Genomic DNA, 112,261 nt, shown 5'->3' on the forward strand with positions numbered 1-112,261 from the left:
AAGGGGCGCGGCTGATATGGAGAGCCTGCTTCACGTCTGGTGGGTCTGGCTTTGCGCCGCCCTCGCACTGGCCCTGATCGAGCTGATCGCCCCCGCCTCCATCTTCCTTGGCTTCGCCTTGGGCGCATTGGCGATGACGGCGGTGGTCGGCCTTGGGCTGATCACAAACACCTCGGCCTTGATGGCGCTGTTTGCAGGCCTGTCGCTGGTGGCGTGGATCGTGCTGAAACTGGTGTTCAAAAGCCAGTCGAGCGGCGCCCGCATCGTTACCCGCGACATCAACGAGGGCTGACAAAGGCCAAATGCACCGTGAAATGTCTGCCGCCCCCCACTGGACGCGGCAGACCGCAATCCCTATATAAATGCTCAAGAATAGGAATGAGGCGCATATGACCAACACGACCCCCCCGCTCGAAGGCACACCGTTGATTGCCCCGTCCAGCACGGATCATCCGCTGTATGAGCAAGTGGTCGAGGCCTGCCGCTCGGTCTATGACCCTGAAATCCCCGTGAATATCTATGAGCTGGGCCTGATCTATACCATCGACATCGATGAGCAGAACGCGGTCGCGATCAAGATGTCGCTCACAGCGCCGGGCTGTCCTGTCGCGGGTGAAATGCCCGGCTGGGTCGCCGATGCGGTCGAACCCATCGCAGGCGTCAAACAGGTCGACGTCGATCTGGTGTGGGAGCCGCCATGGGGCATGGATATGATGTCAGACGAGGCGCGGCTTGAACTAGGCTTTATGTAATTCTTGAGAATTCGGCCCCGCGTCCCTACCTTGGACGCAGTAAAGGAGACCAGACATGTTCGGCATTCCAGGCAAACAGGCCGTCACCATTACCGATAAAGCGGCGGCACAGATCATCAAACTGATGCAGGCCAAGGGCCACGCGGGACTGCGCATCGGCGTCAAAAAAGGCGGCTGTGCGGGCATGGAATACACCATGGAATACGTCGACGACCCCGATCCCAACGACGAGGTCGTGACCCAGGACGGCGCTTGCGTGATGATCGCCCCCATGGCGCAAATGTTTCTCTTCGGCACCGAGGTCGATTACGAGACTTCGCTGCTCGAAAGCGGGTTCAAGTTCAACAACCCCAACGTCTCCGAGGCCTGCGGCTGCGGCGAATCCATCAAGTTCGACGAAACGCTCTTCGCGAAATGAGCCTTGGCGCGGCCGATATGGCCTTCGCGCTTGAGCTGTTTGACGACATCCCCGACCTGACCACCCGCCGCATGTTCGGCGGCATGGGCTTCTATAGCGGGGGCACCATCTTTGCCCTGCAACTGTCTGACGGGCGCGTCCTGCTCAAAGCGCCCAAAGGGCCATTTGCCGAACGGATGCACGATCTGGGCGGCACCCAATGGCGTTATGCGCGCAAGAACGGCGAAACCGCCGCCATGCCCTACTGGACCCTCCCCGATGCCTCCCTCGACGATCCCGAAAACGCCTGCGCCTTGGCCCGTCAGGCGATGGAGGCGCTGCGCTAGCCCGCCCTGCGCGTTGAAGTGCCGCGCCACGGATGCTAAACACGCCCAACCCATAACATAGGAGCGCCCATGCGACGCAAACTGGCTGCAGGCAACTGGAAAATGAACGGCACAAGCGCCACCTTGACCGAAATCTCGGCCCTGCAAAAGCTGCTGCCTGCAAACGCCCCCGAGGTGTTGATTTGCCCGCCTGCCCCCCTGCTGTTTCGCGCAGCACAGATCGCCGCAAATACAGGCATCCGCATCGGCGCACAGGACTGCCACGCGGAAACCAGCGGCGCCTATACAGGCGATACATCCGCCGCGATGATCGTCGACACGGGTGCGGCCCACGTCATCATCGGCCATTCCGAGCGGCGCACAGCCCACGCTGAACAAGACGCAGACATCGCTGCAAAAGCCCGCACCGCCTGGGCCGCGGGCCTCAACACGATCATCTGCATCGGCGAAGACCTCGAGACCCGCGAAAACGGTACCACCCTCGACCTCATCGCGACGCAGCTCGCAGGTAGCATTCCCGACGCCGCCTCCGCAGAAAACACCATCATCGCATACGAACCGATCTGGGCCATAGGCACCGGCAAAATCCCGACCCTACCCCAAATCATCGAAGTCCACGACTTCATCCGCGCCACCCTCACCACACGCTTCGACGCAGATACAGCCAACGCCATCCCGCTCCTCTACGGCGGCTCCGTCAAACCCGACAACGCAGCGCAAATCTTCACGGCCGAAAACGTGGACGGCGCCCTCGTCGGCGGCGCCTCCCTCAAAGCCAGCGACTTCGCCCCCATCGTCACGGCACTGGCCCAAAGCTGACGCACCACGGCTTCTTCATTTTGCCAATAAACTCAAACCCGTAACCAGCAAAGGGCGCAAGACCATCAAAAGTCCTGCGCCCCTTGCCAAGCAGTGCCATAATGTCGTGCAGGCGCAGCCTGCTCCGTTAGATCACGCTATTTCACAATGATCTCCGGCCCCATCATCAGCGTCGGCAGCCAAGTCGAGATCGCTGGAATATACGTCACCATAATCAGGAAGATGAACAATACCGCCAGAAACGGCAGGGCCGCACGCACGACGTTCATCATCGGCATATTCGCCACGCCAGACGTCACAAAGAGGTTAAGTCCGACAGGCGGCGTGATCATCCCGATCTCCATGTTCACCACCATGATGATGCCCAGGTGAATGGGATCAATGCCCAACTCGATCGCGATGGGGAACACCAAGGGCGCTACAATCACCAACAGGCCCGATGGCTCCATGAACTGGCCACCGATCAGCAAGATCACGTTCACGATAATCAAGAACACCACCGGCCCAAACCCCGCATCCAGCATCGCAGCCGAGATTTGCTGCGGGATCTGCTCATCCGTGAGCACGTGTTTCAGGATCAACGCGTTTGCAATGATGAACATCAACGTCACCGTCAGCTTGCCCGCTTCAAACAGCGTGTCGCGGGTGTCACGGTGGAAGAACACGGTCAGCAGCGCCTGCGGCTTGGCCCAAAGCGCAAGGTTCGCACCCTCGCCCTTCACATGCAGCGGCCCCATATCGCGGTAGACAAAGCTGGAGATCAAGAAGGCATAGATCGCCGCCACAGCCGCAGCTTCGGTCGGGGTAAAGATACCGCCATAGATGCCGCCAAGGATGATCACGATCAGGAAAAGCCCCCAGCCGGCCTCGATGCCGGAGCGGCGCACCTCTCCCCAGCCGCGCCATTCGCCCTTTGGCAAATCACGCACGCGGGCGATAATATAGATCGTCACCATCAGCATTGTGCCCGCCAGCAGACCGGGGATGACACCCGCAAGGAACATCCGCCCTACGGATACATCCGTGGCAGAGGCATAGACCACCATCACTATACTGGGCGGGATCAGGATACCCAACGTGCCTGCCACGGCGATCACACCTGCGGCGAAGTCCTTGGTATAACCGACCTCGCGCATGCCCACGATCACGATGCTACCGATGGCCACAACAGTCGCTGGCGACGAGCCTGACAGGGCGGCAAACAGCATACAGGCAAAGACACCCGCAATCGCCAGACCACCAGGCAAATGCCCGACAAGCGCAATGGAGAAGCGGATGATCCGCCTTGCAACGCCCCCCGTCGACATAAACGACGACGCAAGAATGAAAAACGGAATCGCCAGCAGCGTGTAATGCCCTGCCATCGCTTGGAAAAACGTCTGCGCGATAGAGGCCATCGACGTATCCGACAGCGCCAGCAAAAAGATAATGGACGACAGGCCCAGCGAAATGGCGATCGGCACACCGATCAGCATCAGCCCGACGACCATGGTGAATAGAACAATAACTTCCATGGCTTAGCGCTCCGCGTTCATGTGTTTGACGTCTTCGATGGCGTCTTCGACTTCGTGGCTGACGATCAGCCCAGTCTGACGCCCCTGCACGACCTTGACCAAAGCCTGCACAAACCGCAGCAACAACAGCGCCGCACCAAAAGGCATCATAAAATAGGGGATGAAACGCGGCAGCTTTTCGTATGCCTCGCCCTCGTTCATCAATGGCTCGATAAAGCGCAGCCAGTCGGGGATCGGCGTGTCGATCACCTCGTACCATGCCTGATCGCGCGAGTTCTCGAACCCTGTGGGGAACCAGCGGCCCGTGGTGGCATCCAGCCCCGCAAACGGCGCCCAATAGTCCCACGCGCCCTTCAGCAGCAAGGCGGCGTAGATCACGCAAACAATGCCCGCGATGGTCGCCAGAATCTTGCGCGGCCCCTCGGAAAACAGGTTCACAACCGCATCCACACCCAGATGCGCCGTCACTTTGACAGCATAGGACATGCCGAACAGCACAAGCCATGCAAACAGGAAGGTCACAACCTCGAGCCCCCAGATAAGACCCGTGTTAAAGCCATAGCGCAGCACCACATTGATGAATGTGATCACCGTCATCAGACCGAGTATAACTGCAATCGCAGTCTCTTCGATCTCGCTCACGATCCGCGCAAGCCCGGTTTGTGTCGAAGAATGGCCCGCCATGATGCGACCCTCCTGTCCAGATTCCATGGAAATAAAAACGGCCAGCCCCATCGGGGGCCGGCCGCACACCACAAGGGGTGATTAGTGCTTGGCGTTGATCGCCTGAGCTGCGTCTACGTTTTCTTGGCCAACGTCGCCAATGAACTGTTCCCAAACGGGTTTCATGGTTGCAACCCACTCTTCACGCTGTGCGGCGTCGAGCTGACGAACAACGCCGCCCGCATCGATGATCGCCTGCTTGGCGTCTGCGTTCACTTTTGTGGACTCAGAGTTACGCGCAGCAGTCACTTCGCCGACGATGGTCATCAGCTGGTCACGCACATCTGCCGGCAGGCTGTCGACCCAATCGGTCGAGGTCACCAGCAGATAGTCGATGATGCCGTGGTTTGTCTCTGTGGTGCCGTCTTGCACTTCAAAGAACTTCTTGCCGTAGATGTTGGACCATGTGTTCTCTTGGCCGTCCACAACGCCGGTTTGCAGCGCGCCGTACACTTCGGAGAAGGCCATCGGCTGGGGTGAGCCACCCATCGCCGCCATTTGTGCCTTCAGCACGTCCGAGTTTTGCACGCGGAACTTGAGGCCATTGGCATCGGTGGGTGAGTTCAACGGCACGTTAGCCGACATCTGCTTCATGCCGTTATGCCAGAAAGCCAGACCCAGCAGGCCACGGCGTGTCATGGATTCTTTCATCGCCTGACCGGTTTCAGAGTTCTGGAACTCGTCCACGGCGTCGATGTTTTTGAACATAAAGGGCAGATCGAAGATGCGGAATTGCTTGGTGAACTGCTCGAACTTGGACAGGGATGGCGCCGCCATCTGAACGTCGCCTTGCAGCAACGCCTCAAGCACTTGGTCATCGTTATAAAGTGTGGAGTTCGGGAAGACCTCCATGCAGGCTTTGCCGTTCATCTCGTCGTTGACGCGCTGTTCCAGCAGGGATGCGGCGATGCCTTTGGGGTGCTTGTCCGTGTTGGTCACGTGGGACAGTTTGATGACGATCTCGCCGTCGTCACATGCGGCGGCAACTGCGCCTGCGGACATGGTGATGGCCAGAACGGCCGCTGTTACGAATTTCATGATGTCTCCTCCCAGAGATTTATTTACAGGCGGCGATAAGGCCGCGCTGGCGATACTATTGGGTGTCGCTTGGCTGGCCGCAAGACGCTTGGCGCGCCAAGGGGGACGCGCTTAAAATCAATATGTTACGCGGAGGGAATTTCTGTTATCGCTATCAATGTGCGATAAACCGCACCCGCATCACGCCACTTGTGCGAAATTCCGCACACTTGACGCGGTGCGACTCAGGGGCGGAAATCTTCGGGGCGCAGGCCGTAGCGGGCGCATTTGTCGTAAAAGGTTTTGCGCGGCAGCTTCAGCGCCTGGGCCGCTTGGGTTGCCTGACCTGCCGCACGGCGCAAAGCGCCCTCAATCAGCGATTGCTCAACCTGCGCCAGATGTTCGGACAGGCCAAGGTGTGCGTCCGCGTCCTGCGGCGCAGCGCCGTCGGACAGCGGCATCCCGATGACAAAGCGCATGGCCTCGCTCATCAAAGCGCGGGCGTTGCCGGGCCAGTCCCGTGCCATCAGGGCGGCCTCGATTTGCGGGGTGATTTCGGGGGCCTGCTGCCCCGATTGCTCGGCGGCTTGGGCGACATAGCGGCGGAACAACACGGGGATGTCCTCGGGGCGCTCGGCCAGGGCAGGCACGCGCACGGGCATCACGACCAGACGGTAATACAGATCCGCATTCAGCCGCCCCGCCTCCAGTGCGGCGGCAAGGTCACGGGTCGAGCCTGCAATCAGCCGTGTGGCGGGCCCCGCATCCAGCGCCTCTGACAGGGCAAGCTGGCTTTGCGCGGGCAGCATCGTGATCTCGTCCACAAACAGGCTGCCGCCTTCGGCCTGCGTGATCGCCTCTTGCAGCGCGTTGGCGTCCATGTCCGCCGCCGCCCGTTTTAAAAACGGCCGCTTGGAGCGCGGCGAGCTGAGGTGGATCACCTCTGCCACCTTCGAGATGCCCGAGCCTTGCGCCCCCGAAACCAGCACATCGCCCGTGGCCAGCGCCACGCGGCGGACCTGCGCACGCAACTCTTCGGCCAGCGCCGAGGTGCCGAAGATCATGCGGGCCGCAGGATCGCCGCTTTCTACCAGTTGGCGCAGCTCGCGGTTTTCCAGAACCAGCGCACGGGTTTTCAACGCCCGCTCAACCACGGCCAGAAGGTTCGAGGCGGCACAGGGCTTCTCCAGAAAATCAAACGCCCCCTCGCCCATCGCTTTGACAGCCATGGGGATGTCGCCTTCGCCCGTCAGCAAGATCACAGGCAGGTCGGGGTCAATGCCGCGCACATGCGCCAAAAGGTGAAAGCCGTCCCGCCCCGGCATACGGATGTCCGAGATAACGACCCCGTCAAATGCAGCCGTGATATGATCCGCCGCCACAATGAACGAGCCTGCGGCGATGCAGTCCAGATCGGCCAGCTCGATCGTTTGGGCCAGCGCCTCGCGCACGGCGGCGTCATCATCAACTAACAGTACTTTGCGCATTATGCGGCCTCGGACCTTGTGGCGGGTTGCAGGGTGACGGTAAAACACGCGCCGTTTTTGGTGTTATGTGCGCGGATTTCGCCGCCCAGACTGTGCACAATGGCATAGCTGATCGACAGGCCCAAGCCTACGCCTTTGGCGGCGCCTACGTCTTTGGTGGAATAGAAGGGATCGAACACTTGCTCGGGCGCTTTGATGCCCACCCCTGTGTCGCGCACGCTGGCGCTGATGCCTGCGGTTTGGTCCAGCGTCAGGGTCAGGCGGCGGGTGTCGCGCTGCTCCATCGCGTCCAGCGCGTTGCTGATCAGGTTTACAAACACCTGCCCCAGCCGCACCTCGCCCCCCTTTACCCAGACAGGCGCGGCAGGCGCATCATAGTCCAGCGTCACCCCCATCGCCGCCCGCCGCGTCTGCGTCAACTCAAGCGCCAGCGCCAGCACAGCGGCCAGATCAACCTCGACCTGCTGCACAGGCTCCTGTTTCGAGAACGCCCGCAAATTCTTGATGATCCGCCCCATGCGGCCCGCCATATCCGCAATCCGTGACAGGTTTTCGGACGCACGCTCGGGGCGGCCCCGCTCGATGAACGCGACGCCGTTTTCGGCAAAGGATTGCACCGCCATCAGCGGTTGGTTCAGCTCGTGACTGATGCCTGCGCTCAACTGGCCCAAAGCGCTGAGCTTGCTGGCCTGCACCAGATCGTCTTGCGCACGGGCCAGCGCCATTTGGGCTTCCTCGCGGATTTGCGCCTCGCGGCGCAGCTCGTCATTGGTGTCACGCAGGGCTTGGGTGCGGGCGCGGACGCGGGCCTCCAACTGGGCATTGGCGCGGGCCAGCGTGCGCCGCCGCTCGGTCGCGAGGAACAACAGCGCCCCAAACGCCAGACAAAGCGCGGCTACAGCAAAGGCCTGCGCCGCCGCCAGACTGCGCACAGGGGCCACATCCACCAGCACCTCGCCCGTCATGCCGATCACGGGCAGATCCTGCGCCAGATGCAGCGCCTCGCGCGGCAGGTAGCGGCCCCAACCCAGCCGCCAAATCTCGTGCCCGCCGCTGTAGGAGACGTCGAAGTCGGGCAAATCACCCTGCGGCGGGCGCAACCCTGCCGCCCCTTGCGGGCGTTGCCAAAAGATCAGCTCGGACCGGTTGGAAACCTGCACCTGCCCGCTGCCGTCGGTGAAAAACACCGCTGGCGTGTCACCGCGCCACGCATAATCCACCGATGCCAGATCCGTCGACACCACCAACGCGCCCAAGACACGCCCCCCCGCGCCAAACACAGGTGCGGCATAGAAATAGGCACGCCCCGCAGCCGCATCAGGCCCGTACCCGCGCCCCAAAGCGCCGTTGAGCGCACGGCCCACAAAGGCCGCCGCACTTGCACTGCCCGCCCCGCTGTCGGCGGCCACCAACAGCGCACCTGCGCGGTCGACCACCATCACATCTGACGCCGCCGCACGGTCCGCCACATTGCGCAACAAGGCGCGGTCATCAGGCGTTGCCCCCTCGGCCAGCGCCCTGACAACCTGCGGATGATCCGCCATCACCACGGCCAGATCGCGGTAGCGTTGCAACTGCCCCTCCAACCGGTCACTGGCCAGCGCCAGATCGGCAGCACCGCGCGCCGATAGCTGGTCCAGCCCCTGATGCGTGGCATAGCGCCAGACCCCCGTCGACAAAAGCGCCACGCAGGTCAGAAACACAAAACTGTTAAGCCCCCGCCTGAGGTAGCGATACGTCATAGCAGCTGTTTTACGGCCCCGCCCCTGCATTGGCCAGCACTGTCGCGCCTTTCGCCCGACCATACCCCGCCCGCGATCGTGGCTCAGGCCCGCGTCACGCGCCAAATATGTCGTGCGCGGCAGCGCGCTGTGCGGTCACGTGGCTAAAGCGGCAGCATCGTCGTGGATTTGATTTGCTCCATCGACAACAGCGCCGTCACGTTATGCACCCGCACTTCGGATATGAGCGCCTGATAAAAGCTGTCATAGGCCCGCGCATTTTCCACCCGCACCTTCAGGATATAGTCGATGTCGCCCGCCAGACGGTGTGCTTCTTGCACCTCTGGCCTGTCTTGCAGCGCTTTCAGGAACCGCCCCTGCCAGTCGGCCTCGTGCTCGGATGTGCGGATCAACACAAAGAAACACGCCTCGAATCCCAGCGCCTCGGCGTCCAGCACAACAGTCTGCTGCCCGATCACCCCCGCCTCGCGCATTTTACGAATCCGGTTCCACACCGGCGTCTTGGAAGAGCCTACTTCGCGGGCGATATCATCCAGCGACTGGCTGGCATCCCGCTGCAAGGCCGCAAGAATTTTCCTGTCTGTGTCGTCTATCCGAACGCTCATTCTGTATTTCCTTCTTTTTGAAACCCGCTGTTCCGCAGCACCACCAATACAGAACAATCTTCCTTATGTAAGCCGCCATATGGCGCAATATTGGAATAAAGTTCTATATTGAACCTCAAGCAACAAGGACACTGGCATGGATCACTTCCCCATCTTCCTCAGCACAGACACGGCGCGGATCATCGTATCGGGCGGCGGCGACGCAGCATTGGCCAAACTACGCTTGCTGATGAAATCGCGGGCCAAGATCACCGTCTTTGCCGCAGAGGCCGCGCCCGAGATTGCCCAGTGGCACGAAGCGGGCCGCCTTACGCTGGTCTCGCGGGCGATGGATTATGGCGATGCTGTCTGCGCCAAGCTGTTTTACGGCGCAAACGAAGATGCCGCCGAAGACGCCCGCACCGCCCATCTGGCGCGCAGCTGCGGCGCATTGATCAACATTGTCGACAACCTTGAGGACAGCCAGTTTATCACGCCCGCCATCGTCGACCGTGATCCCGTCACCATCGCCATCGGCACCGAAGGGGCGGCCCCCGTGCTGGCCCGTGCGATCAAGGCCGATCTGGAGGAGCGCCTACCCCAATCGCTTGGCACGCTGGCGCGTATCGGCAAGACGTTCCGCAAGGCATCTTATGCGCTGCCCTTCGGCCGTCCCCGTCGCGACTTCTGGCGCGCCTTTTACTTTAACGCAGGCCCCAAAGCCGTGGCCGAGGGCGAAGAGCGCGTGCTGCCCGCATTGAAGGATCTGCTCGATACACATCTGAACACCCAAGCCCGCGAGGGCCATGTGGCCTTTGTCGGCGGTGGCCCCGGTGATCCTGAACTCCTGACGCTGAAAGCCCGCCGCGCCTTGGACGAGGCTGACGTGGTGATCTATGACCGCCTCATCACGCCCGAGATCCTCGAGCTCGCCCGCCGCGAGGCCACAATGATCGACGTGGGCAAGGAAGGCTTTGGCCCCCACACCCCCCAAGAGCACATTAACGCTTTGCTGGTCGAACATGCCCAAACAGGCGCACAGGTTGTGCGGCTGAAATCGGGTGATGCCACCGTCTTTGGCCGTCTCGACGAAGAGATCGACGCCGTGGATGCGCATAACATCGGCTGGCACATTGTGCCGGGGATTACCTCGGCCTCGGCGGCGGTGGCCTCGATCGGGCAAAGCCTGACGCGGCGCGGGCGCAATGCCTCGGTGCGGTTCCTGACAGGACATGACACCCGCGGCTTTGCCGACCATGACTGGAAAACGCTGGCGCAGGAAAACGAAGTCGCCGCGATCTACATGGGCAAAAAGTCGGCGCGGTTTATCCAGGGCCGCCTGCTGATGCACGGCGCGGACCGCCACACGCCTGTCACCCTGATCGAGAACGCCTCGCGCCCCGATCAGCGCATTATCTGCACCACGCTGGATGCCTTGCCCGCCGCGCTGGAAGCGGCCGACATGTCCGGCCCTGCCCTCACTTTCCTTGGCCTCGCGCCCCGTGCGGCCGCCGCCGCCGCCGCCCCCCTGCATCAGGAGCTTGCAAATGCCCAAAGCGTTTAAACCATCCGTTATCACCGCCAACGCGCTGCTGCTGGGCGATGTTGTCTATCTGCGCGGCACCACATGGGTGCGCGATCTGGCCGAGGCAGAAGTTCTGCACGACGAGGCACAGGCAAACGCCCGCCTTGAAGGTGCTGCCACACTGGCGGGTGAGCAGGTCGTCGGCGTCTATCTGATGCCCGTGTCCGAAGACAGCGGCACCCCCACGCCCGCACATTTCCGCGAAGCTTTTCGCGCGCGCGGCCCGTCCAACTATGCCCACGGCAAACAGGAGACCCAGTAATGTACCATTATTCCGATTTTGACCGCGACTTTCTGGCGGAACGCAACGCGCAGTTCCGCGCTCAGGTCGAGCGCCGCATCGACGGCTCGCTGACCGAGGATGAATTCAAGCCGCTGCGCCTGATGAACGGGCTTTATCTGCAATTGCACGCCTATATGCTGCGCGTGGCGATCCCGTATGGCACGCTCAACAGCGCACAGATGCGCGTACTGGCGGACATCTCCACCAAGTGGGACAAGGGCTATGGCCATTTCACCACGCGTCAGAACATCCAGTACAACTGGCCCGAGCTGCGCGATGTGCCTGACATGCTGGATGCGCTGGGGACCGTCAACATGCACGCCATCCAGACATCGGGCAACACCATCCGCAACGTGACCGCCGACCACTTCGCAGGTGCCGCCGCGGACGAGATCGCGGACCCGCGCCCCATCGCCGAACTGATCCGCCAGTGGTCGACGGACCACCCCGAGTTCCAGTTCCTGCCGCGTAAATTCAAGGTCGCCGTATCAGGTGCCGCCCATGACCGCGCCGTGGTGCGTGCCCATGACATCGGCCTGCGCATTGTTGAACGCGACGGCAAGCGCGGGTTTGAGGTAATCATCGGCGGTGGCCTTGGCCGCACTCCTATGATCGGCAAGGTCCTGTACGACTTTGTCGAGGCCGCCGATCTGCTGCCCACGCTGGAGGCCGTCGTGTCGGTCTATAACCTGCTGGGACGGCGCGATAATAAATACAAGGCCCGCATCAAGATCACCGTGCACGAGAACGGGATCGAGGACATCCGCGCCCGCGTGGACGCCGCCTATGCCCGTATCCGCCCGCAATTCACTGGCGTCGACCAGCAACTGCTGGCGCGGATCGAGGCGGATTTCGCAGCGCCGAAATTCAAAACCGCCGACACGCGCAGCTTTGACGAGGCGTATGCAAACGACCCGCTGTTCCGCTCTTGGGCCGATACGAACCTGAGCGCGCATAAGGCGGATGGCTATGCCATTGTGTCGATCAGCCTTAAGGCGCATGGCAAAACGCCGGGCGATGCCTCTGCCGCGCAGATGAAGCTGATCGCGGGTCTGGCCGAGCGCTATGGACACGACGATATCCGCATCAGCCACGAGCAGAACGTGATCCTGCCGCATGTGCATAAATCCGATCTGCCCTCGGTCTATGCCGCGTTGCGGGCACAGGGGTTGGGGACAGCGAACATCGGCCTGATCTCGGACATCATCGCCTGCCCCGGTATGGACTATTGCGCGCTGGCCACGGCGCGGTCCATTCCTGTCGCGCAAGAGATTGCGATGCATTTCGACGCGCTCAAGCTTGAGCATGATGTGGGGCCTTTGCAGCTCAAGATCTCGGGGTGCATCAATGCCTGCGGGCACCACCACGTGGGCCATATCGGCATCCTTGGGCTGGACCGTGCGGGCGTCGAGAATTACCAGATCACGCTGGGCGGTGACGCCACCGACACTGCGCGGATCGGTGAACGCGCAGGGCCCGGCTTTGGCGCTGATGAAATTGTAGGCGCTGTCGAGCGTTTGGTGCTGGCATATCTTGACTTGCGTACCGAGCCTGCCGAGACTTTCCTACAGACCTACAACCGTCTCGGAGCCGCACCGTTCAAGGCTGCCCTTTATCCGGAGAAACAATCAGATGCCGCTTGATACCTCCCCCCTGCAACCCTTCTGGCTGACTGACGAGCAACGCAATGCCGCCAACGCGGCGTTGCATGCGCGGGCACAGGCGCTGAATGCGCAGACCGACCACAGCCTTGCCCGCGACATCATCGCGGCGGGATTCGAGACAGTGCCGAACATCACCCTGGTGTCCAGCTTTGGCGCGGATTCGGTGGTGCTGTTGCACCTTGCCGCCTCGGTCAGCGTGGATATTCCGGTCCTGTTTATCGATACCGAGTTGTTGTTTCCGGAAACGCTGACCTATCAACGCGATCTGGCGCGGCATCTGGGTCTGACCAATGTGACCGTCATGCGCAGCGGCAACATCGCCCGCGAAGACCCTGACAACACGCTGCACAAACGTGACCCCGATGCCTGCTGCGCGCTGCGCAAAACGCAGCCCCTGACCACCGCGCTCAGCGGTGTGGACGGGTGGATTTCGGGCCGCAAACGCTTTCAATCGGGGCGCCGCGCCGAGCTGTCGCCCTTTGAGGTCGAGGAACGCGAAGGCCGCACACCGCACCTCAAGATCAACCCGATGGCGCGGTGGGACGCCCGCGATGTGGCCAATTACATGGCCGATCACCTCCTGCCCCGCCACCCGATGGTGGCCCGCGGATATCCCTCGATCGGCTGTGCGCCCTGCACCACCCCCGTCGCCGAAGGCGAAGACCCAAGGTCGGGCCGCTGGCGTGATCAGGACAAAGACGAATGCGGCATTCATTTTGTGGACGGCAAGATGGTCCGCACAGGAGCAACGACATGAGCGTGATTGTAACCGACACAGGCTTTTCCGAAGACGACTGGACCGCAGGCTATTGCGGGATCGGAGCGGCGAATGATTGCGTGGCGCTGGATGTGCCCTCGGACACGCAGCCGCAGGACATCCCCCTGCCGGAGGGTCTGCAAATGATCCGCATCGACTTCCCCTCCAGCGCGGACGGGCGCGGCTTTGGCATTGCGCGGGCCTTGCGCTTGCGCGGCTATACGGGTCGCCTGCGGGCGCGGGGCCATGTTCTGGCCGATCAATACGCCATGGCGCGCAGATCCGGCTTTGACGAGGTCGAGATCGACGCCCAGCTTGCCGCCCGCCAGCCGCAGGACCAATGGCTGTTCCGCGCCGACTGGCGGGCGCATGACTATCAGGCCCGCCTACGCGGATAACCCCGCCCACAGCTTTGCCAACGGGGGGTGCATTGCGCGCCCCCTTCCCCTTGTCTAATAAAAGGACTGCGGAGCCTGCGCTCTGCGGAGAAACCATGACCGAGCATTCACCCGTGACCACCCAGACCGCAAAACCCGTGCCCACCCTGCCCGATGCCCAGACGGTGACCGCCGTGACCCATTGGACGGACCGTCTGTTTTCATTCCGCGTGACGCGGCCTGCGTCCTTGCGCTTTCGCTCGGGCGAATTTGTGATGATCGGCCTGATGGGCGACCCGCATCCCGAGACAGGCAAGGTCAAACCCCTGCTGCGCGCCTATTCCATCGCGTCGCCTGCGTGGGACGACGAGTTGGAGTTCTATTCGATCAAGGTGCAGGACGGCCCGCTGACCTCAAAGCTGCAACACATCAAAGTCGGCGACGAGATCATCTTGCGGCCCAAGCCCGTGGGCACGCTGGTCCATGACGCACTGCTGCCCGGCAAACGGGTGTGGTTTTTCGCCACCGGCACCGGCTTTGCGCCTTTCGCCAGCCTGCTGCGCGAGCCGGAGACATACGAGAAATTCGACGAGGTCGTGATCACCCATACCTGCCGCGATGTGGCCGAGCTGGAGTATTCACGCAAGCTGATCGAAGACCTGCAAGCAGACGAGATGATGCAGGAGCTGATCGGTGTCGAGAACCTCGCCAAAATCCGCTACTACCCCACCACCACGCGAGAGCAATCGCCCAAGATGGGCCGCATCACCACGCTGCTGGAGAATGGCACGGTGTTCAAAGATCTTGGCATTGACGGCATCAACGTCGAGACGGACCGTGCGATGGTCTGCGGGTCAATGGGCCTGAACACCGATATCAAAGCGGTGCTGGAAGGTTTCGGCCTTGAGGAAGGGGCCAACTCCGACCCCAAGCACTACGTCGTCGAAAAAGCCTTTGTCGGCTAAAACGCGCCACGTGAATTGACATCGCCCGCCCGCTCAGGCGTGATCGGGCGATGACATATCTTAGATCCCATTGGCAACTGCTGGCGCTTATGCTGGCTGTGATTGCCCTTTGGCAGACGCCTGTGGTGCTGCCGCTCAAAATCCTTGTGGTGTTCCTGCACGAGCTATCCCATGCGCTGGCTGCGTGGCTCACGGGCGGCTCGGTTGAGCAAATCTCGATCTCGGCGCAGCAAGGCGGGTTTGCGGTGACACGGGGCGGCAACCTGTTTGCGATCCTGTCGGCGGGCTATCTGGGGTCGTTGCTGTTGGGGGTGGCGCTGCTGATGATCGCCCTGCGCAGCGAGGCCGACCGCATGGTCGTAGCCCTGCTGGGCGCGGTGATGCTGGCGGTTGTGGTCTTTTACGTGCGCGATGTCTTTGCCGCGATCTTTTGCAGCGTGACGGGCGCCGTATTGCTGGGCTGTGCGCGGTTTCTGGGGCACAGCGTCAACGACATGGTGCTGCGCGTCATCGGGCTCAGCAGTTTGATCTATGTTCCCTATGACATCTACGACGACACGATTGCGCGGCGCGGCGTACAGTCCGATGCGCATATGCTGGCCGACGCTTTCGGCGGCACGGCACAGGTCTGGGGCTTTGTCTGGCTGGTTCTCAGCATCGGCGTTATCCTTTGGTGCGCCATGCGGGTCGTTGGCACGTCCAGCAACATCGACTGGACGCATTTGCGCCAATGATAAAGGCCGCCCCCGATCTCTCGGAAGCGGCCCTGTCGGCGTCACAAAGCGACAGGCTTACATGCCCATAGCTTCGCGGATTTTATCAAGCGCGGTTTTCAGCAGCTCGGGGTTGTCCTGAGCGGCCTCAAGACCTTTGGAAAGAACAGTTTTCTGCAAGGCACCCAGATCTGATTCTTCCAGCATTGTGGACACTTTTTCGAGGTTAAAGCCGTCAACGGTGAGCAGCTCGGACATCATGGAGCCTTCCGCTGCGGCTTCGGAAACCGCTTCGGTGCCTTCGACAACTGCTTCGGTTGTCTCGGTTGTTGCTGCGTCCGCTGCTTCGGTGGCGGCGTCTGCGGCATCCGTTGCTGTCTCTGTCGCTGCGTTGGCTGCGTCAGTCGCGGCCTCGGTTGTCGCGTCTGCGGCTTCCGTTGCTGTCTCTGTCGCTGCGTTTGCTGCGTCAGTCGCGGCTTCGGTTGTCGCGTCTGCGGCTTCCGTTGCTGTCTCTGTCGCTGCGTTGGCTGCGTCAGTCGCGGCTTCGGTTGTCGCGTCTGCGGCTTCCGTTGCTGTCTCTGTCGCTGCGTTTGCTGCGTCAGTCGCGGCTTCGGTTGTCGCGTCTGCGGCTTCCGTTGCTGTTTCTGTCGCTACGTTGGCTGCATCAGTTGCGGCTTCGGTTGTCGCGTCTGCGGCTTCCGTTGCTGTCTCTGTCGCTGCGTTTGCTGCGTCAGTCGCGGCCTCGGTTGTCGCGTCTGCTGCTTCGGTTGCTGTCTCTGTCGCTGCGTTGGCTGCGTCAGTCGCGGCCTTGGTTGTCGCGTCTGCGGCTTCCGTTGCATTCTCTGTCGCTGCATCTACTGCATCGGTTGTCGCGTCTGCGGCATCCGCTGCTGCGTCTGTAACTGCATCAACCGCGTCAGACGCTGCTTCAGCCGTCGCATCAACCGCGTCCGAGGCTGCATCTGCTGCCGCACCGGCTGTATCTGCCACCGCGTCCGCTGCGTCAGTCGCCGCATCGGTCACTGCCGCTGCCGCATCCGTAGCCGCCTCTGCTGCCGCATCCGCCGCATCGGTCGCTGTTTCAGCAACATCCGCAGCCGCATCCGAGGCCGCATCAACGGCCCCTGCGGCCGCGTCCGTCGTCGCCTCAACCGCAGCAGTCGCCGTATCGCTGACGCTGGTTGTGATGTCTTGCACGCTGCGACCAGAATACAGCATATAACCGCCGCCCGCGATGATTGCGGCCAATGCGATCCATACCAAATTTTTCATTTATTCTTCCCCTTCATTTATGACACGGAGCATAAATGCACGCCCGTGTTGAACATTGGCGCTGAAATGCGCCCCGTCGGCCAAAGGTTCAAGGGGAAAACGTACCAGAATGCCCAAAGGTTCTTTGATTTATACCTTGAAGGGCACGGCTTGCGCGTCTACTTTGCAAACTCCTAGCTTAATCATCAAAGGACGACCATCATCGCTCGCAGACCACATAACGCGCCCCCGCAACGAGACACCGGCCCGCGCGTCAATGAAAACATCCGTTCCCCCGAGATCCGCCTCATCGGCGCAGAGGGCGAGAACGTAGGCCTCGTCACCCCCGCCCGCGCCATGGACATGGCCGAGGAAGCAGGGCTCGACCTGGTAGAGATTTCCCCGAACGCCAACCCGCCCGTGTGCAAGATCATGGATTTCGGCAAGTTCAAATACGAGACGCAAAAGCGCGAAGCCGAAGCACGGCGCAAGCAGAAGATCATCGAGATCAAAGAGGTCAAGTTCCGCCCGAACACCGACAGCGGCGACTATGACATCAAGATGCGCAACGTGTACAAGTTTCTGGCAAACGGCGACAAAGTGAAAATCACACTGCGCTTTCGCGGCCGCGAAATGGCCCACCAGAACCTTGGCCGCGAACTTCTGGAACGCGTCGCAGCAGATGTGACCGATCACGGCAAGGTCGAAAACTTCCCGAAAATGGAAGGCCGCCAGATGGTCATGCTGATCGGCCCTCTGCCCAGCAAGTAAGATTGCTCAGAACAGATAGCACAAGCGCCCTGTCCCCCAACGGACGGGGCGTTTTTCGTTGCCCCACCGACAATAGACAGCAGCCGCGCGATTGCCCGCGCGGCTGTTTGAGTGTGTTAGCCCGTGATCGCGGCCACAGCCCGCTTTGTCATTACGCCGACCAGATGCGCACGGTAGGCACCAGTGCCATGCAAATCGCTGATCATCTCTGACCCGTCCGCCTTCAAACCTGCCACTGCATCGGCGCTAAAATTACCGCTCAGCGCCGCCTCGGCCTCGCTCCAACGGAACACACCGTTTTCCGAAGCGCCTGTCACAGCCACACGCACACCATCGGCGAACTTTGCGACGAAGACAGCAACCAGCGGGAAACGTGACGCGGGCTGAATGTGCTTCTCATAATGCGCGGCCTCGGGAATCGGGAACTTCACTTCCGTAACAATCTCGCCCTCTTCCAACGCTGTATCGAACATGCCTTGGAAATAGTCATCCGCCGCGATCTCGCGCTTGTTGGTCACAACAGTTGCGCCAGACGCCAGCACACCCGCAGGGTAGCAGGCCGACGGGTCGTTATTGGCAACCGATCCCCCAATCGTCCCGCGGTTGCGCACCGCAGGATCACCAATACGCGCCGCCAAAGACGCCAGCGCAGGGTAATCGCCCGCAGCCTCGGCTGCCACAGTCGCGTGGGTGGTCGCGCCACCAACACACAGCTGGCCCGCCTCGTCTTTGCGCACGCCCTTCATCTCGGCGATGCCATGCAGGGACACCAGAACCGACGGTGCCGCCAACCGCGCCTTCAGCGTGGGGATCAATGTCTGCCCCCCACTCATCGGCTGCGCCTCGTCACGCGACAAGGCACTCACCGCGTCCGCCACAGTCGTCGGCATCTCAACATCAAAGTTATACATCTTCTCTTCCTCTCCACTGGGCGGCCCTTGCATCTAATCTGCGCAACCCCCGGCTTCATTTTGCCTCTAAACTCACGGGCGCACCGCGCCCATCAACATCTCTGCGCAAAGCAACGTCGCGGGGGCGCATCACGCCCCCGCAATCCACTTAGCTATTCATCGCTTCCCAAACACGGTTGGGCGAGACAGGCATATCAATATGACCCACATCTTTCCCACCCGACCGCATTGCATCCAGAACCGCGTTCACCACGGCAGGCGGCGATCCGATCGCCCCCGCTTCGCCGCAACCCTTCACCCCAAGCGGGTTATGGGTGCACGGCGTCTGGCATGAATGATCCACGTCATAGAACGGCAGATCCGACGCACGCGGCATGGCGTAATCCATGTAGGACGCGCTCAAAAGCTGGCCGTCGCTGTCATAGGCACAATTCTCGAGCAGTGCCTGCCCGATCCCTTGTGCCAGACCGCCATGGACCTGACCCGTCACAATCATCGGGTTCACGATGTTGCCAAAGTCATCCGCCGCCGAGAACCGCTCGATCGTGACCTGACCCGTTTCGGGGTCCAGCTCGACCTCGCAGGCATAGGCGCCTGAGGGGTAGGTAAAGTTCGACGGGTCGTAAAACGCCGTCTCTTCCAGACCGGGCTCGATCTCTTCCAGTGGGTAGTTGTGCGGCACATAAGCTGCCAGCGTCACATCACCCCAAGCAACGGATTTATCCGTACCTGCGACGGTGAACGCCCCGTCCTTCAACTCTACATCCGCTTCTGATGCTTCCAGCAAATGGCTGGCGATCTTCGTAGCTTTGGCGATGATCTTTTCTGTCGCCCGTACCATGGCAGAGCCGCCAACGGCGAGGGATCGAGAGCCATAAGTCCCCATGCCCATCGGCGTGTTGGCGGTGTCGCCATGCACGATCTCGACCATGCCTTCGTCGATGCCGATCATCTCGGCCACGACCTGAGCGAAGGACGTCTCATGCCCCTGCCCGTGGCTGTGGGAGCCTGTCATCACAACCAGACCGCCGGTGGCGTTCACACGAACGGTGCACGACTCAAACAGGCCCGCACGCGCCCCCAGCTGCCCGACGAGGTTCGACGGCGCGATGCCGCAGGCCTCGATATAGCAGTTCACGCCAAAGCCGCGCAGTTTGCCCGCAGCCTCGGACGCTTCGCGCCGCTTTTTAAAGCCCGCGATGTCGGCCATCTCCTCGAGCTTGTCCATCGTCGCGATGTAATCGCCCGTGTCGTATTCCACGGCTACCGGCGTGGCATAGGGGAACTCGGTGATAAAGTTCTGGCGGCGCAGTTTGATGGGGTCTACGCCCAGCTCGTGGGCTGCTTTATCCACCAGACGCTCAAGCTGATAGGTCGCCTCGGGGCGCCCAGCGCCGCGGTACGCATCAACCGGAACGGTGTTGGTAAAGACGGCCTTCACGTTCACATAGATCAGCGGTGTTTTATAGTTCCCCGCCATCAGCGTGCCGTGCAGCCATGTCGGAACCGAGGGCGCAAAGGTGCTCAGATAGGCACCCATGTTGGCGTAGGTATCCGTGCGCAACGCGGTAAAGTTGTTCTGCGCGTCCAGTGCCAGTTCAATCTTGGTGACGTGGTCACGGCCGTGCGCGTCCGACATGAACGCCTCCGAGCGTGACGAGGTCCATTTAACCGCGCGGTTACAGGCTTTGGCCGCAAAGGTGACAAATGCCTCTTCCTGATAGTGGAAGATTTTGGTGCCGAACCCGCCGCCCACATCGGGGGCCACAACGCGCAGCTTGTGTTCGGGAATGCCCAGCACGAATGCGCCCATCAGCAGGCGGATGACGTGAGGGTTCTGGCTGGTGGTATAGAGCGTATGATCGCCCGTGCCGCGGGCATAATCACCCACCGCCACGCGTGGCTCCATCGGGTTGGCGACCAGACGGTTATTGGTCAGCTCCAGCGTGGTGACATGCGCCGCCTCTTCAAAGGCCGCATCCACAGCGCCCTTGTTCTCTTCTACAAAGCCCCAGTCATAACACAGGTTCGAGGTCAGATCGTCGTGGACCTTGGTGGCCCCCGCTTTGACGGCCTCTTTCATGTCCACAACGGCGGGCAGCTCTTCAATGTCGACGACAATCGCCTCGGCGGCGTCGCGGGCTTGCTCCAGCGTTTCGGCAACCACGGCGGCGATCGGCTCACCTACGTGGCGGACCTTGCCGTGGGCCAGCACGGGGTGGCGCGGCTCTTGCATCGGCTCGCCGTGTTTGTCGGTGACTTGCCAGCCACACGGGACCGAGCCTACGGCCTCGAAATCCGCGCCGGTAAAGATCTTGACCACGCCCTCCATGCCGTCAGCGGCAGAGGTGTCCACGCTGGTCAGCGTGCCATGTGCGATGTCAGAGCGCAGGAAGTACACATGCGCCTGCCCGTTTACGTTGATGTCGTCGGTGTAATTGCCTTCGCCGGTCAAAAACCGGACGTCCTCGCGCCGTTTGCTGCTGGCGCCGATACCACTATCCTTTGGCATTGTTATTCCTCCCTAAAGCGTGGGTTTCACCCACCCTACGTTCCTCCCTGTAGGGTGGGCGTGACCCACAATATGTGTGAATTATTCGGCGGCGATAGCGCCTACGTCCTGACCGGATGCGGCCATGATTGCCTTGACGATGTTGTGATAGCCCGTGCAGCGGCAGATGTTGCCATCAAGGTAGTGGCGCACGTCAGCCTCGGTCGGCTTGGGGTTCTCTTTGAGCAATGCCGCCGCAGACATCACCATACCCGGTGTGCAGAACCCGCATTGCAGGCCGTGGTGGTCCTGAAACGCTTGCTGGATGGTGTTGAGCGTGCCGTCTGGTGCGGCTTGGCCCTCGATAGTGGCGACTTCGGCGCCTTGGGCCTCAACCGCCAGCATGGTGCAGGATTTGACCGCTTCGCCGTTCACATGCACCACACAAGCGCCGCACTGGCTGGTGTCACAGCCGACGTGCGTACCGGTCAGCCCCATGTTCTCGCGCAAAAACTGCACCAGCAGGGTACGGCCCTCCACCTCGCCTTTGGCGGCTTTGCCATTCACGGTCATGTTCACTTGGGTCATTGGTGTCCTCCCAGACGGTGTCTTATTTTCATGTGATTGGATTTAGTTAAGCATGGCATCGCGATGTTGAGAACCAAAAAGTTTACTTGACGCAGGTTTACGGTTTTGCACGCCGTGGTTGCGGGCGGGTCGGGATCTCTTTGAGCAAGCCGCCAACCCCCATCGCCGCGATATCACCCGCAGTCACATCCACACCGCAAACAACCCGCGCCAGCACCCAATCCGCCCCGTTCAGCGCGGGCGAGCGCGCGCACCCCGGCAGGCCGATAACCTGCTGGGGTCCCCCTGCCCCATGACGCTGTCCAAGAAACAACAGGTTACCGGGATCGACGGGCATCCCAAATCGGGTGACCTCTCCCCCCGCTTGCACCAGAGCGGCGGGGGCGACATCGTGAATGTCGGACGTGGCAGAGCCGGTGAGGATCAACACAAGCGGCGCGGATGCTTGCCCGATGGCCTGCGCGATGGCGTCCTGGGTATGGGGCACCACGATGACCTGCGCCAGCGTGACGCCCAGCGCGGTCAGGCGGTCCTCGATGGCGCTGCGCCCCTTGTCCCCCGCGCCCCCTGCAATCTCCGAGATGATGAGCGTGGCCGTTTGCAAGGTTGCGGGGGCGACGCTGACCGCGCCGCGGGCCGCGTTAACGGCGGTGGCTATGGCCCCCTCTGGCACAGCGTAAGAGATGATCTTGATCGTGGCGACCATATCGCCTTTGCGCAGCTGGTGGTGCGCGGGCACGGTGGCTACGGTAATCATCGGGTCGCAGGCGTTGACGGCATGCAGCGCAGGCACATCCAGCACAGCCACGCCCGCAGCCTGCGCAATCAGGTTCACCCGTCCTGTAAACGGGGCCGAGCGGCTTTGTGCTGTGCTGCCCTGCATCAGGGATACCGCCAACCGCTCGGCGGCGGTGTTCTCGTCTACGTCCCCCCGCTCCAGCCGCGCCACGGTGACATGGGTCACGCCAAAGGCGTCGAGGTGATCTATATCCGCTTGGCCCAACACCACCCCCTTGCGCAGCCGCCCCTTGGCGATGGCAACAGAATGGGCCAGCACACAGCCCAGCGCCTGTGAAACGGGAACTGCGCCGAACTTCATGGGGTGCGCAACGCCTCGATCATCTGAGCAAGGATCGACACGGCGATCTCTGCCGGACCCGATGCCCCGATATCAAGGCCCACTGGCCCGCGAATGCGCGCAATCTGGTGCGGGTCGAACCCCGCCTCGGTCAGCCGTGCCACCCGTGCCGCGTGGGTGCGGGTGGATCCAAGCGCACCGATATAGAACCCCTCGGCCCGCAGCCCCACATGCAGCGCAGGGTCATCGAGTTTGGGATCATGGGTCAGCAGCACCAGCGCTGTACGGCTGTCTACGCCCACTTGCGCCAGCGCCGCGTCGGGCCAGTCGTTAATCACCCGCGCATCCGGGAACCGCGCGGCAGAGCCGAACGCCTCGCGCGGGTCAATCACCACGGGGTCAAACCCCGCGATCCGCGCCATGGGCACCAGCGCTTGGGCGATGTGCACCGCCCCCACCACCACCAGCCGCAAGGGCGGGTTGTGGATGGCGACGAATGTCTTGCCGTCTTCCTCTATGCCGGAGCGGTCCTTGCGAAAGCGGTCTGCGTGGCCTGTTGTGTCCAACTTGCGGGCACCACCGTCCAGCGCCGTGACATAGGCCACGGGGGTTCGCGCCGCACGGGCCGCTACCAGCGCCTCCAACATCTCTTGGGGGATGCCGCCTGCCCCTATGGGTTCCACCAGCACACGGATCGTCCCACCACAGGCCAGCCCCACGGCAAAGGCATCGCCATCGCTCACCCCGTATTCCAGCAACTTGACCGCACCGTCCTCCAGCGCCTCCAGCGCTTCCACCACCACAGCGCCCTCGACACAGCCGCCCGAGACAGAGCCCTCCATCTCGGCCTCGGAAGAGACAACCATCTGTGCGCCCACACGGCGCGGGGCCGAGCCCCAAGTCTCGATCACAGTCGCAAGAGCCGCGCCTTTGCCGCTGCGTATCCATGCAAGTGCCTGTTCGGGGGCGCCGGTGAGGGTTTGCATCACGGAGGGTATCCTTTTGAGATGGGGGAAACATCGGGGGATCAGCGTCCGACAATCCGCGCCCATGTGCAAGACACGATTGCAAGACACGATTGCGCTGTCTCTTGCACGCAGGGCCGCCGCCTACTACATCTGTCCCAACACCCAAAGTCGGAGACACCCCATGCCCATGACAGCCCACGAAATCGAAGACCTTCTGCGAGAAACATTCCCCGACGCGCAGATCGTGGTCGAGGGCAATGACGGCGTGCATATGGCCGCCATGGTCACGGACGAAAGCTTTCGCGGGAAGAACCGTGTGCAACAACAACGCGCCGTCTATGCCGCGCTCAAAGGCAAGATGGACGGATCGGCGGGCGAATTGCACGCGCTGGCGCTGACCACCAAAGTGCCAGAGTAACGCGCAATGGTCGAAGCGATCATCGGCCTCGCTGTCTTTGCCTTTTGCATGGTCGTGATCTTGCAACACCGCAGGGCAAGCAGAACCTACCGCCCCCTGTCGCAGCGCCAACCGCAAATGGAACGCGACCCCAAGCCTGAATTGGGGATGGAAGCCATCGACATGACCGAGATCAACCGCACAACCGCCCGCAACGAGAGCCTTGAGCGGACCAGCAATGCCTTTAGCCGCGGGCGTGACAACCCCTCCGCCGCGAATATGGCCATCCAGCCGATGGCCGATAATGAAACCTATGCGCGGCGCTTTTACGCTGCGTTTATGAAAAACAAGGACAAGTCCCATGACTGACGCAAACACCAAGATCAAATCAACCGTGACCGACAATGACGTGGTCCTGTTCATGAAGGGCACCAAGGAAATGCCACAATGCGGGTTCTCCAGCCGCGTCGCGGGTGTGCTGAACTACATGCAGATCGACTATGCCGATGTGAACGTACTGGCAGACGAAGAATTGCGCCAAGGCATCAAGGACTACTCCGACTGGCCCACCATCCCGCAGCTTTATGTCAAAGGCGAATTCGTCGGCGGTTGCGACATCATCACCGAAATGACGCTGTCGGGTGAGTTGGACACACTGTTCGCCGAAAACGGCGTGGCCTTCGACAAAGAGGCCGCAGACAAGATCCGCGAAGCCAACGGCTAACGCGTTTCCGGATTGCCGAGAGAAAATGCGCGTCTCCGCAGGGAGGCGCGTTTTTTTGGCGTAGAGTTTCGAGGATGGGAACCGGCAGCGGCAAGACAAGGCTATGGACTGTTGGATGCGAACAGCTAGTAACCAAGACAGGAGTGTTGACTAGGGTTCCGCCGCCCACCCGGTTTGCGAGCAAAAACAGAGCCTGCCCCGATTGCATCCTATAACGGCTCCCAGCCCAAAGCGGGCATGCTCGTTTGGCACATCTGGCGGAATCCAGACCTTCGCTGCTCCCCGCACGAACGGCAGCTCCGCGCAGGAAACGGGCTTTGCAAAGTCAACTGGGTAATTGGAGAAGCGTTGTGGTCCAAAATCTTCGGCGCCGTGGCCTCAGCGTGCGACACATCAGTATTCGATCACCGTGTTGGACAACTCGCTATCAATATCAAGTATGATCGCTTGCAGCCTTTGTAGCCAATTCCTGAATTGGAATTCTCCGACGACCAGCACAAATATTGGGACTTCAGAGTTTTTGAACATTGGCTCGACCCACGCGCGAAAACCGTCATCTCTGTCTATTTTTATGGCTAGTTTTTCTTCGTCACCAATCCCGCCAAAGTGTATTAACTTGTTCCGCAGTTTCCTTAGTCGGTGCAAACTGGACCAGACGTTATCCCAATCGTTAGCTTTGCACACGCCAGCTACATTCTGAAGCTGGTACTGTGCGATGTGTAGCTGAGAAGGTTTTTCGCCTTCAGGAAGGCTTAGAGCCTGCTCAATGATAGGGTTCAACTCACGAGACTTTTTCGTAACCTTAGGGGCGAGACCGATGATTGCTGCCTCAGCTATTGAGTAGGCTGAACTAAGTAGCGCGGAGCGCAATTGTCGGCTCAGCAGCTCGTTTTCCTGCTCTAAGCGACGGCGGTCGTGATGGTCTTGAGGTTTGCGCTCCGAATCCTGCGCGGCTTCAAACGCAACTCGATTGACGTCTTCGATCCTCCTCAGGGAGACCATTAACGCCTGAAACTCGGCTCCACTACGAAAGTCAGTCATTGCCATCATGCCCAATCATTTTATCTCCCAACCCTTCATCCTTTTGAAGACGTCTTTGATACGGTCGGTGGCTTCGGACTTAGCGGCTTCCATAGCCTTCGCCTTAATCTCTCCATACCGCCCAAACTCGAAACCACACGATTTACACTTGGCTGTATCGTCATCGGTATGGTTGTCGGGCAATTCCAGCGTGGCTGGGCTAGAACCACAAACCTTGCATTCAAAAGTAACAGTGATCTGATCTGACATGCCAACATCTCCTAAGAGTAGAACCCGAGCGTCCCAGTAAGCTCTAAGTTAGTCAAATACATAATTGCCTAAAGCATGCGATCGACCACACGCAAAAAATCTGCACTGATCGTTCCCGCACCATGTCCGCTTTGGGCTGGGAACAGCCATTAGACGCGTTTCGCACCGAAGTCTGCTGTGAGCCGCTCACGCAACTTTGCAAAGTTCACATCCTGCGCATTGCCGCCGTTCGCACACGACATAGCATTCGGCACAAATGGCTCAAACCAGACATCGCCCTAGCCTGACCGCACTACACCGTATCTCACGACATCCAACAATCGCAGTCCACTCAGAGGCTGAAAAACAAAAAAGGGGGACAGGTCACCCTGTCCTCCCCCTATGCACATTAAAGAGCGGTGCCTACCCGCCTGCTTTTTCATCCACCGCTGCCGCCAATGCTTCGGCGCGTGCGGCGAGTTCTTGCAGCGTGTCCGTGACCGACTGCGGCACCACGGGCACCTCGATGCGCTCGGGCTCTACCTTGAGGTTGCGCAGGCCTTCGAGTTCGGCCTCGCGCTCGGCCAGCTCTGCGCGGACTTCGGCGATTTTGTCTTCGACGCTCGCGGTCTTGTCGGCCAGCATCAGGCCCGCCATCAGCAGCATCCGCGCCTCGGGCATGCGGCCCACGGCATCGGCCAGCACCTGCGCCTCGTCATCCAGCATCTTGGCGGCGGCATGGAGATAGCTTTCCTCCCCCTCCTGACAGGCCACATCGAATTCGCGTCCGCCGATGGAAATCTTGATCTCTGGCATCATGCGTCTCCTTCGGGTGTGTCGGATTTTGTTTGCGCAGCCTCTACCAGCGGCTGCAGACTGGCGAGGATCACCGAAGCCTCGGCCACGTCAGCGGCGCGGGCGGCGCGCAGGGCCTCCAACTCGGCCAGCATGGCCTTGTTGATCAAATGCGGCTCGCCCACCCCTTCGGAGTTGGCATCGCGCAGGGCCGCGCAGGCATCGCTGAGTTGCGCATTGGCGCGGCGCACGCGCTGCAGCTCGATATCCAGTTGCGCCATGCGGGCATCGCCTTCGTCCACCTGGGCACGCAAAGCGGCCAGTTCGGCGTCCGACTTGCTGCGCAGGCTGCGCACGCGTTCTTGCAGCTGTGCGTTCGCGGTCCGCTCGTCCTCGAGCTGTTGCAGGGTTTCGGGGTCAGGGCCTGCCGTGGCGGGGCCCATTTTATCCAGACCGAATGCGACCTGATCCATCGCGGCAGTGATCCGCCGCTGCAGTTCTTCGATATCGCTCATATGCCTCTCTCACTCACTCGTATGCGTCGCCGACCCTGCCACGGGGGCGAATCGGTTAACAGCCAATATTTCCGTAATCCTACCCAAAGCCGCCGCGAATTACTGCCCCCCTTTCAGAACAGCACCTTGGAGAGCAAACTTCACCCGCCGCTTGAAGATGCCCCCCCTTGGCGGTGCATGGAAACCCCGTGCCAAGCGCCGCCATGCTTGAACTTTTGCGCTGCGGTGGTATGGAGCCTGCAACAGCACTTCCCTCTTATAAGGAACCGCATCCCGTGGATCTCAAAGCCCTCCAATCCGCCAATCCCGACCACTGGTCAAAAGCAACCGCCATCCGCGCTTTGGCGCTGGATGCTGTGGCACATGCCAACTCCGGCCACTCCGGTGCCCCGATCGGGATGGCCGATATGGCCACTGTCCTGTTCGGCAACCACCTGAAGTTCGACGCCGCCGATCCCAACTGGCCTGACCGTGACCGGTTTATCCTGTCTGCGGGCCACGGCTCTATGCTGGTTTATGCGCTGCTGCACCTTGTGGGCGATGCGCAATTCCCGATCGAACAGATCAAAGGCTTCCGCCAGATGGGCATGCGCACCGCTGGCCACCCCGAGAACTTCCTTGCCGATGCGATTGAGACGACGACCGGCCCCTTGGGTCAGGGCATCGCCAACTCCGTAGGTTTTGCCATGGCCGAGGAAATCCAGCGCGCCACTTACGGCGCCAAGGTTGTGGACCACTATACGTATGTCATGGCGGGCGACGGCTGCCTGATGGAAGGCGTGAGCCAAGAGGCCATCACCATCGCGGGCCGCCACAAGCTGAGCAAGCTGATCGTGATGTGGGACAACAACAACATCACCATCGACGGGCCCGTCAGCCTGTCCGACACCACGGATCAGGTCGCGCGCTTCCGCGCCGCAGGCTGGGACGTGCAGGAAATCGACGGCCACAACCCGTCCGAGATTGACGCAGCCCTGACAGCCGCCAAAAAGACCGACACGCCCAGCATGATCGCTTGCAAAACGCACATCGCACTGGGCCACGCAGCGCAAGACACCTCCAAGGGGCACGGCGCATTGACCGATCCGGCGCAGGCGGAAGCGGCGAAAGAGGCATGGGGCTGGACCGCAGCCCCCTTTGACATCCCCAAAGACATCAAATCCGCATGGGAAGCGATTGGCAGCCGTGGCGCCACCGAGCGCGCCGCATGGGAGGAGCGTTTCGACAAGATGCCCCGCGCCAAGCGCGAGACATTCAACCGCGCATTGGCGGGCGAGGCGCCCAAGAAACTGAGCGCGACGATCAAAGCGTTCAAAAAGCAAGCCTCCGAAGCGGCGACCAAAGCGGCAACGCGGTCTTCGTCTGAAAAGGTGCTGGAAGTGATCAACCCGATCATGCCAGAAACCGTGGGCGGCTCTGCTGACCTTACCGGTTCCAACAACACCAAGACCTCCGATCTGGGTGTGTTCGATCTGGACAGCCGCGATGGGCGCTATGTCTATTGGGGTATTCGTGAACACGGCATGGCCTCTGCCATGAACGGCATGGCGCTGCACGGCGGTGTGCGCCCCTACTCCGGCACGTTTATGTGTTTCACCGATTACGCCCGCCCCGCCATGCGCCTGAGCGCGCTGATGCAGGTGCCTGTGGTCTATGTGATGACCCACGACAGCATCGGCCTTGGCGAAGACGGCCCGACGCACCAACCGGTCGAGCATCTGGCGATCTCGCGCAGCACGCCCAACACGCTGGTCTTCCGCCCCGCCGACACGGTCGAGACGGCAGAAGTGTGGGAGCTGGCGCTGACCCAAGAGAGCACACCAAGCGTTCTGTCCCTGACGCGTCAGGGCCTGCCCACCGTGCGGACCGAGCATAAGACCAAAAACCTGTCGGCACAGGGCGCCTATACGCTGGTCGATGCCGAGGGCAAGCGTCAGGTCATCCTGATCGCCAGCGGCTCCGAGGTCAGTGTCGCAATCGAAGCGCGTGACATCTTGCAAGCCGAAGGCATCGGCACCCGCGTTGTCTCCATGCCGTGCATGGAGCTGTTTGCGCAGCAGGATGAAGCCTACCGCAAGCGCGTGCTGCCCGGTGGTGCCGTGCGTGTCGGTATCGAAGCAGGTGTGCGTCAGGGCTGGGACCAGTGGTTGCTGGGCGAGCGTGGCAAATGGGGCAAAGCCGATTTTGTCGGCATGGACCGATTTGGGGCATCCGCCCCCGCGGACGAGCTGTTTGTGAAGTTCGGCATTACCGCGCAAAACGTGGCTGAAAAGGCCAAAGCACTGCTTTAACACTCTCGAACAAAACAATTTAAAGGCGAGTCCCGAAAACGGGGCTCGCCTTTTGCGTTTCTAACATGGAAACCGATTGATGCCTGTCATGGCCTAATTTGTGCCAGTTCTGCCACATTTCGGGCGATGTTCGGCCACATCCGGCCCCTAAACAGTACGTGTCTTGATTAAACATCATTCCCGTTTAACGATTAGGACGTAATGTGGACCCTACGGTTTTTGGAGAATTGAAATGGCCTATTTGCTGACAGCGATCATGACAGGCGGCGTTGCTGCAATCTTGTCCCTTTTCGCGGGTGGCACATGGGGCGAAATTTTCATGAACTACGTCATCTACGGGCACCTTGGCATGGCGACGCTTGCCTTGGCCACATTGGCAAGTGCGGCAGTTGACCGCCGCCAGAGCTCGGACACCTAAGCCCGAGACGGGCACAGGACCAGACGATCCAGAACACAGGGCGCCGATACCTGCCCTGCCCCGACCAATCGTTACTTTGAAAAGATGCGCCGCCAGATCGGTGTGACGATCTTTTCCCCCAGCGGGATCAACAGCAATCCCAGCGCCAAACCCAGCACACCGTCAATTGCCGCTTTCACCACCCACTCGGTAAACCCTGTCCAAGCCGCTGGCACCGCATGGCCCACGGCATAGGCCGCATCGTGGATCACATGGGCCGGCGCGGCAAAGCCTATCTCCTCCAACCCGTGCACAATGATCGATCCGCCGACCCAGAGCATCGCCGCCGTCCCCACCACCGTGAGGGCGCGCAAAAAGCTGGGCATACCGCGCACCAATCCGCGCCCGATGGCCCGCGTGGGCGACAGACGGCCCTTGTTGGCCATGGCCAGCCCCACATCATCCATCTTCACAATCAACGCCACCGATCCGTACACCGCCACCGTGATCATCACCGCTACAGCGGCCAGCGTTGCCGCCTCCATCCAAAAACTGCTTGCGGGGATCGCGGCCAGCGAGATGGTCATAATCTCGGCCGAGAGGATGAAATCGGTCTTGATCGCCCCTTGGGCCTTTTCCTCTTCCAGCGCGGCGGGGTCGGAAATGGTTGTCTCTTTATGCGGGTGATCCTCGTGCCCCTCGCTCCACCCCATTACATGAGCGACCTTTTCAGCCCCCTCAAAGCACAGATAGGCACCGCCCAGCATCAACAAGGGCGCAATCGCCCAAGGCGCGAAAGCCGACAGCGCAAGGCCTGCAGGCAGCAGATACAGCAGTTTGTTTTTCAGACTGCCCTTGGTAATGCGCCAGATGATCGGCAGCTCGCGCTCGGCCTTGAAGCCCGAAACATATTTCGGCGTCACCGCAGCATCGTCAATCACAGCCCCCGCCGCCTTGGCCGAGGCTTTGGTCGCCTGCCCGATCACGTCATCCACCGAGGATGCAGCAACTTTTGCTATCGCTGCGACATCGTCAAAAAGGGCAATCAATCCACTCATTCCAAAGCTCCGTTCGGGTGTTTCATCACAGGGTAGTGCAGCAAGGCGCGATTGCAACCATCTGTGGCCGTCTGCTGTTACCGCTAACCCAAAACTTTAACGCTAACATCCGATTCTCAGGCGGTTTTCGCTCTGGCCCCTGAAGGCGGGCGGGGTCTATAGCACTGGTAACCCGATCACCTACAGGAGCGTCCCCCATGACCATCAAAGTCGGCATCAACGGTTTCGGCCGCATCGGCCGTTGCACCCTTTCGCACATCGCCCAAACCGCGCGCGAGGACATCGAGGTCATCAAGCTAAACGCCACAGGCCCGATCGAGACGGCAGCGCATATGCTGAAATACGACTCCGTGCATGGCCGCTTCCCGAACGAGATCAGCATCGACGACGGATATCTGAACCTCGGGCAGAACGACATCGAGGTTATGTCGACCTACAACATGGAAGAGCTTGACTGGTCGGGGTGTGACGTGGTGCTGGAATGCACGGGTCAGTTCAACGATGGCAACAAGGCACGCACGCACATCGAACAAGGTGCGAAAAAGGTGCTGCTGTCGGCGCCGGGTAAGAACGTGGACCGCACGATTGTGTTTGGTGTCAACGATGGCGATTTGCTGGCCAGCGACACGATGATCTCGAACGGGTCATGCACCACCAACTGTCTGGCCCCGCTGGCCAAAGTGATGCACGAATCTGTCGGCATCGAAAGCGGCCTGATGACCACGATCCACAGCTACACAGGCGACCAGCCCACGCTGGATCGCCGCCACAAAGACCTCTACCGCGCCCGTGCGGCGGCCATGGCGATCATCCCCACCTCGACCGGTGCGGCCAAAGCGTTGGGCGAAGTGATGCCACAGCTGAAGGGCCGTCTGGACGGTACCGCCATGCGCGTGCCCACCCCGAACGTCAGCGCGGTCGACCTCACCTTTACCGCATCGCGTGATGTCACCGTCGAGGAAATCAATCTGGCCGCCAAAACCGCAGCCGAAGGCGCCATGGGCCGTGTGTTTGCCTATGACCCCGATCAAAAAGTCTCGATCGACTTTAACCATACCGAGCACAGCAGCATCTTTGCCCCCGACCAGACCATCGTCGTGGCGGGCCGCACTGTGCGCGTATTGTCGTGGTACGATAACGAATGGGCTTTCTCCGTGCGTATGGCGGATGTCGCTGTGGCAATGGGCAACCTGGGCTAAGGCTTGATGCGGCCTTTGCCCTGCCCTAGAAGGGGCGCACAAGGGATAAGGGCCGCGTCATGACCAACAAGATTGCATTTGTACTGGCGCTGATCATCATCGGGGCCATCGCTGTCGACTATGTCTATTACGGCACTGAACACGTTGTGTTCCTCGCGAAAAAGATGACCGAGCTGATCGAATGGCTGGCCTTTTGGCGCTAGGCGATCCCGCATTCCCAAGCTGACGAAACAGGACCCCAGCTTTAGGTTGCGAAATCTGGCCTGCGGCACTATATCTGGCGCGAACACGCATGTTAGCGCAAACAAACTGGAAATAGGTGCGATATGACAATCAAGGTTGGAATTAACGGATTTGGCCGGATCGGGCGCAACGTGCTGCGCGCTCTTGTGGAAACGGGCCGCGACGATATCGAAGTGGTTGCGATCAACGATCTGACCGCCCCCGCCACCAGCGCGCATTTGTTCGAATTCGACAGCGTGCATGGCCGTTTTGGCCGCGATGTTGCTTTCTCGGACGGTGTGATGAACGTGGGCCGCGGCCCCATTCGCCTGACCGCCGAACGCGACCCCACGAAGCTCGATTGGGGCGATGTGGACATCGCGATGGAATGCACGGGCTTTTTCCGCAGCGCCGAAGACGTCAGCCTGCATTTGCAAAACGGCTCTGACAAGGTACTGCTGTCCGCCCCCGCCAAGGGCGAGATGAAGACAGTGGTCTACGGTGTGAACGACGATATCATCACGGCGGATGACACGATCATCTCCAACGCCTCTTGCACCACCAACTGCCTTGCCCCGCTGGCGCTGTCCTTGCACGAGGCCTTCGGCATCAAACGCGGCTACATGACCACTGTACACAGCTACACAGGCGACCAGCCGGTGCATGACACGGCCCACAGCGATCTCTACCGTGCGCGTGCGGCGGCGATGTCGATGATCCCGACCACCACCGGCGCGGCCAAGGCCGTGGGTCTGGTGCTGCCGCAACTTGACGGCAAAATCGCCGGCACCGCCATTCGCGTGCCGACGCCCAATGTCTCTTGTGTGGATCTGGTGGTCGAGCTTGACCGCGACACAACCGAGGCCGAGGTCAACGCCGCCCTGACCCAAGCCGCCACAGGCATGAACGGCGTCATGGCCGTGACAGAGCGGGAGCTTGTCTCGATCGACTTCAACCACGACCCGCACAGCACGATCGTAGCCCTAGATCAGACCGCGATCCAGCAAGGCAATATGCTGCGCGTGCTGGCGTGGTACGACAACGAGTGGGGCTTTTCCAACCGTATGCTGGACACGGCCACCGTGATGGCCCGCGCCTAAACGCTATTTGGCGAAACGGGCCAACAGGGCTTCATTGATGCGGGGTGTCACGAATTTGCTGACATCCCCGTCAAGCCGCGCAATCTCTTTCACCAGCTTGCTGGCAATCGCCTGATGCTGCGCCTCGGCCATCAGAAAGACAGTCTCGATGCTGTTGTCTAGCTGGCGGTTCATGCCAACCATCTGATATTCATATTCAAAATCTGCCACAGCCCGCAGGCCGCGCACGATCAGGCTGGCGCCGACGTCTTTGGCGCAATGGATCAGCAGGTTCTCGAACGCATGTACGACAATCTCGATCCCTGTGGTCTCTGCCAAGACGGCACATTCGGCCTCAACCATCGCGACCCGCTCTTCGAGCGTGAACATCGGCCCCTTGTCGCGGTTGATCGCGACCCCGATGACGAGCTTGTCCACCATCGATGCAGCGCGGGTGATGATGTCTATATGTCCCAATGTGATGGGATCGAATGTGCCGGGGTAGAGGCCAACGCGCATGTGCCGCGCTCCTTTAGGTAGGTGTAATTTTCACCCCAAGCAAACATGCACAGCCCTAAGATGCAAGAGCCGCTAATGCCCGCGGATCATCCCCTCCAACGCGTCCTTTTCCATCGCAAGCTCGGTCAGCCGCGCCTTGACCACATCCCCAAGAGAGATCAGCCCGACCAACGCGCCCTCCTCGACCACAGGCATGTGGCGAAAGCGACCCTCGGTCATTTTTTCAAGAACCACGTCAGCACGCATTTCACGCGTGCAGGTGACCAGTTTGGTGGTCATGATCTTGCTCACAGGTTCTGCCAGACAGGCGGCACCGGCCAGACCGATTTGCCGCACGATGTCACGCTCGGACACAATACCATCTGCGGCTACGCCATCGCGTGAAACCAGCAATGTACCGATGCGCCGCTCCGAGAGCATCTGTGCCGCCGCTCCGATGGTGACAGATGGCAGGGCCGTGACGACTTGATCATCGGCTTTGGATTTCAGGATTTGGGACACTAACATTGATCATCCTCCCATGGCGCAAGCTGCAGTGTCCATCAACCTTCGCGTGCAAAGGTATCCCCTGTCAAGCCACAGGTGCTGCTTTCGCCAATTGCTCCAGCCGCGCCACCTCGGCCCGCAGGCCCGCAACGATGCGGTCCGCAAATCGCGCAAGCCTTTGATTGCGGGCGTCATCCGCGTGGCGGATCAGGTAGAACGCCCGCGTCAAACTAACTGCATCGGTCAATATCCGCCGCACGTCTGGTGCAAACGGCAGGCTGAAATCATGCACCACGCCCACACCCGCCCCTTCACGCACCATGTTCACCTGAACCGAGACAGAGTTCGACGCTAGCGCCACCCGCCCTGCCCCCAGATCCGCCAGATAATCCAGCTCGCGGTCAAAAATCATGTCGGGGATATATCCGACCATCTTATGCGCGCCCAACTGCTCCAGTCGCTCGATCGGGCCATGTTCCGCCAGATAGCCCTCCGAGGCAGCAAGATGCAGCTTGTATTGCGTTATCTGCCGCACAACCAACCGCCCCGCGGTGGGCGCACTCACCCCGATGGCCATATCCGCCTCACGCCGCGTCAGGTTGAACACCCGCGGCAAAGCGACAATCTGGATGTCCAACCCGGGATTCTCCCGCCCGATTTCCGCACAGACCCGCGGCAAAAGAAAGTTCGCACAGCCATCAGGCGCACCAAGACGGATTTGCCCGCTCAACGTCTCGCTCTGCGCCACATCCCCGAGCGAGGCCCCCCGCACCGCCTGCTCCACAGCCCCTGCACGCTCCAACAGCGCCGCACCTGCCTGCGTCAACGCATAGCCCTGCGGCGACTTCACAAATAACGCCACCTGCAACTGCTTTTCCAACCGCGCCATCCGCCGCCCCAATGTCGCAGGGTCCAACCGCACCATACGCCCGCCCGCAGACAGGCTCTGCTCCCGCGCCACCGCCAGAAACAAACGCAGGTCATCCCAATTCTGCACGAGCGTCCCCTTTCTTTATTTTGCCCTTAAACTCAATCCCGCAGCCTCGTCCCGCGCATACAGACAAAAATGCAAAGCGATTTTGAATTCTTGCCCCTATCCTCCGCCTTTTTGCAAGACTAGACTGCGCTCAAACACAAACACAGGAGAGACCCCATGCAAGAGCTCACCCACTATATCAACGGCGCCCATGTCAAAGGCACGTCCGGCCGCTTTGCCGATGTGATGAACCCCGCAACGGGCGAAGTGCAGGCAAAATGCCCGCTGGCCAACAAGGAGGAGATGGCCCAAGCCGTGGCCTATGCCGCCGCCGCCCAGCCTGCATGGGCCGCCACCAACCCGCAGCGCCGCGCGCGGGTGATGATGAAATTCGTAGGTCTGCTCAACGACAACATGGACAAACTGGCCGAGGCTCTCTCCCGCGAGCACGGCAAAACCCTGCCCGATGCCGCAGGTGACGTTCAGCGCGGGCTGGAAGTTGTGGAATACTGCATCGGCGCGCCCGAATTGCTCAAAGGCGACTACACCGATTCAGCGGGCCCCGGCATTGATATGTACTCCATGCGCCAGCCGTTGGGTGTAACCGCCGGCATCACGCCCTTCAACTTTCCCGCCATGATCCCAATGTGGATGTTCGCCCCTGCGATCGCCTGTGGCAACGCGTTCATCCTCAAACCGTCCGAGCGTGACCCTTCTGTGCCCCTGATGCTGGCCGAGCTGTTGGAAGAGGCAGGCCTGCCCAAAGGCATCATTCAGGTGGTGAACGGCGATAAGGAAGCCGTCGACGCGATCCTCTATGACGACGTGATCCAGTCAGTCGGCTTTGTCGGCTCGACCCCGATTGCGGAATACATTTACGGCACAGGCTGTGCGCAGGGCAAACGCGTCCAGTGCTTTGGCGGCGCGAAAAACCACATGATCATCATGCCCGACGCCGATATGGCGCAGGCGGCTGACGCGCTGATTGGTGCGGGCTATGGTGCCGCGGGGGAACGCTGCATGGCGATTTCCGTGGCCGTGCCCGTGGGCGAGGAAACCGCCGACCGTTTGATCGCCGAATTGGTCCCGCGCATCGAAAGCCTTAAAGTCGGCCCCTACACCTCTGGCAACGACGTAGACTATGGCCCCGTTGTGACAGCAGCGGCCAAGGCCAATATCGAACGTCTGGTGCAGACAGGCATCGACCAAGGTGCCGAGCTGGTTGTCGACGGGCGTGACTTCAAATTGCAGGGCTATGAGGACGGGTTCTTTGTCGGTCCCCACCTCTTTGACCGCGCAACCAAAGATATGGACATCTACAAGCACGAGATTTTCGGCCCCGTGCTGACCTGCGTGCGGGCGCAATCCTACGAGGAGGCGATTGGCCTTGCGATGGACCATGAATACGGCAACGGCACCGCGATTTTCACCCGTGACGGTGATGCAGCGCGTGACTTTGCCAACCGGATCAATGTGGGCATGGTGGGCATCAACGTGCCGATCCCTGTGCCGCTGGCCTACCACACCTTTGGCGGCTGGAAGAAGTCTGTCTTTGGCGATCTGAACCAGCACGGGCCCGATGCGTTCAAGTTTTACACACGCACCAAGACCGTGACAGCGCGCTGGCCTTCGGGGATCAAAGAGGGCGGTGAGTTCTCTATTCCTGTGATGGAGTGATCCGTGTTCTCCCTCGCGACTTATAGCGCGGGTTGAGAGTACGGGATTGAGTTTAAAGGCAAAATAAAGAGGGGGCGGCGTGGATGATCTGCTGCCCCTCTTTGGTATCGGGGTTGAAAAACTGGTGTAAGGATTGCGCCGTAGGGTTGGCCCGCAACATTTGGGAGGATGATATGGATTTTGCGCTGAGCGAAGAACAGACGGCGATTTTTGATATGGCCTATGCCTTTGGGCAGGAGCATATCGCGCCCCATGCGCAGGCATGGGAGAAGGCGGAGACGATCCCGAAAGAGCTGTGGCCGAAAATTGCCGAACTGGGGTTTGGTGGCCTTTATGTATCCGAGGACGCAGGCGGATCGGGCCTGTCGCGGCTGGACGCGACTTTGGTTTTCGAAGCCTTGTCGATGGCCTGCCCTTCTGTGGCGGCGTTTTTGTCGATCCATAATATGTGCGCAAAGATGCTGGACAGCTTTGCCGCGGATGAGTTGAAGGCGCGGATCATGGATGATGTTTTGTCCATGAAGACCGTGCTGAGTTATTGTTTGACCGAGCCGGGGTCAGGCTCCGATGCGGCGGCGCTGAAGACCCGTGCAGAGCGGACGAACGAGGGCTATAGCCTGAACGGCACCAAGGCGTTTATCTCGGGCGGGGGGTATTCGGATGCCTATGTCTGCATGGTGCGCACGGGCGATGCGGGGGCTGGCGGTGTCTCGACTGTCTATGTGGAGAACGGGACAGAGGGCCTCAGCTTTGGCGGATTAGAGGATAAAATGGGTTGGCGCAGCCAGCCAACGGCGCAGGTGCAATTTGACAATTGCAACATTCCAGCAGGAAATCTGGTGGGCGACGAGGGTCACGGTTTCAAATATGCGATGAAAGGGCTGGATGGCGGGCGATTGAACATTGCCGCCTGTTCGCTGGGTGCAGCGCAGACTGCTTTGACCAAAACGCTGGACTATATGGGCGAGCGCAAAGCTTTCGGCCAGTCGATTGACCAGTTTCAGGGCCTGCAATTCCGACTGGCGGATATGGAGATCGAGCTGTCGGCGGCGCGTGTCATGCTGCGGCAGGCGGCGTGGAAGCTGGACACGGGTGCGGCGGATGCGACCAAGCATTGCGCCATGGCCAAGAAATTCGTGACCGAAGCGGGCAGCCGCGTGGTGGACCAGTGTTTGCAGCTGCATGGCGGCTATGGCTACCTTGCCGATTACGGCATCGAAAAGCTGGTGCGGGATTTGCGCGTGCATCAAATCCTTGAGGGTACGAACGAGATTATGCGGGTCATTGTCGCCCGCGACATGCTGAAAAACCGTTAAGGAACAAAGTGATGAGTGACATCGATATCCGTGTGACAGGCCACGCCGGGCGCATCACGCTGAAACGGCCAAACGCGCTCAACGCGATGACGTACGAGATGTGTATGGCCATCGATGCCGCGATGCTGCGCTGGCACGATGATGACGCGGTAGCACTGGTGGTGATCGATGCCGAGGGGGATCGCGCCTTTTGCTCGGGGGGAGATATTGCCGATTTGTACGCCACTGGCACGCAAGGCGATTTTGCCTACGGGCAGAAGTTCTGGGCGGATGAGTATCGGTTGAACAACTTGATCTTCAACTACCCCAAACCCGTCGTCTCCTTCCTGCAAGGCTTTACCATGGGGGGCGGTGTCGGCATCGGCTGTCACGGGTCACACCGGATTGTGGGCGAGAGCAGCCAGATTGCCATGCCCGAATGCGGCATTGGTCTGGTCCCTGATGTAGGCGGGTCCTTGATGCTGGCGCTGGCCCCTGGAAGGTTGGGAGAGTACCTGGGGATAACTGCGGCACGCATGGGGGCCGATGACGCGATTTATGCGGGCTTTGCAGACACCTACATACCACAACTCATGTGGACAGATTTGATTTCTCAACTGGAAACCTCAGGGGATGTGGCTTGTTTGCAGGGTGCTGCGCAGACGGCGCCCGCAGGCAAGTTGCGCGGCCAGCAGGAGCAGATTGATGCGCTCTTTGCGGGTGAGGCGCTCAATGACATCACCCAGCTGTTGCGGCTTGATCCCTCGCCCTTTGCGGCGGAGTGTTTGAAGCTGATGGGCCGTAATGCGCCTTTGTCGATGGCCTGCACCGTCGAGATCATCCACCGTTTGCGCGGCCCGTCCCTCACGATGGAGCGGACGCTGGATCTGGAATACCGCTTTACCGCCCGCGCGATGGAGCATGGTGATTTTCTGGAGGGCATCCGCGCCGCGATCATCGACAAGGACCGCAAGCCGCAATGGCAATACGCGGATACGGATGTGCCCCCCGTCGCGGTGTCAAAGATGCTTGCGCCTTTGGGGCAAAATGCACTGAAACTTGAGCGGGAGACAGCTATGACCACCTATACAATCGGCTTTATAGGCCTTGGCAACATGGGCGCGCCGATGGCGCAGAATCTGGCCGAGGCAGGCCACACCGTGAAGGGATTTGACACGGCAGGGACCACGGCGCAGGGCGTATCCGTTGCCGCCACGGCGCAAGCGGCCTGCGAAGGGGCGGATTTCGTGATTACCATGCTGCCCAACGGTGCGATCTTGCGCGCGGTTGCGGCGCAAATTTTGCCTGCGATGGCGTCGGGGGCGACGTTGATCGACTGCTCGACCGTGGATGTGGAAAGCGCCCGCGATGTGGGTGCGCAGGCGGCTGCGGCGGGGATTGGATTTGTGGATGCGCCTGTGTCGGGCGGCGTAGGCGGAGCGGCGGGCGGCACGCTGACCTTTATGGCGGGCGGCACCGATACGTCCTTTGCCGCGGCCAGCCCCCTGTTTGACGTTATGGGCCAAAAGGCCGTGCATTGTGGAGAGGCAGGCGCGGGCCAAGCGGCGAAAATCTGCAACAACATGATCCTTGGCGCGACGATGATCGCCACCTGCGAAGCCTTTGCTTTGGCTGACAAACTGGGGCTGGAGCGGCAAAAGATGTTTGACGTGGTCAGTACGTCTTCGGGCTATAGCTGGTCGATGAACGCTTACTGCCCTGCACCGGGTGTGGGACCGCAATCGCCCTCGGACAATGACTATGCCCCCGGTTTCGCGGCCGAGCTGATGCTCAAGGATTTGGGGTTGAGCCAGCAAGCGGCTGAAGCGGTGGACGCCGACACGCCGATGGGTGCGCTGGCCCGTGCGCTGTATGCGCAATTTGTCGAGGATGAGGGCGGTCTGGGCAAGGATTTCTCGGCCATGTTACCGCGTTTCGCCGCCCGCGGGCGCGATGCGTAAAACGCGACGAGGTCGTAATCGGGCGATCACAGGGACGATCCACGGCTAGGCTGATCATGCCACAGCCAAGGATCGCCCGATGCCCCAGCCCTTTGACCAATTCGCCGCCACGCTGACCTATGACGACCTGCCCGATGACGTGCTGTGGACGCTGCGACGCTCGTTCACCGATACGGTGGGCACGGCGGCGGTGGGGACAACCACGCAGATGGCCGATATCGCGCGGCGCGGGGCGCGGGCACTGTTTGGCGTCGGCGGTGCGGGGGCTGCGCGGATCATGCTGGACGGCACTGCCGTGAGCCCTGCGGGGGCGGCAATGGCGGGTGCCTTTACCGTGGATGCGATTGACGCCCATGACACAACCTCACCCGCGCAGGGCCATGCGGGGTCTGCGGTCTTCCCTGCCCTTTTGGCCTTCGCCGATGCCTCTGCGGTGCCTGTCACAGGCCGCGACTTCATGCTCTGGCTCGCCATCGCTTACGAGGTAAGCTATCGTGCAGGTCTGGCGCAACATGCCACCTGCGCGGACTATCACACATCGGGGGCGTGGACCTCGACGGGGATCGCAGTGGCCGTGGCGCGGGCCATGGGGCTGAACCGCGCGCAAATCCGACACGCCGCAGGCATTGGCGAATTCCACGGGCCGCGCAGCCAGATGATGCGCTGTATCGACCACCCTACCATGCTGCGGGACGGTGTCGGCTGGGGGGCCCCTTCGGGGCTAAGCGCAGCCTATCTGGCGCGTGAAGAGTTCACGGGCGCCCCAGCGCTCACCTGTGAAGACGCACCCGAGTTCTGGCGCGATCTTGGCACGGTTTGGCGCACGGTCACCGATACCGCGTACAAGCCCTATCCCTGCTGCCGCTGGGCGCATCCCGCGATTGATGCGGCGGCTGGGCTGATGACACAGCACGGCGTAACCCACCAAGACATTACACGGGTCAAGGTGCGGACTTTTCACAAGGCCACGCGGCTTGCGGGCCACACCCCTAAATCATTGGATGAGTTCACCTATTCCATCGCCTTTCCATTGGCCTGCATGATTGTGCGCGGCCAGATCGGGCTGGAAGAGTTGCAGCCCGAGACGCTGCAAGACGCCGACATCCTGCGCATCAGCACCGCGACCGAGCTGATCGACGATCCGCATTACACCAGGATTTCGGTGGGGACCCGCTGGGCCGAGGTGGCGTTGCATCTGAACGATGGCCGCACCCTCACCAGCGCACCCCATTCACCGCGTGGCGACCGCGACAGACCGCTGAGTGACGCGCAGATCGCGCAGAAATTCCATCTGTTCAGCGATCCCGTGTTGGGACGGGCGCGGGCGGAGGAAATCTACGACCTTACGGGCCGCTTCGACAGCCTCGATGCGACAGGCTTTGCCCGCTTGCTGGACCTGTGCCTGACCGCGCCCTAGCTATTCCGCAGCCTTCACGCTGCGAGCCGCCAGCATGGGCTTGAGGTATTTACCGGTATAGCTTTCTGCCACCTCGGCCACCTTTTCAGGGGTGCCGGTAGCGACCACCTGACCGCCGCCGTCACCGCCCTCAGGCCCGATGTCGATGATGTGATCGGCGGTTTTCACAACGTCGAGGTTATGCTCGATCACCACGACAGAATTCCCCTGATCGACCAATTCATGCAGCACTTCCAACAGCTTGCGCACGTCTTCAAAATGCAGGCCCGTCGTGGGTTCATCCAGAATATAAAGCGTGCGACCCGTTGAGCGTTTGCTCAACTCCTTGCTCAGCTTCACGCGCTGCGCCTCGCCGCCCGATAGGGTCGTCGCCTGCTGTCCGACCTTGATATAGCCAAGCCCCACGCGCATCAGCGCATCCATTTTCTCACGGATGGACGGTACGGCGGCAAAGAAGGTCTGCGCGTCTTCAACAGTCATATCAAGGACATCCGCGATGCTCTTGCCCTTGAACTTAATCTCAAGCGTTTCGCGGTTGTAACGCGCACCCTTGCAGGTCTCACACTCGACATAAACATCGGGGAGGAAGTGCATTTCGATCTTGATGACACCGTCGCCCTGACAGGCCTCGCACCGTCCGCCCTTGACGTTAAAGCTGAACCTACCGGGTTTATACCCCCGCGCCTTGGCTTCCGGCAGCCCCGAGAACCAATCGCGGATCGGCGTGAACGCGCCCGTGTAGGTCGCAGGGTTCGAGCGTGGCGTGCGCCCGATGGGGCGCTGGTCGATGTCGATGACTTTATCCAGATGCTCCAAGCCTTTGATCGTCTGACAGGGCGCAGGCGTCTGCCGCGCGCCGTTCAGATTCATCGAGGCGGTTTTGAACAAAGTCTCGATCGTCAGCGTGGATTTGCCCCCGCCCGACACGCCCGTCACACAGACAAACTTGCCCAGCGGGAAATCGACGGTGATGTTTTGCAGATTGTTGCCGGTGGCCTTGACCACTTGCAGCTTCTTCTTGTTGCCCTTGCGGCGTTTGGTCGGCACGGCAATCTCGCGTGCGCCCGTCAGGTATTGCCCCGTGACCGAGTTGGGATCGGCGGCGACTTGCTCGGGCGTGCCGTGGCTCACGACTTGTCCGCCGTGCACACCAGCCCCCGGTCCGATGTCAAAAACATAGTCTGCTTCGCGGATCGCTTCCTCGTCATGCTCGACCACGATCACCGTGTTGCCTTGATCGCGCAGGTTTTTCAGCGTCAGCAGCAGGCGGTCGTTGTCGCGCTGGTGCAGGCCGATGGACGGCTCGTCGAGGACGTAGAGAACCCCCGTCAGACCCGAGCCGATCTGCGAGGCAAGGCGGATGCGCTGGCTCTCACCGCCACTTAATGTACCACTTGAACGTGCAAGCGTAAGATATTCTAATCCAACGTTATTGAGGAAACCCAGACGCTCTCGAATCTCCTTCAAAATCGCCCTGGCGATCTCGTTTTTCTGCGGTGTTAGCGCGTCGGGGACTACGTTGCACCACTCCCATGCCTCACGGATCGACATCTGCACTACTTGGCCCGCGTGCAGCAGGTGATCGTCCTTGCCGATCTTCACGGCCAAGGCTTCGGGCCGCAGGCGGTAGCCTTCGCAAGTGCCGCAGGGACGGTTATTCTGGTAGCGCTCGAACTCTTCGCGGATCCAGTTGCTGTCCGTCTCGCGGTAGCGACGTTCCATATTGGGGATCACCCCTTCGAACACACGCGAAACCTCGTAGACGCGGCCGCCTTCGTCATAGCGGAATTTGATCTCTTCCTTGCCAGATCCATAGAGGAAGACCTTTTGGATTTTGGGATCAATGTCTTTCCATTTGGCGGATTGGCTAAAGCCGTAATGCTTCGCTATCGCCTCGATCGTCTGTTTGAAATAGGGGCTTTTACCCTTGCGCCACGGAGCCAGCGCGCCGTCATAGATTTTCAGGTTCTGGTCGGGCACCACGAGGCGTTCGTCAAAAAACAGCTCTTTGCCCAAGCCGTCACAGGACGGGCAAGCGCCAAAGGGGGCGTTGAACGAAAACAGACGCGGCTCGATCTCGGGGATGGTGAAACCGCTGACGGGGCAGGCAAATTTCTCGGAGAAGGTAAAGCGTTCAGGCTCGCCTTCGCTGGGGGCTGTCTCAAGGATTGCGATGCCATCGGCCAGATCAAGCGCTGTGCGCAAGCTGTCGGCCAGCCGCGTCTCGAGCCCCTCGCGCACCACAATGCGATCGACGACAACATCAATGTCATGGCGGAACTTTTTGTCCAGCGTCGGTGGCTCGTCCAGCTCGTAGAACTCGCCATTTACTTTGACCCGCTGAAAGCCGGTTTTGCGCAGCTCGATGAACTCTTTTTTATACTCGCCTTTGCGGTCGCGGATGATCGGGGCCAGCAGATAGGCGCGGGTCCCCTCCTCCATTGCCATGATGCGGTCGACCATATCCTGCACCTGCTGGGCATCAATGGGCTTGCCCGTGGCGGGGCTGTAGGGGGTGCCCACACGCGCAAACAGCAGGCGCATATAGTCGTAAATTTCGGTTACGGTCCCGACTGTCGAGCGGGGGTTTTTGCTGGTTGTCTTTTGCTCGATCGAGATGGCAGGCGACAGGCCCGAGATGTGATCCACATCGGGTTTCTGCATCATATCAAGGAATTGACGGGCATAGGCGCTGAGGCTCTCGACATAGCGGCGCTGCCCTTCGGCATAGATGGTGTCGAACGCCAATGACGATTTGCCCGAGCCCGACAGCCCCGTGATCACCACCAGCTGGTCGCGTGGAATATCCACGTCGATCCCTTTGAGGTTATGCTCGCGCGCGCCGCGCACTTCGATGTTCTTCAGCTCAGCCATGGTCGGACCCCCGTTATTCTTACCTCACATAGGGGCGCGAGCGGGATTCTCCAATGGCAAAATGCGAACAAAGGGTAAACATCATGCGTTTCTGCGCAGGCGTGCCAGAAACAGATGCAATATCAACCCGGCAACAAAGGCGCCCCCCGCCAGTGCGGGCAGGCTCAGATAGCCCCAACCGGCAAGGGCCAGCGCCATGACCGGCGTGCCCAACGTATTGCCCAGATTGCCCATTTGCGCCATGGCTCCGTTGGCTTGGGTTTGCGTGACAGCGGTGTGGTTGAGCTGCGGCACCGCGGCAAAGCTGGCCCCTTGGATCAACCCCAACGCGCCAGCCAGCGCGAGGCAGGCAAGCGGTCCCGCAGGCGCGACCCAGAGCCAGAGCATACAGGCGGCGGACAGCGCAAAGCCCAGCATGACCACCTGCACCGCGCCCATCCTCCGCAACAGCACAACGCCCAGTGTCATCGACACGGCGATCGACACCAGCGGCATTGCCCCCATGACCAGCGCACGGACCGACGGGTCCAGAAACGGCGGCAACACGGTCAGGACCGAGACAAAGCAGAAGGTATAGAACAGCCACCCTGCCGCAGGGGCAACGATATGCGCCGAGCGGTAGATCGCCAGATGGGTGCGGGTAATCGCGGACAGCGACAGCGGCGGCACTGCGCCCTCGGACGGCAGGCTGCGCAACCGCGGCGCCAGATACAGCGCGAACACTGCCATATAAAGCGCATGCACAGCGAAGAGCGCCGGGATACCGGCGATGAGCGCAAAGGGCCGCCCGCCCCACGCCATCACCGCAAAGGCCACGCCAAAGAACGTCCCCCAAAGGGTCAGGGCTGTTCCGCGTTGTTGGTCGGTGGCGATTTGCGCGATCAGGGTCGGCGCGGCCACGACAATGGCCAGATGAGAGATGCCCTCGACCAGCCGCAGGCCCAACATCACAGGCAGTGGCGGCAGCACCGCCTGCAAGCCCGAGATCACAGCCCCCAGCCACAGCGCGCCCAACAACGCCCGCCGATACCGCACCCGCGCCACCAGCATTGCCGCGACTACGCCCAGCACGATCCCCACACCGCCCACGATCGAGACAAGCCAGCCCAGAGCCGCGCCACCCTCGGGGTAGACCCCTGCCAGCAGGTCATAAATCACAGATATTTTGGCATATTGCATCGCCGCACCCAGACCCGCACCCCACAGGGCCCAGATCAGCGGCCATTCCCGCGCCACTAGCTGCGCTCGGCCATAGCCCAGGCGCAAATCGGCATCATGGGATCGTTTTCGATGTCATCCTCGCCCTCGACGTATTCGGGGGGCCATTTCTGCTCCAGATTGCGCTGTGCCACGTGGCGGTTGCCCCATTGGAAGGTCTGGATCAGATCCTCCTCGAAACCGCATTCGATCAGCAGGTTTTTGAGGCCGCGGGCCGACCAGCGTGAATTATCCATGGGTGCCGCGTGGAACGGCACGTGGAACGGCACGGCAACCCAGAACTTGCCGCCTTTCTTGAGCATCTGGCGCACATGTTTTGTCGCCACATAGGGTCGGTCCAGATGTTCCCACACCTGATTGGCAAGGATCAAATCAAACTTGCGCGGCTTGCCTGTTTCGGGGTCCAGATAGGGGCCCGCGCAGATGTCATACTCCGGATAGCGAAACTGGGTATATTCTTTGAAATCAAATTGCTCGCCATAGTGGCCCGATACCTCGGCCACCTTTAGGCGGTGCGGTTTGAGTTCCTGGATCATCCGCCGCGAAGCGGGGCCCATGACGACGCGATTAAGACTTACCATGGGCTGACTATGCCAGTGCATCTTGTGCAGGGAAAGGTTTAAAACTGGCCGCGCGAAAGGTTAAACCTCAGCCCGCGAACGCCCGTTTTCCGCCTGCTGAGCGCACTGTTCCTAGATCACGCAGAACCAAGTTCAACCCTGAAAAATCAAAAGAAACCGCGCAACCTTTTGCGAGAAGGCCGCGTTAGACAATTAGTGGCAAGACGCTGCTGGACTAGAAAAGGACGAAACAACAATGACCTACAAAACACTCACAACCGCTATTGCAATGACCGCTCTTGCACCCGCTGCATTTGCTGATGGGCATGCCTCGCTGACTGGCTATGGTTTGACCGACGATGGCGCTGCGTTGGCTGTGTTTGCGGACATGACGGCCCCTGACGGCGCGGAAAAAGTAATGTTGAGCGGCGGCACAGTAGATGCCATCGCCTACCGTCCCGTCACCGGTGATTTGATGGGCTTTTCGAAGACCGGCAAAGTGTATGTCATCGACACAGCCACTGGCGAGCTGACCGATACCGAAGCCAGCTTTGCCGAAGACGTTGTAATGGGCAACGACGCTCCGGTTGCGTTCGACTTCAACAACAAAATTGACGCTGTGCGTGCGGTATCGGGCGACGGGGTAAACGTTGTCTACTTCCCGACCGATTTCGGCGATGACCGCGCGAACTCTGTACTGCGCTTTACCGATCTGGCCTATGCCGAGAACGATGTGAGCGTGGGCATCACGCCGATGATTTTCGCCAACGCCTATACCAATGCGGTGAATGGCGCGAAGCAAGAGACGACTGCGCAATACGCGCTGGACGCGGGCACGGATACGCTTGTGACGCTGGCCAACAACGCGGGCACGCTTGAAACGGTTGCTCCGCTGACACTGGACGGCAAAGCGGTGGATGTCGCAGCCGCTGGCGGGTTCGAGATCATCTCGGCGGAAGCGGGTGCGGATACGGCTATTGCCCTGCTGCAAACCGAAGGCAGCGATACGACCGGCCTCTACCAGATTGATCTGGAGACAGGCGCACTGACCCTGATGGGCGACACAAAGATGAGTGGCTTTAGCGGCTTTGCAGCCAAGATGAACTAAGCCGACACTAGCCAATTCAGGCTGCGTGGGGCGTGCGGTGCAAACCGTGCGCCCCTTGCTATATCCGAGCCGTGACTTCTATCTGATTGCGTGGCCTTTGCAGGTAGACCGCGAATGGCGCGGGCCCTGCCCCGCATTGCAGCAAAAAGAACACCGCGACCAGCACGCGCCAGCCGCGCAATCCCGTCGATACAATCGGCGGACCATCGGCCAGCACATGCGCCGCGTCAAAGGCGTCGCGTTCCAGCACCATCACACGCGCCCCGCCAAAGGCGATGGCCGCGTGGGAATGGTTGGTCGCCATGTGGAATATATCCACCATGGCCCAGATGCCCGCCCCGCCCAGCTTTGCCATCACCAGCGCGACCGCAAATGGCCCTTCAACACGGGCGATGGTGGTCAGTTTGTCTGGCATCGGGTGCTACATATGGATGACGCGGCCGTAAGCGTCCAACACGCTCTCGTGCATCATTTCGGACAGGGTCGGGTGCGGGAAGACGGTGTTCATCAGATCTTCCTCTGTCGTCTCCAACTGGCGACCCACCACATAGCCCTGGATCAGCTCGGTCACTTCGGCACCGACCATATGCGCGCCCAGCAATTCGCCCGTTTTGGCGTCAAAGATGGTTTTTATCATGCCGCTTTCCTCGCCCAAGGCGATGGCTTTGCCGTTGCCGATAAATGGAAAACGGCCGACCTTGATGTCAAAGCCCAGCTCTTTGGCCTTGGCTTCTGTATATCCGACCGAGGCGACCTGCGGGTGGCAATAGGTGCAGCCTGCGATGCTTTCGGGTTTGACGGGATGCGCGTGCATCCCAGCCATCAGCTCGGCCACCATGACGCCTTCGTGGCTGGCCTTGTGGGCAAGCCATGGTGCGCCTGCGATGTCTCCAATGGCATAGAGGCCGTCGACGCCCGTGCGGCAATATTCATCTGTCACGACATGGGTGCGATCAATTTTGACACCCAGTTCTTCGAGGCCGAGGTTTTCCACATTACCCACGATGCCCACGGCACTGATAACCGTGTCGAACTCGTGCTTTTCAACCTTGCCACCCACTTCGATATGGGCAGTCACTTTATCGCCGGCGCGGTCGAGCTTTTTGACCATCGCCTTTTGCATGATCTTCATGCCTTGTTTCTCGAACGCCTTTTTCGCAAAGGCCGAGATTTCTTCATCTTCTACAGGCAGGACACGGTCCATCACCTCGACCACAGTCGTGTCGGCGCCCAAAGTGTTGTAGAAGCTGGCAAATTCGATGCCGATGGCCCCCGATCCGATGACCAGCAGCTTCTTTGGCATATGCGCCGGTTGCAGCGCGTGGCGGTAGGTCCAGACCAGCTTGCCGTCGGCCTCCAGCCCCGGAAGCTCGCGCGCCCGTGCGCCAGTGGCCAGCACGATGTTTTTCGCGGTCAGGTTTTCGGTGCCTTTGTCGGTCTTGACGCTGACCTTACCTTTGGCGGGGATCGTCGCCTCCCCCATCACAACGGTGACTTTGTTCTTTTTCATCAGATGCCCGATGCCGCCCGACAGCTGCCCCGCCACCTTGCGCGAGCGTTTGACGACGGCATCCAGATCATAGTCGATGCCTGTCGCTTTGAGGCCGAATTCCTTGGCACGGTGCATCAGGTGAAACACCTCGGACGAACGCAGCATCGCTTTGGTCGGGATACAGCCCCAGTTGAGGCAGATACCGCCAAGGTTCTCACGTTCGATAATACAGACTTTCATCCCCAGCTGCGCACCGCGGATGGCCGCGACATAGCCGCCCGGCCCTGCGCCAATTACGATCAGATCAAAAGATGTCTCGGCCATGGGATACCTCTGTTAAGGACGTTTTAAATATAGTTTAACGCTAAACCATTTCCCGAGCCGCGGCAATGCCGCCAGACGCAAACCAGACATGTAAAAACCCGCAGGCGGGTCGCTTGCGGGTTTTGCCGTGGTCTTTTTAAGGACAATTAACGCTATGCAGCAATGTCCGCCCGAAGCTCGCGCAGGGTGGAGGCATATCCACCAGCGGCGGCATAGGCTGTCTCATTGCGGGTATCGATGCGGCCAAGCGAGGCATTTCGGTAAGGGAAGCGCCCGAACTGGCGGATCACCTCGCGGTGCGCCTGTGCGTGCAGCAGGTTGTTCGCGCCGTTCTGTGGCATCCGCTCAACCATCAGGCGGACGCAGCGGTCCTGGTCACACAGGCTCTCGGAGTGCATCAAAGGCAGATAGAAAAACTGCCGCGCCGGCGCATCGATCTTCAGGTCCCAGCCCTTTTGGATCGACAGTTTGGCCACCGCAAGGGCCGCCGCATCGGTAGAGAAGGCCGTGCCTTTGTCGCGGAACATGTTGCGTGAAAACTGGTCGGTGACGATCAGATAAGCCAGCGCCCCCGACGGATAGGTGAGCCACATGCTCAGCCCGCCATCGCGGGCCGCTTCCCATGTGGACAAAAACATATCGCGGATTTCCGCATCAAGGGCCGCATCGCTTTTATACCACCCCTCGGGGCCTACGTGATCCAACCAGAACTCAAGCACCGTATCCGAGCCAACCATACCCATTTCCTTCCACAGGTAATTTAACTTTCGCTAAATCGAGTAAAGGACAGGTAAATTTCATTTGCTACACACGAATTGCAACAGAAACGTCACAGTTAACGCAACCAGAGCCCGCAAAGCGGCGCAAAGTTTCCTTTAAGCGGCGCAAACCCGCCCATCGTGGCCTGCGGGCCTTAGGTGGCGGGGGCGGTTTCGTCCTCTTCCATCTCTTCCAGCTCTGTCTCGATCGCGTATTCCTGCGCCAGTTCCAGCGAGATGGTCGTGCGGGTCGGACCCATCGGAACATAGGAGCCTGTCTCGTCCACGGGTACGGTTTCGCCTACGGTCGAGCGATAGCCGGCATAGAATATAAGTGCGGCGAACAGCACACCAGTAAAGAGGTAGAACCCCCCCGGCCCCAATGCGGTGCCCATCATCCACCCCGTGATGATCGGCCCCAGAATGGCGCCCAGCCCGTTGATAAAGATCAACCCGCCAGAGGCAGCGGCCATGTCCTCATGCTCGAGAAAGTCGTTGGTGTGCGCGATCAGCAGCGAATACAGCGGGTTGGCCATGCCCCCCACCACAAAGGCCGACAGCAACAGCAGCCAGAACACATCGCCCAGCACCATCCCCAGCATTGAGCCGCCAAAACCCACGATCGAGACGGCAATCACCAAAAAGCGCCGGTCAATCCGGTCAGACATCCAGCCGATGGGATATTGCAGTACCACCGCCCCCACAAAGAAGGTCGCCACAAAGGTCGAGATTTGCGCCACGCTCAGCCCCGCTTCGGCGCCGTAAACAGGCGCCATGCCGAATTGCGCGGAAAACACACCGCCCAGCAGGAACATGCCAACACACCCCAGCGGCGAAAAGGCCATCAGCTGCCGCAGGCTCATCGGTTTGGTCGTCGCGAAGGCCGGTGTCGGGCTGATCGACAGCAAAATAGGCGTGATGGCAAGGCTCACCAAAATCGACGGGATGACGAACAGGATAAAGCCCGATGGATCGGCCGTAACCAGCAAAGCTTGGGACGCGACGATGCCCAGCGTCTGCACGATCATATAAAGCGACAGCGCCTGCCCGCGGTTGGAGTTGTCAGCGGCGTTGTTCAGCCAGCTTTCGGCGGTGACATAAACAGCCGAGAAACAGAACCCGATCAGCACGCGACCCAAGGCCCAGACGATCACATTGGGATAGCTGGGATAAAGGATCATCACTGCCGAAATCGCCGAGGCAAGAGCCGCAAACACCCGCACATGCCCCACCCGACGGATCATACCGGGGGCCAGCCGCGAACCGCCAAGAAAGCCCAGAAAATAGGCCGACATCACGATGGACATCGCAAAGGTATCAAAGCCTTCGATCTGGCCACGGATACCCAGCAACGTACCCTGCATCCCGTTGCCGATCATCAGCAGGAACATACCAAACAAGAGCGCCCATGCGCTGCCTAAAACCTGAAACATGTCACCGCTCCTTCATAAGCCGGTATCTATGGTTGCCCTTCGCCTAACGAGCCCGCGAATATGTGTCGGGAGCGAATGCGACTAGGGCGTGTCGCTTTTGCGCGGCGGTATCAGCAGCGATGCGTCTCCGTAAGAGAAAAATCGATATTTTTCCCTAACGGCATGAAAATAAATGTCGCGAACAGTTTGCTGGCCCATCAAGGCCGAGACAAGCATCATCAGCGTCGAGCGCGGCAGATGGAAGTTTGTCATCAACGCATCGGTCACGTTGAACTGAAAACCCGGCGTGATGAAAATATCGGTATCGCCTTCCCACGGGGCGATGGCCCCACCTTGCCCTGCTGTCTCGATCAGGCGCAGGGCGGTTGTGCCCACGGGGATCACGCGGCCCCCTGCGGCCTTGGTCGCGGTGATCTGGGCGGCGGCCTCGGCGCTGACCTGCCCCCATTCCGCGTGCATCTTGTGCTGGGTCACGTCATCGACCTTCACGGGCAGGAACGTCCCTGCGCCCACATGCAGGGTGACGTAGGTAAAGGTGACGCCCATCGCCTCCAACGCCGCCAACAGCGGTGCATCGAAATGCAGCGAGGCCGTGGGCGCGGCGACAGCGCCTGCATGTTTGGCCCAGACGGTTTGATAGTCGGTGTGGTCTTGGGCGTCCGCTGCGCGTTTGGCGGCGATATAGGGCGGCAAGGGCATCGCTCCCGCAGCCGCAAGGGCCGCATCAAAATCATCGCCCGCCAGATTGAACCGCAAAAGCGCCTGCCCCTCGCGGATGTCTTCGAATGTGGCGCGCAGATCATCGGAAAAGATGATCTCCTCGCCCTGCTTGAGTTTCTTGAGCGGTTTGACCAGTGCCGACCACAGCGCGCCATCAGCCTGCGGCTCCAACAGCGTCGCCTCGATCTTGGCGGCCACGGGGCCTTGGCCTGTCATGCGGTGGCGTTTGCCCGACAGCCGTGCGGGGATCACGCGGGTGTCGTTGAGGACCAGACGGTCGCCGCTGCGCAGCCATTGGGTCAGATCGGTGACTGTCTGATCGTGGATCGCCGTGCCATCAGCCACCAGCAGCCGCGCAGAGGAACGTGGCACAGCAGGCCGCACGGCAATCAGATCGTCAGGCAGGTCAAAGTCGAAATCACTAAGCTTCACGGCGCATACCCCGATATGGTGAGCATCTCTTTCCGCGTCTAGCGGCCTTCGTAGGAGGGTTCAACGGGCCTTTTTTGCACATCGGGTTGCGGTGCGGGGGCGGGTTCGCCTTCAACCTGCGGGACCACGGTTTTAGGGCCACGCAGCACATCGCGCAGGCCGCCGGGGGCCAGTACGGAAAGCGGGTTGATCGAGACTTTGGGCGATTTCGCCGCACCGCTCAGGCGGTAGTTCAGGCCCAGCAACCCCTCTCCCTTGCGGGTCAGCAAGGACCCGATCCCGTTGAGCATATAGACAGGTGTGATGACGCCCTGCATCGCGATCTCGCCTGTGTCGGTTGCGAATACGCCGTCCATCGACAGGCCCAGCGACGCGCCCACCGCGCTGCCACGGCTAAGCGTCATGCGGCCGGGGGTCAGGCGGAACTTTGCCTCGACCTCGTCAAAGAAAATGCCGTTGCCGTTCATCTCGTTCACCAGTCCGACAACCGAGACGGCGTTGACCAGCGCCGCCATCGCGGGCGCGTCCTTGATCGAGACGTCCTCGACCACAAGCGTGCCATCAAAGGCGCCGCCGCTGCCCACGGGCACCAAAGACAGGTCCATCGTGCCGCGCACCGCCTGTTGCAACACCCCGGCCGAGCGTAGCACGCCACCCGCATCCGCCGATGTGATGCGCACCGCCGTGCGCCCGCCCTGCGGCACCACGCGGCCCGACACGCCCGTGCCGCCGTTGACCCGCGCCTCGAACGGGCCATCAAGGCCGCCTGCGGTTTTGAACGTCCCCGCCAGCCCTTGCAGCCAGATGGTATCGGTGACTTGCAAGCGGTCAAGCGTGACGCGCATGGGCGCAGGGGGCGGGCCACTGGGCCCTCCGCCGCCACTGTTGCCCGAGCCGCCAAAGGTGGCCGTGCGCATGTCCAGACGCCCGCCGCGCACCACGATCTGCGGCGACCGTCCTGCGCCACGCCCCACCAGCGAGGCACGCACATCCAGCCAGTTGTTAAGCCGCAGACGGCTGATGTCCAACGCCCCCAGACCGCCGCCCTCGGCCAGCGACACGGTTCCCGTGGCCGACAGCCCCGCCCCTGACAGGGTCATCGCTGTAACGGCGGGTTTTGCGCCCAGCCTGATCGCCATGTCCAGCTTGCCCGCCGCATTGCGCCCCTTGCGCCAGCCCAGTTGCGGGATCTGTAGCGTTGCGCCGCGCAGGTCGCTGCGCAGGCTCATTTGAGGCGGCTGGCCACGGGCGAAATCAATGCCGAAGCTGGCAGGCGTCTGGCCCGTGACCATCCCGTCGGGTAAGGCGACGCTGAATGCTTTGAGCGCGGCTGGCGTGATCTGGGCCGTGCCGCGCAGGGTGCTTTTGTCGGCACCTTTGCCGATGGGCTGTTGCCAGCGGGCGTCGAAGGCCACGCCATCCAGCGTTCCGCGCCCTGCAATCTGCACACCTGTGTTATCCGCGCTCAGCTGCATACGGTCTGCACGCAGATCGCGCCCTTTAATCAACCCTGTGCTGCGCAGGTTTTGCAGATCACCGGTGACGTCGAATTTCAGATTGCCCGCCCCGCCCCCGCGCCGCAGCGGGAAGGACAGCGTCCCGCTCACCGCGACATCCCCCTGCCCCAGATCGGGCGACAGGCCTGCGCGGCTCATCGCGGCAATGGGCGGCTGGTCCAGCGTCCAGAGGGCGGCGTGCAGCGGCCCGCGGGCATTCAGGCGCACCACCGCCGGCGCGCCGTCTTTGACCGAGACATCGGGGATGATAAAGGCAGAGCCTGACACCTGAAGCGTGCCACCTGCCCCTGCTTCCATCTGGCCACGGTCCACCGCCACCACAAAGCGTTTCCCCTCTAACGAGGCATGGCCCCGCGCACCGGTGGCGGGCGGCAGGCTGCGCAAAAACCGGACTTCGGCGTCTTGGTAATCGAACGACAGGAAGGTGCGCGGCGCTGCGCCCGGGTCCAGACGCCACGCAAAATCCGCGTTATTGATGGTGGCCCCGATCAGGTTGTCGGCAATCCAGCCACGGGTGCGGGTTTTGATAGCCTGCGGCCAAAGCGCCATGATCCGCTCGGGCGTGACGCTGTCGGCGCGGGCGTCAAGGGAGACTTGCCAGCCGTCGGGCTGCGCTGCCAGCTTGGCCTTTGCGTGATGCACAAGGCCCGCGTCAAAGATGTCCAAACGGCCAATGTCCACGGCAAAAGGCGCTGTTGTCAGGCGAAAATCAACCTCTGCGCCTTCAAGCTCGACCGGGGCGGGGTAGAATTGCATCGGGTTGGCGCGCATCTGGGTGATGCGGAACTGGCCCACCATCGCCTCCAACGCGCCTGTGCGCAGGCCCGTGAGCGTGGCCGTCCCTTCGGCCCGCGCCGTGATCCATTTGCTTTGCACCGAAAGCTCGTCGAATGCGACCACGCCTTGGGCCGCATCATAGGAGAAATAGCTGCGGGCGGCGTCGAACGGGATGGGTTGGGTGCCGTCATTGGGTTGCAGCACCCCCGCCCCGATCTGCAAGGTCGCGCTGAGCGGGGCCAACGTGCCATCGGCCCGCACGCCCGAACGCACAGCCCCCGAGATCGGCGCCCGCAACGCGCCCATCCACGCAAACGCAGGGCTTTGCGTGCCGATGTCAGCAGCCGAGGCATCGTCGATACGCACACCGAACTGGGCCGCCACCTCTCCGATCTGGCTCGTGAAGTTTGCCGACAGGGTCGTGGCCTGCGCCCCGTCGCCCAAAACGGCGAGGTCGGCACTCATCACCAGCGCGTCACCCTTGCGCTGCGCGATCAGGCGGCCGCCATCCACGGTAAAGGCACGGCCCGCACGGCGGTCGATGAATTGCAGGGTCATGCCGCGCAGCTCTGCCTGCGCAAGCTCGGCCAGCCCCGACTGCTGCAACACATCATCCACACGGGTGACGACATCACCGGGGCTCATGTCGGCGGCCCGCGCCCCGCCACCGCCGCCAAGGCCAGAAGCGATGGCAATGGTGCCGTCCTCTTCGCGGATCAGCGTGGCAAAGACACCTGTAACGGCCACTTTTGACGGCTTGACCTGGCCTGCGCGTAGCGCGGACATCGACAGCTGCACACGGGCCTCTGACAGGCGGATCAGCTCGCGACCCTCGGGGGTGGCCACGGCCACATCGCGCAGGCGCACACGCGGCCGCCAGCCTTCCTCCATCAGAAGACGCAGCTCACCGAAGGTGATTTTGACTTGGGGAAATTCGGTTTCCAACCGCTGCTCGATCCGCGTCTCGACCCATGCGGGCATGACCACGGGCCGGTCATACAGGAAATATACCACCGCCGAGATCACCAGAGCAGACAGCACCAAAAGCGACCACACAGCGTTGAAGAACCCGATCAACAGGAAAAACCACCCGCGTTTGCGGGTTGGCTTGCGCGGACTGGCCGTTGGCTCGTCGGTTTGCGCCATGTTGATCCGGCACCTCATTAAAACATAACGCGGCGTGGCGGCATTGGACTTTTGCACCACAGCTCTACTATGACAGAGCAGACGGCGCGGTCCAAGGCCATGCCCCTCACAACAAAGAGATATACCATGCCCGAGATTTCCGACACCGCCCCCGACTTTACCCTGCCCGTTACAGGCGGCGGTGATGTGACGCTGAGCGCGCTGAAAGGTGCGCCCGTTGTGTTGTTCTTCTATCCACGCGATGACACGCCCGGGTGTACAAAAGAAAGCATCGGTTTTTCGGAACATCTGGAGGCGTTCAAGGCCGCAGGTGCGCAGGTCTTTGGCATTTCACGCGACACGATGGCCAAGCACGACAAATTCGCGGCCAAGCATGACCTGACCGTGCCGCTGCTCTCGGATGAAGGCGGCTCCGTGACCGAAGACTACGGTGTCTGGGTTGAAAAGAACATGTACGGCAAGAAATCCATGGGGATTGAGCGTGCGACCTATCTGATTGATGCAGACGGGAAAATCGCGCAAATCTGGCGCAAGGTCAAAGTGCCGGGCCATGTGGAGGCGGTGCTAGAGGCGGTGTCCGCGCTATGATGCCGCTGGCCCAGATGGCGGAGGCGGTACTGCGCACGGCGGACGGGCGGGAAAAGACCGCGCTCTCGCATAAATATGCGGCTGAGTGGCGGGCGGCACGCGCCGACGGCTCCCACCCCGAGATCGGGACCGCTTCCCCCCCGCTGCAACCTGCGCGGCCCGACAAGCCGGAGTTGCTGAGCCCGCGTGACGTGCCCAACCGCAAACCCGGCACGCCCGACGGGCGCATCGCGATAATGCATGCCGTGGCCCATATCGAGCTGAACGCCGTGGACCTGCATTGGGACATTATTGCGCGGTTCTCGCATATTCCGATGCCGATCGGATACTATGATGACTGGGTGAAGTCGGCCGATGAAGAATCCAAGCATTTCAATCTGATGTGCGATTGCCTTGAGGCCGAGGGCAGCTTTTATGGCGCCCTTCCCGCCCATGCGGGCATGTGGCGCGCCGCCGAGGATACGGTAGATGATTTCATGGGCCGTCTTGCGGTTGTGCCCATGGTGCTGGAAGCCCGCGGCCTTGATGTGACCCCGGGCATGATCAAGATTTTCAAACAGGCCAAGGCCACGCAAGCGGTTGAGGCGCTGGAGGTGATCTATTCCGAGGAGGTGCATCACGTCGCCTATGGCTCGAAGTGGTTTCATTTCCTGTGCGGACGTCACGAACTGGACCCGACGCAAAAGTTCCACGCGCTGGTGCGCCAGTATTTCCACGGGCAGCTAAAACCCCCGTTTAACGAGGAAAAGCGCGCCGAGGCCGGTATTCCGCCTGATTTCTACTGGCCCTTGGCCCAAGAAGGACAAGCGTCAAAGAACTAGGTAAACTGTGGGCGGCAACGCACTGACATAGGCGGTTTTTTGCCCATATAAGCCGGAAACAGCCATAGATCGGGCGCAATATCTCACGAGGGTTGCCCCAAGCCTGTCACAAAGGTATTGCACCTTTGTTAACAAACCCGTGTGGAACCGCGGGTTTGCTATGGTTTTGAAGGGATATAACAGACGTGCGCACACAGCTCGCTATCAAAACGAACGCGGTATTGGAGAAGTATTTCCCTGAACGCCGCGTTTTTCTGAAGTCTGACAATGACACGCGGTTCATCCGCCTGCGCCCTGTGACCCAGATCGTGGCGCTTGCGGGCTCTGCTGCACTGGTGGCTTGGGCGATTGTGGCAACAGCCGTGATTTTGATGGATAGCATCGGCTCGGGCAACTTTCGCGAACAAGCCAAACGCGATCAGCGCACTTATCAGGCGCGTCTGAACGATCTAAGCGCACAGCGCGACACCCGCGCCGAAGAGGCGCTGGCCGCACAAGAACGCTTTAACGCCGCCCTCGCCCAGATTTCCGTAATGCAGTCCGAGTTGTTGTCCTCGGAAACGCGCCGCCGCGAGTTGGAGACAGGGATCGACGTGATCCAGTCCACCCTGCGCGACACGATGAAAGACCGCGAAGCGGCCCGCGCCCAAGTGGCGCAATTGCAAGACACCGAAGGCGGCACCGTTCAGGTTGCAGCCAGCACCGCTCCGATGGATTTTCTGGCCGACGCGCTGGCACGCACCGCCAAGGAACGCGATCAGGTTGTGGCCGATTCCGAAGTGGCGCTGATGGCCGCAGAAGAGCTGACCGCCAAGATTGCCACCATGCAGGAACAGAATGACGCGATCTTCCGCCAATTGGAAGAAGCGATGACCGTATCCGTGGCCCCGCTGGACCGTATGTTCCGTGCGGCGGGCATGCCCACAGACCGGATGTTGAACACGGTGCGTCGCGGGTATTCGGGCCAGGGTGGCCCGCTGACCCCGCTCAGCTTTACCACACGCGGTGACGTGCCGACGGCGGACACGCTGCGTGCGAACCGTCTGCTGAACCAGATGGACCGGCTGAACCTTTACCGTCTGGCGGCCTCCAAGGCGCCGTTTGCGAATCCCGTACAGAACGCTTTCCGATTCACTTCTAAATTCGGCTTCCGCCGCGACCCCAAAACGGGTGGACGCCGGATGCACAACGGTGTCGACTTTGCCGCCGGTCTGGGCACGCCTCTCTATGCCACGGCGGACGGTGTTGTGACTCACGCTGGTTGGGGCTCAGGATATGGACGTTTGGTCAAGATCCAGCACGAATTCGGCATCGAAACCCGCTACGCACATATGTCAAAAATGCGCGTAAAGGTTGGTCAAAGAGTATCGCGTGGCGACCGAATTGGTGATATGGGTGCATCAGGACGCGTGACTGGCGTGCACCTTCATTACGAAGTGCGAGTCGGTGGTAAACCCGTCAACCCAATGATTTATATACAGGCTGCAAACGATGTTTTCTAAAAGCAAAATCAACGATCCCGCCACTGGTACAGATGCCGCAACAACTTCGGCACCGTCCTCTGCCCCTTCTGCCGCAGCCCCCGCTGCAAAGCAAAGCGAGTTCAAGGCGAGCGCCCCCAAGGTGAAGCCCGCAGCTTCGGTGCTGTCTGCTGATCTGCATGTGACAGGCAACATGAAAACCACCGGCGACATTCAGGTCGAAGGCACGGTTGAGGGCGACATCCGCGCCCATCTGTGCACCATCGGTGAAACTGCAACAATCAAAGGCGAAGTGATTGCCGATGACGTTGTCGTAAACGGCCGCATCGTGGGCCGTGTGCGCGGTTTGAAGGTCCGCCTGACCTCGACCGCCCGTGTTGAGGGTGACATCATCCACAAGACAATCGCCATAGAGAGCGGTGCGCATTTCGAAGGTTCCGTGCAGCGTCAGGATGACCCGCTGAACCCCGGTGCCAAATCGGCCCCTGCCCAAAAGGCGAACCCTGCGTCCTGAACGGAACTGCAGTATTGAATAGACGAACGCCGCAAGTCGTGCTTGCGGCGTTTTTCGTATGTGGCCCCTGCTTTCACTCGCAAATGATTAGACGCTGCCAATTGTCGGGCCTATTCGTTTTGCCAGCATGTCATCGCACGCGGGGAATTGGGGAACCTGCACGCATCCGCTTACCCGCTACGATCCGTCAAGAGCCGCTGCACTTACCCGCTCTTGATGGGGGACTATTTCGTTGTTCCCACCCCCTTTGATAACGGGTGTGCCAAAGCGTCAGCAGATGCGGGTAGAGGCTGGCCTGAACGCTTCGGACGACCTTTTGGCGCGGCTGATACATGGCTGGCGTTATCGCGGGTAAGCCTATCACCGCAAGTGAGCTGACGGGCCTGTTGCCAGTATTGCAGAGCGGCCCGAACGTCGGCCCCCTCCTAGTGGCTGGCACAGACGAGAGGCCGTAAAAAAGGCGCCCCGATAAGAGGCGCCTTTAATTTCGTGTCTATCGACGGATTGCTTAGTCGATGACAGTGACCTTTTTCATCACATCAGGGTCGCCCACGACAGAGCCGTTGCCCCCTGTGCCCAGCTTGATCGCGTCCACAATGTCCTGACCGCCCGTGACGCGGCCTACGACAGTGTACTGACCGTTCAAAAAGTAGCCTTCGTCGAACATGATAAAGAACTGGCTGTTGGCCGAATTCGGGCTTTGCGAGCGGGCCATGCCGACCACGCCTTTGTCAAACGGCACGTCCGAGAATTCGGCGGGCAGATCGGGCATGTCAGAGCCGCCCGTGCCTGCGCGGCGCAGGTTGCCGCCCATTTTGCCGTTCTCGACATCACCTGTTTGCGCCATGAAGCCTTCGATCACGCGGTGGAACACCACGCCATCGTATTGGCCGTCTGCCGCCAGCTTTGTGATACGCTCTGCGTGCAGGGGGGCCACGTCTTCCAGCAGGTCGATGGTGATCACACCGTTCGCCTGCCCTGCCACTTCGATCTGGATACCGGAAGCCGCGACCGGCCCAGCGATGAGCGCAGCAAAGAGCGCCCCTGCGAATGCCTTACGCATCTGCCGCTACCTTTACGCTGATCATACGGTCAGGATTGGCGGGCGGCTCGCCCTTGGCGATCGCGTCTACATGCTCCATGCCGGAAATCACGTTGCCATAGACAGTGTATTGCCCGTTCAGGAAATCATTGTCTTTGAAGTTGATAAAGAACTGGCTGTTGGCCGAGTTCGGGTTGGCGGAACGTGCAGCACCCAGTGATCCGCGGGCGTGCGGGATCTTGGAGAATTCTGCAGGCAGGTCAGGCATGTCAGAACCACCAGTGCCTGCGGCACGTGGGTTATAGTCCTTTTCCATGTTGGCATGCTGCACATCGCCCGTCTGGGCCATGAAGCCGTCGATCACACGGTGGAAGGCCACGTTGTCATAGGCGCCTGCGCGGGCCAGCTCTTTCATGCGGGCGGTGTGGGCGGGTGCCACATCGGGCAACAGCTCAATCATGACGGTTCCGTCTTTGAGTTCCATCAGGATCGTGTTTTCTGGGTCTTTGATCTCGGCCATGCCGTTCTCCTTCATAAATCGTCACAGAGGTACCTAAGGCGCAAAGGCACAATTGCCAAGGTCGTGCATTGACCCTAGGCAAGATAACGGCAAAACAGGGGGCCATAACCGTAAATTCGCAAGGAAATATAGGCATGGGCTGGAAAACACTCGACGATATGGACATCGCAGGCAAACGGGTTCTGGTGCGGGTGGATATCAATGTCCCCGTTGAAGACGGCCAAGTCACTGATGCCACGCGGATTACACGGATCGTGCCCACAGTGCATGACATTCTGGCCAAGGGCGGCACGCCTGTGCTGCTGGCGCACTTTGGCCGCCCCAAAGGCAAGGTCAATCTGGAGATGAGCCTGCGTCAGGTTCTGCCTGCCTTGCGCGATGCGCTGGGGCGCAGCGTTGCCTTTGTGGAGACGCTCGACGCGGCCGAGACCTTTACCCAGGAAGTGGCCGAGGCCGATGTCGTATTGATCGAGAACATTCGCTTTCACGCAGGTGAAGAGGCGAATGACCCAGACTTTGCCGCCCGACTGGCGCGCCTTGGGGATGTTTATTGCAACGATGCCTTTTCTGCGGCGCACCGTGCGCATGCCTCAACCGAGGGGGTTGCCGCCCACCTTCCCTCCTGTGCGGGGCGTCTGATGCAGGCCGAGCTGTCGGCGCTGGAGGCGGCCCTGTCCAGCCCCGAGCGCCCTGTGGGGGCTGTGGTTGGCGGGGCCAAAGTCTCGACCAAGATCGCGCTGCTGGAGAACCTTGTGAACCGGCTGGACCTGTTGGTGATCGGTGGTGGCATGGCGAATACGTTTCTGGTGGCGCAAGGCGCGCAATTGGGTGCGTCGCTGTGCGAGGACGATCATCTGGACACCGCCCGTGACATTCTGGCCCAAGCGGCCAAGGCGGGCTGCCGTGTGATCCTGCCCGTGGACGGGCTGGTTGCGACTGAATTCAAAGCAGGCGCGGCCCATAGCGCCGTGCTGTTGACCGCGCAAACCGTGCTGGATGCCGATCAGATGGTTCTGGACGCAGGGCCCGAAACGACCGAGCAGGTCAGCATCGCGTTTGACGGACTAAAAACCCTCATCTGGAACGGCCCGATGGGCGCGTTCGAGATTGCGCCCTTTGACACGGCCACTGTGGCTGCGGCCCGCAAGGCCGCTTCGCTAACGAAAGACGGCAGCTTGATCAGTGTGGCGGGCGGTGGTGACACGGTTGCAGCGCTTAATCAGGCGGGTGCGGCAGATGACTTTACCTATATCTCGACTGCCGGCGGTGCGTTCCTTGAATGGATGGAAGGCAAAACCCTGCCGGGTGTTGCGGCGTTGGGCGGCTAAGCGCCACAGGATTAAATTCATCGCACGGGGGGGATTCCCTTTGCGAATCACCTGTGACATACTGTGTGTGATCGCCCGACAAGAGGCGGCACATTCAGGCATTTCATACAGGCACCCTACCCTCCATGAGCAAACCCGCATTCGGCCCTTTGTTGTTCTTTGCCATCGCTTTCGCGCTGAGCCTGTATTTCATGTTCGCCGCCGTGCAGGGCGATTTCGGCCTGTTTCGCCGCGCTGAAATTCTGGCCGAAAGCAATGATTTGCGCGACCGGTTGAAGGATGTGCGCACCCAGGTCGCGCAGATGGAGAACCTGACGCTGCGGCTGTCGGATGACTATCTTGATCTTGATCTGCTGGACGAGCAGGCGCGCGACATCCTCGGCATGGTGCGCGCGGACGAGATTGTGATCCGTTAACCCGCCTTGCCGCTGCCGCATTGCTGGCCTGCACAAAGGGCACTCGCCAACGGTTGAATTCTGGGCTATAATATAGTTTAACGTTAAACTATATTTAATGCCCCTTGCGGGCGTGCCCCGGAGGATCGCCATATGGCTGCCAAAAAACCCAGCAAAAAGACAACCCCGCCCAATGTTTCTGCCGAAGATCTGACCGCGTATTACCGCGACATGCTGCTGATCCGACGGTTCGAGGAGAAGGCGGGCCAATTGTATGGCATGGGTTTGATTGGCGGCTTTTGCCATCTTTATATCGGGCAGGAAGCCGTTGTTGTCGGCCTTGAGGCCGCAGCCGAAGAAGGCGACAAACGCATCACCTCGTACCGCGATCACGGTCACATGCTCGCCTGTGGGATGGACCCCAATGGCGTTATGGCAGAGCTGACGGGCCGCGAGGGCGGCTATTCCAAGGGTAAGGGCGGCTCGATGCATATGTTCTCGAAAGAGAAGCATTTCTACGGCGGTCACGGCATTGTAGCCGCACAGGTGCCGCTGGGCGCGGGTCTGGCCTTTGCGGACAAGTACAAAGACAACGGGCGCGTGACCTTCACCTACTTTGGCGACGGTGCCGCGAACCAGGGTCAGGTGTACGAAGCGTTCAACATGGCCGCCCTGTGGAAGCTGCCGTGTATTTTTGTGATTGAAAACAACCAATACGCCATGGGCACCTCGCAACAACGCTCGACCTCCTCTGCCGAGATTTACGAGCGTGGCAATGCCTTTGGCATTCCTGGTGAGGCAGTTGACGGCATGGATGTACTGGCCGTGAAAGCCGCGGGCGAGACGGCGGTAGCGCACTGCCGGTCGGGCAAAGGGCCCTATATTCTGGAAATCAAAACCTACCGCTATCGCGGCCACTCCATGTCGGACCCTGCGAAGTACCGCACCCGCGAGGAAGTGCAGAAAATGCGCGACGAGCGTGACCCGATCGAGGCTGTCCGCTCGCTTTTGCTGACGGGCAAACACGCGACCGAAGATGACCTGAAGGCCATCGACAAAGAGATCAAAGGCATCGTCAACGACAGCGCCGAATTCGCCAAAGAAAGCCCGGAGCCGCATCTCGACGAGCTTTGGACCGATATTTACGCCGACACCATTCCACAGGAGGCTTGAGACATGGCTACCGAAATTCTAATGCCCGCCCTGAGCCCCACAATGGAAGAAGGCACGCTGGCCAAATGGCTGGTCAAGGAGGGCGATACCGTCGCCTCCGGTGACATCATGGCCGAGATCGAAACCGACAAGGCAACGATGGAATTCGAGGCCGTCGATGAAGGTATCGTTGGCAAGATCCTGATCGCCGAAGGCACCGAAGGCGTGAAGGTGAACACCGCCATCGCAATTTTGCTGGAGGAAGGCGAAGACGCCTCCGCCGCCGATGCCGTCTCCGAAGAGCGGGCGACGCCCAGCGAGGAGGCCCCCGCCGCAGCGGCCCCCGCGGCAAGTGCCGCACCGCAGGCCCCGCAATCCGATACCTCCCCCGATTGGCCTGAAGGCACCAAGCTCAAGCAGCAGACCGTGCGCGAAGCTTTGCGCGATGGCATGTCCGAGGAGATGCGCAAGGACGAGGACGTCTTTGTCATGGGGGAAGAGGTCGCCGAATATGAAGGTGCCTATAAGATCACCCAAGGGATGCTGGACGAATTCGGTTCAAAACGGGTGATCGACACGCCCATCACTGAACACGGGTTTGCAGGTATTGCCGTGGGCGCGTCCTTTGGCGGGCTAAAGCCGGTCCTTGAATTTATGACCTTCAACTTCGCCATGCAGGCGATTGACCACATCATCAACTCGGCGGCCAAAACGCTTTATATGTCTGGTGGTCAGATGGGTGCGCCGATTGTGTTTCGCGGTCCAAACGGCGCTGCGGCCCGTGTGGGCGCCCAACACTCGCAAGACTACGCCGCCTGGTACATGCAGGTGCCTGGTCTGAAAGTCGCGATGCCCTACTCTGCCTCCGACTATAAAGGTCTGATGAAAACCGCGATCCGCGACCCCAATCCCGTGATCTTCCTCGAAAACGAGATTCTCTATGGCCGCACCTTTGATGTGCCGGAGATCGACGACTATACGGTCCCGTTTGGTAAGGCCCGCATCTGGCGCGAGGGCGATGACGTCACCATCGTCAGCTTCGGTATCGGGATGACCTACGCGCTCGAAGCCGCTGAGAAGCTGGCCGAGGAAGGCATCATGGCCGAGGTCATCGACCTGCGCACCCTACGCCCGATGGACACCCCCGCGATCATCAAATCCGTGATGAAAACCAACCGTTTGGTCACCGTCGAAGAAGGCTGGCCCCAAGGGTCCGTCGGCAACTACATCAGCTCGGTGGTGATGCAGGAGGCGTTTGATTACCTCGACGCGCCCGTCATCAATTGCACCGGCAAGGACGTGCCGATGCCCTATGCGGCGAACCTTGAAAAACACGCTTTGGTCACCACCGCCGAAGTTATCGACGCCGTGAAACGCGTCACCTACAAATAAGGAGCGGATCGTATGCCCACAGAAATCCTCATGCCCGCCCTGTCGCCCACGATGGAAGAAGGCACGCTGGCCAAATGGCTCGTCAAAGAAGGGGACGAAGTCTCCTCTGGTGACGTGATGTGCGAGATTGAAACCGACAAAGCCACGATGGAATTCGAGGCTGTAGACGAAGGGATCATCGGCAAAATCCTTGTGGCGGAAGGCACCGAAGGCGTCAAAGTCAACGCCGCCATTGCCGTCCTTCTTGAAGAGGGTGAAAGCGCAGATGACATCGCGGCAGCCCCCGCCGAAAAAGCAGCTCCCGCCGCCAAAGAGGCTGAGCCAGCACCAGCAGCGGCCCCTGCCCCTACCGCGACGCCCGCCCCTGCGGCCGCAAAGGCCGACGGCACCCGCATCTTTGCATCCCCCCTCGCCCGTCGCATCGCGGCTGACAAGGGCGTGGACCTTGGCACAATCGCAGGCTCAGGCCCGCGCGGCCGTATCGTGAAAGCAGATGTCGAAGGGCTCAGCAAATCGGACGCGCCAAAAGCCGCCGCACCAGCGCCCGCGCAAGCAGCGGCCCCCGCCGCGGCCCCTACTGGCCCATCAGGCGATGCCATCGCCAAAATGTACGAGGGACGTGAATACGAGGAAATCACCCTCAACGGCATGCGCAAAACCATCGCCGCACGCCTCACCGAGGCCAAGCAAACCGTGCCGCACTTTTACCTGCGCCGCGACATCCAGCTTGACGCGCTCATGGCTTTCCGCGCCCAGCTCAACAAACAGCTGGAGCCGCGCGGCGTGAAGCTCTCGGTCAATGACTTCATCATCAAAGCCTGCGCGCTGGCCCTGCAACAGGTGCCGGATGCCAATGCCGTCTGGGCGGGTGACAAGGTCTTCAAACTCAAACCCTCGGATGTTGCCGTTGCCGTCGCAATCGAAGGCGGCCTGTTCACCCCCGTCCTGCAAGACGCTGAAATGAAGTCTCTTTCGGCCCTTAGCGCCGAAATGAAAGACCTCGCCGCCCGCGCCCGCGACCGAAAACTTGCGCCGCATGAATACCAAGGCGGCAGCTTCGCCATCTCGAACCTCGGCATGTTCGGCATCGACAACTTCGACGCTGTGATCAACCCGCCCCATGGTGCGATCCTTGCCGTTGGCGCAGGCACCAAAAAACCTGTCGTGAACGCAGACGGCGACCTTGGTATCGCGACGGTCATGTCCGTCACCCTGTCGGTGGACCACCGCGTCATCGACGGTGCCTTGGGTGCAGAGCTTCTCAACGCGATCAAAGACAACCTCGAAGCGCCGATGACGATGCTCGCCTGATATTTTTTCTGGCCCTATATCCTCTGGGGAGTTTGAGGGGCACAGCCCCTCATCGCCTCCGACAGGAGCCCATAGATCAGACAAAAGGCCGGAGCATTGCTCTGGCCTTTTTCAGTTAAAATCTGATAGTTGTTACTCGCCCCAAGACCCAAGGATCTGGTTCATGGAGACAGAGGGTTGCGCGCAGCCAGCTTCGCCGACGATACGCGCAGGGATACCCGCGACAGTCTTGCACGCAGGCACCTCTTCCAACACCACCGATCCCGCAGCAATGCGGCTGCAGTGCCCGACTTTGATGTTGCCCAGCACTTTGGCCCCCGCCCCGATCAAAACACCGTCCCCGATCTTGGGGTGGCGATCCTCTTCTTCCTTGCCGGTGCCGCCCAATGTCACGGAATGCAGCATCGAGACATTGTCACCCACCACAGCCGTCTCGCCAATAACGATCGAGTGCGCGTGGTCGATCATGATCCCTTTGCCGATCACCGCACCGGGGTGGATATCGACACCAAATATTTCCGACACACGCATCTGGAAGAAATATGCCAGATCACGCTGGCCGTTGGCCCACAGATAGTGCCCGACACGGTAGGCTTGCACGGCCTGATACCCTTTGAAGTACAAGATCGGTTGAAGCAAACGGTGGCATGCGGGGTCACGCTCGAACACGGCGACCAGATCGGCCCGTGCGGCCTCCACCAGGCCGGGATCGGCCGCATAGGCCTGATCCACGATTTCGCGCACCACCATCATCGACATTTCGTTCGACGAAAGCTTGGCGGCGATGCGGTAAGACAGCGCCTTTTCCAACGTCTCGTGGTGCAGGATCGTGGCATGCACAAACCCGCCAATCAACGGCTCGTCGCGCACCGCCTTTTCAGCATCGCGTTTGATTTGGTCCCAGACGGGATCAACGGCGGTTATTTTGCTGTGCGGGTTGGCCATAGGACAGGCTCCTTTTTGTCGACTGCCTTTATACATAGCCGTTGAACGGTAAGGTGCAAACCTGTTGTCGTCAATTCTGCCTAAAACTGTCATCGCGCCGCTCGCGCAAAGCCCCTAGAACGACGGCAATTCCTGCCTGTAATTCCTCCCCCCGCAGGCCAGAATTCGCGGGACCGCAACAGGATATCACAGCGGCACGCAGGCTTCCGTCCCCCCATGCGGGGTGCAGTTTCGCCATCCTTTTCACGTATTTATCCGCCACATGCGCGCGCCAGATCAGGCGCGCGCAAAATGCCGTTTGTTGGGGTGCCGGCTGCTGCCGCACGGCCCACGCCGCGTGGTGCAGATCGCTCAGCCCGATCTGTCTCACAGTGTGGTGATCTCCAACTGTTTTGCGGGCCCCGCACCAAAGCTGGCCGATATCTGGGCCACCTCCACCACAAAAGGCACCTGCACCCCGTCGGCCGTTCGCGCAGACGCAGCATAGGAGAAGACAGGCGCGTCCAGCATCTCTTCGCGCAGCACAATGCCGTTCTTGATGACCCGCAGAACATAGGCCTCCGAATCTTCATTCAGCGGCACCTCGAGCGCGTCCCAAGGGTCACCATCAATCCGCGTGCGCCGCACCCACGACAGCGCCAGCGCGCCGTCGGTTTGCAGCGCACCTTGCAGATGCGCGGGGCGGTAGGGCCGCAGGCCGTTGCCCGCAAACGCATGTTGCGATTGGCGGTACGAGGGGTCGCTGACGGGGCGGCTGGCCGGACCGATGCGATAGTTTTGCACGACATTGCGCAGATTGCGGCTTTGCTCGATCTGCAAGGGCACGCCGTTCAGCAACACAAATTGTGACCCTTCGGGCCAGACATCAGGCATCAGCGCGTCTGACCCCGCCTGCCCGCGCAAACGCCCGCTGAGCAGATAGGTTTGAGGTGCGATCAGCTCGGCTGTTTGGAACTGGAAGACTTCCCACCTGTCGCTGCTGCCATCGCCAATTGCGGCCAGATTGGCCCCGCCCAGCAACGCGTCCTCGTCCACACTCTCAAGCGTGCCGCTGATCAGCCGGACCTGAAGCGCTGCGCCGCGGTCGTACAGTCCCGCGCAGGCCCGTGGCATCGCCGTCTGCGTCCGTCCGATCGTTGAACGGATCGGCAGCACCGTGTTCAACTTGAAATTTTGCTCGGTCAGGCTGGAATACAGCGCGACACTGCCGGGCCACGGGTTTGCGCTGGCCGCTATGTGCGGGGCAAAGGGCACCTCGTCGCCGCTGAGCAATGGCAGGTCCATGAACAAGGGATAGACCGGCACAGGGGCCACGAAAGTGCGCAGGCTGACCAGATCATCCGCGATGGGTGCGGGATCGTAGACTTGCGGGTCCACGCGCACGGCCTCGACTTGCTGGTATTCGGCCAGATCGACACGGTCGATACGGTAGAGCGACGGCCCCTCGGCCCCATCGGCGGACAAGCTCACCACATCGCCCGCGCCCAGCGCCATCTTGGAGGGCGGCAGCGCAAACTGCACCGTCTCGCGGGCAATCCGCGCCTCGTTGAGCCACCGCTCCGCCACCTGACGCCCTTCGGCACGGGTCAGCAACATGCTGAACTCGGTCGCGGATACGGCATGGGTCTGCTCGTCCGGTAGCACCGCCTCTTCCGAAATCACGTCAAAGCTGGCGTCGGCCTGAATAAACCGCACCCGCACCCGCCCCGAGATCCCGGCATCGGCCTCGCGCGTCTGCACGGTTGTGCCGTCCAGATCATCGCTCACGGCAAAGCAGTCGCGTTCCAGCGCCGTCTCGCGCAGCCCGTTGCGCATGCGGAAAACCAGCGTGCCGTCACGCTCAATCGCGTCGAACCCATAGCGCACCATCAAGGGCTGCAAAGACGCCCTTGCATCGGCCACATCCGTGACCGCATAGCCGCGCACAACGCCGTACAATGCAGAGGTATCAATTGCCGTGACATCTGCACTGGTGCAGATCTCCTCGACCACCGAAGCCAGCGAGCGCGAGGACGTGCGCCCGTTCATCCAGTGGCCACGGGCATAGCTTTCACCGTCGCTCCACAGCGCGCGGGTGTTGGGGAAGAACGGATAGGGCCGCACGTCCCACGCCCAGATAAAGGCGCGGGTCATGTCGATCATCGGGCCATCGTATTCGATGCCTTGGGGATTGTTGTCAGGGTCGGCCCAATATTGGGTCATCGCCCGCGTGTATTGCATCTGGATCAGATCATCGCGGGCCCCGTCCGAATGGCGCGGCAGGCTGCTTTCCGATGATTTAAGGTCCAGAAACTTGTTGGGCTGGTTGGTTCCTTTATCAATCGCGGCACAGCCGTATTCGGTGAACCAGACGGGTTTGTGCCCGGGCAGCCAGCCTGTGGGATCATTTGCCCGCACGCCATCAATGCGCGGATAATGCAGGTTGCCCCACCAGTTGCGGATGTCCTTATAGCGGTAGACCCACGGCTCGTCATATGCGCCATCGGTGATCGGCGTGCGGATTTGCGCGGCACGCTCTTCGGGCGAGCCATAGTAGTAATCATAGCCCTCGCCGCCCTCGATGTTGGATTGCAGATAGCCGAGGTTATAAATCGCGTCCCATTCCTGCGCGTCCAGATGATCGACGCCTTCGCGCCAGTCCGACAGCGGCATGTAGTTGTCGATGCCGATGAAATCGATCTGCGGATCAGCCCAAAGCGGATCAAGGTGGAACAAGCGATCGCCCGTGCCGTCTTGGGGTTGGTAGCCGAAATACTCGCTCCAATCCGCCGCATAGCTGATCTTGGTATCGGGACCGACCAATGCGCGCACCTCGGCGGCAAGTGCGCGAAACGCCTCGACGGCGGGAAAGCTGTTGCGGGCAGAGCGAATTTGCGTCAGCCCGCGCATCTCGGAGCCGATGCAAAAGGCGTCCACGCCCCCTGCCGCCGCGCAAAGTGCGGCGTAATGCAGGATAAAGCGGCGCAGGGTCCATTCTTGGGGACCGGTATAGGTCACCTCACCATCTTCCACGCTGAAATCCGACGCTTGCGCAGTGCCGAAAAAGGCCGCCACCTCGGACGCCGCGGCGGGCGTTGTGTCGGGTGACCCCGCCTGCCCCGGTGCGGCGCTCAGCGTAATGCGCCCGCGCCATGGCAATGCTGGCTGCCCGTCTTCGCCTGTGTAGGGATCGGGCAGCGTGTTGCCTTCGAGTTGGTCCATCAGGATAAACGGGTAGAACATCACCGCCTTGCCTGCGTCGTTCATCGCCTGAATAGCCTCGACCACAGCGGCATCAGCGGGAGTACCGCCATAGATCGGGCGGTCATCCTCGCCTTGCGCGATGACGGCTGCCGTGCTGCGGTCAAGGCCCGTCACACGCCACGGCATCTCGTCACCGTCTACGTTGGGGTCCTCGATCTTGGGCTGGACCGTACATTCGCCCACCCGCAGATCGGACCCGAACCACGACACCACCAAGGACGCCGCCTGCAATTGCGGCAACTCTTCCGTCAGCGCGTCCAGAGAGGTCGAAAAATCGGTTTTCCCCGATGGCGAGTTGATGTTGGCGCTCCACAGCGCCTGATTGTCGCCCTCATAGTTCACAGGCGTGGTGGCCAGTGCGTATTCCCCCGTACCGGGGATCAGCGCCACGGCTTCTACCCCGTAGCTGAGCGAGGATTCGCGGTCCGCCTGTTCAGGCCGGATCACCTCGAAACTGAACTGCGGGACGCGGTTGCCGAACTGTTGCAGCGCCAGCGCCTCCATCACGACATAGGCCGTGCCGCGATAGGCAGGCACTTTGCCCGTGCCCTCAATCGCCTCCATCAGCGGGTCGGGTTGCTGGTCGGCGTGGCCTGAATAGACGGTCATGTTCAGATCATCGGGCGCGACCTCTTCACCGTCCGCCCAGACACGGCCCACGCGGATGATCTCGCCCTCGCACAGCGCAATCGCCATATTGACGGTGTAGCTGTATTCGGTGGTCTTGGGCTGCACGCTGCCGCCCTTACCGCCGCCATTGGTTGTGCTGATCTCGGCAAAGTCCGAGGCCCAGATGACCTGCCCCCCCACCCGCATACGGCCGTAGATTTGGCTGACAGGATCGCCCTCGCCCGCGCCGGTCAAACGGAACCGGTCCACCTTGCCCGTCTCGACGGCTTGTGCGCCGCTGCCCAGAATTTTCTGGTCCACCACACGGCCCAATGTCGCGCCCACGGCGCGGCCCACCGCCACAGAGGATAAACCCGCCAAGGTCCCGCCGATCGAGCCGCCGACGGCCGCCCCTGCTGCTGAAAATAATATCGTCGCCATCAGGTGACCTCCTTGGGAAATTCAAAACACGCCACGATGCGGCGCTGCCACGGGGCGCTCAGCGCGCTTTCCACAACGCCGCGCCCCGCATAGGCATGGATAAAGCGCGGGAATGGGCCTGCGTCCGAGACGATGCCAAGGTGTTTGGCCACAGCCCCGTTGCGCATACGGAACAAGATCACATTGCCGCTGTCCAACTCACTGACCTGTTTAGGCGTCAGATGGCGTAGGGCGGCCTGCCACAACCGCTCGTCGCCTTGCGGCTCGGACCAATCCATTGAATAGGCGGGCACCACCTCTGGCTCTGTGCCGTAGACCTCGCGCCAGACACCGCGCACAAGGCCCAGACAATCACTACCTGCGCCGCGCACAGCGGATTGATGCACATAGGGCGTGCCGATCCAGCTTCGGGCGGCAGCGACAAACCGCGCCCCGCTCATCTCCGCGATCCGCCGCTGTTGGTGTTGCTGCTGCTGGGCACCGATAGCACCCAATCCTCGCCCGGCAGATCGGGGAAACCCTGATAATTGGGGAAGTTGTTGAATTTGAGCTGGCACGTCTCGACCCGTTTGTCGCAGCCCGCGACAAGACGCACTTGGGTGCCAGTTGTCACCGCACCGCGCACAGGCTCCCACAGCTCGATGATGCGGCTTTCGCCGTCGATGCGGTCGCTCTTGATCGTGCTCCACAGCCCTGCGGCAGGGCCGTCGATGACCTCCAGCCGCCCGCGTGTGAACCAATCCGCATCAAAGCTGGTGAAACCCTCCCACACGAACCTGCGTGCGCCCGTCACCTGCTGCACCGCCAATGTCTGGCTATAGCTGGGCTGATTGAGATTGAAGCGGCACGCACCGTCCCCCAACACCGCCGCGCAGGGCTTTTGATAAACCCGCCCCAGCGGACGGTTCAGCCCCTCGGTCAGCCCGCGCAATTCAGCGCGAAAGCCGCCATCGACACGCGTCAGCTCTCCCAGATGGCCGCGAAAGTTGAGCCATCGTTGCGCGGTATCCGCCCAGTTCACCAGCCAACCGCGTACCTCTGCCCCGTCAAAGCGCCCCTGCTCGATCTCGTCCTCGCGCAGGGAGCTATCGCTGAGCGCCCCCAGCGCCTCGGTATTGTCCACCGACAACCCCGTCGATTGCGCGACGGCCAGCGCACTAAGCCCGGTGTCGGCGCGGAATGTCACACCGTCAAACGCCAGCGGCAGGTCATGGTCGGTGAAGGCGAAAACCTCCCCGTCGGTGCGGGTGATCAGCCACGCGTGGCATAGGGTCGTCAGGCCAGTGGCCAGATGCGCCTGAAGGTCTGCATTGAAATCCGCCATCACACACGCACCTCACGCACCGGAATGTCGGGGACCTGTCCTGCGTTGAACGTGGCCATATTGGTCAGCAGACTGTCACTGTCGAACCGCACAGGCACGTCGAATTCATAACCCGCAAAGACCCGTGTATCGGGGTCTGGCGGGTGGTTGAACGTGATCAGCCCCGTGGTGTCATCGACGGTGTAGTCGATGGTGTCTTGCTTGTCGTCTTGCTCGACCGCGATGATCACACTGCCCTGAACAGGCTTCTTGATGGGCCGCGCATAGGTGTGCCCGCCCGAGCGGTAGGTCTTGATCAGCTGGAACTGGGTCGTGACGCCGTCGCCAAGGGCGATCTGCTGGTCCTGACGGTCCACCTTGGCCGAGGGCAGGCCAGATTTGTAATCCGACCAATCTTTCCAGCGAAAGCCGAACATCTTGCCAAACCGCGCCTCGTAGAAAGCGATCACCGCCTCGACATCATCCAAAGACCGCAGCCCCACGCCCGCGTCATAGACACGGCGCGAATGCGCCCACGGCGTGTTGCGCTCCTCATACCCGTTGGCCAGCGTGACCACATCCACCCGCCGCTGCGGGCCGCCCAACGCGCCAAAGCTCAGGGCCGTTGGAAATTGTACCTCGTGAAAACTCATCGCGTAGCCCCCTACTTATCTGTTCTTTTGACCGGCGCTCAGCGCGCGGCCCATTTGCGCCGCGATCTGCCCGCGTGAGCGTTGGAAGCCCGCGACATCGGGCGTTGTAATGTTCATCACCACCGTGGGCGCACCGCCCCCGCCACCACCGCCTGCCCGCACGCCCAGCTTGCCGTCGGGGCCGCGTGCCAGCGGCATAATCGCCTCTGGCCCCGCTTCGCCCATCACGCCCATACCGCCGCGCATCCCGAAATGCGTCGCCTGCGAGACAATGCCGCCCTGCGCAAAAGGCATCACCTTGCCCTGACTAAAGGGCGCACCGTTGGCAAAAGGCAAAATACCCTGCACCAGCCCCGTCACGCCCTGCGTCAGCAGCCCGCCAAAGTGATCCGTCACAGGTTTGATCGCGGCGTTATAGGCGCTGTTGGACAGCGACTGCGCGACAGTGCTCAGCGCGTCCGACAGCTTCATCCCGTCAAACACCACACCGTCAAAGGCCTTGCGCAAGCCACGGCTCAATCCGCGCTCCAGCGTGGCGACATCCTTGCCCGTCGCCGCCAGCGCGGTGCTCATGCGGCGCAGCTCTGTGTCAAAGCCCGACACCAGAACGCTGGTCTGGCCCAGCGTCTGGTTCAGCGATTGCGCGTCACTGCCCAGATCGTCGAAACTGTCATCATCTCTCATCTTGATCATCCTTCTTTATGTCGGGATAGGCCGCCATCAGCGCCGCCAACCCGTCGCTTAGCATCGGCGCCCTGGAGGCATCGCTGCCCAGCATCAGCTGCAATTCCACAGGCGTCAGCGCCCAGAACTCGTCGGGCTTCAGCCCCAGCCCGTGAAGGCCCGCGCGCATCAACGCGGGCCAGTCGAAGCCCTTGCTCACGATTGCACCACAAATGCGCGGGCCAGCAGCTCTGCTGCGGCTTGGGCGGCCCGCATCGGCCCGCCCTCGATCTGGGCTGCGGCCAGTGTGTCAGGGTCCATCTGCACCCCGCCACCACGCAGCCCCGCACACAGCAGCGCCAAAACGTCATGGGTGGAAAACCCGCCCGTCTCGAACCGCTGCACCAGCGCCATAAGCGATGGCTCGGCCAGCTCTTCCTCCAGCTCCGCCAATGCGCCCAGCGTCAGCCGCATGTTGTGGGTTTGATCGTCCACGACCAATGCCACCTCTCCCCTCCACCGATTTTCCATGGTTATTCAACCGGATCGACATAAGGGATGAACTGCAACTCACCCGCCGAAGCCAGCGACAGCTCGTATGTCGCCTCGCCATTCAGCTGGCCCGCGTATTCCAGCGAGGTCACCTGAAACGCGCCCTCGACGATGCCGAACTCGGGGATGACCACCTGAAAATCGGGCGTGAGACCGTCAAACAGCAACTGGCGCGCCCGCTCGTCCGTGGCCGCATCGCGGAACACCCCCGACCCGCTGATCGCGGCCGAGCGGACGCCCGCCCCCGCCAGCAACTCACGCCAGCCGCCTTCGCTATCGAGTGCAGTCACATCCACCGCTTCGGCGTTGAAACTGATGCGCGTGGCACGTAATCCGGCGATGGTCTCGAAATTGCCATCGGTGCTCATGTCTACTTTGATCAAAAGATCCTTGCCTGCTTGAACAGCCATTTGTCGTACTCCTGTAGTGTGGCCCAAAGGGACCGTTGAGAATTCATCACGCCCAAGCAGGCGCTAGTCGTCCTGCACCCGCGCACGGAATTGCAGATCAATCTGGCGTGCACTGGCGCTGTCGATGCGTTTGGCCACCGCCCGCTCGAACCGCAGCGAGATCAGGCTGCCGCGGCTCAGGGGCAGATCGGCATCGTGCAGCGCGTCGCTGACCGCAACGGCGACCGCCTTGGCACTGGCAAAACCGGGGTTGGTGGTAATCACGGACACGGTCAGCGCATGCACAGCACCCGCACCGCTGCCGTCAGAGGCATCGCGCACGCTCTCTGACCCCAACCGAACATAAAGGTCGGGCAAGCCCCCCGCAGGCACGGCATCATAGATCGCGCCCCCGACCAGCGCGGTAAGCGCTGTGTCATCGCTCAGCGCCGTGAAAACAGCCGCCTGCAACGCGCCTGAAACTGCATAGGTCATACCACCTGCTCCTGCTGGGCAAGGCAGGTGAGATAGCAACCGTCAGGGTCTGCCTCGGCCACTGCCTCGATGTTGAAAATACGGTCACCTTCACGGAAACGCTGTTGCGCGGCAGGGCGTTGCGCACTGCCCACCGGCGCGCCGCGCACGGTGATTTTATAAGCCATCCGGCTGACAGGAGCGCCGCCTTGCGCAGTCTCGCGGCCACTGCGCGGCCTGACATCGGCCCACAGCACTCCCAAAGGCACCCAGCCTTTGACATAGCCGCCCGCCCCGTCCCGCAGCACATCAGGCGCTTCCAGCACAAGTTGGCGGTTCAGACGCGGGACGCTCATGCCTGCGCTCCGATGCTGCCCAGGCGGATCATGCGGAACCGTTCGATCAAAGAGGTGACACCAAAGGGCATACAGCCGCCCGCCAGCGCCGTATCATGGCGGTACTCGTAATAATGCGAAGCCAGCAGCATCACTGCCTGACGCATATCACTGGGCAGATCGTCCCACTCAGGGCCATATCCCGCAAGGAACCGAACGCGCAGCACACCGCCCTTTTCGGGACCGGGCAGACAGGCCGCGGTGGGGCGCAGACGCGGCGCATGAGCATCACGCTCCAACCAATAGGCCGTCCCACTCACTTCTTGCTCTGTACCGGCCCGCGATACCAGCGTGACATCCGCCACCACCGTGACAGGCGCGACCCCCAGCAGCAAAACCGTCGCGTCGCGCAGCGATGAGACCGACAAAGCGAACTCCCGCTCGATCAACGCCTTGCCCGTGCGCGCTTCGATTGCGGCCATCGCAGCGCGCAAAAAGCTGGCCAATACGGCGTCTTGCAGCGTGTCCTCGGCAAATCCTGTGCCAAGGCGCAAATGCGCTTTGAAATCCGCCACCGGCAGGGCCGCATCCGGTATATTCGTTTCTTCGATCAACATCCCAAAGCCTCTCTTGACTGTCTTGAATTCCCGCCACCCCACAAGGGCGGCGCACTCCCCTCCCGGACGCACACCCCATCCGCGCATTGCTCGGTCGGAGGGGAGCAGCTAGACAACGCGCAGACATATTCAGGTGCACGTCCGGACCGAAGCAGGCAGCGCCCGCTCCGGCTTCGACATCCCCTGTTTAGGAGGTGCCGAATTTCAACAGCTTGATGGCTGCAAAGTCGCTGACGTCACCGCCCACGCGCTTGGTCGCATAGAACAGGACATGCGGCTTGGCGCTGAAGGGGTCGCGCAGGATGCGCAGATCGGGGCGCTCGGCGATGGTGTAGCCTGCGTTGAAGTCACCAAAGGCCATGGCCATCGCATCCGTGCCCGCATCGGGCATGTCCTCGGCGATCAGCACAGGATAGCCCATCAGACGCGCAGGCTCACCCGCGGCCAGACCGTCCGACCACAAGAAACGCCCGTCCATGTCCTTGAGCTTGCGCACAAGGCCCGCCGTCTTGGAGTTCATCACAAAAGACGCATTGGCACGGTACTGCGCACCCAGCGCATAAACGACATCAACAATGGCATCCGCCGTGACGTCACCCGCCGCACCCGTCGGCACATAGCCCAGATTGCCCCAGGCCCAGACGTCATTGTCGACGGTCGCATGGTCCAGAATGCCCTTGGGCTTGTCGACACCGTCCCCGTTGATAAAAGCCGAGGCTTCGGCGCGGGCGAATTTGTCCGCGATGCGGCCTGCCAGCCAGCCTTCGATGTCGAACGCCGCATCATCCAAAAGACGTTGTGAAGCTTTAGGCAGCGCGCTCAGCTCGTGCAGCTGCACGGTGATGCGGTCGATCTGCGGCGTGTCGCTTTCCGCAACGCCACCCGCTTCGGTGGCCCAGCCCGCGCCTACGTCCGAATGATCCACCAGCACGTCATAGGACGTGGCCTCGACGTTGACGACGCTCGCAATCGCACGGATCGAGGCAGTAGTGTTCAGCACGGATTTCACGATATCGCTTGTTTGTGGGTCCACCAGATACCCGCCGTCCGAATTCACAGCTGTGGACATCGCCTTGCCCTCCAGCTCAAGGCCGCGCAGGCCGTCGTCATCGCCCGAACGCACATAGGCGTTAAAAGCTTTTTGGTGCGGCGCACCCGCATCTGTGGCGCCCGCCAAAGGAGTACGCGCAGCAGTCAGTGTCTTACGATCCAGCATAGTCATTCGCTCTTCTGTTTGTTGAAGTTTGGTCTCAATTTCGGCCTGAAAGCCCTTGAATTGTGTGACAAAGCCGGTCACGGCCCGCCGCACGTTTTCCGCCGGGGACAGACCCGCAGCGTCGTTCTTGGTATCGCTCATCGTTGCGTTCCCCTTATGGTTGCTGTTGCGCAGGGGTGATTTGGGCTGTTGCCGTATCAAACACCTCCGCCATCTCACGCAGGACGTCTCCGACGCGGATGAAACCATCCGCCTTCGCCCCCACCCGCGCACTGGGCAGCATCGGAAAGGTCACCAGCGACACCTCCCAAAGCTCCAGTTCCTGCAAGAGCCGCTGGCCCTTGGTATTCTTCGCCGCTTTGACAGTGCGGTAACCAATGCTGAGGCCGTCAATCGCGCCCGCCTCGATCAGGGCAATCGCCTCGCGGCCCTTTTCGACCGACTGCAAAATGCGGCCCTTCACAAACAGGCCGCGGCCGTCTTCGCGGACCACGTCCCACACCCCGATGGGCTGCGCGGGATCGTGCTGCCACAGCATCTTGACGCTGCGCTTGGCCGCGCCCAACGCCTTCAGGCTGGCCGCATAAGCGCCCTTTTGCACCACGTCACCGCCTTGATCCGCATCGCCGAAAAAGCTGGCGTAACCTTTGATCTCGACGCCGCCCTCGACCTCTGCCACCTCGTCAAAGCGCATAAATTTGCGCTCAAGACAGGGCAAAACTCCCCCGTTCTCCGCGCTTGGCGCGAAGTCACTTCCACTCATATCCATCTGATATCCCTTCTCTTTTACCCGACAGGCGCCACAACCAGAAACGACTGCACCGCTTGTGCCAGGATCACGGCCACCACGCCGTAGACTGTCAGCCAAAGACGTTTCTCCAGCCGCTCCATCATCACTTCGATCCGGTCCAACCGCTTGGCCAGATTGTCAAAGTGAATTTCGCTTACCCGTTCATGCGCTTGCAGCCGCATGCCGGGCGCACACTGGAAACGCTCAACGGGCATGTCATTCATCTGCCGCCACCGCAGGCAGGCCCAGCAGGCTGCGCTTTTCGGCCTCGGTCAGGAAATCGGCCCCCGCCACCCGCGCCCATTGCGCATCGCGCTCTGCACTCAGCGCGGGCACCTGATCCAGATCGGGCTTCAGCTCGACCTCCTCGCCCGCGAACCCCGACAGCCAATGCGCCAGAACTGCCGTCACCCGCGTCGCCAAGGGCAAAACCGTCAGGCGATAGAACGCACGGTGCGCCTCTTGGTAGTTGGCATAGGTCGCATCCCCCGCGATCCCGATCAGCATCGGCGGCACCCCGAAGGCCAGCGCAATCTCGCGCGCCGCCGCTTCCTTGGTCTTCTGGAACTCCATATCCGAGGGCGAGAAGCCCATCGGTTTCCAGTCCAAACCACCCTCCAACAACATCGGACGGCCCGCATTGCGCGCACCCTGATGATGGCTCTCCATCTCGCTCACCAGACGGTCGTATTGGTCATTGCTCATGCTGCCCTGACCTTCGGCGCCTTTGTAGATAATCGCGCCCGAGGGACGTGCCGCATTGTCCAGAAGCGCCTTGCTCCAGCGTGAGGCCGAGTTATGCACATCCAGCGCCGTCGCCGCCGCCTGCATGGGGCTAAAGCCGTAATGATCGTCCTGCGGGTGGAAATTGCGAACATGGCAGATCGGCTGACTGGTGCTGGCGTCAAACCGATGCTTGCGCCCGCTCACCGCGTATTCATAGGCCACGGGCCACCCGTCATCCCCAGGCACCACACTCATACGGTCCGAGCGCAGGACATGCAGTTCCAGCGGCACACCGCCCTCACCGCCCACGGCCTCGACATAGCCATCGCCCGACAGCAGCAGCTGCGCATAAAGCGCCTCCAACAGCTCCGCCCGCCCCTGCGCCGCGTTCGGGCGCGACATAAGACCCAGCACCGGGTGGCTCTCGAACCGCTGCACCGTGTCCTGGCACACCAAAGGCAACGCCGCGGCTGCTTCGGCAATCAGTTTGACGGATCGGAACCCGACAGGATTGCCCGCAAACCCTGTGCGCGTCAGGGACACAGTGTCACGCGGGCTCCACGCCACACGACCAGAGGTTTGTACCCCCACAACACGCCCCGTCGCGGACGCCTTCACCTCGGCCACTCCGCCTGCCCCACGCTTCAGAAAATCAAACACTTCGCATCTCCTATGCCCTGATCCGCTGGCGGGCCGTCGTCTTGGCCGCCTGTGAAAACAAATTGCCACTAAATATTTAAAGCGTGGCCACCAGACCGTGCGTTGCGCGGAACGTGCACCTGACGGGAAGACGCGGGAACGTGACTGCCCCCCCAACAAAACAGGGGAGAGCCAAAGCTCCCCCCTTCCCCACACCCCATCTGTGCGCCTCTAAAGCGAGCGCACCCCCGGTTGTCGCCACTTCGCAGCAGGCTCAATCATCAGCTCGTGCAAGGCCCAGACCAACGCATCCACGCGGTCCGGTGATCCACCACCCTCATACCCGCGCCGCGTCATGCGGCACATCTGGTCTTCCAACCCGTCCAGCCCCGCCACATGGCGCACGCGGCCCTGTTCGTACAAAGCGGCCACAGGCTCGGCGCGGGCAACCTTGCCGCGGGTGGCATGTACGCCCTTATAGGGGACCAGCGGATCAACCTGCCGAATGACCTCCTGCACCATCTGCCCGCCCTGGTTCACCTCGGCCACCAAACGGTCAGCGCCATAACGCTCCATCGCGGCGATGGCGGCTTTCGCCCAGCCACTTGGCCCCATACCCGTGACCGTGCAATCGGCCAGCACATAGGCGCGCCAGCCCTGCGGCGGCCCGCTACACTGCACGCCCGCCACCACGATCCCGCATTCATCCGACGATGCGCCCGATGTCGTTGCGGGGTCCACCGCTACAACAATGCGGTCCAACGCGGGCACATCTTTCGCCCGCGCTGCCTCCATCATTGCGCTGGTCCACAAAGCGCCTTCCGCATCCGATAACAAAACGCCGTCCAGCTCCTGCCGCCCCAATCGCGTCCCCTGATACCGCGCCTGCACTTCCTCCAGAAACGAAGCCGCCAGATTGGCGCGGTTGGCCTGCGTCGCGGCATGGGTGACAACAGTAGAGGGCGATTTGAGCAGCTCCTTCAACACCCCCACATTGCGCGGCGTTGTCGTCACACAAACCTGTGGCTGGTCCCCCAACCGCAGCGCAAACTGCAACATGTCCCACGTTTCCTGAGACTTCTTCCACTTGGCGATCTCGTCCACCCACGCGCCGTCAAACTGCGGCCCGCGCAACCCTTCGGGGTCATGCGCCGAATGAACGGTCGCGACCGCGCCGTTGGGCCAGACCAGCCGCTTGCGCGTGGCCTCCCACACGGGGCGGCGATCAGGGGGCGAGCAGGCAAGGATCCCGCTCTCGCCAAAGATCATCACCTCGCGCACTTGGTCAAACGTCTCCCCCACAAGTGCGATGCGCGTGCAGAGGCCACGGTCCATGGGCCTCGCCCCCTCAACCCGCGTTCGCACCCACTCGGCCCCCGCCCGCGTCTTGCCCGCGCCGCGCCCGCCCAAAATCACCCACGCCCGCCATCCCCCCGGTGGCGGTAGTTGGTGCGGCATGGCCCAGAACTCGAATAAATAAGGGAGAGCACGAAGCTCTCCCTCATCCAGCTCATTCAGGAACGTCTCCTGAACCGATGGAACAGCGGAGCCGATCCAGTTTGCACCCGATATCAGCCCGTGCTTGGTCAAGGTCAAGGGCATGTCCCCCTTGCGCAATTCCAGCTTGTTTGGTTCGGCAGTCATACAAAATTAGCCCCGCTTTTTGACAACGCGCAACTGTCTCCGACAGCTGTGACACCGTCTTTGACGCTGTAATTGCGTCGATTTCCTCTCCGGTAGTTGCCTGTTCTTTCAGGCGCTCTAACGCTTCTCTAAGCTCGGCAAGCGAGCGGTGAACCGAGGCGAACATCGCCTCAGCCTCCGCCAACTCATCAAGCGGTGGCACCGGTTGGCTAGTCATGTTTATCGGTCCTTTCGCCTGGATTTCTCCAATCGAAAGACATGAAAAAGCGGCCCCAACTATGTGTCAGGGCCGCCCCCCAAATCTCCTAGCATGAGAAATGGTATAATATTGGTAAGTGGAAAACGCGTGACGCCACCGTGCGCTTGTTGCGCAACGGCAAAGGGTCAGTCGTTGGCTTCGGCCTCTGCCTTGCGCTGCGCCTCGATCTGGCGCCACGCAGCGACATTGCGGTTATGCTCGTCCAGGGTCACGGCAAACGCGTGGCCGCCCGTGCCATCCGCCACAAAGAAAATATAGGGCGTCTCGTCGGGCTGTGCCGCCGCCATCAGGCTTGCACGGCCGGGGTTGGCAATGGGCGTGGGCGGCAGGCCGGGGATGACATAGGTGTTGTACTCGGTTTCGGCGCGCAGCTCACTGCGGCGCAGACCACGGCCCAACACCCCTTCACCCCGCGTGATGCCGTAGATCACCGTCGGGTCGGTTTGCAAACGCATCCCCTGATTGATCCGGTTCACAAATACACTCGCCACCTGACGGCGCTCGTCCGAAACGGCGGTCTCTTTTTCGACAATCGACGCAAGGATGAGCAGATCTTCAGGGCTTTCAATCGGCAATTCGGGATCGCGTGCTTCCCATGCCGCGGCCAGCAGCGTTTCTTGCGCCGACGACATCCGCGCAAGCAATGCGTTGCGGTCATCGCCTTTGCGCACCTCATAGCTGTCAGGCGCAAGCGAGCCTTCGGCAGGGGTAGAAGGCACGGTGCCTTCCAAAATATCCATGCCGGAGATCGCATTCACAACCTGCCAGCTGGTCACACCTTCGGCCACGGCCACACGGAACCGCACATCCGCCTGATCGCGCATTTCGGTATAGGCCGCAGGGACCTCGTCCACACCTTGGATAAACTCCGCGCGCTCCTCGAAACGGTTCGTGGCAGGGTCCAACTCACGGACCTGAACGCTTACGCGGTTGATGCCCACACGGTAGACGATCTCGGTGCCGCAAGTGCTGGCCCCGCCCTTGGTGATCGCATCCACAATCCCCTTCATCGAGGTCTCTGGCTCGATCAGGAAACTACCGGCTTTCAGCTTGCCGGTCTTGTCCTCGTAATCCGCACCAATGCGGAAAATCGAGGCCGAGCTTACAGCCCCCTGCTTTGCCAGATTCTTGCTGACACTGCGCATGTTGGTGCCGCTTTTGACCTGCACACAGACCGCTTGGGTCAATGGGCCGGGGGCGTCATACTCGGACTTGCCCCACATGATCAGGCCGCCCAGCAGGAACATGCCCACCATCAAAAAGGTAATCGCGTTCGCCGCAACATGCCGCCACATCTCAGTCGACCTTTCCGAACAATACGCTGGCGTTTGTTCCGCCAAACCCGAACGAGTTGCTGAGCGCCACGTTGATCTTGCGCTTCACAGCCTTGTTCGGGGCCAGATCGATCTTGGTCTCTACAGCCACGTTATCAAGGTTGATCGTAGGCGGTGCCACCTGATCGCGGATCGCAAGGATCGAGAAAATCGCCTCGATCGCGCCCGCAGCCCCCAGCAAGTGGCCCGTGGCCGACTTGGTCGAGGACATGGTCACATTCGCCGCATGATCGCCCAGCATCCGCTCAACCGCGCCCAACTCAATCGTGTCGGCCATGGTCGAGGTGCCGTGCGCGTTGATATAATCAATATCCGACGGCTCTTTGCCCGCATTGCGCAGCGCTGCGCGCATAGAGCGTTCCCCGCCCTCACCGTCCTCGGACGGGGCGGTAATGTGATAGGCATCGCCCGACAGGCCGTAACCGATGACTTCGGCATAAATCTTGGCACCGCGCGCTTTGGCGTGTTCGTATTCTTCCAGAACCACAATGCCCGCGCCCTCACCCATCACAAAGCCATCACGGTCCGTGTCATAGGGGCGGCTGGCTTTCTTGGGGTCGGCCTCGCCCTTGGTGCTGAGCGCCTTGCACGCGTTAAAGCCCGCAATACCGATCTCGCAGATCGCGGCTTCGGCCCCGCCTGCAACCATCACATCGGCATCGCCGAACATGATCAGACGGCTTGCGTCGCCAATCGCATGCGCCCCTGTGGAACAGGCCGTCACAACCGAGTGGTTCGGCCCTTTGAACCCGTATTTGATGGAAACCTGCCCGCCGATCAGGTTGATCAACGCACCAGGCACAAAGAACGGGCTTACCCGCTTGGGGCCTTTTTCTGCCATCATCACAGCCGTATTCGCGATCGAATTCAGCCCCCCGATGCCAGACCCGATCAGAACACCCGTCCGCTCAAGGCTTTCGCGGTCTTCAGGCGCCCAGCCTGAATCCTCGATGGCTTGCTGAGCCGCCGCCAGACCGAACAGGATGAACGTATCCACCTTCCGCTGGTCTTTGGGCGCCATATAGGCGTCGGCGTTGAACGTTCCGTCGCTGCCATCGCCACGCGGTACTTCGCAGGCATATTTCGTGATCACCCGCTCGGGATCAAAGGTGGTAATGGGGCCCGCACCCGATTGCGCATCCAGAATGCGCGACCAGCTTTCCTCGACCCCGTCTGCCAACGGTGTGACCAAACCCAAACCTGTAACGACCACTCTGCGCATATGCTTTGACCTTTAAGTATAAATTGCTTTGCGCCGCTATACCTTGCACAGACGGCATTGTTCAAGCCTCTGGCTGCGGGGTCGGCATGAATGCCCCGCACGCCTGCACCCTGCGCGGGTGCGCCCTGCACGCCACTGCATCCTAAAGGCGATGCGTTAGACCGGCGGCCCCTTGCGGGTCATCAGCATCACGTCCTCGCCCTCGATCCGCGCATAGCGCAGCGGCTCATAGCCAAGCGTCTGCGCAATCCTCAGCGACCCTGCATTTTCAGGCGAAACCATGCACACCGTGCGCCCCGCCACCACGCGGTCAAACCAGTCATGTGCGGCCTTCACAGCATCCGTGCCAAAGCCGCGCCCCTGAAACGCAGGGTCCAACACCCACCCCGCCTCGGGGAAAGGGTCAAAATCATCGCCCAAGTCACGCGAGCCAAAGAAGAAACCTGTCTGGCCCGCCATATCGGGATGGCCGTGGATCTGCACCGCCCACTGCCCGAACCCCGCAATCTGCCAATGGCCGGCATTGCGCAAAAACGCATCCCAACTGCGCGCCTTGGGCCAAGGTTTGCCGCCGATATGGCTCACGACCTCGGGTTTGGCCCAAATATCCGCGAAACGCGTGAAATCTTCGGTCCGCATACCGCGCAGCGTCAGGCGTGGCGTGTTGATGGTGGGAATGGTGCGGGACATTAGGCGCTTTCAGGCAATGACAAACAGGTCAGACCGCCAGAATTGCCGCACCGCCGCTGGCACGACAAGCGTTAATTACCCCCGGAATCAAAAACGGCGCCGATCCGCAGATCAAAGCGCCGTTTGAGTATTTTTACGCCGAGCGAACCCGGACAGAGGCTTCCTTAGGAAGCTTCTTTGATGAACTTCACCGCATCGCCGAAGGTCTGGATGTTTTCGGCCGCATCATCAGGGATCTCGATGCCGAATTCTTCTTCAAAGGCCATAACCAGCTCGACAGTGTCGAGGCTGTCTGCGCCCAGATCGTCGATGAACGAAGCGTTCTCAACTACTTTGTCTTCTTCCACACCAAGGTGTTCAACAACGATTTTCTTTACGCGGTCTGCGACGTCGCTCATACTTTAGTCCTCACTATTGGGCCATGCGGCCCCTTTTGGGGTTCTGCCGGATCGGTTTAACCGAAACGGATCAGAAGGTGCCCTTATCACAGGGCGGCTCGTTTTCCTTGATACTCAAGGGACAGGGCAAAAACATCGCCCCGTATTTCGTCTCTGCGCCCCCTTTAGCATATGATGCGGGGGACGCAAACGCTTTCCCAAGCGCTTTTACAACATGGCCATGCCGCCGTTCACATGCAAGGTCGCCCCTGTGATATAGGCAGCTTCGGCACTTGCCAGATAGACAACAGCGCCTGCAATCTCGTCCGGTGTGCCCATGCGGCCCGCAGGAATCTGCGTCATGATACCGGCTTTTTGATCGTCATTTAGCTTGTCTGTCATCGCCGTCTCGATAAACCCGGGCGCAATCGCGTTCACGGTGATCCCACGGCTTGCGACCTCGTAGGCCAGACTTTTCGACATGCCCACCAGCCCCGCCTTGGACGCGGCATAATTCGCCTGACCGGGGTTGCCCGTGGCGCCCACGATGCTCGAAACATTTACAATCCGGCCCCACCGCGCCTTCATCATGCCGCGCATCACACCTTTGCACAGCTGGAAGGTCGCGGTCAGGTTCACATCCAGAACCGACTGCCATTCATCATCGGACATCCGCATAAACAGATTGTCGCGGGTGATGCCCGCATTATTCACCAGAATATCAACCGAGCCCATGGCCTCGGCCGCCTGCTTGGGCAGAGCTTTGACAGCTTCCATATCGCTGAGGTTACAGGGCAGCACATGAGCGCGCGAACCCAGCTCGGCGGCCAGCGCCTCCAACGGCTCGACCCGCGTGCCGGACAGGCCAACAGTGGCCCCCTGCGCGTGCAAAGCGCGGGCGATGTCGGCACCGATGCCCCCTGATGCGCCTGTGACCAGCGCGTTCTTTCCTGTCATATCAAACATATATCTTGTCCTTTTATCTCTTTAGCCCGCAGCAGCGGCTTGCACATCTGCCGCCAAGCCCACATTGCGCAGGGTGGCTTCTTTGTGAATACGGCGGATCATCCCGGACAGCGCTTTTCCTGCGCCTATCTCCCAGAAGTCGGTCACGCCATTCGCCACCATCCACTCCACCGAAGTGCGCCAGCGCACGCGGCCCGTCACCTGCTGCACCAACAGATCGGCAATGGGGTCGGCTGTGCTTACACTCTCGGCCAGCACATTGGCGACCAATGGCACGGCAGGCGCGTTCAACGTGACCTCGGCCAGCGCTTTTGCCATCTCATCCGCCGCAGGTTGCATCAACGCACAGTGGAACGGCGCCGACACAGGCAAAGGCAAGGCGCGCTTGGCCCCTGCCGCTTTGGCCAGATCAATGGCCCGCGCCACGGCCTCGGCATCGCCTGAAATCACGTTCTGCGTGGGGTCGTTCTCATTGGCCAACTGGCACACACCGTCGCCCGCGGCTTCCTCGGCCACTTGCGTCACCTGATCGGCAGACAGCCCCAGAATCGCCGCCATTGCGCCCTGCCCCACAGGCACCGCCGACTGCATCGCCCGCCCCCGCGTGCGCAGCAAACGCGCCGTATCCGCCAGCGAAAACACCCCCGCCGCACAAAGCGCCGAATATTCGCCAAGGCTGTGCCCCGCGACAAAAGACGCACGCGAAACCTCGACGCCTTCAGCCTCAAGCGCCCGCATCGCCGCGATCGAGGTCGCCATCAACGCAGGCTGCGCATTCTCCGTCAGGGTCAGCGTTTCAATATCCCCCTCCCAGATCAGCGCGCTCAGGCTTTCGCCCAATGCCTCGTCAACCTCGTCAAAGACGGCCTTGGCCGCGGGATAAGCCTGCGCCAGATCGCGCCCCATGCCGATGGTCTGCGCCCCCTGCCCGGGAAATACAAATGCTGTGCTCATGGCCGATGCCTCCTTTTAATGTTCAGTCGGGTTTAGCGAAGCACGCCCCCCCTCACAAGAGCGCACACCCATTGCGCGGTGGCACAGATTGCCTCTACCGTCAGGTGCGATACATAAACCCGACACACACCACGGAGAACGACATGGCGCTGAGCAATACCCCCACCACATACGGCAGCGTCACCCGCACGCTGCATTGGATCACGGCCCTATTGGTGATCACCCTGATCCCGGTGGCCGTCATCGCAAACCGGCTCCCCTATGAGACGTCCGCACAGCTGGACCTCAAAGGGTTCATGTTCTCGCTTCATAAAACACTTGGGGTCGCGGTTTTCTTTGTCGCCTTGCTGCGCATCGTCTGGGCGCTCTCGCAGCCCAAACCCGCCCCCCTGCACCCTGACCGCAAAACCGAAACGTTTTTGGCCGAGACCGCGCATTGGCTGCTTTATGGCTCGCTTGTACTGGCGCCGCTGTCGGGCTGGGTGCATCACGCGACCACCATCGGATTCGCGCCGATCTGGTGGCCCTTCGGCCAAAACCTGCCGCTGGTGCCAAAATCCGAAGCGCTAGAGGGCATTACATACGGGCTGCACTGGGTTTTCGGTAAGGTAATGGCCGCCACGATCCTGCTGCACGTCCTCGGCGCGCTTAAACACCAGTTCGTCGACCGTGACGCCACACTGCAACGGATGCTGCGGCACACACCCGACATCGCCGTACCGCCCGCCCAGCCCCACATACGCGGGCCCTTGGTCGCGGCTGTTGCGGTCTGGGGCGTTGTGCTGGCGGGCGCTGGCGCATTCGGGCTCTATGCCTCGCACGGCACGGTGATCGAGACAGCCGAGCTTGCGGATGTGGCCTCGGATTGGCAGGTTCAGGAAGGCACGATCAGCATCACCGCCAACCAGTTCGGCGGCGATGTCACAGGCAGCTTTGCCGATTGGACCGCCGACATCACCTTTGACCCCGCAATCACCAACGGGCCTGCCGGCTCTGTCGAGGTGGTGATTGCCGTAGGCTCGCTCACCCTTGGATCAATGACCGATCAGGCGCTTGCCCCTGATTTCTTTGACGCACGCACCTATGAGACAGCCGTTTTCAAAGCGGATCTGATCACAGGCATCGACGGGCATGAAGCAATTGGTACACTGCAAGTGCGCGACCAGACGGTTCCTGTCACCATGCCCTTCCGCCTGTCGCTGAACGGCGATGTGGCAACCGTGCAAAGCAACCTGACACTACAGCGTCTCGACTTTGGTGTGGGGGCGAATATGCCGGATGAAAGCACCCTGGCTTTCGACGTGGGCGTCGCCATCTCTCTCACAGCGACACGCTAAACACAAAAAGGCCGCGCAGATGTCCTCTGCGCGGCCCTTCATCTTACCAGTATTAAAGGCTTACTCGGCCTTTTGCGCCTCGATCGAGATTGCAACGCCGACTTCGTCACCGACAAACGGTGCGAATTTGCCAAGGTTGAAGTCCGTGCGCGTCAGCGTGGTGGTCGCGTCGAAACCGGCCCAAGCTTTGCCGGCCATCGGGTGCTCGCCCGCTTTGTTCAGCTTGGCATCCAGCACGACAGATTTGGTCACGTCGTTCATGGTCAGATCGCCAGTGATCAAGGCTGTGCCCTCGCCCGTTACCTCAATCGCGGTAGAGGTGAAGGTAATCATGTCTTCGTCCGCTGCGCCAAAGAAGTCGTCGGACATGAAGTGCCCATCGCGCTGCTCCCAGCCTGTGAACATGGATTTGGTGGGCATCGACACGTTCACGCTTGAGTTGGCGGGGTTTTCTTCGTCAAACATGATCTCGCCCTCAAACCCCGAGAACATCCCGTAGGTCGTGGAAAAACCAAGGTGGTTGTAGTTGAACACAACCTGCGAATGGCTGGCATCCAGCGTGTATTTGTCAGCGGCAACCGCCATAGAGGCCGTGGCAGACAACAGCGCGGCAAGAACAAAAGATTTCATCAGGTATACTCCATATATGTGATGTACGTATACTTGATGCGGCGCGGCAAAACCTCAATGCCGCAGGGGCAAACAATGATGGTGCGCGGATGAACAATGCGTGATCGGCGCAGATAACGCCCGTTAATCGAGCTTGCCCGCCTGACGCAGCACAGCCAACAAGGTTGCGTGGGCTGTCGCATTGCTCAGCGTGATTTCCGCCAGCAGACGCCCCTCGGCTGCCCAGAACGCGATATGGCGCCCGCTTATTTCTGCTGTTTGCAGATCCTCAAACGCGCAGCGCTCGATCACGCGGCGCTGGTTATTTCCCTCGGACCGCACCAGACGCAGCTCTCCCTTTGCGGTATCAATCTCGACCGAGGGCGGCGAAGGCGGCAGGCTGGCCTGCCAAAAGGCCAGCGCGGCGTACACTGTCCCGATCGTGACGCCCATCTTGAACAGCATCACATCGCTTTCCATTGACCCTCCGGGGATCAACCAGATCATCACACCGACAAAAGCCGCCGTCACGGCACCACCCCGCGCCAGCATCCGCAACAGCGTGCGCGTCCCGTCCAGCTTATAGGGGACACCGATCGACGGCGCGTTTCTGAAGGCGTAATCTGCTGTCAGTATCATCGGATGGTCCTCTCTGTGCGGTTTCGTCGAAAATGATTGGAAAATTGGACCAAATCGCGGCCCCCGCTGGGCAATGGCACGGCGATCACACGCCGCCTGCCCGATTGGCCCCCGCCCCCTGCATCAAGGCTTGCACGCATCCGCATAGGGTGTATACGCACGCTACCTTTGCAAAACGATTTAACCGCGCAGACTCTCGTGGTAGGGCCGCAAAGGATCACTGCCCTGCCTATGAAATGCGCTTTGACATAAGTGGAGCACTCATGCCGCTATATGAGCATGTAATGATTGCGCGTCAGGATTTGTCCAACACGCAAGCCGAAGGCCTGATCGAGCATTTCGGCACAGTCCTGTCCGACAACGGCGGGGCCCTCGTGGATCACGAGTATTGGGGCGTCAAAACGATGGCCTACAAAATCAACAAGAACCGCAAAGGCCACTACGCCTTTCTGCGCTCCGATGCACCGGCACCTGCCGTGCAGGAGATGGAACGTCTGATGCGCCTGCACGACGACGTAATGCGCGTTCTGACCATCAAAGTCGATGCGCACAAAGAGCTGCCATCGGTTCAGATGCAAAAACGTGACGAGCGCCCCGAGCGCCGTGAACGTCGCTGATTTTGGCTTGAGAAAGAGGACCTAAACCATGGCATCAAAACCATTTTTCCGCCGCCGCAAAGTCTGCCCCTTCTCGGGCGACAACGCGCCAGCGATCGACTATAAAGACACGCGCCTGCTACAACGCTACATCTCCGAGCGTGGCAAAATCGTGCCTTCCCGTATCACCGCAGTCTCTGCGAAAAAGCAGCGTGAACTGGCCCGTGCCATCAAACGCGCCCGCTTCCTCGCCCTGCTGCCCTACGCTGTGAAATAAGGAGTAGAATACATGCAAGTTATCCTTCTCCAACGTGTGCCGAAACTGGGCCAGATGGGCGATGTCGTAGACGTCAAACCGGGCTATGCGCGCAACTTCCTGTTGCCCCAGAAAAAAGCACTCACCGCATCCAAAGCGAACATCGAAGCGTTCGAAGGCCAGAAAGCACAGCTGGAAGCCCAGAACCTCGAGACCAAAGCAGAAGCCGAAGCAATGTCGGCCAAACTGAACGGTCAGCAGTTCGTTGTGATTCGCTCTGCATCGGACGCAGGCGCGCTCTACGGCTCTGTCACAACCCGTGACGCCGCCGAGGCCGCAACAGCCGAAGGCTTCACCGTGGACCGCAAACAGGTTGTCCTGACCGCGCCCATCAAAAACCTCGGCGTGCACGACGTATTGGTCGTTCTGCACCCTGAAGTTGAAGCCACAATTGAGCTGAACGTTGCCCGCTCTGCTGAAGAAGCAGAACTGCAGGCAGCCGGTAAATCCATTCAAGAACTCGCAGCGGAAGAAGAAGCCGCCGCCGAATTCGAGATTTCCGAACTGTTCGACGACATCGGTTCCGCCGCTTCCGAAGACGACGATCTGGCCGACGCAGTCGCCTCCGACGACGAAGCACCAGCGGCAGACGAAGACAACTAAGTCTTACACGTCCTACCAACACGAAACGCCGCGCATACCCTGCGCGGCGTTTTGCGTTTGGGGCCCTGCCAAGGCCCCACAGGCCCCTAAGACAGCCAAGCGTCGCCCGCTCACCACAGGCCCGCTATAAAGCGCAGCACAGGGGCAATCCGACCCGTCCGGGGCTGCGCAACGGGTCCTCGGAAAATTCGAATTTTCCGGCCGGAATTTTCAAAAATTCCGCGCCCCGCCCTCTCACTACCACCGCACAAAAAAGGGCCGCCCCTGAGGGCAGCCCTTTCAAATCAGTCTGTTGCCAGAGTTACTCTTCTTCGAGCGCCTCAACAGCCTTTTGAAGATCGTCCTTGGAGACTTCTTTCTCCGTCACGGCGGCCTGCTCGAACACGTGGTCAACGACCTTGTCTTCAAAGATAGGCGCACGCATCTGCTGCTGCATCTGCTGGTTTTGCTGTACGAATTCAAAGAACTGGCGCTCTTGACCCGGGTACTGACGCGCCTGGTTCATGATCGCTTGGGTCATCTCGGCGTCTGTCACTTCGACACCGGCTTTCTGGCCCAGCTCTGCCAGCAGCAGGCCAAGGCGCACGCGGCGGGTCGCCAGCTTGCGGTGCTCGTCTGTTGTCTCGATCTCGGGGTGATCGTGGCCCTCGACCTCTGGGTTATCTTCATGCCACAGCTGGTGGGCAATCTGGCCCGCTTCGGCATCCAGCAAGGATGGCGGCAGATCGAAATCAACCATACCGTCCAGCGCATCGAGCAGACCACGCTTCATGACGGCGCGTGACGCGCCCACATATTCCGCTTCCAGACGCTCACCGATCTGAACCTTCAACGCGGCCAGATCTTCGGCACCGAATTTGGTGGCCATCTCGTCGTTGATCTCGGCTGCGACAGGCTCTTTCACTTCTTTGATGGTGCAAGAGAACACAGCCTCTTTGCCCTTCAGATGCTCAGCCTGATAGTCATCGGGGAAACTGACGGTCACGTCTTTCTCTTCGCCTGCTTTCACGCCAACCAGCTGCTCTTCGAAGCCGGGGATGAAGGAGTTGGAGCCCAGCGTCAGCGGGTAATCCTCGGCAGAGCCGCCTTCAAACGCTTCGCCGTCGACCTTGCCTACGAAATCCATGACAACCTGATCGCCGTCTTTCGCTTTGGAGCCTGCTTTGCGGGCCTTAAAATCTTGTGCGGTTTCGGCCAGTGACGCCAATGCTTCGTCGATCGACGCATCGTCGGCTTTCACAACCATTTTTTCCAGCTTGATGCTGGACAGGTCCAGCTCGGGGATTTCCGGCAGCGCTTCGTAGGACATATCGACCTCTACGTCGTCGCCCTCTTTCCAGTCTTCGTTGGTCATTTTGACGTCAGGCTGCATCGCAGGGCGGTCGCCTGATTTCTCGAAGTGGTCGCTCATCGCGCTGTCGATGGCTTCTTGCATTGCTTCGCCCATGACGCGCTGGCCAAAGTTCTTTTTCAACAGTGCCATCGGGACTTTGCCCTTGCGAAAGCCCTTCATCTCGACGTCAGGCTGCGCTTCTTTCAGCTTGTCGTTTACCTTGGTCTCCAGCTCGGCGGCTGTAACCGTGATGCTGTACCCGCGTTTCAGACCTTCGTTCAGCGTCTCTTTGACCTGCATGTTTGCTCCATAGCGATTGGCCGCGCCGTGCTGCGCGGGCTAAAAAATTTGTGTTCTTCTATTGGTGGGGAGGCGCAGGTGCAAGACCCGTTTCGCCTCTCCCCGCTGGCCTACATGCCCAGCGCTTCTTTATACATGTCCAGTACCGCCTCTTCTTCGGCGATGTCGTCGGGCTCGCGCTTGCGCAATGCGATCACTTTGCGCAGGACTTTGGTGTCATAACCGCGTGATTTCGCTTCTGCCATGACTTCCTTTTGTTGCTCGGCAAGGTCCTTCTTCTCGGCGTCCAAACGCTCGATCCGCTCGACAAACTGGCGCAGTTCGTTGGCGGTAACCTTGTACGAGGCGTCGCCCGCGTCCTCAATCACCCCCGAAGGGCTGGCGGGGTTGGTGCTATAATCGCTCATATCTGCTCCTGACGGTTCGGTTTGCGCGTTGCTAACCCGCCCCCCGCGCCCCTGCAAGGCCCCCTTGATGCGGTTAGGCGATTATCCTATTGGCAGGGGCATGGAACAAAGCACATCATCCCTGTTTGACGCAATCATCTGGACCGGCACTGCGATCTCGCTGTCGGGTCTGTGCCTTCTTATCTACTGCATCCTTCGGGTCAGCCGCGCCAAACGCGCAGGGCTGGAGGACGAAGCCATGCGCGCAGAGCTGAAAAAGGTCGTGCCGCTGAATCTGGGCGCGCTGTTTATCTCTGTCATCGGATTGATGATGGTAATTGTCGGGATCTTTCTGGCCTGACGCGCCTCGCTACGGCGTTAGGTGCAGCGCAATGGTTCAGTCAAAGGGGGGCGTCCCCGACTCAGATCACCTGCGGGCGGCAGGTGTGCTGGACAGATCCTTCGCTGCACAGTAAATACCGCGCTCATGGATATTCGCCAACTCACCCCCCGCTATTACGTCGCCCCGCAAATCTCGCCTGATCAGATGGCCGCGCTGAAAGAGGCGGGCATCACCCGCATCTTGTGCAACCGCCCCGACGAAGAAGTCCCCCCCGCCTTGAGCGCGGCCGCCATTCAGGCCGCTGCCGAAGCTGCGGGCCTGTCGTTTTGCGTCCAACCCCTGACCCACGCGACCATGACCGAAGAGGTCATCGCCCGTAACCACGACATCGGTTGCGCGCAGGACGGTGTGACTTTGGCCTATTGCGCCTCTGGCACACGGTCGTGCATCGCATGGGCATTGGCGCAAGCAGGTCAGCAATCCGCAGACGATATTCTGGCCGCCGCTCGGGCGGGCGGCTATGACCTGGAAAACATGCGCCCTTATCTAGAGCAGCACGCCCCCTGATCGCTACAGACCTGCCTGTTTGAACTGCCCTTCGGCATCATCGTCCGAGGGCAGATCCATCAGGCTGTCGGCAGCGGCAGAGGCCACATCGATGTCTGGCAGATCAGGCAAGTCCGGCAGATCGCCAAAAATGTCTACATCCGACATGCTGGGGATATTGTCACCTGCGTCAAAGGCAGGGCCGCCCCCGACGTCCATCTCCAAACCGTCGCCCCCCATCGCGTCGAAAGCGGGCATGGCGGTCATATCAGGCAAGGCATCCATCTGCCGCATCCCCCCACCTGTAGGCACACCTACGTCAGGCAAGTCGAGTTCGGCACGGTCAGAGGCGCGCCTACGCGGCTCTGTGCGCAGTTTGCTCTTTTGTTGTTCAACCTGAAGGGCCCGCATCCCGTCGATCTGGCCCAGCGTGCCACGGCTGAGGATGCGGCCGTTGCTGTCCAACACCAGTGTCTGCGCCATAGACGACAGGTTCAGGTCGACCACATCGCCAACTTTCAGCGCTGTTACCTGCTGCAATGGCAGGCGCAGGCGGGTCAATGCAATGCTCAGCTCCGCTTTCAGCTCCATCACGTGCTTATCAAGGGTCGGCTTAGGTGCGGGTGCTGCATCCTCAGACCCATCCGCGCCCTCCTCTGTTTCTGCGATCCGAACGGGTTCGGGCAGCAACAGCAACAATTTGCCCGACCGCGCCCCCGCTGCCATGTCCAGCGTCATTTCGATCGCCTCATAGCGGGGGGCTTGTAGCCCCAGCAGCACATGGCGCGGCTCGTTCGCCCAAACGCCAAAGCGGTAGCCCGTCAGCAACTCGCGCGCGTTTTCATCTTCTGGCAGGGTGGCGGCGCGGGTCAGCAACGCCTCGACAAAGGGCGCACAAAGTGCGGCATCCGTGGCTGTATTGGGCCGCTGTGACGGCGTCCCGATCACCGGAGTAATATTGCCCATGGTTTGTTGCTGGATGAACCCAGTCACTAACGCAGGCTCCATTATCGCGGCACCAATCTGCCCTGCCCGCCCCTCTAACATCAGCAACAGCGATTCTTCAGGCACCAACGGCTCCAGCTTGTTGCCGTTTACACTGGTCCGGGTGATGCTGAGCGCGGCAAGCGCCATGTCAAACAGCGCTTCGCCCTGTTTTGCCGCCGTCAGGCGCAAGGCACGCCCCAAGGACATCTCGCGGGCTGCATAAGCCTCGCGCCCTGTGCGCGCTTTGCGCTGCACCAGTGATGTCGTCTGCTCGGCGCTCATTTTTATCGCTACCCCTTACCCGTCATGTGCCCCGCGCCAATCGTCTGCACTGCCAAATCAAATGCAGGCAGGCCATAGTCGGCGGGCAGTGTCAGGGACCGTGGTAAACGCGAATGGTTACCAGCGCCTTTATGTCGGGAACAATCGTCTATCACGGGCTGGTACGCCAACGTGGGGCAATGTCACATCAAACCGCCCCCCCGTCCCCAGCGGAACATAGGAAATATCCCCCCCCAAACGCGTCACGATCTCGCGGCAGATGGCCAGCCCAAGGCCCGCCCCCTCAACCGCACCTGCGCTGAGACGGGCAAATTTCTCAAAGATAAGGGTCCGGCCCTCATCGGGGATACCGCTGCCGTTGTCCTGAAAGGCGATGATCACCTCATCTCCCTCGCAGCGCACGGCGATGTCCAGCTCTGGCACATCCGCGTCACAATATTTGATCGCATTTGTCACAAGGTTTATGAACACCTGCCCCAAACGATCCGCATCCGTAAACAGTGCGACATCTTCGGCCTGCGCATCGCGCCGCACGTCCAGCTTGCGCGCAGAGCTGGCCTGCGCGGTGGTCACTGCCCGCTCGATCACATCATGCAAGCTGACGCGCTGTTCATTCAACGACACCTGCCCGTTTTCCAGAACCGACAAATCCAGCAGATCATCCAGCAACCGCGTCAGGCGGATGGTTTCCGAATGGATAATCGAAGCATAGCGCGTCTGCTCCTCTGCGCTGAGCCCCTGCATATCGCGCAGGATTTCCGAGAATGACCGGATCGAGGTCATGGGCGTGCGCAGCTCATGGCTGATCTGGCTCAGGAAGCTGTCTTTTTGCAAGGACAGCTGGGTCAGTTTTTCATTGGCCAACCCCAGCTCACGCGCGGTCTGCGCCACCTCGCGGGATTTCGCCTCAAGCTGGCTGGAGTATTCCAGCAATTGCGCCGATTCGTCGGCCACAGCGATCAGCTCTTCCACCGATACCGCCTGCCCGCCAATGATCTGGCCTACCATCGCATTGGCCGTGGCGGCCCCTACCGCGCCCGCCAGCTCGCGTTCCAGTGCTTCGACAAATTCGGGCGTGGGCGTGGGCAGGCTGCCGCTGCGGCCCTGCACGGCGGCCTGCCGCTCAAAGAACGCCTGCGCCTCGTCCGCGCCCAACAGACGTTGCGACATGATCATCAGGTCATCGGCCCCGCCCTCGGACCCGGCCCACCCGCGGACCGAGCCCGAGGAGTGGTCAAAAACATTTACAAACTGCGCGCCCTGCAACCGCTCCAGCGGTGTGGGGAAGGTGAAGATCGACACAAGGAAGAAGGCAAGCGCGTTGAGCGACAGGCTCCACCATACCGCGTGTACGGTGGGGTCCAACCCCGTGATGCCGAACAAGGCTTGGGGGCGCAGGGCGGTCAGGCCGAACAGGCCCTGCTCGAACACCTGCGCCGACAAAACAGCATCCGCCCCGAAACTGGGCAGCAGCATCGTATACATCCAGATCAAAAACCCGAGGCTCAGCCCCGCAGCGGCCCCCAGACGCGTGGCCCCGCGCCAGAAAATGCCGCCGATCAGGGCGGGCAGAAACTGCGCCACCCCGCCAAATGAAATCAGGCCGATCGCGGCCAGTGCCCCCGACCCGCCGGAGGCGCGGTAATACAGATACCCCAGCGAGATGATCAGCATGATCGACACCCGCCGCGCACGGATCACCACATCACGCACATCCCCCGACTGATGCGCACCCGACTTCTCCCGCCTCAGCCATAAAGGCATGACGATATGGTTCGACACCATCGTGCTAAGCGCAAGCGTTGCCACGATCACCATCGACGTGGCCGAGGAAAACCCGCCCAGAAAGGCCAGCATCGCCAGCCCGTTTTCGCCCTGGCTCAGCGGGAGGGTCAGCACAAACAGATCAGGGTTCGACCCTGCGGGCATCAGCTCCAGCCCGACAACGGCGATGGGGATCACAAACAGGCTGATCGCTAGCAGATAGAGCGGGAAAGCCCAGCTGGCAATTTGCAAATGCCGCTCGTCCTCGTTTTCGACAACCATGACCTGAAACATGCGCGGCAGGCAGACAAAGGCCGCCGCCGACAGCACGATCAGCGCGCTCCACCGTCCGCCGCCGGCCTGCCACGTCCCGATAGGCGAGGCATCAATGCGGGCAAATGTCTCGGACATACCGCCTGCCAGCCCCCAAACAACAAAGATGCCCACCGCCAGCAGCGCAATCAGCTTGACCACCGCCTCGACGGCGACAGCGATCACCACGCCGTGGTGGCGTTCGTTCACATTCAGGTTGCGGGTGCCGAAAACCACGGTGAACAGGGCCAGCCCCGCCGCGACCCACAGGGCCACATTGCCCTCGAACCGCTCGGCGGCGGCGCCCTCAATGGTGGCAAAGATCGAGACGGACAGGGTCACAGACTGCAATTGCAGCGCGATATAGGGGGTCACACCGACCACTGCCATCGCCGTGACCATGACCGCCAACAGGTTCGACTTGCCATACCGCGCCGAGATCAGATCCGCGACAGATGTCACCCGTTGTGCGCGCCCGATGCGCACCAAACGGCGCAGCACCCACCACCAGCCAATCATCACCAGGGACGGCCCCAGATAGATCGTCACATACTCCAGCCCCGACCGCGCAGCATAGCCAACCGCGCCGTAAAACGTCCAGGCCGTGCAATAGATCGACAGCGACAGCGTATACACCAGAGGCGAGCGCAACAGCCCACCCGCCTTGCCATTCAGCGCCGCACGCTCTGCCAGAAAGGCAACCAGAAACAAACCTGCCACGTAGGCCAGACAAACCGCAATCAGCTGATCGAGCGAGACCATCAGGCAGACGGGCCATCAGTGGCCTGCACGGCCTCGTCCTCGGGTCGCAATCTGCGCCACAGCGCGAATGACGCGGTAATGGCCAGCACCCAGACGGTAAACAGATAGCCCAAGGCCGAAGACAGCGTCGTGGACGCGCCCGCCTCTGCGCTGTTGGGCCACATGGCGGGCACCACCAGCCACAATACGGCACACAAAAACGGCAACATCCGCAGCCCGTCCATGATGCGGCGGCGGCGGTAGCTGCGCCGCTGCAAGAACAGGGGCGATTGGGGCATCAGTGCGTTATATCCGCTGTCAGTTCACGCACGGCAGACAGGATTTCTTCGTTCGAGAAAGGTTTGGTCATGAATTTGCTGACCCCTGCCTGTTCGGCCATCTCGCGGTCGCGGGCCTGCCCACGGGCGGTCAGCATCAGAACGGGCAGCCCCTCAAGGCTTTCATCACTGCGCAATTCAGCCAGAATTTCAAACCCTGTTTTGCCGGGCAACATCACGTCCAGCATCACCAGATCGGGCCGTGCAGCGCGGATCACCTCTGTGGCGTTGCCACCATTGGCCAGCGTCTCGACACGCCAGCCTTCGCGGCCCAGCAAAAAGCGGATCGCCTCGGCGATGTTCGTCTCGTCCTCAACAAGCACCACATGTTTGGCCATGTCTGTGTCTCCTCCCCTTGAACGGGTCGCAAGTTCGGGTCTTTGCCCGATACCGCGTGCCGCCGCTCCCTACGCAAGATGCACCTATACGGCGGGTGTGTCAAAAGGCTAGCGGTTCGGCCGTGTCGTCGCGCAGAATTGACGGCTCGCGGCGGGCGCGGCAGGTCTTGTGTTGGCAGATGCGGCAGGTCGCCCCAACGGCGCGCACGTCACGGCTGGCCGCATCCGCAGGGGCGGGAAGCAGCAGCATCACACCGCGTGCAGGGGCGGGCGTGTTATAGTCCTGCGTGGTGCCCAGATCAGCGGTGGCATAGGCATCAAATTGCGCCTGCCCCCTGCCCAACTGGCCGATCCGTTCAAACAACACCGTGCCCGAAACCCCCAGCGCCGCGAACAAAGGCCACAGCGGGCAACAGCTGTCAAAGCGCGGCACGGAAAAACCACTTACCGATTTGCGAAAAATCACCGTGCCCGAACGGTCGCAGACCACCAGCCCCGCGCCCAAGGCAGGCAGCGCGGCCAGCCTGCGCAAGACCAGCGCCACAGGCACCCCGAATTGACGCGCCAGCGCCACAGGGTCGGGGCCCGCATCCGTGATCGCCTGTTCCACCGCTTCCAGCGCCAGTGTTTGCGCATCGCTACAGACCTGCTCCAACACCCCGCGCAGAATGAACAGCGCCGCCTGCGACAGCGCCTCGGCGTCTTGTGCCAACATCTCGTCCACGGCACCCACATCGCCCTGTGCGTTCTCAATCAGGGGAAAGTGGAAATCGTGACGGGCCAGATAGCTCTCAACCTCTTCTTGCGGCGATTGTGCGCCTGCGGCGGGGCCGTGGCTTTGCTCCAGATAGCCGACCAGCGATTGCGCACTTTGGGCAAGGCGGTTGCTGTCTGAATCCAGATTGGCGTGAAAGCGGTCCAGCCACTCCCGCTCCAGCGTGGCGTCATCGGCCAGAATTTCCGCGGTCGAGCGGACGGCGGCGGCGGTGGTCAACAGCTCGTGCATGGAATCCGCCAGATGCGGGTCGTGCGCCATACGGTCCGACAGGGCCTCGACCGTGCGCTCAAGCCCCGCCACGCGGCGCTGGCTGGCGGCAAGCGCGTCGGCCCAGCCCGGGAACCGCCCGACAAACGCCTCTGCATCGTTGGCATCTTGCACAGACAGATTGGCGGCCTGGGCCGCTTCGCCCAGAATGCCTAATAGTGCGGCCTCGGCACCTTCGGTCAGGGCGGTGGGTTCCACCCCCAATGTTTCGGCAATGTCCAACAACAACTTACCGCCGATTCTGCGGCGATTGTGTTCAATTAGATTAAGATATGACGCAGATATTCCGATGCGACGGGCCAGTTCGGCCTGTTTGAGCCCCTGCATCACGCGGCGTTCGCGGATACGGCTGCCTGTTTGGCTTTGGGCGGGCGATGTGGGGTTTGCGAGCGTTTTCAAGCTATCTCCGCCGATTTCTGCACTGCAACATCATACAATTTACAGAGTTTTCAAATATCCTGTACAGTTATTGACAAATCATCCCGCCATTTCAACCCACATATTGCCCCAACGCCCCCCCCTCCCGATACTGCCCCTGCACTCATCGTGCCAGCACCACTCCCATCAAGAGGAAGGGTGCTCGTTTTAACACTATCGGGAGGACATCATGTCTACATTCAATCCGACGCGTCGCGGTCTGATCCAAACCGGCGTTGTTGCCGGTGCAGGTCTTGCACTGCCAACCTATCTGCGCGCCGACGGCCACTCCGGCTTTACCAATGCGCCAACAGGCGACACCGTGACACTGGGTTTCAACGTACCACAGTCCGGCCCCTACGCGGATGAAGGCGCAGACGAGCTGCGCGCATTCGAACTGGCGGTTGAGCACCTCAACGGTGAAGGCGACGGCGGCATGTTGCAGACGTTCAGCTCAAAAGCGCTGGACGGTACGGGCATCATGGGCAAGAAAGTCCAGTTCGTCACAGGCGATACACAGACAAAATCAGACGCCGCACGCGCATCTGCCAAGTCGATGATCGAAAAAGACGGCGCGGTGATGATCTCCGGCGGGTCCTCCTCGGGTGTGGCTGTTGCTGTGCAGGCGCTGTGCCAAGAGGCCGGCGTTATCTTCATGGCGGGCCTCACGCACTCCAACGACACAACGGGTAAAGACAAGAAAGCCAACGGCTTCCGCCACTTCTTTAACTCGTACATGTCCGGTGCGGCGCTGGCGCCTATCCTTGCCAATGAATATGGCAACGACCGCAAAGCCTACCACCTGACAGCGGACTACAACTGGGGTTACACCACAGAAGAAGCCGTCCGTTCCTCGACCGAGGCGCTGGGCTGGGAAACTGTAAACGCAGTGAAGACACCGCTGACGTCCACAGACTTCTCCGCGTATATCGCGCCTGTGATCCAGTCCGGCGCAGACGTGCTGGTTCTGAACCACTACGGCGGCAACATGATCAACTCTCTGACAAACGCGGTCCAGTTCGGCCTGCGCGACCAGACAGTGAACGGCAAGAAGTTCGAGATCGTTGTGCCGCTCTACTCCGAGCTGATGGCACGCGGTGCGGGCCAGAACATCAAAGGCATCATCGGCTCCCAGAACTGGGACTGGTCCCTCGAAGACAAACTGGGTTCGCGTTATGCGGGCACAAACGCCTTCGTGAAATCCTTTGGTACCAAGTACGGCTTCCCACCCTCACAGGCGGCGCACACGTGCTACGTTCAGACCCTGCTGTACGCAGATGCGGTCTCACGCGGGAAATCCTTCAACCCATGCTCCGTTGCAGAAGCCCTCGCAGGGTTCGAATTCGACGGTCTGGGCAACGGCCCGACACTCTACCGTGCCGAAGACCACCAGTGCTTCAAAGACGTGCTGGTTGTGAAGGGTAAAGAGAACCCCGAAAACCAATACGATCTGGTTGAAATCGTTGAAGTAACGCCAACAGAGCAAGTCACCTACCCTGTGGATCACCCACAGATGGCAGGCGGCGAACTGGGTACATGCAACCCGGGCGCATAATCGTCGATTGACGATGCGGGGCGGGCTAGAATGGCCCGCCCCGCGACACATCGCAGAAACCACTCTTAAAATGACCCGAAATTTCGCCAACGTCTCTGGACGCATGGCACTTGTGACAGGTGGGACGGACCATGGACGCAATTTTCCTTCAAATTTTAAACGGATTAGACAAAGGCTCGGCTTATGCTTTGATCGCCCTTGGCCTAACCCTGATTTTCGGCACACTGGGCGTGGTAAACTTCGCCCACGGTGCTCTGTTCATGATCGGCGCCTTCTGCGCTGTGACCTTTTCCAAAATCCTGACGCTCAGCCACAAAGCGACAGAGCCGACAGGCACCGACTTCCTTGGCAACCCCAAGTTTGACGACATCTTGTATGTCAATGAATGGTTCGGGCCGACGGCAGGCGCGTGGATGGTTGACTGGGCTGTGCCTTTGTCCATCCTCTTTGCCATTCCCGTGATGATCGCCATCGGCTTCATCATGGAGCGCGGGCTGATCAAGCACTTCTACAACCGCCCCCACGCCGACCAGATCCTTGTGACCTTTGGTCTGGCGATCGTTCTGGGCGAGTTGATCAAATACTTCTACGGGGCCAACCCCTACCCCACACCCGCACCCGCAGCTTTTTCAGGGTCGTTCGACTTTGGCGCGATGCTGGGGTTTGATCCCAACACGATCATCTACCCCTACTGGCGCCTGATCTATTTCTGCTTCGCTGCCGTTGTGATCGGTGCGGTCTTTGCGTTCTTGCAGTTCACCACCTTCGGGATGGTTGTGCGTGCGGGCATGGCCGACCGCGAGACTGTCGGCCTGCTGGGCATTAACATCGACAAACGCTTTACCATTATGTTCGGGATCGCCGCGGCGGTGACGGGCATGGCGGGTGCCATGTACGCGCCCATCAACTCTCCGAACTATAACATGGGCATGGACTTTCTGGTGCTAAGCTTTGTTGTCGTGGTTGTCGGCGGCATGGGCTCCCTGCCCGGTGCGGTGCTGGCGGGCTTTGTTCTGGGTATCGTTGAAAGCTTTGCCTCGATGGCGCAGGTGCTGGAGCTGATCCCCGGCATCAACCAAATCATCATTTACCTTGTTGCGATCATCATTTTGCTGACGCGCCCCCGTGGCCTGCTGGGCCGTGCCGGCGTGATGGAGGACTAGAGACATGCTTGGACTAACTAAACGCGACACAGGGTTGTTGATCATTGTGGTACTGCTGTGCCTCTTTGCCCCCTTCATCCTGAACCCCTTCCCCGAAGGCAGCGCCATGGCGCAGTTCAACGCGGGCTATCCCGACTTGATGCAACGTCTGGTGATCTTCGGGATCTTTGCCATCGGGTTCAACATTCTGTTCGGCCTGACCGGATACCTCAGCTTTGGACACGCCGCTTTTCTGGGTGTCGGTTCTTATGCGGCGATCTGGATGATGAAACTGCTGACCATGAATGTGGTGCCTGCGATCATCATCTCGGTTGCGGTTGCGGGGCTTTTCTCGCTGCTGGTGGGCTATATCTCGCTGCGCCGCTCGGGCATCTACTTCTCGATCCTGACGCTGGCCTTTGCCCAGATGTCTTACGCGCTGGCCTATTCGGTTCTGACGCCGATCACGGGCGGTGAGACGGGTCTTCAGCCCAAAGTATCCGATCCGCGCATTCTGGATGGTGCTTTGGCCGAAGGGCAGTCCCCACGTGCCAACCTGTTTGGTCTGGACATGAAAGCCAGCCACGAGCTGGTGATGGGCGACTGGGTGTTCACCTTTAACGCGGGCTACTACATTGCCGCGGCGATCATGGTGCTGGCCTTCTATATGTCGATCCGCATCTTCCGCTCGCCCTTTGGCATGATGCTGCGGGCGGTTAAATCCAACCAGCAGCGTATGAACTACACGGGCCTGAACTCCAAACCCTATACGCTGGCGGCTTTTGTCATCTCCGGCATGTACGCGGGTCTGGCGGGTGGTCTTCTGGTGGCGATGGATACCCAAGTGGGCGCGGAGCGTATGTTCTGGACTGCCTCGGGCGAGGTCGTGATCATGACGATCCTTGGCGGTGCAGGCACGCTCATCGGGCCGGTGCTGGGCGCGGGTTTGATCAAATACATGGAAAACATCGTCTCCAAGATTAACAAAACCGTGTTGGAGCAGTGGTTCGCCTTTATGCCCGACGGCATCGAGGACCTGATGGTCACGCTGGTCTACCCGTTTGTGGGCAAAGGCTGGCACCTGACGCTGGGTCTGGTGTTCATGCTGGTCGTGATCTTCCTGCCCGGTGGTCTGGTAGAGGGTGGCAGCCGCGTTGGCCGCATGTTCCGCCGCAAAAAGACCGACACCGACACGCCTTCGGGCAAAACCACACCTGCCGAATAAGGAGCGCCTAGCATGAGTATTCTTGAAGTAAAGAACGTCAACAAACGCTTCGGTGGCCTTCAGGCCTTGGGCAATGTGAACCTCAGCGTGGCCGAAAACTCGGTCCATGCGATTATCGGGCCGAACGGCGCGGGTAAATCGACGCTGCTGAACTGTCTGGTAGGCAAACTGATCCCCGATACCGGCTCTGTCATGTTTGACGGGCAATCCGTGCTGGGGCGCAAACCCTACGAGATCAACCAGATGGGTATTTCCCGCGTGTTCCAGACGCCCGAGATTTTCGGCGATCTGAGCGTAATGGAAAACATGCTGATCCCCTGTTTCGCCAAACGCGACGGCGGGTTCAGCATGCATGCCTACGGCAGTGTGGACACGGAAAAGGACGTGGTCGAGAAGGCAAAGAAGATGCTGGAAGACATGAACCTGTTCGACAAACGGGAAATGCATGCCTCGTCGATGTCGCGCGGTGACAAACGCCGCCTCGAAATCGCGATGTGCCTCAGCCAGGAGCCGCGCCTGCTGCTGCTGGACGAGCCGACGGCGGGCATGGCGCGGGCGGATACCAACAACACCATCGACCTGCTCAAGCAGATCAAGGAAGAGCGCGACATCACAATCGCGATCATCGAACACGACATGCACGTTGTGTTCTCCTTGGCCGAGCGGATCACCGTGTTGGCGCAAGGGACCCCGCTGGTCGAGGACACGCCGGACAACATCAAGGGCCATCCGAAGGTGAAAGAAGCCTATCTGGGCGAGACACAGCAGGTTTAACCCCCTGCCCTCTCTATCAGGGGCTGCGGCCCCGCCCATGATCACAAGGACACGAATATGACCACCACCGAGACTTTTAACAAAAACGCCAACCACGCCGCGTCGGCCCCTGCCTTCCTGTCGGTTTGGGACATCCACGCCTCCTACGGCGAAAGCTATATCGTGCAAGGCGTCAGCTTTAACGTCCACGAGGGCGAGATCCTCGCCCTGTTGGGCCGCAACGGCGCGGGCAAAACCTCGACCTTGCGGACCATCGCCCAGATCGGCGACCCGCAACTGACCAAAGGCGAAGTGTGGCTGGACCACCAACCGCTGCACAAAATGAAAAGCTATGAGGCTTCTGCCGCCGGTCTGGCGCTGGTGCCCGAAGATCGCCGCATCATCGCGGGCCTGACGGTTGAGGAAAACCTCAAGCTGGCGCAAATCGCCCCGCCCATCGGCTGGTCACTGGAGCGCGTGTACGAGCTGTTCCCCCGTCTGGGCGAGCGTAAAAAGCAAGAAGGCACAACTCTGTCGGGCGGCGAACAGCAGATGCTGGCCATCGCCCGCGCCCTGTGCCGCGACATCAAGGTTTTGTTGCTCGACGAGCCTTACGAAGGCCTGGCCCCTGTGATCGTGGACGAGATCGAAAAGACGCTCGCCATCATCAAGGAACAGGGCATCACCACGATTCTGGTTGAACAGAACGCCGTGCGTGCGCTGAAATTGGCGGACCGTGCGGTGATCCTCGACACGGGCGGCGTGGTCTATGACGGCTCTGCCCAAGAGGTGTTGGACAACGAAGCTTTGCGGGCGGAATACCTCGCTATCTGAGGGCGATTGGTAAAAATCGCCTTGGTTTTCTCACAGAATGAACCCGCTTCGGCGGGTTTTTTCACGTCTAGCGGGTGGGCCATCTATCAACCTCCCCTAGGACAGGACCCACCATGCCCGTCACATTCGACGACGAAACCAACCTGTTCAGCGGCACCATTGCCGCGGACGAAACTTTGGAAAATTTCGACTTTGGCCTGTTTGGCGGGACGATCATCAATAACGGCTATATCACGGGCCCGCTGCAAGCAGCCAACGACGCACCGATCAGCGTGATCAATGCGTTCGAGTCCTGTATCCTGAAGACCACAGGCTCCTCTTTCGCGATCTCGTTTTCGGGCGATGGACCTGCGCAGATCACAAATTCCTATGTGATCCTCGGGCATGTCGGGCTGGGCAGCGGGAATGACGTCATCGAGAATAACGACCACATGCAGGGCAGTCTGCGCATGGGGGGCGGCAGTGATACGTTGGTCAACCGCATCAACACTCTGCCCGACGACGCTGGTACTTTTGCGGGGCATATTACGGGCGCTGTCCGCATGGGCGACGGGGATGATACTGTGCGCAACAGCGGCACGCTTACGGACGTGCTGCTCGAAGGGGGCGACGACACTTATTACGTCGATGGTGCTGCCGCGACCTCGCGGATGGTTGCAGGGCTTGAGGCTGGCGTTGCCTCGGCTGTGCGCGGTGGAGACGGCAACGACGAGATTGTCGGCGGGTTGTGGAATGACCGGCTGTTCGGCGGCGCGGATAACGACCTGATCGGCGGCGGCGGCGGTAATGACCAGCTGTTCGGCGGTATCGGCGATGACACGCTGTACGGCGGCAACGACAACGACCGCGTCACGGGCGCCGGTGGCGATGACTATATCGCGGGCGAGAACGGCAACGCGGTCCTTCATCTCAGCGATCTTTTAACCGCCGACAACCCCTACGGAGAGGTCTTCCACGGGGCCGTCCTGATCGTCCTGAATATGGCCGAAGGCGACCTGACCGAGGACAGCTTTGGCGGGCTCTGGATCGCCTGAGCCCCCCAAGGGCAGACGATTCGCACCCTGCGGGGCATCACCACTGCACTGCTTTTAGGCGCATTACAGGCTAACCGGAACCTAGTCTTGCCTTGCCCTCCGTTTTGTTCGCGCAGGCGAAACAACCAGACGAATTAACTTTGACGCGGTCCGATTAAGGCGTAATTAAGGCAATGAGTTCAAGCCAAGGATACCGCAATGACCATTACGTTCAGTGAAGACAGCAACCAGTTCGAGGGTGAAAACCTGGCGGGCGAAACCCTCGCAGGGTTCGACTTTGGCACATTCGGTGGCATCATCGCGAATTTCGGCACGGTTACGGGGACGCTCGGCGCGACCTCTTCGGCGGGGATCGAGGTGTTCAATGCACTGAGCGGCGTCATCACAAAAATCGCAGGCTCGCCCTATGCGGTTGATCTGCTGGGCAATGGCGGGCGCAACTTCTTTAACGACGGCACAATCTTTGGCGTTGCACGGTTCGGCAATGGCTGGGACAGCTTCTATAACAGCGGTGAATTGACAGGCCAGCTGCATCTGGGCGCGGGCAATGACCTGCTGACCAACCAGATCATTCCCGGCATTGATGGCGGGCCCGAGACCGTCGGCACGATCAGCGGCAATGTGAACATGGGCGGCGGTGATGACACCGTTCTGAACTCTGGCGAATTGGGCAACGTCTTGCTGGGCGACGGCAATGACACCTATTCGGTCGGCGGCTTTATCCTTGATGGCGACGGTCCTGCCAGCGGCGGCATCGGCATATCAGGCGACGTGCGCGGCCAGTCCGGCAACGACGAGCTGATCGGCGGCAGCCAGGACGAGCGGTTTTACGGCGGTGCCGACAATGACACGCTGTCGGGTGCGGGCGGCAAGGACAAGCTGTATGGCGACGGCGGCGACGATCTGATCGACGCGGGCGACGGCAATGATTTTGTTGCCGGTGGTGCAGGTAATGACACCATCGACGGCGGCAATAACAACGACCGTGTCTTTGGCGGCGGCGGCAACGATGACATTTTTCTGGGCCACGGCAATGACTTTGCCGCAGGCGGGGACGGCAACGACTATATCTTTGGCGGCGTTGGTAACGACCGTCTGGTCGGCAATGACGGCGACGACACGATCGAGGGCGGCGCAGGCCGTGACGGTATGGTTGGCGGCGCAGGCGCGGATGTCTTTGTTTTTGCGGGCAACACGGGCCGTGACACAATCGACGACTTCGAAGACGGCGACCGGATTGAGCTGCTGACCTTCTTTGGCGCGTCTGCGACTTATGCGGACGTCATGGCCAACACCGAATTTGCAGGCGGCAACGCGGTGATTGACCTCAGCACTGTGTTCAACCTCAACGGCTTTGGCCGCCCCGAAAGCGGCTCGGTCCTGACGGTGAATAACGTGACCCAAGCGGACCTGAACGAAGACGCGTTTTCCTTTGTCGACTTCGGCATCATCGCTGTCGGCTAGGGTTTCTGCTCTAGCAGCGCCCGCAGCGCGGTTTTGAGGGTCTTGCCATAGTTGTTTTTCGGCAATGCATCCAAACGGACATAGCGTTTGGGCCGTTTGAAGCGGGCGATATGCGCCAGACACAGGGCATCCAGCTCTGGTTCGGGGGCGTCGCCCACGACAAATGCCACTACCTGCTCGCCCCACTCCGCGTGGGGCGCGCCCACCACCGACACCTCGGACAGGCCCGCGTGGCGTAACAGGACTTCCTCGACCTCGCGGGGGTATACGTTCGACCCGCCCGTGATGATCACATCCTTGGAGCGGTCACTAAGCGTCAGGTATCCCGCCCCATCCAGATGACCGATGTCGCCCGTGTGCAACCAGCCGTCTTGCAAAGTGGCCGCCGTGGCCGCTGCGTTATTCCAGTACCCCGGCATGACAGCCGCACCGCGCACCAAAATCTCGCCCTGTGGTCCATTGCCTGCAATCCGCAGTTCGATCCCCGTTTGCGCCTGCCCCACCGATGCCAGCCGCGCCTGCCAGTCGGGGTGGGTGCGGTCCATCACATCGTGGCGCGACAGGGCCGAGATCGCCATGGGGCATTCGCCTTGCCCGTAGATCTGGACAAAGATCGCGCCAAAGTGATCGCTCGCCTCCAGAATATCGGCGGTGTACATCGGCCCGCCTGCATAGACGACCGTGCGCAACCCGTCGCCGCGCCGCCCCGTAGCGACCGCCACTTCGGTCAGGCGCTTGACCATCGTGGGAGCTGCGAACATATGGCAACTGCCAAACTGCGCGGCCAGATCAAGGATCTCGCCCGGCTCGAAACCACCCGAAAGCGGGATCACATGCCGCGCCCCCGCCGCCACATGCATCATGTTATACAGCCCCGCCCCGTGGCTGAGGGGCGCGGCATAGATCGCGGCATCCTCGGCGCGGACCTCGTCCACATCCGCCAGATAGCTGCGTGCCATCGCGTGCAACATCCCGTGGGTGATCATAACGCCTTTGGGCTGGCCCGTGGTCCCCGAGGTATAAAACAACCACGCCAGATCGGACGCGGCCCGCGGCGTGATTTCCGAAGCAATTGCAGCGCCTTGCAGATCAGACGGGGCCACGCAGACGCAGGGCGTATCCGCCTGCACCAAAGCCTGCGCGTGGGCCGCATCTGTCAAACAGATCACCGCACCGCTGTCGCGCAAAATGAACACAGCCTCACGGCCATGCAGCTTTGCGTTGATCGGCACAACCGCCGCCCCCGCATAGAGTGCGCCGTAAAACCCGATCAGCCAGTCAGGGTGGTTCGCCATAAAAATCGCAACCCGTGCGCCCGCCTCGACACCGCGTGCCATCAGCCCCGCCGCCACGCGCCGTGCGGCACGCTCAAAGCTGGCGTAATCCGCCACGCAGGTCCGCCCGTGAAATAACGCCGCCCGCTGCCCCTGTGCCGCTGCCGTCTGTGCCAGCCCTATGCCGATGTTCATGCCGTCTCGTCCCGCCGTCCCTTACGGGTGGTAAAGTCGCCGCTTTCCATGACCGTGTCCATCGCATATAAGCGCGGCAATCGGCCCAAGGGACGTGGCCGCTTCGCAATGTCGGGGAAGACTATGACAAAGAACACACATGACAGCGATGTCGCATTTATCAAGGCTCTGGCAGAGCTGCTGAATGAAAATGACCTAACCGAGCTTCAGGTTAAACGGGACTACGCCGAGGACGACAGCCTGAATGTCCGCGTCTCGCGCAAGCCCGCGCAACAGGTTGTGGCCGCCGCCGCACCGCAGGCCGTGGCCGCAGCGCCCGCCGCTGCACCCGTTGCCGCGGCCCCTGCCGCCGCCGCTTCTGCTGCTGACCCCTCTAGCGATCCGGGTGCGGTTACATCACCCATGGTCGGCACGGTCTACACCGCGCCCGAGCCGGGTGCCGCTGCGTTCATCGCGGTCGGTGCACAGGTGTCTGAAGGCGACACGCTGCTGATCGTGGAAGCCATGAAGACCATGAACCATATCCCCGCGCCACGTTCCGGCACCATCAAACGCATTCTGGTCGAAGACGGGGCGGCGGTAGAGTTTGGCGCTCCACTTGTGATCCTCGAATAAGGAGCGCGCCCCCATGTTCAAAAAGATCCTTGTTGCCAACCGTGGCGAAATCGCGCTGCGCGTGATCCGTGCGGCCCGCGAAATGGGCATTGCCTCTGTCGCTGTACACTCCACCGCCGACAGTGACGCGATGCATGTGCGCATGGCGGATGAGAGCGTGTGCATCGGCCCGCCCTCGTCCCAGCAATCCTACCTCAGCATCCCCGCGATCATCGCGGCGTGTGAGATTACGGGCGCCGAAGCGATCCACCCCGGCTATGGTTTTCTGTCTGAAAACGCAGGCTTTGTGCAGATCATCGAAGATCACGGCCTCACCTTCATTGGCCCCACAGCCGAACACATCCGCGTCATGGGCGACAAGATCACCGCCAAGGACACGATGAAAGAGCTGGGCGTGCCTTGTGTCCCAGGCTCGGACGGTGGTGTGGCGTCTTTGGACGACGCCAAGCGTATCGGCGAAGAAATCGGCTATCCCGTCATCATCAAAGCCACGGCTGGTGGCGGTGGCAAAGGCATGAAGGTCGCGCAAACCGCTGCTGACATGGAAAAAGCATACCAGACCGCCCGCGCCGAAGGGAAATCGAACTTCGGCAACGACGAAGTCTATATCGAGAAATACCTGACCACGCCGCGCCACATCGAGATTCAGGTCTTTGGCGATGGCAAAGGCAAAGCCGTGCATCTGGGCGAGCGCGATTGCTCGCTGCAGCGCCGCCACCAAAAGGTGTTCGAGGAAGCCCCCGGCCCCTCCATCACCCCCGAGGAGCGTGCGCGCATCGGTAAGGTCTGCGCGGATGCGATGGCCGACATCAACTACATCGGTGCCGGCACGATCGAGTTCCTCTATGAGAACGGCGAATTCTATTTCATCGAGATGAACACCCGCCTTCAGGTCGAACACCCCGTGACCGAGGCCATCTTTGGCGTCGATCT

Annotated in this window: 116 protein-coding genes and 1 pseudogene (2 of these 117 running past the window's edge); 52 read left to right on the plus strand and 65 right to left on the minus strand. The window is 60.8% G+C overall.

Translation table 11 applies throughout. The features are described from left to right. The 6 genes from ABMC88_RS14300 to tpiA form a co-directional block, all read left to right on the plus strand. A protein-coding gene (locus ABMC88_RS14300) for an SPFH domain-containing protein (protein WP_439655609.1) crosses the window boundary here: on the plus strand, window positions 1-15 show its 3' portion. It extends 930 nt beyond the left edge of the window; the window shows 15 of its 945 coding nt (coding positions 931-945); its start codon lies off the left edge, out of view; its stop codon occupies window positions 13-15. A gap of 1 nt (window position 16) precedes the next feature. Then, the gene (locus ABMC88_RS14305) at window positions 17-292 is read left to right on the plus strand and encodes a hypothetical protein (RefSeq protein ID WP_349577574.1); all 276 of its coding nucleotides are present in this window, start codon (window positions 17-19) and stop codon (window positions 290-292) included. Between the two features lie 97 nt (window positions 293-389). Beyond that, window positions 390-752: an SUF system Fe-S cluster assembly protein gene (locus ABMC88_RS14310; protein WP_349577575.1), complete on the plus strand. Its 363-nt coding sequence runs from the start codon at window positions 390-392 to the stop codon at window positions 750-752. A gap of 55 nt (window positions 753-807) precedes the next feature. After that, a complete protein-coding gene (locus ABMC88_RS14315) occupies window positions 808-1,170 on the plus strand; it encodes a HesB/IscA family protein (protein WP_349577576.1) in 363 nt (120 codons plus the stop codon). Next, on the plus strand, window positions 1,167-1,496 hold the full coding sequence (locus ABMC88_RS14320) for a TfoX/Sxy family protein (RefSeq protein WP_349577577.1): 330 nt from the start codon (window positions 1,167-1,169) through the stop codon (window positions 1,494-1,496). Before ABMC88_RS14315 ends, ABMC88_RS14320 begins: the two co-directional genes overlap by 4 nt. 69 nt (window positions 1,497-1,565) lie before the next feature. Further along, a complete protein-coding gene (tpiA, locus tag ABMC88_RS14325; RefSeq protein ID WP_349577578.1) occupies window positions 1,566-2,315 on the plus strand; it encodes a triose-phosphate isomerase in 750 nt (249 codons plus the stop codon). 137 nt (window positions 2,316-2,452) lie between these two features. Here tpiA and ABMC88_RS14330 read toward each other — a convergent pair whose 3' ends face one another. The 6 genes from ABMC88_RS14330 to ABMC88_RS14355 form a co-directional block, all read right to left on the minus strand. Further along, window positions 2,453-3,829 (minus strand): TRAP transporter large permease, encoded by a 1,377-nt coding sequence (locus ABMC88_RS14330; RefSeq protein WP_349577579.1) that lies wholly within the window; start codon window positions 3,827-3,829, stop codon window positions 2,453-2,455. 3 nt (window positions 3,830-3,832) lie between these two features. Continuing rightward, window positions 3,833-4,513, minus strand: a complete 681-nt coding sequence (locus tag ABMC88_RS14335; protein ID WP_349577580.1) for a TRAP transporter small permease — start codon at window positions 4,511-4,513, stop codon at window positions 3,833-3,835. Window positions 4,514-4,594: 81 nt separating this feature from the next. Further along, window positions 4,595-5,590: a DctP family TRAP transporter solute-binding subunit gene (locus ABMC88_RS14340; RefSeq protein ID WP_349577581.1), complete on the minus strand. Its 996-nt coding sequence runs from the start codon at window positions 5,588-5,590 to the stop codon at window positions 4,595-4,597. Window positions 5,591-5,814: 224 nt separating this feature from the next. Next, window positions 5,815-7,059 (minus strand): sigma-54-dependent transcriptional regulator, encoded by a 1,245-nt coding sequence (locus tag ABMC88_RS14345; RefSeq protein ID WP_349577697.1) that lies wholly within the window; start codon window positions 7,057-7,059, stop codon window positions 5,815-5,817. After that, the gene (locus ABMC88_RS14350; RefSeq protein WP_349577582.1) at window positions 7,056-8,798 is read right to left on the minus strand and encodes a sensor histidine kinase; all 1,743 of its coding nucleotides are present in this window, start codon (window positions 8,796-8,798) and stop codon (window positions 7,056-7,058) included. Before ABMC88_RS14350 ends, ABMC88_RS14345 begins: the two co-directional genes overlap by 4 nt. A 143-nt stretch (window positions 8,799-8,941) precedes the next feature. Then, window positions 8,942-9,403: an Lrp/AsnC family transcriptional regulator gene (locus ABMC88_RS14355; RefSeq protein ID WP_349577583.1), complete on the minus strand. Its 462-nt coding sequence runs from the start codon at window positions 9,401-9,403 to the stop codon at window positions 8,942-8,944. Window positions 9,404-9,539: 136 nt separating this feature from the next. On the opposite strand from ABMC88_RS14355, the gene cysG reads away from it, so the two are divergent. From cysG to ABMC88_RS14390, 7 genes are all read left to right on the plus strand, one after another. Further along, complete coding sequence (gene cysG / locus ABMC88_RS14360) at window positions 9,540-10,946, plus strand: siroheme synthase CysG (protein WP_349577584.1); 1,407 nt, start codon at window positions 9,540-9,542, stop codon at window positions 10,944-10,946. After that, entirely contained in the window at window positions 10,930-11,229 is a 300-nt protein-coding gene (locus ABMC88_RS14365) for a DUF2849 domain-containing protein (protein ID WP_349577585.1), read from the plus strand. Before cysG ends, ABMC88_RS14365 begins: the two co-directional genes overlap by 17 nt. Then, window positions 11,229-12,893: a nitrite/sulfite reductase gene (locus ABMC88_RS14370; RefSeq protein WP_349577586.1), complete on the plus strand. Its 1,665-nt coding sequence runs from the start codon at window positions 11,229-11,231 to the stop codon at window positions 12,891-12,893. Before ABMC88_RS14365 ends, ABMC88_RS14370 begins: the two co-directional genes overlap by 1 nt. Next, window positions 12,883-13,671 carry a phosphoadenylyl-sulfate reductase gene (locus ABMC88_RS14375; RefSeq protein ID WP_349577587.1) on the plus strand — a complete coding sequence of 263 codons (789 nt, stop codon included), beginning with the start codon at window positions 12,883-12,885 and terminating at the stop codon, window positions 13,669-13,671. The genes ABMC88_RS14370 and ABMC88_RS14375 overlap by 11 nt, the downstream gene beginning before the upstream one ends. Next, window positions 13,668-14,069 (plus strand): DUF934 domain-containing protein, encoded by a 402-nt coding sequence (locus tag ABMC88_RS14380; protein WP_349577588.1) that lies wholly within the window; start codon window positions 13,668-13,670, stop codon window positions 14,067-14,069. Before ABMC88_RS14375 ends, ABMC88_RS14380 begins: the two co-directional genes overlap by 4 nt. Before the next feature lie 95 nt (window positions 14,070-14,164). Then, the gene (locus ABMC88_RS14385; protein WP_349577589.1) at window positions 14,165-15,013 is read left to right on the plus strand and encodes a ferredoxin--NADP reductase; all 849 of its coding nucleotides are present in this window, start codon (window positions 14,165-14,167) and stop codon (window positions 15,011-15,013) included. A 50-nt stretch (window positions 15,014-15,063) separates the two neighbouring features. Then, on the plus strand, window positions 15,064-15,747 hold the full coding sequence (locus tag ABMC88_RS14390; protein WP_349577590.1) for a M50 family metallopeptidase: 684 nt from the start codon (window positions 15,064-15,066) through the stop codon (window positions 15,745-15,747). Between the two features lie 57 nt (window positions 15,748-15,804). Here the strand turns inward: ABMC88_RS14390 and ABMC88_RS14395 are convergent, their stop codons facing one another. Continuing rightward, window positions 15,805-16,998 (minus strand): hypothetical protein, encoded by a 1,194-nt coding sequence (locus ABMC88_RS14395; RefSeq protein ID WP_349577591.1) that lies wholly within the window; start codon window positions 16,996-16,998, stop codon window positions 15,805-15,807. A 288-nt stretch (window positions 16,999-17,286) separates the two neighbouring features. On the opposite strand from ABMC88_RS14395, the gene infC reads away from it, so the two are divergent. Next, window positions 17,287-17,748 carry a translation initiation factor IF-3 gene (gene infC, locus ABMC88_RS14400; protein ID WP_439655612.1) on the plus strand — a complete coding sequence of 154 codons (462 nt, stop codon included), beginning with the start codon at window positions 17,287-17,289 and terminating at the stop codon, window positions 17,746-17,748. A 116-nt stretch (window positions 17,749-17,864) separates the two neighbouring features. Here the strand turns inward: infC and ABMC88_RS14405 are convergent, their stop codons facing one another. The 5 genes from ABMC88_RS14405 to ABMC88_RS14425 all read right to left on the minus strand — a co-directional run bounded on the left by ABMC88_RS14405 (window position 17,865) and on the right by ABMC88_RS14425 (window position 23,802). Next, window positions 17,865-18,659: an FAD binding domain-containing protein gene (locus tag ABMC88_RS14405; RefSeq protein ID WP_349577592.1), complete on the minus strand. Its 795-nt coding sequence runs from the start codon at window positions 18,657-18,659 to the stop codon at window positions 17,865-17,867. A 148-nt stretch (window positions 18,660-18,807) separates the two neighbouring features. Continuing rightward, window positions 18,808-21,171, minus strand: a complete 2,364-nt coding sequence (locus tag ABMC88_RS14410; protein ID WP_349577593.1) for a xanthine dehydrogenase family protein molybdopterin-binding subunit — start codon at window positions 21,169-21,171, stop codon at window positions 18,808-18,810. An 81-nt stretch (window positions 21,172-21,252) separates the two neighbouring features. Further along, window positions 21,253-21,738: a (2Fe-2S)-binding protein gene (locus ABMC88_RS14415; protein ID WP_349577594.1), complete on the minus strand. Its 486-nt coding sequence runs from the start codon at window positions 21,736-21,738 to the stop codon at window positions 21,253-21,255. Between the two features lie 97 nt (window positions 21,739-21,835). Continuing rightward, window positions 21,836-22,837 (minus strand): molybdopterin-binding protein, encoded by a 1,002-nt coding sequence (locus tag ABMC88_RS14420; RefSeq protein ID WP_349577595.1) that lies wholly within the window; start codon window positions 22,835-22,837, stop codon window positions 21,836-21,838. Further along, a complete protein-coding gene (locus tag ABMC88_RS14425; protein WP_349577596.1) occupies window positions 22,834-23,802 on the minus strand; it encodes an XdhC family protein in 969 nt (322 codons plus the stop codon). Before ABMC88_RS14425 ends, ABMC88_RS14420 begins: the two co-directional genes overlap by 4 nt. 163 nt (window positions 23,803-23,965) lie before the next feature. Here ABMC88_RS14425 and ABMC88_RS14430 point away from each other — a divergent pair, with 163 nt between their 5' ends. From ABMC88_RS14430 to grxD, 3 genes are read left to right on the plus strand one after another with little or no spacing between them, the layout of a single operon-like run. Beyond that, complete coding sequence (locus tag ABMC88_RS14430) at window positions 23,966-24,202, plus strand: BolA/IbaG family iron-sulfur metabolism protein (RefSeq protein ID WP_349577597.1); 237 nt, start codon at window positions 23,966-23,968, stop codon at window positions 24,200-24,202. A gap of 6 nt (window positions 24,203-24,208) precedes the next feature. Further along, window positions 24,209-24,550 carry a hypothetical protein gene (locus ABMC88_RS14435; RefSeq protein WP_349577598.1) on the plus strand — a complete coding sequence of 114 codons (342 nt, stop codon included), beginning with the start codon at window positions 24,209-24,211 and terminating at the stop codon, window positions 24,548-24,550. After that, complete coding sequence (grxD, locus tag ABMC88_RS14440; RefSeq protein WP_349577599.1) at window positions 24,543-24,905, plus strand: Grx4 family monothiol glutaredoxin; 363 nt, start codon at window positions 24,543-24,545, stop codon at window positions 24,903-24,905. Before ABMC88_RS14435 ends, grxD begins: the two co-directional genes overlap by 8 nt. A 393-nt stretch (window positions 24,906-25,298) precedes the next feature. On the opposite strand, the gene ABMC88_RS14445 is transcribed toward grxD, so the two are convergent. The 4 genes from ABMC88_RS14445 to ABMC88_RS14460 form a co-directional block, all read right to left on the minus strand. Further along, window positions 25,299-25,955: a hypothetical protein gene (locus ABMC88_RS14445; RefSeq protein ID WP_349577600.1), complete on the minus strand. Its 657-nt coding sequence runs from the start codon at window positions 25,953-25,955 to the stop codon at window positions 25,299-25,301. 6 nt (window positions 25,956-25,961) lie between these two features. Continuing rightward, window positions 25,962-26,195, minus strand: coding sequence for a hypothetical protein (locus tag ABMC88_RS14450; protein ID WP_349577601.1), 234 nt, complete (start codon window positions 26,193-26,195; stop codon window positions 25,962-25,964). Window positions 26,196-26,597: 402 nt separating this feature from the next. Further along, window positions 26,598-26,990, minus strand: a complete 393-nt coding sequence (locus ABMC88_RS14455; protein ID WP_349577699.1) for a cell division protein ZapA — start codon at window positions 26,988-26,990, stop codon at window positions 26,598-26,600. After that, complete coding sequence (locus tag ABMC88_RS14460) at window positions 26,990-27,484, minus strand: hypothetical protein (RefSeq protein ID WP_349577602.1); 495 nt, start codon at window positions 27,482-27,484, stop codon at window positions 26,990-26,992. Before ABMC88_RS14460 ends, ABMC88_RS14455 begins: the two co-directional genes overlap by 1 nt. A gap of 275 nt (window positions 27,485-27,759) precedes the next feature. On the opposite strand from ABMC88_RS14460, the gene tkt reads away from it, so the two are divergent. Next, window positions 27,760-29,775, plus strand: a complete 2,016-nt coding sequence (gene tkt, locus ABMC88_RS14465; RefSeq protein WP_349577700.1) for a transketolase — start codon at window positions 27,760-27,762, stop codon at window positions 29,773-29,775. Between the two features lie 232 nt (window positions 29,776-30,007). Next, a complete protein-coding gene (locus ABMC88_RS14470; RefSeq protein WP_349577603.1) occupies window positions 30,008-30,193 on the plus strand; it encodes a hypothetical protein in 186 nt (61 codons plus the stop codon). Between the two features lie 71 nt (window positions 30,194-30,264). Here the strand turns inward: ABMC88_RS14470 and ABMC88_RS14475 are convergent, their stop codons facing one another. Then, window positions 30,265-31,230, minus strand: coding sequence for a DUF808 domain-containing protein (locus ABMC88_RS14475; RefSeq protein ID WP_349577604.1), 966 nt, complete (start codon window positions 31,228-31,230; stop codon window positions 30,265-30,267). A 197-nt stretch (window positions 31,231-31,427) separates the two neighbouring features. On the opposite strand from ABMC88_RS14475, the gene gap (ABMC88_RS14480) reads away from it, so the two are divergent. The 3 genes from gap (ABMC88_RS14480) (at window position 31,428) to gap (ABMC88_RS14490) (ending at window position 33,751) form a co-directional block, all read left to right on the plus strand. Continuing rightward, complete coding sequence (gene gap / locus ABMC88_RS14480; RefSeq protein WP_349577605.1) at window positions 31,428-32,429, plus strand: type I glyceraldehyde-3-phosphate dehydrogenase; 1,002 nt, start codon at window positions 31,428-31,430, stop codon at window positions 32,427-32,429. Between the two features lie 59 nt (window positions 32,430-32,488). Continuing rightward, window positions 32,489-32,632, plus strand: coding sequence for a hypothetical protein (locus ABMC88_RS14485; RefSeq protein WP_349577606.1), 144 nt, complete (start codon window positions 32,489-32,491; stop codon window positions 32,630-32,632). Between the two features lie 123 nt (window positions 32,633-32,755). Continuing rightward, on the plus strand, window positions 32,756-33,751 hold the full coding sequence (gap, locus tag ABMC88_RS14490) for a type I glyceraldehyde-3-phosphate dehydrogenase (protein WP_349577607.1): 996 nt from the start codon (window positions 32,756-32,758) through the stop codon (window positions 33,749-33,751). A 3-nt stretch (window positions 33,752-33,754) separates the two neighbouring features. Here the strand turns inward: gap (ABMC88_RS14490) and coaD are convergent, their stop codons facing one another. The 3 genes from coaD to ABMC88_RS14505 all read right to left on the minus strand — a co-directional run bounded on the left by coaD (window position 33,755) and on the right by ABMC88_RS14505 (window position 35,732). Continuing rightward, window positions 33,755-34,249, minus strand: a complete 495-nt coding sequence (gene coaD / locus ABMC88_RS14495; protein ID WP_349577608.1) for a pantetheine-phosphate adenylyltransferase — start codon at window positions 34,247-34,249, stop codon at window positions 33,755-33,757. A 72-nt stretch (window positions 34,250-34,321) separates the two neighbouring features. Continuing rightward, a complete protein-coding gene (locus tag ABMC88_RS14500) occupies window positions 34,322-34,756 on the minus strand; it encodes a CBS domain-containing protein (RefSeq protein ID WP_349577609.1) in 435 nt (144 codons plus the stop codon). Between the two features lie 64 nt (window positions 34,757-34,820). Continuing rightward, window positions 34,821-35,732: a LysR family transcriptional regulator gene (locus ABMC88_RS14505; RefSeq protein ID WP_349577610.1), complete on the minus strand. Its 912-nt coding sequence runs from the start codon at window positions 35,730-35,732 to the stop codon at window positions 34,821-34,823. Window positions 35,733-35,888: 156 nt separating this feature from the next. Here ABMC88_RS14505 and ABMC88_RS14510 point away from each other — a divergent pair, with 156 nt between their 5' ends. From ABMC88_RS14510 to ABMC88_RS14530, 5 genes and pseudogenes are all read left to right on the plus strand, one after another. Further along, window positions 35,889-37,388 carry a CoA-acylating methylmalonate-semialdehyde dehydrogenase gene (locus ABMC88_RS14510; protein ID WP_349577611.1) on the plus strand — a complete coding sequence of 500 codons (1,500 nt, stop codon included), beginning with the start codon at window positions 35,889-35,891 and terminating at the stop codon, window positions 37,386-37,388. Between the two features lie 173 nt (window positions 37,389-37,561). Further along, entirely contained in the window at window positions 37,562-38,704 is a 1,143-nt protein-coding gene (locus ABMC88_RS14515) for an acyl-CoA dehydrogenase family protein (protein WP_349577612.1), read from the plus strand. An 11-nt stretch (window positions 38,705-38,715) separates the two neighbouring features. After that, window positions 38,716-39,732, plus strand: a pseudogene (locus ABMC88_RS14520) (3-hydroxyisobutyryl-CoA hydrolase); the annotation flags it as partial. Between the two features lie 27 nt (window positions 39,733-39,759). Continuing rightward, window positions 39,760-40,644 carry a 3-hydroxyisobutyrate dehydrogenase gene (gene mmsB / locus ABMC88_RS14525; protein WP_349577701.1) on the plus strand — a complete coding sequence of 295 codons (885 nt, stop codon included), beginning with the start codon at window positions 39,760-39,762 and terminating at the stop codon, window positions 40,642-40,644. 79 nt (window positions 40,645-40,723) lie between these two features. Then, window positions 40,724-42,061, plus strand: a complete 1,338-nt coding sequence (locus ABMC88_RS14530) for an MmgE/PrpD family protein (protein WP_349577613.1) — start codon at window positions 40,724-40,726, stop codon at window positions 42,059-42,061. Here the strand turns inward: ABMC88_RS14530 and uvrA are convergent, their stop codons facing one another. From uvrA to ABMC88_RS14545, 3 genes are all read right to left on the minus strand, one after another. Continuing rightward, window positions 42,062-44,935: an excinuclease ABC subunit UvrA gene (gene uvrA / locus ABMC88_RS14535; RefSeq protein WP_349577614.1), complete on the minus strand. Its 2,874-nt coding sequence runs from the start codon at window positions 44,933-44,935 to the stop codon at window positions 42,062-42,064. An 81-nt stretch (window positions 44,936-45,016) separates the two neighbouring features. After that, a complete protein-coding gene (locus ABMC88_RS14540; RefSeq protein ID WP_349577615.1) occupies window positions 45,017-46,171 on the minus strand; it encodes an MFS transporter in 1,155 nt (384 codons plus the stop codon). After that, on the minus strand, window positions 46,171-46,734 hold the full coding sequence (locus ABMC88_RS14545; RefSeq protein WP_349577616.1) for a methyltransferase domain-containing protein: 564 nt from the start codon (window positions 46,732-46,734) through the stop codon (window positions 46,171-46,173). The genes ABMC88_RS14540 and ABMC88_RS14545 overlap by 1 nt, the downstream gene beginning before the upstream one ends. A gap of 235 nt (window positions 46,735-46,969) precedes the next feature. Between ABMC88_RS14545 and ABMC88_RS14550 the strand changes: the two genes are divergently transcribed. Beyond that, window positions 46,970-47,821: a DUF4394 domain-containing protein gene (locus ABMC88_RS14550; protein ID WP_349577617.1), complete on the plus strand. Its 852-nt coding sequence runs from the start codon at window positions 46,970-46,972 to the stop codon at window positions 47,819-47,821. A 58-nt stretch (window positions 47,822-47,879) separates the two neighbouring features. Here ABMC88_RS14550 and ABMC88_RS14555 read toward each other — a convergent pair whose 3' ends face one another. The 6 genes from ABMC88_RS14555 to ABMC88_RS14580 all read right to left on the minus strand — a co-directional run bounded on the left by ABMC88_RS14555 (window position 47,880) and on the right by ABMC88_RS14580 (window position 56,420). Then, a complete protein-coding gene (locus ABMC88_RS14555; RefSeq protein ID WP_349577618.1) occupies window positions 47,880-48,236 on the minus strand; it encodes a hypothetical protein in 357 nt (118 codons plus the stop codon). Between the two features lie 6 nt (window positions 48,237-48,242). After that, the gene (lpdA, locus tag ABMC88_RS14560) at window positions 48,243-49,637 is read right to left on the minus strand and encodes a dihydrolipoyl dehydrogenase (protein ID WP_349577619.1); all 1,395 of its coding nucleotides are present in this window, start codon (window positions 49,635-49,637) and stop codon (window positions 48,243-48,245) included. A 152-nt stretch (window positions 49,638-49,789) separates the two neighbouring features. Beyond that, window positions 49,790-50,374 (minus strand): DUF924 family protein, encoded by a 585-nt coding sequence (locus ABMC88_RS14565; protein ID WP_349577620.1) that lies wholly within the window; start codon window positions 50,372-50,374, stop codon window positions 49,790-49,792. A gap of 176 nt (window positions 50,375-50,550) precedes the next feature. Beyond that, window positions 50,551-51,828 (minus strand): MFS transporter, encoded by a 1,278-nt coding sequence (locus tag ABMC88_RS14570; protein ID WP_349577621.1) that lies wholly within the window; start codon window positions 51,826-51,828, stop codon window positions 50,551-50,553. A gap of 81 nt (window positions 51,829-51,909) precedes the next feature. Further along, window positions 51,910-52,980 (minus strand): tRNA preQ1(34) S-adenosylmethionine ribosyltransferase-isomerase QueA, encoded by a 1,071-nt coding sequence (gene queA, locus ABMC88_RS14575; RefSeq protein ID WP_349577622.1) that lies wholly within the window; start codon window positions 52,978-52,980, stop codon window positions 51,910-51,912. A 38-nt stretch (window positions 52,981-53,018) separates the two neighbouring features. Next, a complete protein-coding gene (locus ABMC88_RS14580; RefSeq protein ID WP_349577623.1) occupies window positions 53,019-56,420 on the minus strand; it encodes a YhdP family protein in 3,402 nt (1,133 codons plus the stop codon). A 126-nt stretch (window positions 56,421-56,546) separates the two neighbouring features. On the opposite strand from ABMC88_RS14580, the gene ABMC88_RS14585 reads away from it, so the two are divergent. The 4 genes from ABMC88_RS14585 (at window position 56,547) to ABMC88_RS14600 (ending at window position 59,824) form a co-directional block, all read left to right on the plus strand. Then, window positions 56,547-57,008: a peroxiredoxin gene (locus tag ABMC88_RS14585; RefSeq protein WP_349577624.1), complete on the plus strand. Its 462-nt coding sequence runs from the start codon at window positions 56,547-56,549 to the stop codon at window positions 57,006-57,008. Further along, a complete protein-coding gene (locus ABMC88_RS14590) occupies window positions 57,005-57,829 on the plus strand; it encodes a ferritin-like domain-containing protein (protein WP_349577625.1) in 825 nt (274 codons plus the stop codon). The genes ABMC88_RS14585 and ABMC88_RS14590 overlap by 4 nt, the downstream gene beginning before the upstream one ends. A 185-nt stretch (window positions 57,830-58,014) precedes the next feature. Further along, window positions 58,015-59,331 (plus strand): DUF5930 domain-containing protein, encoded by a 1,317-nt coding sequence (locus tag ABMC88_RS14595; protein WP_349577626.1) that lies wholly within the window; start codon window positions 58,015-58,017, stop codon window positions 59,329-59,331. Next, window positions 59,321-59,824, plus strand: a complete 504-nt coding sequence (locus tag ABMC88_RS14600) for a bactofilin family protein (protein ID WP_349577627.1) — start codon at window positions 59,321-59,323, stop codon at window positions 59,822-59,824. The genes ABMC88_RS14595 and ABMC88_RS14600 overlap by 11 nt, the downstream gene beginning before the upstream one ends. Window positions 59,825-60,332: 508 nt before the next feature. Here ABMC88_RS14600 and ABMC88_RS14605 read toward each other — a convergent pair. After that, on the minus strand, window positions 60,333-60,887 hold the full coding sequence (locus ABMC88_RS14605) for a peptidylprolyl isomerase (protein ID WP_349577628.1): 555 nt from the start codon (window positions 60,885-60,887) through the stop codon (window positions 60,333-60,335). Then, the gene (locus ABMC88_RS14610) at window positions 60,880-61,386 is read right to left on the minus strand and encodes a peptidylprolyl isomerase (RefSeq protein WP_349577629.1); all 507 of its coding nucleotides are present in this window, start codon (window positions 61,384-61,386) and stop codon (window positions 60,880-60,882) included. The genes ABMC88_RS14605 and ABMC88_RS14610 overlap by 8 nt, the downstream gene beginning before the upstream one ends. A 134-nt stretch (window positions 61,387-61,520) precedes the next feature. Between ABMC88_RS14610 and ABMC88_RS14615 the strand changes: the two genes are divergently transcribed. The 5 genes from ABMC88_RS14615 (at window position 61,521) to ABMC88_RS14635 (ending at window position 66,964) form a co-directional block, all read left to right on the plus strand. Beyond that, window positions 61,521-62,714, plus strand: coding sequence for a phosphoglycerate kinase (locus tag ABMC88_RS14615; protein WP_349577630.1), 1,194 nt, complete (start codon window positions 61,521-61,523; stop codon window positions 62,712-62,714). A gap of 125 nt (window positions 62,715-62,839) precedes the next feature. After that, on the plus strand, window positions 62,840-63,130 hold the full coding sequence (locus ABMC88_RS14620) for an FtsB family cell division protein (RefSeq protein ID WP_349577631.1): 291 nt from the start codon (window positions 62,840-62,842) through the stop codon (window positions 63,128-63,130). Between the two features lie 132 nt (window positions 63,131-63,262). Continuing rightward, on the plus strand, window positions 63,263-64,282 hold the full coding sequence (gene pdhA, locus ABMC88_RS14625) for a pyruvate dehydrogenase (acetyl-transferring) E1 component subunit alpha (protein WP_349577632.1): 1,020 nt from the start codon (window positions 63,263-63,265) through the stop codon (window positions 64,280-64,282). Window positions 64,283-64,285: 3 nt separating this feature from the next. Next, entirely contained in the window at window positions 64,286-65,653 is a 1,368-nt protein-coding gene (locus ABMC88_RS14630; RefSeq protein ID WP_349577633.1) for a pyruvate dehydrogenase complex E1 component subunit beta, read from the plus strand. Between the two features lie 12 nt (window positions 65,654-65,665). Beyond that, window positions 65,666-66,964 carry a pyruvate dehydrogenase complex dihydrolipoamide acetyltransferase gene (locus ABMC88_RS14635; RefSeq protein ID WP_349577634.1) on the plus strand — a complete coding sequence of 433 codons (1,299 nt, stop codon included), beginning with the start codon at window positions 65,666-65,668 and terminating at the stop codon, window positions 66,962-66,964. 132 nt (window positions 66,965-67,096) lie between these two features. Here ABMC88_RS14635 and cysE read toward each other — a convergent pair whose 3' ends face one another. The 24 genes from cysE to fabD form a co-directional block, all read right to left on the minus strand. Then, complete coding sequence (gene cysE, locus ABMC88_RS14640; RefSeq protein WP_349577636.1) at window positions 67,097-67,909, minus strand: serine O-acetyltransferase; 813 nt, start codon at window positions 67,907-67,909, stop codon at window positions 67,097-67,099. Window positions 67,910-67,979: 70 nt separating this feature from the next. Continuing rightward, window positions 67,980-68,279 carry a DUF7742 family protein gene (locus ABMC88_RS18555; RefSeq protein ID WP_439655610.1) on the minus strand — a complete coding sequence of 100 codons (300 nt, stop codon included), beginning with the start codon at window positions 68,277-68,279 and terminating at the stop codon, window positions 67,980-67,982. Further along, a complete protein-coding gene (locus ABMC88_RS14645) occupies window positions 68,276-72,202 on the minus strand; it encodes a baseplate multidomain protein megatron (RefSeq protein WP_349577637.1) in 3,927 nt (1,308 codons plus the stop codon). The genes ABMC88_RS18555 and ABMC88_RS14645 overlap by 4 nt, the downstream gene beginning before the upstream one ends. Next, the gene (locus tag ABMC88_RS14650) at window positions 72,202-72,642 is read right to left on the minus strand and encodes an NlpC/P60 family protein (protein ID WP_349577638.1); all 441 of its coding nucleotides are present in this window, start codon (window positions 72,640-72,642) and stop codon (window positions 72,202-72,204) included. The genes ABMC88_RS14645 and ABMC88_RS14650 overlap by 1 nt, the downstream gene beginning before the upstream one ends. Then, window positions 72,639-73,526 (minus strand): phage/gene transfer agent baseplate hub protein, encoded by an 888-nt coding sequence (locus ABMC88_RS14655; protein WP_349577639.1) that lies wholly within the window; start codon window positions 73,524-73,526, stop codon window positions 72,639-72,641. The genes ABMC88_RS14650 and ABMC88_RS14655 overlap by 4 nt, the downstream gene beginning before the upstream one ends. Continuing rightward, a complete protein-coding gene (locus ABMC88_RS14660; protein WP_349577640.1) occupies window positions 73,526-74,158 on the minus strand; it encodes a phage distal tail protein, Rcc01695 family in 633 nt (210 codons plus the stop codon). Before ABMC88_RS14660 ends, ABMC88_RS14655 begins: the two co-directional genes overlap by 1 nt. A gap of 15 nt (window positions 74,159-74,173) precedes the next feature. Further along, the gene (locus ABMC88_RS14665) at window positions 74,174-74,842 is read right to left on the minus strand and encodes an RcGTA-type gene transfer agent tail tape measure protein (protein WP_349577641.1); all 669 of its coding nucleotides are present in this window, start codon (window positions 74,840-74,842) and stop codon (window positions 74,174-74,176) included. Then, window positions 74,832-75,041, minus strand: coding sequence for a rcc01693 family protein (locus tag ABMC88_RS14670; protein ID WP_349577642.1), 210 nt, complete (start codon window positions 75,039-75,041; stop codon window positions 74,832-74,834). Before ABMC88_RS14670 ends, ABMC88_RS14665 begins: the two co-directional genes overlap by 11 nt. Beyond that, window positions 75,038-75,352 (minus strand): gene transfer agent family protein, encoded by a 315-nt coding sequence (locus tag ABMC88_RS14675; RefSeq protein WP_349577643.1) that lies wholly within the window; start codon window positions 75,350-75,352, stop codon window positions 75,038-75,040. Before ABMC88_RS14675 ends, ABMC88_RS14670 begins: the two co-directional genes overlap by 4 nt. Before the next feature lie 2 nt (window positions 75,353-75,354). After that, window positions 75,355-75,783: a phage major tail protein, TP901-1 family gene (locus ABMC88_RS14680; protein ID WP_349577644.1), complete on the minus strand. Its 429-nt coding sequence runs from the start codon at window positions 75,781-75,783 to the stop codon at window positions 75,355-75,357. A 63-nt stretch (window positions 75,784-75,846) separates the two neighbouring features. Beyond that, window positions 75,847-76,257, minus strand: coding sequence for a DUF3168 domain-containing protein (locus ABMC88_RS14685; RefSeq protein ID WP_349577646.1), 411 nt, complete (start codon window positions 76,255-76,257; stop codon window positions 75,847-75,849). Then, entirely contained in the window at window positions 76,254-76,592 is a 339-nt protein-coding gene (locus ABMC88_RS14690) for a phage head closure protein (protein ID WP_349577647.1), read from the minus strand. Before ABMC88_RS14690 ends, ABMC88_RS14685 begins: the two co-directional genes overlap by 4 nt. Further along, on the minus strand, window positions 76,589-77,188 hold the full coding sequence (locus ABMC88_RS14695) for a head-tail connector protein (RefSeq protein ID WP_349577648.1): 600 nt from the start codon (window positions 77,186-77,188) through the stop codon (window positions 76,589-76,591). The genes ABMC88_RS14690 and ABMC88_RS14695 overlap by 4 nt, the downstream gene beginning before the upstream one ends. 187 nt (window positions 77,189-77,375) lie before the next feature. Next, complete coding sequence (locus ABMC88_RS14700) at window positions 77,376-78,545, minus strand: phage major capsid protein (protein WP_349577649.1); 1,170 nt, start codon at window positions 78,543-78,545, stop codon at window positions 77,376-77,378. Between the two features lie 13 nt (window positions 78,546-78,558). Beyond that, window positions 78,559-79,173: an HK97 family phage prohead protease gene (locus ABMC88_RS14705; RefSeq protein ID WP_439655611.1), complete on the minus strand. Its 615-nt coding sequence runs from the start codon at window positions 79,171-79,173 to the stop codon at window positions 78,559-78,561. Window positions 79,174-79,190: 17 nt separating this feature from the next. Further along, window positions 79,191-79,418 carry a GTA head formation protein, RCAP_rcc01685 family gene (locus ABMC88_RS14710; RefSeq protein ID WP_349577650.1) on the minus strand — a complete coding sequence of 76 codons (228 nt, stop codon included), beginning with the start codon at window positions 79,416-79,418 and terminating at the stop codon, window positions 79,191-79,193. Then, the gene (locus tag ABMC88_RS14715; RefSeq protein ID WP_349577651.1) at window positions 79,411-80,580 is read right to left on the minus strand and encodes a phage portal protein; all 1,170 of its coding nucleotides are present in this window, start codon (window positions 80,578-80,580) and stop codon (window positions 79,411-79,413) included. Before ABMC88_RS14715 ends, ABMC88_RS14710 begins: the two co-directional genes overlap by 8 nt. 210 nt (window positions 80,581-80,790) lie before the next feature. Beyond that, entirely contained in the window at window positions 80,791-82,161 is a 1,371-nt protein-coding gene (locus ABMC88_RS14720) for a DNA-packaging protein (protein WP_500812342.1), read from the minus strand. A gap of 426 nt (window positions 82,162-82,587) precedes the next feature. Beyond that, the gene (gene mltG / locus ABMC88_RS14725) at window positions 82,588-83,757 is read right to left on the minus strand and encodes an endolytic transglycosylase MltG (RefSeq protein WP_349577652.1); all 1,170 of its coding nucleotides are present in this window, start codon (window positions 83,755-83,757) and stop codon (window positions 82,588-82,590) included. A 1-nt stretch (window position 83,758) separates the two neighbouring features. Then, window positions 83,759-85,018 (minus strand): beta-ketoacyl-ACP synthase II, encoded by a 1,260-nt coding sequence (fabF, locus tag ABMC88_RS14730; RefSeq protein WP_349577653.1) that lies wholly within the window; start codon window positions 85,016-85,018, stop codon window positions 83,759-83,761. Window positions 85,019-85,174: 156 nt separating this feature from the next. Continuing rightward, the gene (locus ABMC88_RS14735; protein ID WP_349577654.1) at window positions 85,175-85,708 is read right to left on the minus strand and encodes a GNAT family N-acetyltransferase; all 534 of its coding nucleotides are present in this window, start codon (window positions 85,706-85,708) and stop codon (window positions 85,175-85,177) included. A 164-nt stretch (window positions 85,709-85,872) separates the two neighbouring features. Further along, window positions 85,873-86,106 (minus strand): acyl carrier protein, encoded by a 234-nt coding sequence (locus ABMC88_RS14740; protein WP_005852881.1) that lies wholly within the window; start codon window positions 86,104-86,106, stop codon window positions 85,873-85,875. Window positions 86,107-86,313: 207 nt separating this feature from the next. Then, entirely contained in the window at window positions 86,314-87,051 is a 738-nt protein-coding gene (gene fabG, locus ABMC88_RS14745; protein ID WP_349577655.1) for a 3-oxoacyl-ACP reductase FabG, read from the minus strand. 21 nt (window positions 87,052-87,072) lie between these two features. Further along, window positions 87,073-88,005, minus strand: coding sequence for an ACP S-malonyltransferase (fabD, locus tag ABMC88_RS14750; RefSeq protein ID WP_349577656.1), 933 nt, complete (start codon window positions 88,003-88,005; stop codon window positions 87,073-87,075). Between the two features lie 143 nt (window positions 88,006-88,148). Here fabD and ABMC88_RS14755 point away from each other — a divergent pair, with 143 nt between their 5' ends. Then, window positions 88,149-89,342 (plus strand): cytochrome b/b6 domain-containing protein, encoded by a 1,194-nt coding sequence (locus tag ABMC88_RS14755; protein ID WP_349577657.1) that lies wholly within the window; start codon window positions 88,149-88,151, stop codon window positions 89,340-89,342. A 60-nt stretch (window positions 89,343-89,402) separates the two neighbouring features. Here the strand turns inward: ABMC88_RS14755 and ABMC88_RS14760 are convergent, their stop codons facing one another. Further along, the gene (locus ABMC88_RS14760) at window positions 89,403-89,972 is read right to left on the minus strand and encodes a YceI family protein (protein ID WP_349577658.1); all 570 of its coding nucleotides are present in this window, start codon (window positions 89,970-89,972) and stop codon (window positions 89,403-89,405) included. Between the two features lie 123 nt (window positions 89,973-90,095). Continuing rightward, complete coding sequence (locus ABMC88_RS14765) at window positions 90,096-90,590, minus strand: hypothetical protein (protein ID WP_349577659.1); 495 nt, start codon at window positions 90,588-90,590, stop codon at window positions 90,096-90,098. Window positions 90,591-90,853: 263 nt separating this feature from the next. Between ABMC88_RS14765 and rpsF the strand changes: the two genes are divergently transcribed. The 3 genes from rpsF to rplI are packed head-to-tail and all read left to right on the plus strand — an operon-like array spanning window position 90,854 to window position 92,105. Next, a complete protein-coding gene (gene rpsF / locus ABMC88_RS14770; RefSeq protein WP_349577660.1) occupies window positions 90,854-91,207 on the plus strand; it encodes a 30S ribosomal protein S6 in 354 nt (117 codons plus the stop codon). Window positions 91,208-91,235: 28 nt separating this feature from the next. Beyond that, a complete protein-coding gene (gene rpsR / locus ABMC88_RS14775; protein ID WP_039018159.1) occupies window positions 91,236-91,463 on the plus strand; it encodes a 30S ribosomal protein S18 in 228 nt (75 codons plus the stop codon). 12 nt (window positions 91,464-91,475) lie between these two features. Beyond that, window positions 91,476-92,105: a 50S ribosomal protein L9 gene (gene rplI, locus ABMC88_RS14780; protein ID WP_349577661.1), complete on the plus strand. Its 630-nt coding sequence runs from the start codon at window positions 91,476-91,478 to the stop codon at window positions 92,103-92,105. A gap of 301 nt (window positions 92,106-92,406) precedes the next feature. Here the strand turns inward: rplI and tig are convergent, their stop codons facing one another. Together tig and ABMC88_RS14790 are read right to left on the minus strand one after the other, a co-directional pair. Beyond that, window positions 92,407-93,738 carry a trigger factor gene (tig, locus tag ABMC88_RS14785; RefSeq protein WP_349577662.1) on the minus strand — a complete coding sequence of 444 codons (1,332 nt, stop codon included), beginning with the start codon at window positions 93,736-93,738 and terminating at the stop codon, window positions 92,407-92,409. Between the two features lie 110 nt (window positions 93,739-93,848). After that, window positions 93,849-94,145, minus strand: a complete 297-nt coding sequence (locus ABMC88_RS14790; RefSeq protein WP_349577664.1) for a DUF2312 domain-containing protein — start codon at window positions 94,143-94,145, stop codon at window positions 93,849-93,851. A 100-nt stretch (window positions 94,146-94,245) separates the two neighbouring features. On the opposite strand from ABMC88_RS14790, the gene ABMC88_RS14795 reads away from it, so the two are divergent. Then, a complete protein-coding gene (locus ABMC88_RS14795) occupies window positions 94,246-94,485 on the plus strand; it encodes a hypothetical protein (RefSeq protein ID WP_349577665.1) in 240 nt (79 codons plus the stop codon). 126 nt (window positions 94,486-94,611) lie between these two features. Then, window positions 94,612-95,034: a protein tyrosine phosphatase family protein gene (locus ABMC88_RS14800; RefSeq protein ID WP_349577666.1), complete on the plus strand. Its 423-nt coding sequence runs from the start codon at window positions 94,612-94,614 to the stop codon at window positions 95,032-95,034. A 3-nt stretch (window positions 95,035-95,037) separates the two neighbouring features. Here the strand turns inward: ABMC88_RS14800 and ABMC88_RS14805 are convergent, their stop codons facing one another. The 5 genes from ABMC88_RS14805 to ABMC88_RS14825 form a co-directional block, all read right to left on the minus strand. Beyond that, the gene (locus tag ABMC88_RS14805; protein ID WP_349577667.1) at window positions 95,038-96,282 is read right to left on the minus strand and encodes a FliM/FliN family flagellar motor switch protein; all 1,245 of its coding nucleotides are present in this window, start codon (window positions 96,280-96,282) and stop codon (window positions 95,038-95,040) included. Window positions 96,283-96,411: 129 nt separating this feature from the next. Continuing rightward, window positions 96,412-99,120: an ATP-binding protein gene (locus tag ABMC88_RS14810; RefSeq protein WP_349577668.1), complete on the minus strand. Its 2,709-nt coding sequence runs from the start codon at window positions 99,118-99,120 to the stop codon at window positions 96,412-96,414. Next, window positions 99,120-99,398, minus strand: coding sequence for a hypothetical protein (locus tag ABMC88_RS14815; RefSeq protein ID WP_349577669.1), 279 nt, complete (start codon window positions 99,396-99,398; stop codon window positions 99,120-99,122). Before ABMC88_RS14815 ends, ABMC88_RS14810 begins: the two co-directional genes overlap by 1 nt. Beyond that, window positions 99,398-99,775 carry a response regulator transcription factor gene (locus ABMC88_RS14820; RefSeq protein ID WP_349577670.1) on the minus strand — a complete coding sequence of 126 codons (378 nt, stop codon included), beginning with the start codon at window positions 99,773-99,775 and terminating at the stop codon, window positions 99,398-99,400. The genes ABMC88_RS14815 and ABMC88_RS14820 overlap by 1 nt, the downstream gene beginning before the upstream one ends. 100 nt (window positions 99,776-99,875) lie before the next feature. Then, window positions 99,876-101,219, minus strand: coding sequence for a helix-turn-helix domain-containing protein (locus ABMC88_RS14825; protein ID WP_349577671.1), 1,344 nt, complete (start codon window positions 101,217-101,219; stop codon window positions 99,876-99,878). 208 nt (window positions 101,220-101,427) lie between these two features. On the opposite strand from ABMC88_RS14825, the gene ABMC88_RS14830 reads away from it, so the two are divergent. The 7 genes from ABMC88_RS14830 (at window position 101,428) to ABMC88_RS14860 (ending at window position 109,244) form a co-directional block, all read left to right on the plus strand. Further along, on the plus strand, window positions 101,428-102,792 hold the full coding sequence (locus ABMC88_RS14830) for a substrate-binding protein (protein WP_349577672.1): 1,365 nt from the start codon (window positions 101,428-101,430) through the stop codon (window positions 102,790-102,792). A 131-nt stretch (window positions 102,793-102,923) separates the two neighbouring features. Continuing rightward, window positions 102,924-103,955, plus strand: coding sequence for a branched-chain amino acid ABC transporter permease (locus tag ABMC88_RS14835; RefSeq protein ID WP_349577673.1), 1,032 nt, complete (start codon window positions 102,924-102,926; stop codon window positions 103,953-103,955). 4 nt (window positions 103,956-103,959) lie between these two features. After that, window positions 103,960-105,159 carry a branched-chain amino acid ABC transporter permease gene (locus tag ABMC88_RS14840; protein WP_349577674.1) on the plus strand — a complete coding sequence of 400 codons (1,200 nt, stop codon included), beginning with the start codon at window positions 103,960-103,962 and terminating at the stop codon, window positions 105,157-105,159. Window positions 105,160-105,171: 12 nt separating this feature from the next. Then, entirely contained in the window at window positions 105,172-105,933 is a 762-nt protein-coding gene (locus tag ABMC88_RS14845; RefSeq protein ID WP_349577675.1) for an ABC transporter ATP-binding protein, read from the plus strand. A gap of 57 nt (window positions 105,934-105,990) precedes the next feature. Next, window positions 105,991-106,746: an ABC transporter ATP-binding protein gene (locus tag ABMC88_RS14850; protein WP_349577676.1), complete on the plus strand. Its 756-nt coding sequence runs from the start codon at window positions 105,991-105,993 to the stop codon at window positions 106,744-106,746. 113 nt (window positions 106,747-106,859) lie between these two features. Continuing rightward, complete coding sequence (locus tag ABMC88_RS14855) at window positions 106,860-107,780, plus strand: calcium-binding protein (protein WP_349577677.1); 921 nt, start codon at window positions 106,860-106,862, stop codon at window positions 107,778-107,780. Window positions 107,781-107,978: 198 nt separating this feature from the next. Beyond that, a complete protein-coding gene (locus ABMC88_RS14860; protein ID WP_349577678.1) occupies window positions 107,979-109,244 on the plus strand; it encodes a calcium-binding protein in 1,266 nt (421 codons plus the stop codon). On the opposite strand, the gene ABMC88_RS14865 is transcribed toward ABMC88_RS14860, so the two are convergent. Beyond that, a complete protein-coding gene (locus ABMC88_RS14865) occupies window positions 109,241-110,713 on the minus strand; it encodes a class I adenylate-forming enzyme family protein (RefSeq protein WP_349577679.1) in 1,473 nt (490 codons plus the stop codon). The genes ABMC88_RS14860 and ABMC88_RS14865 overlap by 4 nt on opposite strands. A 123-nt stretch (window positions 110,714-110,836) precedes the next feature. On the opposite strand from ABMC88_RS14865, the gene accB reads away from it, so the two are divergent. After that, the gene (accB, locus tag ABMC88_RS14870; protein ID WP_349577680.1) at window positions 110,837-111,328 is read left to right on the plus strand and encodes an acetyl-CoA carboxylase biotin carboxyl carrier protein; all 492 of its coding nucleotides are present in this window, start codon (window positions 110,837-110,839) and stop codon (window positions 111,326-111,328) included. Window positions 111,329-111,341: 13 nt separating this feature from the next. After that, on the plus strand, window positions 111,342-112,261 hold the 5' portion of the coding sequence (gene accC / locus ABMC88_RS14875) for an acetyl-CoA carboxylase biotin carboxylase subunit (RefSeq protein ID WP_349577681.1). The gene runs 433 nt beyond the window's last position; the window shows 920 of its 1,353 coding nt (coding positions 1-920); its start codon is at window positions 111,342-111,344; the stop codon falls past the right edge of the window.

Source organism: Sulfitobacter aquimarinus (assembly GCF_040149565.1).
Taxonomy (GTDB): Bacteria; Pseudomonadota; Alphaproteobacteria; order Rhodobacterales; family Rhodobacteraceae; genus Sulfitobacter; species Sulfitobacter aquimarinus.

Coding starts and splice junctions, on each gene's coding strand:
- ABMC88_RS14305 (WP_349577574.1), top strand. CDS start 17: ATGGAGAGCCTGCTTCACGTCTGGTGGGTCTGGCTTTGCGCCGCCCTC.
- ABMC88_RS14310 (WP_349577575.1), top strand. CDS start 390: ATGACCAACACGACCCCCCCGCTCGAAGGCACACCGTTGATTGCCCCG.
- ABMC88_RS14315 (WP_349577576.1), top strand. CDS start 808: ATGTTCGGCATTCCAGGCAAACAGGCCGTCACCATTACCGATAAAGCG.
- ABMC88_RS14320 (WP_349577577.1), top strand. CDS start 1,167: ATGAGCCTTGGCGCGGCCGATATGGCCTTCGCGCTTGAGCTGTTTGAC.
- tpiA (WP_349577578.1), top strand. CDS start 1,566: ATGCGACGCAAACTGGCTGCAGGCAACTGGAAAATGAACGGCACAAGC.
- ABMC88_RS14330 (WP_349577579.1), bottom strand. CDS start 3,829: ATGGAAGTTATTGTTCTATTCACCATGGTCGTCGGGCTGATGCTGATC.
- ABMC88_RS14335 (WP_349577580.1), bottom strand. CDS start 4,513: ATGGCGGGCCATTCTTCGACACAAACCGGGCTTGCGCGGATCGTGAGC.
- ABMC88_RS14340 (WP_349577581.1), bottom strand. CDS start 5,590: ATGAAATTCGTAACAGCGGCCGTTCTGGCCATCACCATGTCCGCAGGC.
- ABMC88_RS14350 (WP_349577582.1), bottom strand. CDS start 8,798: ATGACGTATCGCTACCTCAGGCGGGGGCTTAACAGTTTTGTGTTTCTG.
- ABMC88_RS14355 (WP_349577583.1), bottom strand. CDS start 9,403: ATGAGCGTTCGGATAGACGACACAGACAGGAAAATTCTTGCGGCCTTG.
- cysG (WP_349577584.1), top strand. CDS start 9,540: ATGGATCACTTCCCCATCTTCCTCAGCACAGACACGGCGCGGATCATC.
- ABMC88_RS14365 (WP_349577585.1), top strand. CDS start 10,930: ATGCCCAAAGCGTTTAAACCATCCGTTATCACCGCCAACGCGCTGCTG.
- ABMC88_RS14370 (WP_349577586.1), top strand. CDS start 11,229: ATGTACCATTATTCCGATTTTGACCGCGACTTTCTGGCGGAACGCAAC.
- ABMC88_RS14375 (WP_349577587.1), top strand. CDS start 12,883: ATGCCGCTTGATACCTCCCCCCTGCAACCCTTCTGGCTGACTGACGAG.
- ABMC88_RS14380 (WP_349577588.1), top strand. CDS start 13,668: ATGAGCGTGATTGTAACCGACACAGGCTTTTCCGAAGACGACTGGACC.
- ABMC88_RS14385 (WP_349577589.1), top strand. CDS start 14,165: ATGACCGAGCATTCACCCGTGACCACCCAGACCGCAAAACCCGTGCCC.
- ABMC88_RS14390 (WP_349577590.1), top strand. CDS start 15,064: ATGACATATCTTAGATCCCATTGGCAACTGCTGGCGCTTATGCTGGCT.
- ABMC88_RS14395 (WP_349577591.1), bottom strand. CDS start 16,998: ATGAAAAATTTGGTATGGATCGCATTGGCCGCAATCATCGCGGGCGGC.
- ABMC88_RS14405 (WP_349577592.1), bottom strand. CDS start 18,659: ATGTATAACTTTGATGTTGAGATGCCGACGACTGTGGCGGACGCGGTG.
- ABMC88_RS14410 (WP_349577593.1), bottom strand. CDS start 21,171: ATGCCAAAGGATAGTGGTATCGGCGCCAGCAGCAAACGGCGCGAGGAC.
- ABMC88_RS14415 (WP_349577594.1), bottom strand. CDS start 21,738: ATGACCCAAGTGAACATGACCGTGAATGGCAAAGCCGCCAAAGGCGAG.
- ABMC88_RS14420 (WP_349577595.1), bottom strand. CDS start 22,837: ATGAAGTTCGGCGCAGTTCCCGTTTCACAGGCGCTGGGCTGTGTGCTG.
- ABMC88_RS14425 (WP_349577596.1), bottom strand. CDS start 23,802: ATGCAAACCCTCACCGGCGCCCCCGAACAGGCACTTGCATGGATACGC.
- ABMC88_RS14430 (WP_349577597.1), top strand. CDS start 23,966: ATGCCCATGACAGCCCACGAAATCGAAGACCTTCTGCGAGAAACATTC.
- ABMC88_RS14435 (WP_349577598.1), top strand. CDS start 24,209: ATGGTCGAAGCGATCATCGGCCTCGCTGTCTTTGCCTTTTGCATGGTC.
- grxD (WP_349577599.1), top strand. CDS start 24,543: ATGACTGACGCAAACACCAAGATCAAATCAACCGTGACCGACAATGAC.
- ABMC88_RS14445 (WP_349577600.1), bottom strand. CDS start 25,955: ATGATGGCAATGACTGACTTTCGTAGTGGAGCCGAGTTTCAGGCGTTA.
- ABMC88_RS14450 (WP_349577601.1), bottom strand. CDS start 26,195: ATGTCAGATCAGATCACTGTTACTTTTGAATGCAAGGTTTGTGGTTCT.
- ABMC88_RS14455 (WP_349577699.1), bottom strand. CDS start 26,990: ATGCCAGAGATCAAGATTTCCATCGGCGGACGCGAATTCGATGTGGCC.
- ABMC88_RS14460 (WP_349577602.1), bottom strand. CDS start 27,484: ATGAGCGATATCGAAGAACTGCAGCGGCGGATCACTGCCGCGATGGAT.
- ABMC88_RS14470 (WP_349577603.1), top strand. CDS start 30,008: ATGGCCTATTTGCTGACAGCGATCATGACAGGCGGCGTTGCTGCAATC.
- ABMC88_RS14475 (WP_349577604.1), bottom strand. CDS start 31,230: ATGAGTGGATTGATTGCCCTTTTTGACGATGTCGCAGCGATAGCAAAA.
- gap (WP_349577605.1), top strand. CDS start 31,428: ATGACCATCAAAGTCGGCATCAACGGTTTCGGCCGCATCGGCCGTTGC.
- ABMC88_RS14485 (WP_349577606.1), top strand. CDS start 32,489: ATGACCAACAAGATTGCATTTGTACTGGCGCTGATCATCATCGGGGCC.
- gap (WP_349577607.1), top strand. CDS start 32,756: ATGACAATCAAGGTTGGAATTAACGGATTTGGCCGGATCGGGCGCAAC.
- coaD (WP_349577608.1), bottom strand. CDS start 34,249: ATGCGCGTTGGCCTCTACCCCGGCACATTCGATCCCATCACATTGGGA.
- ABMC88_RS14500 (WP_349577609.1), bottom strand. CDS start 34,756: ATGTTAGTGTCCCAAATCCTGAAATCCAAAGCCGATGATCAAGTCGTC.
- ABMC88_RS14510 (WP_349577611.1), top strand. CDS start 35,889: ATGCAAGAGCTCACCCACTATATCAACGGCGCCCATGTCAAAGGCACG.
- ABMC88_RS14515 (WP_349577612.1), top strand. CDS start 37,562: ATGGATTTTGCGCTGAGCGAAGAACAGACGGCGATTTTTGATATGGCC.
- mmsB (WP_349577701.1), top strand. CDS start 39,760: ATGACCACCTATACAATCGGCTTTATAGGCCTTGGCAACATGGGCGCG.
- ABMC88_RS14530 (WP_349577613.1), top strand. CDS start 40,724: ATGCCCCAGCCCTTTGACCAATTCGCCGCCACGCTGACCTATGACGAC.
- uvrA (WP_349577614.1), bottom strand. CDS start 44,935: ATGGCTGAGCTGAAGAACATCGAAGTGCGCGGCGCGCGCGAGCATAAC.
- ABMC88_RS14545 (WP_349577616.1), bottom strand. CDS start 46,734: ATGGTAAGTCTTAATCGCGTCGTCATGGGCCCCGCTTCGCGGCGGATG.
- ABMC88_RS14550 (WP_349577617.1), top strand. CDS start 46,970: ATGACCTACAAAACACTCACAACCGCTATTGCAATGACCGCTCTTGCA.
- ABMC88_RS14555 (WP_349577618.1), bottom strand. CDS start 48,236: ATGCCAGACAAACTGACCACCATCGCCCGTGTTGAAGGGCCATTTGCG.
- lpdA (WP_349577619.1), bottom strand. CDS start 49,637: ATGGCCGAGACATCTTTTGATCTGATCGTAATTGGCGCAGGGCCGGGC.
- ABMC88_RS14565 (WP_349577620.1), bottom strand. CDS start 50,374: ATGGTTGGCTCGGATACGGTGCTTGAGTTCTGGTTGGATCACGTAGGC.
- ABMC88_RS14570 (WP_349577621.1), bottom strand. CDS start 51,828: ATGTTTCAGGTTTTAGGCAGCGCATGGGCGCTCTTGTTTGGTATGTTC.
- ABMC88_RS14580 (WP_349577623.1), bottom strand. CDS start 56,420: ATGGCGCAAACCGACGAGCCAACGGCCAGTCCGCGCAAGCCAACCCGC.
- ABMC88_RS14585 (WP_349577624.1), top strand. CDS start 56,547: ATGCCCGAGATTTCCGACACCGCCCCCGACTTTACCCTGCCCGTTACA.
- ABMC88_RS14590 (WP_349577625.1), top strand. CDS start 57,005: ATGATGCCGCTGGCCCAGATGGCGGAGGCGGTACTGCGCACGGCGGAC.
- ABMC88_RS14600 (WP_349577627.1), top strand. CDS start 59,321: ATGTTTTCTAAAAGCAAAATCAACGATCCCGCCACTGGTACAGATGCC.
- ABMC88_RS14605 (WP_349577628.1), bottom strand. CDS start 60,887: ATGCGTAAGGCATTCGCAGGGGCGCTCTTTGCTGCGCTCATCGCTGGG.
- ABMC88_RS14610 (WP_349577629.1), bottom strand. CDS start 61,386: ATGGCCGAGATCAAAGACCCAGAAAACACGATCCTGATGGAACTCAAA.
- ABMC88_RS14615 (WP_349577630.1), top strand. CDS start 61,521: ATGGGCTGGAAAACACTCGACGATATGGACATCGCAGGCAAACGGGTT.
- ABMC88_RS14620 (WP_349577631.1), top strand. CDS start 62,840: ATGAGCAAACCCGCATTCGGCCCTTTGTTGTTCTTTGCCATCGCTTTC.
- pdhA (WP_349577632.1), top strand. CDS start 63,263: ATGGCTGCCAAAAAACCCAGCAAAAAGACAACCCCGCCCAATGTTTCT.
- ABMC88_RS14630 (WP_349577633.1), top strand. CDS start 64,286: ATGGCTACCGAAATTCTAATGCCCGCCCTGAGCCCCACAATGGAAGAA.
- ABMC88_RS14635 (WP_349577634.1), top strand. CDS start 65,666: ATGCCCACAGAAATCCTCATGCCCGCCCTGTCGCCCACGATGGAAGAA.
- cysE (WP_349577636.1), bottom strand. CDS start 67,909: ATGGCCAACCCGCACAGCAAAATAACCGCCGTTGATCCCGTCTGGGAC.
- ABMC88_RS14645 (WP_349577637.1), bottom strand. CDS start 72,202: ATGGCGACGATATTATTTTCAGCAGCAGGGGCGGCCGTCGGCGGCTCG.
- ABMC88_RS14650 (WP_349577638.1), bottom strand. CDS start 72,642: ATGAGCGGGGCGCGGTTTGTCGCTGCCGCCCGAAGCTGGATCGGCACG.
- ABMC88_RS14655 (WP_349577639.1), bottom strand. CDS start 73,526: ATGGCGGATTTCAATGCAGACCTTCAGGCGCATCTGGCCACTGGCCTG.
- ABMC88_RS14660 (WP_349577640.1), bottom strand. CDS start 74,158: ATGAGTTTTCACGAGGTACAATTTCCAACGGCCCTGAGCTTTGGCGCG.
- ABMC88_RS14665 (WP_349577641.1), bottom strand. CDS start 74,842: ATGAGAGATGATGACAGTTTCGACGATCTGGGCAGTGACGCGCAATCG.
- ABMC88_RS14675 (WP_349577643.1), bottom strand. CDS start 75,352: ATGGAAAATCGGTGGAGGGGAGAGGTGGCATTGGTCGTGGACGATCAA.
- ABMC88_RS14680 (WP_349577644.1), bottom strand. CDS start 75,783: ATGGCTGTTCAAGCAGGCAAGGATCTTTTGATCAAAGTAGACATGAGC.
- ABMC88_RS14685 (WP_349577646.1), bottom strand. CDS start 76,257: ATGACCTATGCAGTTTCAGGCGCGTTGCAGGCGGCTGTTTTCACGGCG.
- ABMC88_RS14690 (WP_349577647.1), bottom strand. CDS start 76,592: ATGAGCGTCCCGCGTCTGAACCGCCAACTTGTGCTGGAAGCGCCTGAT.
- ABMC88_RS14695 (WP_349577648.1), bottom strand. CDS start 77,188: ATGTTGATCGAAGAAACGAATATACCGGATGCGGCCCTGCCGGTGGCG.
- ABMC88_RS14700 (WP_349577649.1), bottom strand. CDS start 78,545: ATGAGCGATACCAAGAACGACGCTGCGGGTCTGTCCCCGGCGGAAAAC.
- ABMC88_RS14705 (WP_439655611.1), bottom strand. CDS start 79,173: ATGGATATGAGTGGAAGTGACTTCGCGCCAAGCGCGGAGAACGGGGGA.
- ABMC88_RS14710 (WP_349577650.1), bottom strand. CDS start 79,418: ATGAATGACATGCCCGTTGAGCGTTTCCAGTGTGCGCCCGGCATGCGG.
- ABMC88_RS14720 (WP_500812342.1), bottom strand. CDS start 82,161: ATGCCCTTGACCTTGACCAAGCACGGGCTGATATCGGGTGCAAACTGG.
- mltG (WP_349577652.1), bottom strand. CDS start 83,757: ATGTGGCGGCATGTTGCGGCGAACGCGATTACCTTTTTGATGGTGGGC.
- fabF (WP_349577653.1), bottom strand. CDS start 85,018: ATGCGCAGAGTGGTCGTTACAGGTTTGGGTTTGGTCACACCGTTGGCA.
- ABMC88_RS14735 (WP_349577654.1), bottom strand. CDS start 85,708: ATGTCCCGCACCATTCCCACCATCAACACGCCACGCCTGACGCTGCGC.
- ABMC88_RS14740 (WP_005852881.1), bottom strand. CDS start 86,106: ATGAGCGACGTCGCAGACCGCGTAAAGAAAATCGTTGTTGAACACCTT.
- fabG (WP_349577655.1), bottom strand. CDS start 87,051: ATGTTTGATATGACAGGAAAGAACGCGCTGGTCACAGGCGCATCAGGG.
- fabD (WP_349577656.1), bottom strand. CDS start 88,005: ATGAGCACAGCATTTGTATTTCCCGGGCAGGGGGCGCAGACCATCGGC.
- ABMC88_RS14755 (WP_349577657.1), top strand. CDS start 88,149: ATGGCGCTGAGCAATACCCCCACCACATACGGCAGCGTCACCCGCACG.
- ABMC88_RS14760 (WP_349577658.1), bottom strand. CDS start 89,972: ATGAAATCTTTTGTTCTTGCCGCGCTGTTGTCTGCCACGGCCTCTATG.
- ABMC88_RS14765 (WP_349577659.1), bottom strand. CDS start 90,590: ATGATACTGACAGCAGATTACGCCTTCAGAAACGCGCCGTCGATCGGT.
- rpsF (WP_349577660.1), top strand. CDS start 90,854: ATGCCGCTATATGAGCATGTAATGATTGCGCGTCAGGATTTGTCCAAC.
- rpsR (WP_039018159.1), top strand. CDS start 91,236: ATGGCATCAAAACCATTTTTCCGCCGCCGCAAAGTCTGCCCCTTCTCG.
- rplI (WP_349577661.1), top strand. CDS start 91,476: ATGCAAGTTATCCTTCTCCAACGTGTGCCGAAACTGGGCCAGATGGGC.
- tig (WP_349577662.1), bottom strand. CDS start 93,738: ATGCAGGTCAAAGAGACGCTGAACGAAGGTCTGAAACGCGGGTACAGC.
- ABMC88_RS14790 (WP_349577664.1), bottom strand. CDS start 94,145: ATGAGCGATTATAGCACCAACCCCGCCAGCCCTTCGGGGGTGATTGAG.
- ABMC88_RS14795 (WP_349577665.1), top strand. CDS start 94,246: ATGGAACAAAGCACATCATCCCTGTTTGACGCAATCATCTGGACCGGC.
- ABMC88_RS14800 (WP_349577666.1), top strand. CDS start 94,612: ATGGATATTCGCCAACTCACCCCCCGCTATTACGTCGCCCCGCAAATC.
- ABMC88_RS14805 (WP_349577667.1), bottom strand. CDS start 96,282: ATGAGCGCCGAGCAGACGACATCACTGGTGCAGCGCAAAGCGCGCACA.
- ABMC88_RS14810 (WP_349577668.1), bottom strand. CDS start 99,120: ATGGTCTCGCTCGATCAGCTGATTGCGGTTTGTCTGGCCTACGTGGCA.
- ABMC88_RS14815 (WP_349577669.1), bottom strand. CDS start 99,398: ATGCCCCAATCGCCCCTGTTCTTGCAGCGGCGCAGCTACCGCCGCCGC.
- ABMC88_RS14820 (WP_349577670.1), bottom strand. CDS start 99,775: ATGGCCAAACATGTGGTGCTTGTTGAGGACGAGACGAACATCGCCGAG.
- ABMC88_RS14830 (WP_349577672.1), top strand. CDS start 101,428: ATGTCTACATTCAATCCGACGCGTCGCGGTCTGATCCAAACCGGCGTT.
- ABMC88_RS14835 (WP_349577673.1), top strand. CDS start 102,924: ATGGACGCAATTTTCCTTCAAATTTTAAACGGATTAGACAAAGGCTCG.
- ABMC88_RS14840 (WP_349577674.1), top strand. CDS start 103,960: ATGCTTGGACTAACTAAACGCGACACAGGGTTGTTGATCATTGTGGTA.
- ABMC88_RS14845 (WP_349577675.1), top strand. CDS start 105,172: ATGAGTATTCTTGAAGTAAAGAACGTCAACAAACGCTTCGGTGGCCTT.
- ABMC88_RS14850 (WP_349577676.1), top strand. CDS start 105,991: ATGACCACCACCGAGACTTTTAACAAAAACGCCAACCACGCCGCGTCG.
- ABMC88_RS14855 (WP_349577677.1), top strand. CDS start 106,860: ATGCCCGTCACATTCGACGACGAAACCAACCTGTTCAGCGGCACCATT.
- ABMC88_RS14860 (WP_349577678.1), top strand. CDS start 107,979: ATGACCATTACGTTCAGTGAAGACAGCAACCAGTTCGAGGGTGAAAAC.
- ABMC88_RS14865 (WP_349577679.1), bottom strand. CDS start 110,713: ATGAACATCGGCATAGGGCTGGCACAGACGGCAGCGGCACAGGGGCAG.
- accB (WP_349577680.1), top strand. CDS start 110,837: ATGACAAAGAACACACATGACAGCGATGTCGCATTTATCAAGGCTCTG.